Genomic DNA, 104,263 nt, shown 5'->3' on the forward strand with positions numbered 1-104,263 from the left:
GGCGCCGCGTCGATCGCGTCATAGGCCTTGAACTCGCCACCGAAACGCTCGGCGCCCACCTTCGTCAGCGCCGCCGTCAGCGTCGTCTTGCCATGGTCAACGTGACCAATCGTGCCCACGTTCACGTGCGGCTTCTTGCGCTCGAACTTTTCCTTTGCCATTTCTCTTACCTCTGTAAATTCTGAATTCTGATTGGGGGACCAGGCCTTAGGCCTTCTTCATCACGGCTTCGGCGATGTTGTTCGGCGCCTCGGCGTAGTGATCGAACTCCATCGAGAAGGTCGCGCGACCCTGCGACATCGAACGCAGCGAGGTCGCGTAGCCGAACATTTCGCCCAGCGGCACCACGGCGTTGATGATCTTGCCGGACGGGCTTTCGTCCTGGCCCTGCAGCAGGCCGCGACGACGGCTGACGTCGCCCATGACGTCACCGACGTACTCTTCCGGCGTCACGATTTCGACCTTCATCATCGGCTCCAGCAGGACCGGATCGGCCTTGCGGAAACCTTCCTTGAACGCCATCGAAGCGGCGAGCTTGAACGCCATTTCCGACGAGTCGACGTCGTGGTACGAACCGAACACCAGCTTGGCCTTGACGTTCACCACCGGGAAGCCCGCGAGCGGACCGCTGGTGATGGTTTCGCGCATGCCCTTTTCGACCGCCGGGATGAATTCCTTCGGGATCACGCCGCCGGTGATGTCGTTGATGAACAGGAAATCGTTCTCGACGTCCGGATTGGCGCGATCGGCTTCGGTCATCGGCGACAGCTCGATCACGACGTGGCCGTACTGACCCTTACCACCCGACTGCTTGGCGTGCTTGTAATCGCTCTTCACGTCCGACTTGCGGATGGTTTCGCGATAGGCCACCTGCGGCTTGCCGACGTTGGCTTCGACGTTGAACTCGCGCTTCATGCGGTCGACGATGATGTCGAGGTGCAGCTCGCCCATGCCGGAGATGATGGTCTGGCCGGATTCCTCGTCGGTACGCACGCGGAACGACGGATCTTCCTGCGCCAGGCGGCCCAGGGCGATACCCATCTTTTCCTGGTCCGACTTGGTCTTCGGTTCGACCGCCATCGAGATCACCGGCTCCGGGAACGTCATGCGTTCCAGGGTGATGACGTGGTCCTGCGCGCACAGCGTGTCACCGGTGGTGACGTCCTTCAGGCCCACCGCCGCGGCGATGTCGCCCGCGCGCACTTCCTTGATTTCGTCGCGCTGGTTCGAGTGCATCTGCAGGATGCGGCCGATGCGCTCCTTCTTCGACTTGACCGGGTTGTAGACCTGGTCGCCGGAGTTGAGCGTGCCCGAGTAGACGCGGAAGAACGTCAGCGAACCCACGAACGGGTCCGTCATGATCTTGAACGCCAGCGCCGAGAACGGTGCGTTGTCGTCGGCGTTGCGGTGGTCTTCCTTCTCGTCTTCGTCGATGCCCTGCACCGGCGGACGGTCTGCCGGCGACGGCAGCAGGTTGATCACGCCGTCGAGCATGGCCTGCACGCCCTTGTTCTTGAACGCCGAGCCGCAGAACACCGGCACGATTTCCACCTTCAGGGTGCGCTCGCGCAGACCGGCGATGATGTCGGCTTCCGACAGGTCGCCATCGCTGAGGTACTTGTCCATCAGCGTTTCGTTGGCTTCGGCCGCGGCTTCGACCATGAACGCGCGCGCGCCCTCGGCCTTCTCCTGGAGGTCGGCCGGGATGTCGCGGTATTCGAACTTCATGCCCTGCGAAGCCACATCCCAATGGATGGCCTTCATCTTGAGCAGGTCGACCACGCCTTCGAAGCCGTCTTCGGCGCCGATCGGCAACTGCATCGGCACGGCGTAGGCGCCGAGGCGGGACTTCAGCTGCTCGACGACCTTGTCGAAGTTGGCGCCGGTGCGGTCCATCTTGTTGACGAACGCCATGCGCGGCACGGAGTACTTGTTGGCCTGGCGCCACACCGTCTCGGACTGCGGCTGCACGCCACCGACCGAGCACAGCACGAACACCGCGCCGTCGAGCACGCGCAGCGAACGCTCGACTTCGATGGTGAAGTCGACGTGCCCGGGGGTGTCGATGATGTTGAAGCGGTGCTCGGGGAACGTGCCGTCCATGCCCTTCCAGAACGCCGTGGTGGCGGCGGAGGTGATGGTGATGCCGCGTTCCTGCTCCTGCTCCATCCAGTCCATCGTGGCGGCGCCTTCGTGCACTTCACCGATCTTGTGGCTCTTGCCGGTGTAGAACAGGATGCGCTCGGACGTGGTCGTCTTGCCGGCGTCGATGTGCGCCATGATGCCGAAATTGCGGTAACGCTCGATGGGAGTGGTGCGTGCCACGGTGATCTCTCTTTTTGGCTGCCTGAAACCAGGCCTTTAGATGGCCAGACGCCGCCCTGTGGGGCGGCCTCCGGATGAATCCACGAACGGGAAGAAATCCGTTCGTGACGCGGCGGCGGAGGAAATCCGCCACGGCCGGACGCCGTTCCCGGCGCCCGTGACGATTACCAGCGGAAGTGCGCGAAGGCGCGGTTGGCTTCCGCCATGCGGTGCGTTTCTTCGCGCTTCTTGACGGCGCCACCGCGGTTTTCGGAAGCGTCGAGCAATTCGGCGGCGAGCTTGCGCGGCATCGAGTTCTCGCCACGCTTGCGCGCGGACTCGATCAGCCAGCGCATTGCCAGCGCCATGCGGCGCGACGCGCGGACTTCGACCGGCACCTGGTAGGTGGCGCCACCGACGCGGCGGGACTTCACTTCCACCGTCGGGGCGACGTTGCCCAGGGCCTTCTCGACCAGTTCCAGCGAGTTCGGGTTCTTCTCGCCGATCACGTCCATGGCGCCGTAGACGATCTTCTCGGCGATGGACTTCTTGCCGCTCTGCATGACCATGTTGATGAAGCGGGCGATGGTTTCGCTGCCGTGCTTCGGGTCGGGCAGAACATTGCGTTGGGGGGCTGCTGCTTTGCGGGACATGATGTTCTTCTTGTTGTTCTGGTCAGGCGGCGCACATGGCGCCGTGATCTACACCATTAGGGAGATCAGCCCTTCGGGCGCTTGGCGCCGTACTTGGAACGACGCTGGCGACGCTTGGCGACACCGGCGGCGTCGAGCGAACCGCGCACGGTGTGGTAACGCACGCCCGGCAGGTCCTTGACGCGACCGCCGCGGATCAGCACCACGCTGTGTTCCTGCAGGTTGTGGCCTTCGCCACCGATGTAGGAGATCACTTCGTAGCCGTTGGTCAGCTTGACCTTCGCGACCTTGCGCATGGCCGAGTTCGGCTTCTTCGGAGTGGTGGTGTACACGCGGGTGCACACGCCACGACGCTGCGGGCAGTTGGCGAGGGCCGGCGAGGCGCTCTTGTAGGTTTCCGGGTTGCGCGGCTTGCGCACAAGCTGGTTGATGGTTGCCATTAGACGCTCTATTGGTAGGCCGGAGCCCATTTGGAAACGAAGCAGGCCGAATTGAGACAATCCGGCCAGCTGAGACGAAAAAGTATAGCCCGCACTCGACCTTTCGGTCAAACGAGGCCATACCGAGTAACCGGACCGGCCATCCCCGAGGGGTGCCCGCTTCCAGTCAATCTGCGATCCCGCCCTTCCTGGGCCCAACACGAGGCGCTTCCTGCATCCTCATTTGGTGATCTGGATGGCCTAGGCCATCAATTGCGGGGCGAATTGTACACGTCAATTCCACCCAGGGCAAGAAAAAGGCGCCCGTAGGCGCCTTTTCCATCCAGCAATGACGCCTCGGCTTATGCGGCCGGGGTGTCGTCGCCTTCCAGCATCATCACCTGGGGCGCAGCCGGGGCTTCGACCTGCACTTCCGGGGCGGCGGACTCGGCGCTCAGCACGTCGAGTTCGGCCTCGGTCAGGCCAGCGGCCTTGCGGCGGCGCGCGGTGTGGTACGCCAGGCCGGTACCCGCCGGGATCAGGCGGCCGACGATCACGTTTTCCTTCAGGCCGCGCAGGTTGTCGCGGGTGCCGCGGACGGCAGCCTCGGTCAACACGCGGGTGGTCTCCTGGAAGGAGGCCGCGGAGATGAAGGATTCGGTGGCCAGCGACGCCTTGGTGATGCCGAGCAGCACCGGGACGACCTTGGCCAGGATTTCGCCACGCGACTGCAGCTTGGCGTTGTCCTCGATCACGCGCAGGCGCTCGGCCTGCTCGCCCACCAGGTAACGGCTGTCGCCCGAGTCGGTGATCTCGACCTTGCGCAGCATCTGGCGAATGATCACCTCGATGTGCTTGTCGTTGATCTTCACGCCCTGCAGGCGGTAGACGTCCTGGATTTCCTTCACCAGGTAGGCGGCCAGCTGTTCGACACCGAGCAGGCGCAGGATGTCCTGCGGGTTCGGCTCGCCGTCGACCACGGTTTCGCCCTTGGTCACGTGCTCGCCTTCGAACACGATGATCTGGCGATACTTCGGGATCAGCTCTTCGTGCTCGTTGCCCTCGTTGTCCTTGATGATCAGGCGCTGCTTGCCCTTGGTGTCCTTGCCGAAGCTGACCACGCCGGAGATTTCGGCGAGGATCGCCGGATCCTTCGGCTTGCGGGCTTCGAACAGGTCGGCAACGCGCGGCAGACCACCGGTGATGTCGCGGGTCTTCGAGGCTTCCTGCGGGATTTTGGCGACCACGTCACCGACGCCGACCGCGGCACCGTCCTGCAGGTTGACGATCGAGCGCGGCGGCAGCAGGTACTGGGCCGGCAGGTCGGTACCCGGGATGGTGAGGTCCTTGCCGTCCTTGCCGACGATGCGCACCAGCGGACGCAGGTCCTTGCCCTGCGAGCCGCGACGCTTCGGATCGGTGATTTCGCGCGAGGCGAGGCCGGTCAGTTCGTCGGTCTTCTCGATCACCGTGATGCCGTCGACGAAATCGACAAAGCGGATCTGGCCGGCGACTTCCGAGACGATCGGGTGGTTATGCGGATCCCAGTTGGCAACGGTCTGGCCAGCCTTGACCGCGCTGCCGTCATGCACCGAGATGCTGGCGCCGTAGGGCAGCTTGTAGCGTTCGCGCTCGCGACCGTGGCCATCGAGGATGGACATTTCGCCCGAACGCGACACCGCGACCACGTTGCCGTTGGTGTGTTCAACGAACTTGAGGTTGTTGAACTTCACCGTACCGGTGGTCTTGACCGTGATGTTGTCGATCGCCGCCGCACGCGAAGCCGCACCACCGATGTGGAACGTACGCATCGTCAGCTGGGTACCCGGCTCGCCGATGGACTGCGCGGCGACCACGCCGACCGCTTCGCCCATGTTGACCAGGTGGCCGCGGCCGAGGTCGCGACCGTAGCAGTGCGCGCACACGCCGAACGGCGCCGCGCAGGTGATGGTGGAACGCACCTTCACCGACTGCACGCTGTTGTCTTCCAGCTTCTGCACCCACTGCTCGTCGAGCAGCGTGTTGCGGGTCACCAGCGGTTCGTCGTCGTTGCCCGGCAGGAACACGTCCTCGGCCACGATGCGGCCGAGCACGCGGTCGCGCAACGGCTCGACCTCGTCGCCGCCTTCGATGATCGGCGTCATGATCAGGCCTTCAAGCGTGCCGCAATCGGTCTCGGTGATCACCACGTCCTGCGCCACGTCGACGAGACGGCGGGTCAGGTAACCCGAGTTCGCCGTCTTCAACGCGGTGTCGGCCAGACCCTTACGGGCGCCGTGGGTCGAAATGAAGTACTGCTGGACGTTCAGGCCTTCGCGGAAGTTCGAGGTGATCGGCGTTTCGATGATCGAGCCGTCCGGCTTGGCCATCAGGCCGCGCATACCGGCGAGCTGACGGATCTGCGCCTGCGAACCACGGGCGCCCGAGTCGGCCATGATGTAGATCGAGTTCATCGACTTCTCGTCGATCATCTTGCCTGCGGAACCCATCACCTTGTCGGTGCCGATGGTTTCCATCATCGCCTTGGCGACGCGCTCGTTGGTGCGCGACCAGATGTCGACCACCTTGTTGTAGCGCTCGCCCGCGGTGACCAGACCCGACTGGTACTGCTGCTGGATTTCCAGCACTTCGGCTTCGGCCTCGGCGAGGATGCCCTTCTTCTCGTCCGGGATCTTCATGTCGTCGATGCCGATCGAAACACCGGCGCGCGTCGCGAAACGGAAGCCGGTGTACATCAGCTGGTCGGCGAACACGACGGTGTCCTTCAGGCCCAGCATGCGGTAGCAGCTGTTGATCAGGCGGCTGATCGCCTTCTTGTTCAACTCGGTATTGACCAGCGCGAACGGCAGGCCTTCCGGGATGATGTCGGCGAGGATGGCGCGACCGACGGTGGTGTCGACGATGCTGGTCTTCTCTTCGCCGTCGAGCACTTCGGTGATGCGCACCTTGACCTTGGCGTGCAGCTCGGCGGCCTTGTTGTCGTAGGCGCGCTTCACTTCGGCGACGTTGGCGAACACCATGCCCTCGCCCGCCTTGTTCTCAAGCGCGCGGGTCATGTAGTACAGACCGAGCACGACGTCCTGCGACGGCACGATGATCGGCTCGCCGTTGGCCGGCGACAGGATGTTGTTCGACGCCATCATCAGCGCACGCGCTTCCAGCTGGGCTTCCAGCGACAGCGGCACGTGGACGGCCATCTGGTCACCGTCGAAGTCGGCGTTGAACGCGGTGCAGACCAGCGGGTGCAGCTGGATGGCCTTGCCTTCGATCAACACCGGCTCGAACGCCTGGATACCAAGACGGTGCAGCGTCGGCGCGCGGTTGAGCATGACCGGGTGTTCGCGGATCACTTCTTCCAGGATGTCCCAGACTTCCGCTTCTTCGCGTTCGACCAGCTTCTTCGCCGCCTTGATGGTGGTGGCGAGCTCACGCTCCTGCAGCTTGGCGAAGATGAAGGGCTTGAACAGCTCGAGCGCCATCTTCTTCGGCAGGCCGCACTGGTGCAGCTTGAGGTACGGACCGACCACGATGACCGAACGGCCGGAGTAGTCGACGCGCTTGCCGAGCAGGTTCTGGCGGAAGCGACCCTGCTTGCCCTTGATCATGTCGGCCAGCGACTTGAGGGCGCGCTTGTTGGTGCCGGTGATGGCGCGGCCGCGGCGGCCGTTGTCCATCAGGGCGTCGACCGATTCCTGCAGCATGCGCTTCTCGTTGCGCACGATGATGTCGGGCGCGTTGAGTTCGAGCAGGCGACGCAGGCGGTTGTTGCGGTTGATGACGCGGCGGTACAGGTCGTTGAGGTCCGACGTCGCGAAGCGGCCGCCATCCAGCGGCACCAGCGGGCGCAGGTCCGGCGGCAGCACCGGCAGCACGGTCATGATCATCCACTCCGGACGGTTGCCGGAGTCGAGGAAGGCTTCGATCAGCTTGATGCGCTTGGTGAGGCGCTTGAGCTTGGTCTCGGAGCTGGTGCTGGCGATCTCTTCCTTGAGGTTGACCATTTCCGACTGCAGGTCGATGCCGCGCAGCAGGTCGAAGATCGCCTCGGCGCCCATCGCCGCCTCGAAGTCCTCGCCATGTTCCTGGCGCGCCTGCAGGTACTGCTCTTCATTGAGCAGCTGGCCCTGCTCGAGCGGGGTCAGGCCCGGCTCGGTGACGACATAGGCTTCGAAGTAGAGGATGCGCTCGATGTCGCGCAGCGTCATGTCGAGCATCAAACCGATGCGCGACGGCAGCGACTTCAGGAACCAGATGTGGGCGACCGGCGACGCGAGGTCGATGTGGCCCATGCGCTCGCGACGCACCTTGGCCAGCGTGACTTCGGTGCCGCACTTCTCGCAGACCACGCCACGATGCTTCATGCGCTTGTACTTGCCGCACAGGCATTCGTAGTCCTTGATCGGCCCGAAGATGGCCGAGCAGAACAGGCCGTCGCGTTCCGGCTTGAAGGTACGGTAGTTGATGGTCTCCGGCTTCTTGACTTCGCCGTAGGACCACGAGCGGATCATGTCCGGCGAAGCGAGCGCGATCTTGATCGCGTCGAAGTCGGGCGTGGCGCGCTGCAGGTTGAACAGGTTGAGCAAATCTTTCATTTGATTCTCTCCGGGAGACTGGATGGCAATGGGGTGGTCCGGAACGCAGCGACGTCATGCCGCTGCGTTCGCGTGTCGCCTCAGTGCTCTTCCAGTTCCATGTTGATGCCGAGCGAACGGATTTCCTTCAACAGCACGTTGAACGATTCCGGCATGCCGGCCACCATCTCGTAGTTGCCGTCGACGATGTTCTTGTACATCTGGTTGCGGCCCTGCACGTCGTCGGACTTCACCGTCAGCATTTCCTGCAGGGTGTAGGCCGCGCCGTAGGCTTCCAGCGCCCAGACTTCCATTTCGCCGAAGCGCTGGCCGCCGAACTGCGCCTTGCCGCCCAGCGGCTGCTGGGTGACGAGCGAGTACGGACCGGTCGAACGCGCGTGCATCTTGTCGTCGACAAGGTGGTTCAGCTTCAGGTAGTGCATGTAGCCGACCGTGGTTTCGCGATCGAACGCTTCACCGGTGCGACCGTCATACAACTGGGTCTGGCCGCTCAACGGCAGGTCGGCAAGCTCGAGCATCTTCTTGATCTCGGTCTCGGCCGCACCGTCGAACACCGGCGTCGCCATCGGCACGCCATCGGTGAGGTTGCCGGCAAGACGCAGCAATTCAGCATCGCTGAACTGCGTCAGGTCGACGCGCTCTTCGTGGCTGTTGCGGTCGTGGTTGTAGATCTCGTCGAGGAACTTGCGGAGATCGGCAACCTTGGCCTGCGCCTGCAGCATCGCGTCGATCTTGCGACCGAGGCCCTTCGCCGCCCAGCCCAGGTGCACTTCCAGCACCTGGCCGATGTTCATGCGCGACGGCACGCCCAGCGGGTTGAGGACGATGTCGACCGTCTGGCCATCGGCCATGTACGGCATGTCTTCCACCGGCACGATGTTCGACACCACACCCTTGTTGCCGTGGCGACCGGCCATCTTGTCGCCCGGCTGGATGCGGCGCTTCACCGCCAGGAACACCTTGACCATCTTCAGCACGCCCGGGGCGAGATCGTCGCCCTGCTGGATCTTCGAGCGCTTGTCGTCGAAACGACGCTCGAATTCCTTCTCGTGCAGCGCGATCTGCTTCTGCGCGCGTTCGATGGCTTCGTTGGCGTCCTCGTCCTTCATGCGCAGCTGGAACCACTGCTTGCGGTCGAGCTGGTCGAGGACGAGCGAGGTCAGCACCTCGCCCTTCTTCACGCCGACGCCGCCGCTCGCTTCCTTGCCCTGCAGCTGCTGGCGCAGGCGGGCGTAGATCGCGGCTTCGAGGATGGCGCGCTGGTCGTCGAAGTCCTTCTTGACGCGACGGATTTCGTCGTCCTGGATCTTCAACGCGCGCTTGTCGCGCTCGACGCCGTCGCGGGTGAAGACCTGCACGTCGATGACGGTGCCGTCCATGCCCGGCGGCACGCGCAGCGAGCTGTCCTTCACGTCGGACGCCTTCTCGCCGAAGATCGCGCGCAGCAGCTTCTCTTCCGGGGTCAGCTGGCTTTCGCCCTTCGGCGTGACCTTGCCGACCAGGATGTCGCCGGCGCGCACTTCCGCACCGATGAACACCACGCCCGATTCGTCGAGGCGGTTCAGCGCCTGCTCGGAAACGTTGGGGATGTCCTGCGAGATTTCTTCCGGCCCCAGCTTGGTGTCGCGCGCCTGGCAGACCAGTTCTTCGATGTGGATCGTGGTGTAACGATCCTCTTCCACCACGCGCTCGCTGAGCAGGATGGAGTCTTCGAAGTTGTAGCCGTTCCACGGCATGAACGCGATCAGCATGTTCTGGCCGAGCGCCAGTTCGCCGATGTCGGTGGACGGACCGTCGGCCAGCACGTCGCCACGCGCCACCACGTCACCCACGCGCACCAGAGGGGTCTGGTTGATGCAGGTGTTCTGGTTGGAACGGGTGTACTTGACCAGGTTGTAGATGTCCACGCCGGCATCGGTTTCGCCGACGATCTCGTCTTCGTTGACCTTGACCACGATGCGGCCGGCGTCGATCTGCTCGATCAGGCCGCCACGACGCGCGTTCACGGTCACGCCCGAGTCGCGCGCCACGGCGCGCTCGATGCCGGTGCCGACCAGCGGCTTCTGCGCACGCAGCGTCGGAACCGCCTGGCGCTGCATGTTGGCGCCCATCAATGCGCGGTTGGCGTCGTCGTGCTCGAGGAACGGAACCAGCGCCGCGGCGACCGACACGGTCTGCATCGGCGAGACGTCCATGAACTGCACTTCGCTCGGCGGACGCAGTTCGTTTTCGCCGTTGAAGCGGCAGGCGACGAATTGCGCGGTGATGGTGCCCTTCGCATCCTGCGGCGCGTTGGCCTGGGCGATGACCTTGCCCACTTCCTCGATCGCCGACAGGTATTCGATCTCGTCGGTGACGCGACCGTCCACCACCTTGCGGTACGGCGTTTCCAGGAAGCCGTAGCCATTGGTGCGGGCGAACACGGCCAGCGAGTTGATCAGGCCGATGTTCGGGCCTTCCGGCGTTTCGATGGTGCAGACGCGGCCGTAATGGGTCGGGTGCACGTCGCGCACTTCGAAGCCGGCGCGTTCGCGCGTCAGGCCGCCCGGGCCCAGCGCCGAGACGCGACGCTTGTGCGTCACTTCCGACAGCGGGTTGTTCTGGTCCATGAACTGCGACAGCTGCGACGAACCGAAGAATTCCTTGATCGCGGCGGCCACCGGCTTGGCGTTGATCAGGTCCTGCGGGGTCAGGCCATCGGCTTCGGCCATGGTCAGGCGCTCGCGCACGGCGCGCTCGACGCGCACCAGGCCGACGCGGAAGGTGTTCTCGGCCATTTCACCGACCGAGCGCACGCGGCGGTTGCCCAGGTGGTCGATGTCGTCCACCGTGCCGCGACCGTTGCGGATTTCCGTCAGCACGCGGATCACGTCGAGGATGTCGGACGTGCCGCCATTCTCGTCGCGCAGGCGCTTGCTTTCGTCGTCGCTGCGCTCGGCGAAGTACTTGGCGTCGTACAGCACCGGCGAACCGGTGACTTCCTTGCGGCCGAGGCGACGGTTGAACTTCATGCGGCCCACGGCCGAGAGGTCGTAGCGCTCGAAGGTGAAGAACAGGTTGTGGAACAGGTTCTGCGCGGCGTCCTTGGTCGGCGGTTCGCCCGGACGCATCATGCGGTAGATCTCGACCAGCGCTTCCAGCTGCGTCTTGGTGTGGTCGATACGCAGGGTGTTGGAGATGTAGGCGCCGCGATCGAGGTCGTTCACCCACAGGGTGCCGACGCTGGTGATCCCGGCCTTGCGCAACTTGGCAAGCTGGTCTTCGCTGATCTCGTCGTTGGCGGTGGCCAGCAGTTCGCCGGTGGCCGGATCGACCACGTCATGCGAGAGGATGCGGCCGATCAGGTAGCTGTCCGGCACGGCCAGGGCGGCGATGCCCGAGGCTTCCAGCTGCTTGACGTGGCGCGCGGTGATGCGCTTGCCGGCTTCGACGATCACCTTGTCGCCATCGGCCAGGTCGAATTCCAGCGTTTCGCCGCGCAGGCGCTCGGGCACCAGCTCCAGCTGCACGCCTTCGGTCGGCTCGATGTGGAAGGTGTTGATCTCGAAGAACTCGTTCAACATCTCTTCGTTGTTGTAGCCGAGCGCACGCAGCAGCACGCTGATCGGCAGCTTGCGGCGACGGTCGATACGGGTGAACAGCGCGTCCTTCGGGTCGAACTCGAAGTCCAGCCACGAGCCGCGGTAGGGAATGATGCGGGCGCTGTACAGCAGCTTGCCCGAGGAGTGCGTCTTGCCACGGTCGTGGTCGAAGAACACGCCCGGCGAACGGTGCAGCTGCGAGACGATGACGCGCTCGGTGCCGTTGACGATGAAGGTGCCGTTGTCGGTCATGAGCGGGATCTCGCCCATGTAGACCTCCTGCTCCTTCACGTACTTGACCTTCTTGTCCGAGGATTCGCGGTCATAGATCACCAGGCGCACGGTCGCGCGCAGCGGGGCGCCGTAGCTCAGGCCACGGGTGCGGCATTCGCGCTCGTCGAACGGCGGCTCACCGAGGGTGTAGCCAACGTACTCCAGCGCGGCATAGCCGTTGTAGCTGGTGATCGGGAAAACCGACTTCAACGCCGCATGCAGGCCCTTGTCGGCGCGCTTTTTCGGGTCGATGTCGGCCTGGAGGAATTCGCGGTAGGAATCAACCTGGATGGCGAGCAGGAAGGGCACCTCGAGGATGGTCCGGCGCTTGCCGAAATCCTTGCGGATGCGCTTCTTCTCGGTGAAGGAATACGCGGGGGTGGACGTTTTCGCCATGGTCTTCGTTCGCCTTCATATGGGGGCCCCCGGGGCCTTGCGCCGCGGGGAACTGTCAGGGAATGCCGCCTCCATCCCGAAACGAATCCGGGAAGGATCGGCGCGCTGCCAGTTGGAAGTCGCTGGTATTGCCGGCACCAGCACGCCCTCTGTTACCACTTCCAAGTTGCTGCGTATTGCGGTGTTGCGTGTTGCGAATTACGTGTTTCAAAAAGCCCGAAAGGCCGGGAGCGTTGGCTCCCAGCCTTCAGGTGTCGCCGGTGGACTGGCGACGGTGCAGCAATTACTTGACTTCGACGGTCGCGCCAGCGGCCTCGAGGTCCTTCTTCATCTTGGCGGCGTCGTCCTTCGACACGCCTTCCTTGACCACGCCACCGGCTTCGGTCAGGTCCTTCGCTTCCTTCAGGCCCAGGCCAGTGATGGCGCGGACGGCCTTGATCACTTCGACCTTCTTGTCGCCGGCGGTCTTCAGGGTGACCGTGAATTCGGTCTGCTCTTCAGCCGGGGCGGCAGCGCCAGCGGCCGGGCCAGCCACCATCACGGGGGCGGCGGCGGTCACGCCGAACTTTTCTTCGATGGCCTTGACCAGGTCCATCACTTCCATCAGGGTCTTGCCGGCGATCGCGTCGACGATCTGTTCGTTGGAAAGAGACATTTCAGTGTCCTTGGTAATGTTTCAGATGTGGGTTCGATTTCGTGGATTCAAATCGTCGAATCACGCCGGTTCAGCGACGGGTTCGGCTTCGACCGCCGGCGCGGCTTCGCCGCCACCCTGCTGATCGGCCACCGCCTTGACCGCGCGCGCGAACATCGTCGCCGGCTCGGCCAGCACGCGGGCGAGCATGCCCAGCGCCTGTTCGAGGGTCGGCAGCGAGGCCAGCACTTCGACGTGGGAAGCCGGGTACTGTTGCCCGCCAACCACCACGAGTTTCGGTTGCAGCTTGTCGTTGCCCTTGGCGAATTCCTTGATCAGGCGACCGGCAGCGCCGGGCTCCTCGGTCGAGAACGCGTACAGCAGCGGACCGACGAGATCGTTCTTGGCGACCTCGAATTCCGTGCCGTCGACGGCGCGCGCGGCCAGCGTGTTCTTGACAACCTTCAAGTACACACCGGTTTCGCGGGCCTTCTTGCGCATCGCGGTCATTTGTCCGACCGTGGTGCCTGCGTACTCGGCTGCGATCAAGGAGTGTGCCTTCGCGGCGACTTCCGCCACTTCGGCGACGACATCTTTCTTCTGCGTCAGATTAAGAGCCATTGCACTCCTCCGTATTGAATTCCGCTCACGGCTCCGGCCGTTCGCGGTCCTGGCGGCATCTTCCTGACGCCGGGAACACTTTCGTGCTCCTTGGTGCCGACTTCTTTCTGATCCGGGGGCGAACCCCTGAAACACTCGGAAGGGCATCCATCTACGCAGGCCGGTCCTTGCGAACCCGGATTAAGCAGCCCCGCTTCGATCGACGGCGATTCCGTGCCATGCCGAGCCTCCCTGCCCGTCGCCGATCTGCGCTGACCGCACCTGCGGTCTTTGATGGCCCGCATCGATGGACCGATGCGCTGCCTTCAAAATTTGGAACACCGATGCGGCGATGAAGCCGCACCGGGCATTGCGAATTACTTGAGGGCCAGCGAGGACTGGTCCACGGTCACGCCGGGGCCCATCGTCGAGCTGATCGCGATCTTCTGCAGATACGTGCCCTTGGCGGTTGCCGGCTTGGCCTTGATCAGGTCCTGCAGCAGCGCCTCGAGGTTGGTCTTCAGGTTCGCTGCTTCGAAGTCGGCCTTGCCGATCGTGCAGTGGATGATGCCGGCCTTGTCGGTGCGGTAACGCACCTGGCCGCCCTTGGCGTTCTTCACCGCTTCGCCCGGGTTCGGGGACACGGTGCCGACCTTCGGGTTCGGCATCAGGCCGCGCGGACCGAGCACGGTGCCGAGCTTGCCGACGACGCGCATCGCGTCCGGCGTGGCGATGACCACGTCGTAGTTCAGGTCGCCGGCCTGCATCTTCTCGGCCAGGTCGTCCATGCCGACGGCATCGGCGCCGGCGGCCAGGGCTTCGTCAGCCTTGGCACCGGCCGGGGCGAACACCGCCACGCGCACGGTCTTGCCGGTGCCTGCCGGCAGCACGGTGGAACCGCGCACCTGCTGGTCGGATTTGCGGGCATCGACGCCGAGGCGCACGGCCACGTCCACCGATTCCACGAACTTGGTCTTGCTGTTGTCCTTGACGATCTTCAGGGCGTCCTCGATCGAGTAGGCCTTGCCCGGCTGCACGGCAGCGGCGATCGCTTTCTGTCGCTTGTTCAGTGCCATGGTCTCAGCCCTCCACCGTCAGACCCATCGAACGGGCCGAACCCGCGATGGTACGTACTGCCGCGTCCAGGTCGGCCGCGGTCAAATCGGGTTCCTTCGCCTTCGCGATCTCTTCCAGCTGCTTGCGGGTCACCTTGCCCACCTTCTCGGTGTTCGGGCGCTTGGAGCCCGACTGGATGCCCACGGCCTTCTTCAACAGGATCGACGCCGGCGGCGTCTTGGTGACGAAGGTGAAGGTCTTGTCCGAATAGGCGGTGATGACCACCGGAATCGGCAGACCCGGCTCGAGCTTCTGCGTGGCGGCGTTGAACGCCTTGCAGAACTCCATGATGTTCAGGCCGCGCTGACCCAGCGCAGGACCGACCGGCGGCGAGGGGTTGGCCTGACCGGCCTTCACCTGCAGCTTGATGTAACCAATGACTTTCTTTGCCATTTCTCTCTCTCCGGGTGCAAGCGCCTGGTTCTCAGGCTCCCCATCGGCCCGGGAAATTCACGCGTCCCGGCTTCACGTTTTGCTTGCTGCTTCTACAGAAATCGCCAGACGCCGACAGCCGCCCTTGGCAGGCGGCTGGGGTTCCGGGTGGCTCGCGCCCGAGGCAGCGAGCCAAATATTGTAGCAGGTTTGCCCTGCCCTTACTTAGCCTTCTCGACCTGGCCGAATTCCAGCTCCACCGGGGTCGAACGGCCGAAGATCAGCACCGCCACGCGGACGCGGCTCTTCTCGTAATTGACCTCTTCGACCACGCCGTTGAAGTCATTGAACGGGCCTTCGGTGACGCGGACCATCTCGCCCGGCTCGAACAGCACCTTCGGACGCGGCTTCTCGACGCCTTCCATCACGCGATTGAGGATGGCGGCGGCCTCCTCGTCGCGGATCGGCAGCGGGCGATCCGCGGTACCGCCGATGAAGCCCAGCACGCGCGGGGTTTCCTTCACCAGGTGCCAGGATTCGTTGTCGATGCGCGGAATGCCGTTGTCGTCATGGGTGACGATCTGCACCAGCACGTAGCCCGGGAAGAACTTGCGCTCGGAACGGCGCTTCTGGCCGGAGCGCATTTCCACCACTTCTTCGGTCGGGACGATGACGTCGCCGAAGCGGTTCTGCATTTCGGCGCGCACGATGCGCTCGCGCAGGGCCTGGGCCACCGACTTCTCGAAGCCGGAATAGGCGTGAACCACGTACCAGCGGGTGTTTTGGGTTTCGCTATCCACTCTCTACTCCTCAGGTGCCCAGCAGCAACTTGACCGAACGACCGATGCCCCAGTCGAACCCGGCCAGCAGCACGCTGAACACCACGACCACTGCGATCACGATCCAGGTCATGCGCATGGCTTCCTGGCGCTTCGGCCAGACCACCTTGCGCAGTTCGAAGCGCGACTCGACCAGGAACTCGCGCAGCTTCGGACCCTTGGAGCTGGTCAGGAACACGATCGCGCCCAGCACCAGGCCGCCAATCACCGCGACGACGCGCAGCCAGTCCTGCCACTGGCCGTCGAACCAGTAGTAGGCGAACACGCCGGCGGCCGCCAACAGGACGGCGACGACGTACTTGGCGATATCCGCACCGGAAGTCGAATCCGACTTCGATGCGCCTTGCTTGGGCTGGATGACCTTGCTGTTCACGCTTGCCTTCTGCGGAGTGGCACGCCAGGAGGGACTCGAACCCCCAACCTGCGGTTTTGGAGACCGCTGCTCTGCCAATTGAGCTACTGGCGTAGACCGTAAAACGAGATGCCTCTAAACGACGACGGCGAACGGACATCTCCGCTCGCCTTCGGCGGTGACGGAGCCGCGCGAGCGGCCCGTCGATGCGGCTTGATTACTTGATGATCTTGGCGACGACGCCGGCGCCGACGGTACGACCGCCTTCACGGATCGCGAAGCGCAGACCTTCGTCCATCGCCACCGGGTTGATCAACGTCACCTTCATCTTGATGTTGTCGCCCGGCATCACCATCTCGGTGCCTTCCGGCAGTTCCACCGCACCCGTGATGTCGGTCGTGCGGAAGTAGAACTGCGGACGGTAGCCCTTGAAGAACGGCGTGTGACGGCCGCCTTCGTCCTTCGACAGGACATAGACTTCGGCTTCGAACTCGGTGTGCGGGTTGATGCTGCCCGGCTTGCACAGCACCTGGCCACGCTCCACGTCGTCACGCTTGGTGCCGCGCAGCAGCAGACCGGCGTTGTCGCCTGCCTGGCCCTGGTCCAGCATCTTGCGGAACATTTCGACGCCGGTCACCGTCGTCTTCTGGGTCGGGCGGATACCGACGATTTCGATTTCCTCGCCCACCTTGATCACGCCGCGCTCGATACGGCCGGTCACCACGGTGCCGCGGCCCGAGATCGAGAACACGTCTTCCACCGGCATCAGGAACGGCTTGTCGATGTCACGTTCCGGTTCCGGGATCCAGGTGTCCAGCGCGTCGACCAGCTTCAGGATCGCCGGCACGCCGATGTCGCTCTGGTCGCCTTCCAGCGCCAGGCGGGCCGAACCCGCGATGATCGGGGTGTCGTCGCCCGGGAACTCGTACTTGCTCAGGAGTTCACGGACTTCCATTTCCACCAGCTCGAGGAGCTCGGCGTCGTCGACCATGTCGGCCTTGTTCAGGAACACCACGATGTACGGCACGCCGACCTGACGCGACAGCAGGATGTGCTCGCGGGTCTGCGGCATCGGGCCGTCAGCGGCCGAGCACACCAGGATCGCGCCGTCCATCTGGGCGGCACCGGTGATCATGTTCTTCACGTAGTCGGCGTGTCCCGGGCAGTCCACGTGCGCGTAGTGACGCGTCGGGCTTTCGTATTCCACGTGCGCCGTCGAGATCGTGATGCCGCGCGCCTTCTCTTCCGGCGCCGCGTCGATCGCGTCGTATGCCTTGAACTCGCCACCGAAACGCTCGGCGCCCACCTTCGTCAGCGCCGCCGTCAGCGTCGTCTTGCCATGGTCAACGTGACCAATCGTGCCCACGTTCACGTGCGGCTTCTTGCGCTCGAACTTTTCCTTTGCCATCTCGTGTCTCGACTCGAATGTTTGGAATGAAAGGTGGTGCTCACGAATGGAATCGAACCATCGACCTCCTCCTTACCAAGGAGGTGCTCTACCGACTGAGCTACGTGAGCGAAGCAAATTGCAGCGTTCCTGCCGCGGAGTGTCCAAGGTGGAGCGGGAGACGGGAATCGAACCCGCGCTAGTAGCTTGGAAGGCTACAGTTCTACCATTGAACTACTCCCGCACCGGGAATGCCGTTCAACGCTTCGAGCTGGTGGAGGGAGGTGGATTCGAACCACCGAAGGCGTAAGCCAGCAGATTTACAGTCTGCCCCCGTTGGCCGCTTGGGTATCCCTCCGCCGAAACCGCGAGGCGGTGAAACAGCCCACTATTCTGGCGTGCGGTTTTCAGTCTGTCAACGCGTCGCGACACTCGATTCGATCACCTTAATGCGCAGGCGTGGCCACGGCTTCTTCCTTCTTGAGGACGACGTCGCCGGTCATGCCGTCGTCGGCGTAAAGCGCCACGTGTGGAACGCCGTCGGTACCGATCCAGCCGCGGTACATGCCCTCGGTGTTGAAGGGAAAGGCGAACTTGCCGTCGGAGGTCAGGACGATGGCGCCGCCATCACCCCCCATCTTCACCACTTCGCCGTTGATGACGGCAGCCCCGGCCTGCGCCGCGGTCTCTTTCAGGAATTTTACCCGGGCGCAAACATTGCTGGCCGCATGGGTGCGGATGTAGTACTCGCCCCAGCCGGTTCCGGAGAAGGCGCAACCGCCGTCGGCCCAGGTCCCGGCACCGATGATCGGGGAGTCGCCGACCCGGCCCCAGCGCTTGTTGGTCATGCCGCCGGTGGAGGTGCCCGCCGCCAGGTGACCCTTGCTGTCGAGCGCCACGGCACCGGTGGTGCCGATGTGCTTGACGTATTCGGGATCGGTCGAGGCCTGCTTGGCGGCCTCCTCCTTGAGGATCTTCTGCAGCTGCTGCCAGCGCTTCTCGGTGCGGAAGTAGGAGGGATCGACCAGGGTGATGCCCTGCTCCTTCGCGAACATCTCGGCGCCGTCGCCGACCAGCATCACGTGTTCGGAATGCTCCATCACCGCGCGCGCCAAGGTGATCGGATTGCGGACGCGATGCACGGCAGCGACCGCACCGGCGCGCTGGCCCTCGCCTTCCATGATCGACGCATCCATTTCGTTCTTGCCGTCATGGGTGAACACCGCGCCCTTGCCGGCGTTGAAGTGCGGATCGTCTTCCAGCACGCGTAGCGCGGCGACCACCGCGTCGGTCGAGGACTTGCCCGCCTTCAATTCGGCATGGCCGTTGCGCAGCGCGGTTTCCAGCGCCTTGCGGATATCGGCTTCGTCGGCCTTGTTGTTGTCGCGACGGATCACGCCGGCACCACCGTGGATGACGAGGACGGGATCCGCGGCCTGTGCAGTGGCAGCTGCTGCGAGCGCAAGCGCGAGTGCGGCGATCTTGGAAATGCGCATCGAAGGATTCCTTGTGCGGCTGGACGAATTCATGGATGGCGAGGTATCGCCGGAGTGTATTCGAGTCGGCCATCGCGGATATCGACGGTCGACTGGAAGGCGGGATTCGACACGCTCCAATCGCGGGTATCGATGCGACTGTCGCGACCTGCGCCAGTCACGTGCCAGGCTTCGGCAACGACGGGGCCGTTTTTCCGCAAGGTCGAACGCCCTGCGCGAAACAGCCAGGCATGGCCATTGTTCGCAGTGAAGATGCGGCCGCTGCCATCGGCGTCGATGCACAGCGCCGTCTGCTCGTCGACGCCGATGCCGAGCAACGGCGCGCCCGGATGCGATTCCTGCAGGTGCGCCATCATCGTGATCAGGCGCGCCTGGCGATCGCGTGCATCGAAGTGGGTATCGGTGATCACGCCGGCGGAATACAGCGGTTCGAAGCGCAGGAAATCCTCGACCAAAGTGATCGCACCGGTGCGCGAATCGGCGAGCGATTCCTTGCTGGTCAGGCTGCCGCCATCCATCGCGCCGTAGACATATCTCCCCTGCACCGCCAGCCCCGCGCTGGTTCCACCCAGCGGCTTGCCGCTGGCGACGTGGCGATTGATCGCGTCCTCGACCGGCGTGCCCTTCCAGTCCCTGACGTAGTTGGATTGATCGCCACCCGCGATCCAGATGCCATCGGCATGGGCGATGACGGCGAGTACCCTCGGATCGAAGGATGCCTTGCGATCGTGGAAGACCAGCGTTTCGACGGAAGCGACACCGCCGATCTTCTCGTACATCTCCTGCTGGTTCTCGTCGGCATACGACGCGCGCAACACCACGATGTGGCCGTTGCCGGCGCGATCGAACAACCAGTGGAATGCATCGTATGGCCAATCGCCGCCACCGAGCAGCATCAACCCGCCCTGCACGCGTCCCGGCGTCGGCGATTCCACGTTGCCGATGCGGTAGTAGTCGTATGGCGCAGCCGCGGTTTTCGCGCCGAAACTGCTGCATGCCGCGAGCAGCGATCCGACAGCCGCAATGATCGCGAATGAAACGATGCGTTGTATCGATGGATGGCGCATGCACTTGGTTGCATCGACGGAAATCGAACCATAAGCCATTTCGCACATCGATGTGCACGCATCAAACCAATGTGACTTTAGTGCGATTGTCATGACGTGCGTTTCAGTGTAATGGTGAAAAAGCGACCGGATGAACTGCCATCCGTGACTGCTTCGCCCGGAGGGGGCGTGCAGTGCAATCGCTTCGATTCCACGAACGACGACAGTGAAGGGGTATGCAATGCGGAAGAAGAAACTCGGCCTCGCGATCCAGTGCGGCCTGCTGGTGCTCGCGAGCGCAACGGCAAGCGCACAAACCACGACCGATGCGCAGCAGCAACAGGCTCCACAACAGCAACCAGCATCCAGCCAGTCACTGGGAACGGTGACGGTCACGGGATCGCGCATTCCGCGCGCGCAAATCGAAGGGCCGGCTCCGGTCACCGTCATCACGGCTGACCAGATCAAGTCGGCCGGCTTCACCAATGTCCCCGAAGTGCTGCGTTCGCTTTCGCAAAACAGCGGCAGCGTGCAGGGCCAGCAGAACTTCACCAGTGCGCAATCCACGCCGGGCGCACAGGCGGTCGACCTGCGCGGCCTCGGCCCCAACCACACGCTAGTGCTGATCAATGGTCGCCGCATCGCCGACTTCCCGTTGCCGCTTGAAGGCCGCAGCAACTTCACCGATATCGGCAACATCCCGCTGGGCATGGTCGAACGCGTCGAAGTGCTGACCGGCAGCGCATCGGCGATCTACGGTTCCGACGCCATGGCCGGCGTCATCAACTTCATCCTGAAGAAGAAGGCCGATGGCACCACGATCGACTACCGCTTCGGCGACACCAGTCGCGGCGGCGGCCAATCGCACAAGCTGACGCTGACCAGCGGCTTCGAACGCGGCGGTTTCAGCGGCATTTTCGGACTGGAATTGCTCGACAAGAAGCCGTTGTGGGGCTACCAGCGCAAGGTCCAGGATTCCACCCTCGATGCGCCGACGTCGCGCCGCCAGTTGCCGCGCCTCACCGCGCAACTCTACGACTGGGACGACGACGTCAACATCGCGCCGGCCGATGGCTGCAAGGCGATGTCGGGACTGAACCAGGGCACCACGGGATTGGCGCACGACAGGTACGGCGAGCCTTATTGCGGCAGCGATCGCGCCATCGCTTATCGCACGATCGAGAACGAACGCAAAGGCGTGAACGCCTACGGATCGTTCGAATACCGTTTCTCGGACAATCTGTCGTGGTTCGCCGATGTCCAGCTCGGATACCAGAAGGTCAAGCTGCTGACGGGCACCAACGGCAACGACGTCGCCAGCGACGTCATGGGCTGGGAATTCCACGATCCCAACTCGACCAACAATTACCGCAGCAAGATGTTCTACAACGCGGGGACCGGCCACTACGAGATCTGGACGCGGCAATTCACGCCGGAAGAAATCGGCGGCCTGAAGAACCGCATGAACGTCACCACAGAAAAGACGCTGGGCCTGACCACCGGCCTCAAGGGCGCCTTCGCCGAGAAATGGAACTGGGAAGCGGCATACAACCATTCGCAGTACAACGCCGACGTCGGCATGCCGCGCATCAAGGCGGCAGCGGCCAATGCGCTGATCCTCGGGCCGCAGCAAGGCTATGACGCCGATGGCTACGCGATCTTCAGCCCGGATCCGAACCGCCTGTTCACGCCGCTGACGCAAGCGCAATTCGCCTCGATCGCCGCGATGTCAACCTTCCGTCCCAAGGCCAGCAACGACGACCTCAGCTTCACCGCCGACACGGAACACCTGTTCTCGATGCCGGCCGGCAATGTCGGCTTTGCCGGCGTCGTCGAATACGGGCGCCAGTCGTATCGCATCAACCCCGATCCGCTCGCCCTGACCGCCGATGCCTACTACGGCCCGCAATACGGCGACGGCAGCGGCAGCCGCAACCGCTGGAGCGCCGCGGGCGAAATGCGCATGCCGCTGTTCTCCACCTTGCAGGCCAGCATCGCCGGTCGTTACGACCGCTACAGCTACGGCGGCAAGAGCCCGGGCAAGTTCACCTACAGCCTCGGCATGGAATGGCGTCCGGTCCAGTCGCTGCTGGTGCGTGGCTCCTATGGCACGGGTTTCCGCGCGCCCGACATGCATTACCTGTTCGCGGGCAACGACTATTACCGCACCCGTTACGCCACCGACTACTACCACTGCCGCACCGACGTGCCCGGCGCCAGCAACGGCTTCTGCTACGACGACGGCAGCTGGGACGGCGCGACGTTCGACATCTACCACGGCAACGAAGCCTTGAACGTCGAGACCAGCAAATCGTTCACGGCCGGCCTCGTGTGGTCGCCCAGCGCCAACTTCGACCTGACGGCGGACTACTACAAGATCAAGGTGATGAACCAGGTGCAGGTGCAGGATCGCGAACGCCTGCGCCAGACCGAAGCCGATTGCCGCCTCGGCGTCACCGACAGCGGCGCCAGGGTCGACGTCAATTCACCGACCTGCGTCGACGCGCTCGCGCGCGTGATCCGCGACAGCAATGGCGACATCACCAGCGTCCACTTCGCGCCGATCAACATCGCCCAGGAGCAGACGTCGGGCATCGACCTGACCGCCAACTACCGCCTGCGCACTGCCAGGGTCGGCGATTTCCGCTTCAGTGCCAACTACAACTGGACTCAGCGCCACACCCGCGTGCAATACCCGGGCGACCCGGTGGAGAACATGCTGGATGTCAGCTTCGCCGACACCACGCTGCCGCGCACCAAAGGCAATGTCGGCGTGACCTGGAGCAGGAACGCCTGGGGCGCCAGCCTGTTCGGCAACTATGTCGGTCGCGTCGCCAACTACAACAACGACGCATGGACCGAAGCCACCTGGCGCTTCAATGGCGGCGCACGCTACGACATCAACGACCACCTGCGCCTGTCGCTGTCGGTCAACAACCTGTTCGACAAGATGCCGCCGAAGGATGCGACCTGGGCCAACTATCCGTACTACGACACCTCGTGGTTCGATGCGGTCGGCCGCAGCTACTTCCTGTCGGTCACCTGGAAGCTCGGCGGCAAGGCGTTGTAATCCACCGAGCCCCGGAAAGCAAAACGCCCGGCGAGCAATCGTCGGGCGTTTTTGTTCGGATAGTCGACGAGCTTCGCGCCGCCAATCACACGTTGAAGCGGAAGTGCAGCACGTCGCCTTCCTGGACGCGGTATTCCTTGCCTTCCAGGCGCATGCGTCCGGCTTCGCGCGAGCCCGCTTCGCCGCGGTACTTGATGAAGTCGTCATAGCCGATGGTTTCGGCGCGGATGAAGCCCTTCTCGAAGTCGGTGTGAATCACGCCGGCGGCCTGCGGCGCGGTGGCGCCCTGCTTCACCGTCCACGCGCGCACTTCCTTCACGCCGGCGGTGAAATAGGTCTGCAGGCCCAGCAGCGTGTAGGCGGCGCGGATCACGCGATTCAGGCCCGGCTCTTCCAGGCCGAGGTCGGCGAGGAAAGTGTCGCGATCCTCGTCGTCGAGCTGGCTGAGCTCTTCCTCGATCGCGGCCGACACCGGCACCACCTGCGAACCTTCGGCGACGGCGCGGGCGCGCACGGCGTCGAGGTGTGCGTTGTTCTCGAAACCGTCTTCCAGCACATTGGCGACGTACATCACCGGCTTCAGCGTGAGCAGGAACAGGTCGCGCACCGCGGCGCGATCCTCGTCACTCAGGCCCATGCCGCGCGCGGGCTTGCCTTCGTCGAGGCCGGCGCGGATGCGAGCGAGCACCTCGGCGCGCGCCTTCGCTTCCTTGTCGCCGGACTTGGCGGAACGCTCGGCGCGCTGCAGCGCCTTGTCGACCGATTCGAGGTCGGCGAGCGCGAGTTCGGTGTCGATCGTCTCGATGTCGGCGATCGGATCGACCTTGTTGTTGACGTGGATGACGTCGGCATGCTCGAAGCAGCGCACGACGTGCGCGATCGCGTCGACTTCGCGGATGTGCGCGAGGAACTTGTTGCCGAGGCCTTCGCCCTTGGCCGCACCGGCAACCAGGCCGGCGATGTCGACGAACTCGACCGCGGTCGGAATCACGCGTTCGGGCTTGACGATGTCCGCCAGCGCGCCCAGGCGCGGATCGGGCACCGGCACCACGCCGACGTTCGGTTCGATGGTGCAGAAGGGGAAGTTCGCCGCGGCGATACCCGCCTTGGTCAGCGCATTGAACAGGGTCGACTTGCCGACGTTGGGCAGGCCGACGATGCCGCATTGGATCGCCATGTCAGTCTTTGCTCGTGTTGAGGCGTTTCATCGCCTCGTTGAAATTTCCCGACAGCGCCAGCGGCAGGACCGCGATGGCGTCATCGATGGAGCGGCCGATCAGGATGTCGTCGTCCGCGTTGGCGCGTCCCAGCACCCAGCCGGTGACGCGATCCTTGTGCCCGGGATGGCCGATGCCGATGCGCAGGCGACCGAACTTGCCGTGCCCGAGCAGCTTCATGGTGTCGCGCAAACCGTTCTGGCCGCCGTGGCCGCCATCGAACTTGAGGCGTGCCACGCCCGGCGACAGGTCGAGTTCGTCGTGCGCGATGAGCATCTGCTCCGGCTCGATCTTCCAGAACCGCAGCGCCGCCGTCACCGACTTGCCGGAGAGGTTCATGAAGGTCGCCGGCTTCAACAGCCAGACATCGCGTCCGCCGATGCTCGCTTTCGCGACTTCGCCGAACAGCTTGCCTTCCACCGACCAGCGCGCGCCGACCTGTGCCGCGAGTTCGTCCACAAAACGAAAACCCGCGTTGTGGCGGGTTTTCGCATGTTCGGTCCCGGGATTGCCGAGACCGACGATGAGACGCAAGGGTTCCATATCCAGGATCGCGATCGCTCCGGAATGACCCGAAGCGATCGCCAGGCGGCATTACTCGCCCTTGTCGCCTTCTTCCTTGATCGCGGGCACGTCGCCAGCGGCCGGAGCGGCGTCATCCACCACTTCTTCCTTCGTCGCGCGCGCCACGGCAACCGCCGGGTTGTGCGCGTCGTCGATGGCGTGGGCGAGCTCAACGCCCTTCGGCAGCTTGACGTCGGACAGGTGCACGGTGTCACCGACCTTGATCGCACCGAGGTCGACTTCGATGAACTCCGGCAAGTTGGCCGGCAGGCAGACGATGTCGAGGTCGTTCAGTTCGCTGGTGACGGTGGCTTCGGCGCTCTTGCCGGCCGGCGACTTGTCGATGTTGATGAAGTGCAGCGGCACCTTGACGTGCAGCTTCTGGTTGGCCTTCACGCGCTGGAAGTCCAGGTGCATGATCAGCTGCTTGTACGGGTGGCGCTGCATGTCACGCAGCAGGACCGACTCGGCCTTGCCATCGACGTTCAACGAGATGATCGAGGCATAGAACCAGTCATGCTGCTGGGCCAGCCAGGTCGGCTCGTGATCGAGTTCGATGCTGGCCGGGGCGCTGTCGCCACCGTAGACGACGGCCGGGATACGACCCGCATGACGCAGGCGGCGGCTCGCACCTTTCCCCTCGTCCTTGCGGCCGTAGGCCTTCAGAGTGTGTTCGTTCGACATTAGTGTTTCTCTCTTGCTTGGATGAAATGCCGCATCGCTGCGACTGTGATGACTCGTCCGCGACCAGACGAGCCGGTTGTTCGTCAGTCCACGTAGAGCGAACTGACGGATTCTCCGAAGGCGATGCGACGGATGGTTTCCGCCAGCAGTTCCGCAACGCTGAGTTGGCGGATCTTGCCGCAGGCCTTCGCTGCCTCGCTGAGCGGGATGGTGTCGGTCACCACCAGTTCGTCGAGGGAGGATTTGGTGATGTTGTCGATCGCCGGACCCGACAGCACCGGGTGGGTGATGTAAGCGGCGACCTTGGCCGCGCCGCGCTCCTTGAGGGCAGCAGCAGCGGCACAGAGCGTGCCGGCGGTGTCGACGATGTCGTCCACCAGCACGCAGTTCTTGCCGTCGACTTCACCGATGATGTTCATCACGGTAGCAACATTCGCGCGCGGACGGCGCTTGTCGATGATGGCGAGGTCGGCATCGTCGAGGCGCTTGGCGATCGCGCGGGCGCGCACCACGCCGCCGACGTCGGGCGACACCACCACCATGTTCTCGGTGCCGTAGGCGCGCCAGATGTCGGCGAGCAGCAGTGGCGACGAATACACGTTGTCGACCGGCACGTCGAAGAAACCCTGGATCTGGTCGGCATGCAGATCGACGGTCAGCACGCGATCGGCACCGACGGTGCCGAACATGCTGGCCACGACCTTCGCGGTGATCGGCACGCGCGCGGAACGCGGGCGGCGATCCTGGCGGGCGTAACCGAAGTACGGCACCACCGCGGTGACGCTGGTCGCCGATGCGCGCTTGAGCGCGTCGATCAGCACCAGCAGTTCGATCAGGTTTTCCGCGCTCGGGGCGCAGGTCGGCTGGATCACGAAGACGTCCTGGCCGCGGACGTTTTCCTCGATCTCCACCTGCACTTCGCCGTCGGAGAAGGTCGAAACCAGCGCCTTGCCCTGGCGCACGCCGAGTTCCGCACACACTGCCTTCGCCAACGGGCGGTTGGCATTGCCGGAAAACACCAGCAGGTTGCGTTCGTCCTTCATTGCGCGCTCCGGAGCGACAGTGGCGGTACTACAGACGGTGGAAATTCAGAAAATTTGGCAGGGGCGGAAGGATTCGAACCTACGCATGCCAGGATCAAAACCTGGTGCCTTAACCACTTGGCGACGCCCCTGTTGTGTAACGCGCCACCGCATCCTGCAATGGCGATCGCGCGGCGGACTGCACCACCCAGCTCCGGCAATGTTCCGGAACCCGCGGCAGCAGCGCTTCGGCTTGCGCGCGCGTGGCGCACTCGACGAAGACCGCACTTCCCGACCCAGTGAGTCGTGGCGACGCCCAAGGCCGCAGTGCCTGGAAGACCGCATCGACGTCCGGTTCGAGCCGGCGCAGCACCGCTTCGAAGGCATTGCCCCCGAGTCGGCCCGCGACGAAGTCGGATATTGTCGCGGGCGGAGAATCCCGCGTCAAATCAGGGGCCTGGAACAATCGGGCAGTGGCGGCGTGGACGCCGGGATGAACCAGCAGAACCCAGGCTGGCGGCAGCTCAACCGGGGTCAGTTTTTCGCCCAGGCCGGTGGCCCAGGCATTTTGACCGCGGACGAAAACGGGGACATCAGCGCCGAGCTCCAGGCCCATCTCGGCGAGGCGATCCACGCCCAGGCGGGTATTCCAGAGCAGGTCGAGGGCGACGAGGACAGTGGCGGCGTCCGAGGATCCACCACCCAGTCCGGCGCCGGTCGGGATCACCTTTTCGACGACGATGTCTGCACCTTGGCTGCTGTTGGCTTCCGATTTCAGCAGCTTGGCGGCCCGAATGGCAAGATCATCGCCCTCGGCAACACCCTCGACGGAGGTCCCGACGCGCCCGACCCGGCCATCGCCGCGCGGACGCAGGCGGATGCGGTCACCCCAATCGAGCAGCCGGAACACGGTCTGCAGCTCGTGGTAGCCATCCGGACGCCTGCCGATGATCTCCAGGAACAGGTTGAGCTTGGCCGGAGCCGGCCACTGACTCCAACCCTCGCCGTCCAAGCCGTTCATTGCTCGAGAGGACCCCAGCGGTCGATGACCAGGCGGACGCGATCGTCGCCCCGGGTGGCGTTGATGCGGGACGGCCGGCCCTGGACGTCGCGGGCGAGGTAGTCGATCTGCCATCCGCCCTGCACCAGCGTGGCGAGGTTGTCACCGGCGAATGCGGCCTTGTCGAGTCGCTGCGAAGGATCGGGATAGCCGCGCATCCAGTGGCGCAGCGCCTGGACTGGAATCTCGAAACCGGTGGCTTCGCGCAGCAGCGCGGCGCCATCGGCACCCGTGCGCGGCCCGCCCGCCATGCCTTCCAGCGTGGCGCGCCCGTTCTGTTCCTGCAGGCGCCAGCCCTGGCGAGTGATCGGCGCGGTGAGGACAATCAGATATGACCCGGACGATCCGGCATCTTCCCATTCCACGCCGAGGCTGCCCGACTGGCGGCCGTGGTTGATTGCAGCGCGACCGCCCATCCCCCACGATCCTGTCTGCGCGGATGCGGTCAATGCATCGATGCGATGCACGCATTCGGCGTTCTTCGACAGCAACGGCTCGCAGACCAGCGTCGCGACCGCCGGCGGAGGCGCTGTCGGAATGGTGCTACACGATGCCAGCAACACTGCCGTCGCCGCCAACGCGAGGCGACGCGATTTCACGTCTTCACCCCGAGCTTGTCGAGCGTGCGCTGCAGCGCCTTGTTGTCCGGTTCGAGCTTGCGCGCTTCCTCGAAGTAACGGCGCGCGTCATCGCGATGCCCCTGCACCCACAGCACTTCACCGATATGGGTGGCGATCTCGGGGTCTTTCTGCAGGATGTAGGCGCGACGCAGGTAAGGCAGCGCTTCGTCGGTCTTGCCGAGGCGATACAGCACCCAGCCATAGCTGTCGATGATGGCGGCGTTGGCGGGATCGGCGGCGCGCGCGCGATCGATCAGCTGCAGCGCCTCGGCGTAGCGCGTGGTGCGGTCGGCGAGCGTGTAACCAAGCGCGTTGAGCGCCGCGACATTCTCGGGATCGGTGACCAGGATCTTGCGCAGGTCGGCTTCGCTCTTGTCGATGCGATCCATGCGCTCCCACGCCAGCGCACGCGCATAGAGGATGCCCGGCTCGTCCTGCAGCGCGGCGATGCCGCGATCGTAGACGGCGATTTCGCCCTTGTCGTCCTTGTCCTTGCGCCGCAACTCGCCTTCCAGCAGGTAGGCATCGCGCTGCACGTTGCCGTCCACGCGCGGATCGGTCTGCAGCGCCTGCAGACCCTTGTATGCCTCGTCCTTGTGGCCCTGTTCGTATAGGACGTTGGCGCTGCGCAGGCGCGCGGTGTCGGCTTGTTCGCCGGTGACGCCCGCGTACCACTTCAGGGCTTCGTCGTAGTGCTTCAGCGTTTCCGCCAACGTGCCGAGCAGCAGGCGATTGCGCGGATCGTCAGTGCCGCTGCGGTGCTTCGCGAATTCGTAGAGACGCGCGAGGCCGGCGTCGTCCTTGGCCTTGTCGAGCATCGCCGCGCGCAGGCCGATCGTGTCGGTCGATTGCGCGCCCTTCGCCAGCACGCGCTCGGCGGCGCTGAAGTCTCCCAGCGCCTCATATTGCCCGGCGACCGACAGGCGCAGGTCGGCATCGTTGGCGACCCTGGATTCGAGTGGAGCGATGACGGCGCGGGCTTCCTCGATCTTGCCTTCGTCCATCAACTGGCTGGAACGCAGCAGGGCGACGCGCGGATCCATCGGGAAACGCTTGACCGTCTCCGCCACCAGCGTTTGCGACAGCTGCGGCTGCGACAGTTTCTGCGCCAGCCCGGCATAGGCCAGCCAGGCCTGGACGTCGTTCGGCAAGGCGTTGCTGCCCACCAGCGACGACAGCACCTGCGCCGCCACCTTCGGATCCTTGCTGCCGCCGGACAACGCGACCAGCACGTATTTCCAGCCGCGCGGATCGCGATCGGCGATCAGGCTGCGGGCCTGCGTCGTGGCCGCGGCGGCATCGTCGGCGCGCAGGCGCAGGGTGAGGTCGGCCATCCGCACCACCAGCGAATCCGGTGCACTCGGCCGCCACAGTTCCAGCGCCTCGGCGGCGTGGGCGTTGTCATCGGCCAGCAGCGCGATGCGGGTGGCGCGCTCCGCCAGCACGGGATCTCGGCTGGCCTTGGCGGCCGCAAGGTAATGCTGGGCGGCATCCTTGAGCCGGCCTTCCTGCAAGGCGAATTCGCCCGCCAGCGATTCGGCGAGCGCGCCGGACTGTGGCTGCGGTTTCGCGGCCAGGGCCGGGCCGGACAACGCGGGCAACAATGCCAACGTCAGGACAATGGAACGGAAAGATGGAGCGAAACCGGGCATCCTGCGGTACCAAGCGTAAAATGTCGGACGTTTTGCAGCTTACCTCAGGCACCTGAACCCGCGACCCCATGACGCTTGTCGCTCTCGGCTTGAACCACCAGACCGCGCCGGTTGCCCTGCGCGAACGGGTGGCGTTCGCCGGCGATGCCTTCGCACCCGCATTGACGGCGCTGCGCGCGCTGCCGCAGGTGGAGGAAGTGGTGCTGCTGTCCACCTGCAACCGCACGGAGGTCTATGCCGTCGGCGAGGATGCCGCGCCGGCGGTGGCCGAATGGCTGGCGACGCACGCGGCGGAGTCGACCGATCTCCACGCCTATCTCTACCGCCATCACGAAGGCGACGCAGCGCGTCATCTGTTCCGGGTCGCGGCCGGACTGGACTCGCTGGTACTGGGCGAACCGCAGATCCTCGGACAGGTGAAGGACGCCTGGAGCCTGGCGCGCGGCAGCGGCGCGATGGGCCCGCAACTCGACCGGCTGTTCCAGCAGGCCTTCGCCACCGCCAAGCGCGCGCGCACCGATACCGCGATCGGCGCCAATCCCGTTTCGGTGGCATCGGCGGCGGTGAAGCTGGCCCGCGACTCGTTCGCGCGGCCGCAGGATTCCACCGTGCTGCTGATCGGCGCCGGCGAAACCATCGAACTCGCGGCACGCCACCTTGTGCAAGCGAACGTGCGACGCCTGTTGATCGCCAATCGCACGCTGGCCCACGCCCAGGCATTGGCGACCATGCATGGCGGCTACGCGCTGGCGCTGGACGAACTCGATCGCCATCTCGCCGAAGCCGACATCGTGTTTTCGGCAACGGCCAGCCAGCAGCCGATCCTGCATCGCCCGCAAGTGGAAGCCGCGCTGGTGGCGCGCAAGCATCGCCCGATGCTGCTGGTCGACCTCGCGGTCCCGCGCGACATCGCCGCCGACATCGCCGAGCTGCGCGACGTCTTCGTCTACACCGTCGACGACCTGCAGCGCGCGGTCGAGGACAACCGTCGCAGCCGCAAGGACGCCGCCGAAGCCGCGGAAGCGATCATCGACCTGCAAGTGGCGCGTTACATGGAAGTCGCCGGGGCCACGATGGGCATGGATGGCGTGCGCGCCGTGCGCGCCCATGGCCAGCGCCTGCAACAGGACGCGCTGATGCGCGCGCGCCAGCAACTTGCCGCGGGACAACCTGCGGACGCGGTGCTCGACCAGCTCGCGCACACCCTGACGAATCGCCTGCTGCACGCACCGACCGTCGCCGTGCGCGATGCCGCGTTGCGCGGCGATGCCGAATTGCTGCGCGCCGCTGCGCGCATGTTCCCCGACCACCCTGATTCTTCCGACGATGCTGCCGAGCCTGCGCCGCAAGCTTGAAGTCCTTGCGGAACGTCGCGACGAACTGGAACGGCTGCTGGCCGATCCGGGCGTGATCGCCGACGCCAAGCAATTCCGCAAACTCTCGCGCGAGTTCTCGCAGCTCGAACCGCTGTCGATCGCGCTGGCGGAAGAACGGCGGCTGCAGGACGCGCTCGCCTCGGCGCAGGCGATGCGCGACGACCCCGAACTGCGCGATCTCGCCAACGAGGAAATCGCCGAAGCCAATGCGCGTCTCACCGAACTCGATGGCGAACTGACCGCGCACCTGGTACCGAAGGACGCCCGCGACGACGGCAGCCTCTATCTGGAAGTGCGCGCCGGCACCGGCGGCGATGAAGCCGCGATCTTCGCCGGCGACCTCTTCCGCATGTATTCGCGCTATGCCGAGAAACAGGGCTGGCGCGTCGAAGTGGAATCGGCGAATCCCGGCGAACACGGCGGCTTTCGCGAAGTGGTGGCGCGCGTCGAAGGCAGCGGCGCGTATTCGCGGCTGAAGTTCGAATCTGGCACCCATCGCGTGCAACGCGTCCCCGAAACCGAATCGCAGGGCCGCATCCACACCTCGGCGGCGACGGTGGCGATCATCGCCGAGGACGCCGGCGACATCGACGTCGAGATCAACCCCGCCGACCTCAAGGTCGACACCTATCGTTCCAGCGGCGCCGGCGGCCAGCACGTCAACAAGACCGAATCGGCGATCCGCATCACCCACGTGCCAAGCGGCGTGGTGGTGGAATCGCAGACCGAACGCAGCCAGCACGCCAACCGCGACAAGGCGATGAAGCGGCTGAAGGCGATGCTGGTGGAGGCCGAGCTGGAAAAACGCGAGGCCGCGCAGGCCGCCGATCGCAAATTGCAGGTTGGCAGCGGTGATCGCAGCCAGCGCATCCGCACCTACAACTTCCCGCAGGGACGGATCACCGATCACAGGGTGGAAGGACTGACCCTGTACGATCTCCCCAACATCCTGGAAGGTCAGCTCGATGCGCTGGTCGACCGCCTGTCACGCGAAGCCCAGGCCGATGCCCTGGCGAAACTCGAGGAGGCGCCATGAAACCCGTCGTGGACCGCGCGACGCTCGACGATCTCGATGCCCTCGCCCCGTTGTTCGACGGCTACCGCCAGTTCTACGAGCAGCCTTCCGACATCCAGCGCGCGCACGACTGGCTGAAGGCCCGCATCGGCCAGAACGAATCGGTGGTGCTGCTCGCGCGTCACGACGGCGCGCCCGCCGGTTTCGTCCAGCTCTATCCGATGTATTCGTCGGTGCGCACCGCGCGCATCTGGGTGTTGAACGATCTCTTCATCGCCCCGGAATTCCGTCGCCACGGCACCGCCCGCGCCCTGCTGGACGCCGCGACGCAATTCGCCAAGGAAGACGGCGCCGCCTTCATCATGCTGGAAACGACGCGCGACAACGAAGCCGCGCGCGCCCTGTATCGCGCCGCCGGCTGGCACGAAGATTCCACCCAGTGGTATTCCAAACTCCTCTGACCCGGACGACACGATGGGCAAGTTGAAGCGCAAGCATTACGAACACGCCCTGGAGCCGATGCAACTGGAACTGGTGCAGATGGCGCGCTGGCTGCAGCACACCGGCAAGCGCCTGGTGGTGGTGATCGAAGGCCGCGACACGGCGGGCAAGGGCGGCGTGATCGAGGCGATCATGCAGCACCTCAATCCGCGCCAGGTGCGCCACGTCGCCCTGCCCAAGCCGGACAGCCGCGAGCAGACCGAGTGGTATTTCCAGCGCTACGTGCAGGAATTGCCCGCCGGCGGCGAGATCGCGCTGTTCGACCGCAGCTGGTACAACCGCGCCGGCGTCGAGAAGGTGATGGGTTTCGCCACCCCGGACCAGGTCGCGACGTTCCTGCGCCAGGCGCCGGTGTTCGAGAAACAACTGGTCGACGACGGCATCCTGCTGTTCAAGTACTGGCTGTGCTGCGACCAGATCGAACAGGAAAAACGCTTCGCCGAGCGCAGCGCGAATCCGCTGAAGGGCTGGAAGCTGTCGCCGATCGACATCAAGGCGCGCGAGCAATACGTCGCCTATACCGACGCGCGCGAAACCATGCTCAAGGCCACGCATACCAAGCAGGCGCCGTGGACACTGGTCGACTTCAACGACCAGAAACTCGGCCGACTGACGCTGATCCGCGACCTGCTCGACCGCCTGCCCGACACCCGCATCCCCGATGACGCGATCACCCTGCCCCCGCTTGGCGGCAAGTTCCATCGCGAGCGTTACGGCACGCTCAAGCCGATCAAATCGTTCAAGGGTTGAGCGGCGGCGCCTGCACCGGACGGCCCAGCTCGTCGAGCGCGATCATCACGAACTGGCCGCGCGTGCACAGTTTGCGATCCCCGGTGAGGAGATCTTCGGCGACCAGTTCCACGTCGACGTGCATCGAGCTGCGCCCCACCTTCACCACGCGCGCGATGGTCTCGACCAGTTGGCCCTTGCGCACCGGCTGGTTGAAATCGACTTGTTCGGAACGTGCCGTGACCACGGTGCTGCGGGCATAACGCGACGCGGCGATGAAGGCGGCCATGTCCATCCACGCCAGGGCTTGTCCACCGAACAGCGTACCGAGGTGATTGGTGTGATCCGGGAAGACCATCTCGAGGAGACGCACCTCGGTCGGGCGTGGATCGTTGGCAATGGCTTCGGACATGGCGGCGGTTCCGTCTGTGCTGATTCTCGAAACCACCTTACATGTTGCGTCGCAGCATCGCCAGTCGAATCGTTTTTCAGCCCAGCTGGACAGGCACCGGCGGCGGATTGAGTTCGGTGAACATGCCGTTCCAGTAGGGGTAATAGGGATACGGCGGAACCACCGCGCTGGCGGCATCGAGTCGCGCGATCTGTGCGGCATCGAGTGACCATCCAGCGGCATCGAGGTTCTGCCGCAACTGCTGCTCGTTGCGCGCACCGATCAACACCGTCGACACGGTCGGCCGTTGCAGCAACCAGTTCAACGCGATCTGCGGAACGGCCTTGCCGGTCTCGGCCGCGATTTCATCCAGCACGTCGATGACGCGATACAGGCGCTCCTCGTCCACCGGCGGCGCGAATCCGGCGGTGTCGTGCAGGCGACTGCCGGGCGGCAGCGGCTGGCCCCGGCGGATCTTGCCGGTCAGTCTTCCCCAACCCAGCGGACTCCACACCACGGCGCCAATGCCCTCCTCCCGATCCAGCGGCATCAACTCCCATTCGTAGTCGCGCCCGATCAGCGAGTAATAGACCTGGTTGGCGATGTAACGCGAGTAGCCGCGGCGATCGGCGATCGCCAGCGACTTCATCAACTGCCAGCCGGAGAAGTTCGACACGCCGAGATAACGGATCTTGCCCGCCGTCACCAGGCCATCGAGCGTCGACAACGTTTCCTCGATCGGCGTGTGCGCATCGAAGGCATGCAATTGCAGCAGGTCGATGTAGTCGGTGCCGAGCCGGCGCAGCGATGCATCCACGGCCTTCAGCAATCGCGATCGCGAGGCGCCGACATCGTTCGGGCCATCGCCGAGGCGGAGCGCGGTCTTGGTCGAGATGATTGCCTGGTCGCGCCGCCCCTTCAATGCCGCGCCGAGGATTTCCTCGGACGCGCCATCGGAATAGACATCGGCGGTATCGAAGAAATTGACCCCGGCATCGAGGCAGATATCGATGAGGCGGCGCGCTTCTTCGACGTCGGTATTGCCCCATGCGGAGAACAGCGGACCCTTGCCGCCGAACGTGCCGACACCAAAGCCGAGCGCGGGCACCTTGAGGCCGGAAGCGCCGAGAAAACGTGTTTCCATGATCAGTCTCCTGCAGAGTTGGATGAAGTTCGAAAGGCGGATGCGCCGGCGATCGACAGTCGTTCGCCAACGGCGCGAGCCATGGCTTCATAACCGACATCCCCGGGGTGCAGGTGATCTCCGGAATCGTAGCGTTGCAACATGCGAGACGGCCGCGCGGGATCACGCAGCAACGCGTCGAAATCCACGACGGCGTCGAATTCTCCGCTGTCGCGGATCCAGTGGTTGACCGTGCGCCGCAGGCGGTCTTTGGCAACGGTGTAGTAACCCGTGATCGGAGTTCCTTCCAACGCGCCTTCAAACGGCGTAAGCGTGGCGCCAACGATGCGCACGCCACTGCCGTGCGCACGCGCGATCAGCTGGCGATATCCCGCGATCAACGTGTCGGCATCGACCATCGGTGCATCCGGCGCAAATGGTGTGCCGGGCCACGCGATGTCATTGATGCCCATCAGCACAACCACGGTATTGACGCCTGGCTGGGCCAGCACATCGCGGTCGAGGCGGGCCAGGGCGCTTTCTCCCATGCCACCGGCGAGCAAGCGTGCGCCGGAAATGCCGCCATTGACCACTGCGATCCCACGGTCGCCCAGGGCGCGGCTGAGAAAGTCTGGCCAGCGCCGCTCCTCGCCAGGCGTCGACGCATTGCCATCGGTGATCGAATCACCGAATGCGACGATCAGTTTGGGTGAGTCGGCCTCGACCTGGACCGCACTGACGAACAACCGAACCGGAGCCCTGGCGCTGAATCGGAAGCGGGTTGCCGCAGCTGCATTGCCGTCGGCGATCCAGGCGTCTTCAAGCCCTTCCCAGTGAAAGGTCGCCGGCGCGGTCGGCTGAGGCAGGTAGAGACTCAGCAACACATGATCGCCGGCGCGAGTCGGCATTGCGACGGGATCACTCACCCATGCCGCGCCCGCAGGAATCGAAACCGTGGTGCGTCCGGAGAAGGTCAGGATGCGATCGCTACCCGCCAAACCATCCGGGCCTTGACCCGCGATGGCGAGATCAGCCGCGCCCACGACCAGCGGCGTGTCACCGTAAACATTCGTCAACACCACGCGCAGGCGTGCGCCATCCACGGCGACCCTCACGCGCTGGCGCACGGTCTGGTTCCACAAACCGGCCGGCAATTTGGTCGGCAACGGGAAATTGCCATCCCACCGCGCTTGCGGGCTGGCGTACCACGCGGTGACCCAACGCTTCGCCGACCATGCGTCTGCGGCAACGCCAAACCACAGCAGGACAACCAGCAGCGCCGATACGATCTTCGCTTGCAATCCTTGCATCAGTGCACTCCTTGTCCCGCTTTCAGGAAAGCGGAAGCAGGCGTGCTTGCATTGGCGAAGCGTTCCCTTCGGATCGCATACAACGCGACCAGCAATGCAGATGCGGGCACCAATGCGCCGACCCAGGTCAACGCCGGCAGACCGGTGCCGGACGCGATCACGGCGCCACCCAGCCACGCGCCGAACGCGTTGCCGAGGTTGAACGCACCGATGTTCAGGCTGGAGGCGAGGCTTTGCGCACCCTCGGCCTTGCGCAGCACCCACAGTTGCAGCGGCGCGACCGTGGCGAACGCAGCCGCACCAAGCAGGCCGGCGAACAGCACCATCGCGATCTTGTCGTGCAGGGCGAAAGCCATCAGCGCCATGACCGCCGCCAAAGCCGCCAGCGTGCCGAGCAGCGCTTTTGCCAGGCCGCGATCGGCGAAGCGACCGCCAAGCAGATTGCCGATGATCATGCCGACGCCGAACACCAGCAGGATCGGCGACACCGCCGCGTCGGTGAAACCGGTGACCTGGGTCAGCAACGGCTGGATGAAGGTGTAAACGGTGAACATGCCGCCGAAGCCGAGCACGGTCATCAGCAGGCCCAGCAACACCGGCGGCCGCGCTACCGCACGCAGCTCGTCGCCGAGCCGGGCGGCTTCGTGCGCGCCACGGTCGCGTGGCACCAATGTCGCGATCACGCCTGTCGCGATCACGCCGACCGCGGCCACCGCCCAGAACGTCGCGCGCCAGCCGTAGTGCAGGCCCAGCCAGGCGCCGGCCGGGACGCCAAGCAGCGTCGCCACGGTGAGGCCGGTGAACATGATCGAGATCGCCGACGCCTTGCGGTCCTCATCGACCAGCGAGGTGGCGACCACCGCGCCGACGCCGAAGAAGGTGCCGTGCGCCAGCGAGGTCAGCACGCGCGCGGCCATCAGCAATCCATAGTTCGGCGCCAAGGCGCAGGCCAGGTTGCCGAGAGTGAACACCACCATCAACGCGACCAGCACCGCCTTGCGCGGCAGGCGTCCGGTCGCCGCGGTCAGCAGCGGCGCACCCGCGAAAACGCCCAAGGCATAGCCCGAGATCAGCAGGCCGGCGCTGGCGATGGTGACGTGGAGGTCGGAGGCGACCTGCATCAGCAGGCCCATGATCACGAACTCGGTGGTGCCGATGCCGAAGGCGCCGGCAGTCAGGGCATAGACGCCCATGGGCATGCCGCGGCGGGCTATCGGGGAAGAGGTCATTGCCACGATTCCTGAACTGGAAGGCGGACAGGGTGAGGCTTCCCATCCATTCGAAAAATGGTGAATATCTGGATTGACTATCAATTGAAAATTGATAATGAACCGGATTGGCGACCTCGACCTGTTCCTGCACGTCCTCGACCAGGGCTCGATCACCGCGGCCGCGCGCAGCCTGGACCTGTCGGTGGCGGTCGCCAGCCAGCGGCTGAAACGGCTGGAGAACGAGTTGGGCGTGCGCCTGTTCCACCGCACCACGCGCCGGCTGCACCCCACGCCGGAAGGACTGGCGCTGGCCCAGCAGGGCCGGCCATTGGTCGAGGAGCTGGAATCGCTTGGCGCCAGCCTGCGCGAAGGTGCACGCGAGGTCTCCGGCACATTGCGGGTCACGCTGTCGGCGACCTTCGGACGCCAGTACGTGTCGCCACTCTTGCCGGAATTCATGGCCCGGCACCCGAAGCTGCGCCTGCGCACGCACCTGACCGACCAATCGGTCGATCTCGTCAGCGAGGGCTACGACCTGGCCATCCGCATCGGCGCGCTGGAAGACTCCAGCCTGGTCGCGCGCCGCATCGCCTCGAATCGACGCGTGGTCTGCGCCTCATCCGACTATCTCGCGCGACACGGTGAACCGCGCACCCCGCAGGAGCTGGCCGACCACGACTGCCTGCTCCTGTTCGGTCGCGATGGTCCCCACGACCTGTGGCGCTTCACCGCTCCCGATGGCGCCGATTTCGCCGTGCGCGTGCATGGCCGCTTCGAGAGCGACCTGGGCGAATTTATCCGTGACGCCGCGTTGGCCGGCCAGGGCATCGCGACGTTTTCGCTATGGCATGTCATCGACGATCTGCGCGCGGGCCGGATGCAGGTGATCCTGCCGGACTACCGGTTGCCGGCCACGTCGATCAACGCGGTGACGCCACACCGCCGCACCACTCCGCCGCGCGTGCGCGCCTTCGTCGACTTCCTCAGTGAGAAATTCGGCGACGTGCCGCCCTGGGAACGTTGATCGTCAATTCGCCGCGGGGCCGCCCGCTGCCGCGATCGCCGCTTCGATGTCGGCGGCCTTGACCGGGCGCATGAAACGCTTCACCACCTTGCCCTGCGGATCGATCAGCCAACTGATCGGCAAGGTCGGCGGCAAGCCGAAATCGGCAGGCGGCGATCCGGGATCGACCTGCACGATCGGGTAGACCACCGGATGCTTCTGCAGGAACGCCTGCAATTCCGCTGGAGCGATGTCGTCATTGGCGATCCCGACCACCTTGATGTACTCGCGCAACGCCGCCAGCGCCGAAAGATCCGGCATCTCCTGCAGGCACGGACCGCACCACGTCGCCCAGTAATTCACCACGACCCAATGGCCGCGCTGCTCGGCGAGATCGAAGGTTTTGCCATCGACGGTGGGGAGGCGGAGCTTTGGTTGCGCGCCGACATCGGCGAGCCCCGCAGCAGGCGACGGCGTCGGAGTCGCGGGCTGCGTTGGCGCAGGCTTGGCGGCAGGCGACGTTGCCTGCGGCTGCTCCGGATGCGGTTTGCATGCGGCCAGCACCAGCACGACGGCAAGCGCGGACAAGCGGAGAGAGCGGTTCATCGTGTTCATTGCAGTTCGTTTCCGGTTTCGGAATAGATGGTGGCGACCTTGCGCTTCATCGCTTCGCGCAGTGGCATGCGCAATTCGTCGATCACGCGCATCACGTCGCTGCCCAGCGCATCGTCGCGCATCGGCAGCATCGTCTCCTCGACCGGGATGCGCAATTGCGCGACGACATAGAGCTCGCTGAGGCTGACGTCCGCAAGGTCGCGCGACAGCAGCCATTCGCCGGTTTCGGCGCGCTTGACGATGCCGGCTTCGCTCAGCTTCGACAGCATCTCCTGCACCAGCGAATCGGTGAGGATCGGGTCGAGTTCGCGCAGTTCGTCGGCGTGCAAGCCGTGGCCCTGGCCGCGCGCGATCTGGAAACGCCCGAGCATGCGCAGCAGCCCGTAGATTTCGCAGCCTTCCGGCAGGCGCAATGTCGCCGGCTGGTAACGGAATGCCGACAGGCTCGACGCAAACGACGCGCCCAGCAGCACGGCGACCCAGCTCAGGTAGATCCACAACAGGAAGATGGGGATGAAGGCGACCGTGCCGTACAGCTTTTCGTAGCTGCGGAACGTGCCGAGATAGATGCCCATGCCCCATTTGACGAATTCGAACACCACCGTGGCCAACAGCGCGCCGGCGAATGCGTGTCGCCATTGCACGGTGCGATGCGGTACCACGCGATACAGCAGCAGGAACGCGACCAGCTCGATCGACGACGGCGCCATCCGCAGCATGAAGGTTTCGAGTACGCGTCCCGGTTCGGACGCGAACACGCTCATCGCGAACAGCTTGGCCGACAGCGACATGCTGGCGACCGCGATCAGGGTGCCGAGCGTGAGCACCGTCCAGTAGACGAGGAAGCGCGCGAAACGCGGACGCGCCACCGGCACCCGCCAGATGCGGTTGAAGATCGATTCCACGCTGGTCAAGGTGATCAACAGCGACAGCACCAGCGCGATGATGCCGGCGGCGGTGAGCTGACTCGCATTGAGCGAGTACTCGCTGATGTAGTGCTGCACCTGGCTCGCCGCGCTCGGCACGAAATTCGCGAAGACATAGTCGGTGAGCTGGCCGCGCAGATCCGCATACACCGGGAACGCCGCCAGCATTCCGAACACCACCGTCGCCAGCGGCACCAGCGCGAACACGGTGGTATAGGCCAGCGAGCCCGCCGACTGGAACAGGTTGTCGTCCCAGAAACGGCGGCCGAGGAAACGCATGAAGACCGCGCGCCGCACCGGGTCGCGGAGCTGCAACAGGCGGGACACGATCTGGTCGGGGATCCGGGGCATGACGCACAAGATAGCCGGTCGGCCGTAAAGCCGGCCACGTACACTGTCCGGATGAAAGAGATTCTCGTCCTCTATTACAGCCGCGGCGGATCGGTCGCGGGGCTGGCCCGCCAGGTCGCGCGCGGCATCGGCGAAGTCCCCGGCATGGCCGCGCGCCTGCGCACGGTGCCGCCAGTCGCGCCGCAGACGCAGCAGGTCCTGCCGCCCGTTCCCGAGGAAGGCGCACCCTATCTCGAGGCCCGCGATCTCGACGAATGCGTCGGTTACGCCATCGGCAGCCCGACCCGTTTCGGCAGCATGGCCGCACCGATGAAGCACTTCTTCGACGGCCTCGGCGCGCAATGGGCCAGCGGCACCCTGGTCGGCAAGCCGGCCTGCGTGTTCACCTCGACCGCGACCATGCACGGCGGCCAGGAGTCGACACTGCTCGGCATGCAGGTCCCGCTGCTGCACCACGGCTGCGTCATCGTCGGCATCCCCTTCACCGAAACGCGCCTGAGCACCACGCGCACCGGCGGTACGCCCTATGGCGCCAGCCATGTTTCCGGACCGCAGGACGATGCCGAACTCAGCGATGACGAAACCCAACTCGCGCGCGCGCTCGGCAAGCGCATCGCCACCATCGCCGCCCTGCTCTCCTCCGGCACGCACGCGTCATGACGCCCGCACGCCGGATCCTGTTCGCGGCACTGGTGCTGCTGGCCCTGCTCGATCTTGCCTGGTTCTGGCATGAGCCCCTGGCGCGCATCGTGTTCACGCTGCCGCCCGCGTTGTGCGCACTCGGCGTGTGGATGCGCCGACGCACCGCCGGATTCTGGTCGGGCGTGCTGGCGCTGCTGTGGTTTTCGCACGGAGTGATGGTGGCGTGGACGCGTCCGCCGGAACGCCTGCAGGCATGCGCGGAAATCGTGCTGGCCGTGGTGGTGATCCTCGCCGCCAGTCTGCCCGGCATGCGCGCGCGTTTTGCCCAACGACGGGCCGCGCCAAAGGTTTAAACTGGCCACCACGCCGCCGGAATCCATTCAATGCGCAACCTCGTACTCGTCGCCGCGATCGTCTCGTTCCCGCTGGCACTGCACGCGCAGGACGATCTGCTGAACCAGAGCCGCGCGGCGATGACCGCCAACTGCGTCAAGACCGCGCAGGAAAAGAGTCCGCAGCTTCCCGCCGCGAAGGTCCAGATGTATTGCAGCTGCGTCTCGAACCGCTTGATCACCGACCAGGCCAGCCTCATCCGCGTCAGCGAAGCCGGCTTGAAAATGATGCGCAAGGAGCCGGGCGCGCAGGAAGAATTGGCGAAACTCGCGGGTCCCGCCGCATTGATGTGCGCCAGCGAAATGCAGGGCAAATAAGATGGACGACCTGCTGATCGTCACCACCGGCGGCACCATCGACAAGATCTATTTCGATGCGAAATCGGACTATCAGGTCGGCGATCCACAGATCGGCCGCATCCTCACCGCGCTCGGCGTGGCCTTCCGCTTCCACGTGATCCCGCTGCTGCGCAAGGATTCGCTGTTCATCGACAACAGCGATCGCGAGTTGATGCGCGCCACCATCGCCGCCCAGGCCGAGCGCTGCGTGCTCGTCACCCACGGCACCGACAGCATGGTGGAGACCGCCAAGGTCCTGCGCACGATCTCCGACAAGACGATCGTGCTGACCGGCGCGCTGAATCCGGCGCGCTTCGAAGGTTCCGACGCCGAGTTCAACATCGGCTGCGCGGTCGGTGCGGTGCAGTCGCTGCCGCCAGGCGTCTACATCGCCATGAACGGTCGCATCTGGGATCCGGCGAAAGTGCGCAAGAACGTCGAAGCCAACCGCTTCGAGGCGGCGGGCTGAGCCATGCCGGCCCCGCGGCTCAAGCGGGTTTACGACGCGCCCGCCAGCGATGACGGCCAGCGGATCCTGGTCGATCGACTGTGGCCGCGCGGGCTGACCAAGGAAAAGGCGGCTGTCGATCTCTGGGCGAAGAGCGTTTCTCCCAGCGACGCTCTGCGCCATGAATTCCACGGCCATCCGGAACGCTGGGAAGAATTCGTCTCGGCCTACGAGAAGGAACTGGAAGGCAATCCCGCATTGGCGGAACTGAAGGAACTGGTTCGCAAGGAACGCACGACGCTGCTCTATGCCTCGCGCGACGAAGCGCACAACAACGCAGTCGTGCTGGCCGCAGTCCTGAAGAAATAATCGAAAAGCGGATGACCACGAGCAACAAGCAGGCCGTCGGAAGCGGCTACGTCCTGGAACAGATGCAGCTGGCCCGGGAAAGAACCTGGGAAGTGGTTGATCGGGTTTCCAAGCAGATCGAACCCGGCATGCGCGAATCGGAAGCGGTCGCGTATTGCAAGGACATGATTGCGGAACTCGGCGCCGACCGGATCTGGCACCAGGTGATCGTCCGCTTCGGCGAAAACACCCTGAAAACGTTCAAGCAACGTTCCGACGGCGATCCGGTGCTACGGGAAAACGATACGTTCTTCATCGACCTCGGCATCGTCTGGAACGGACACGAAGGCGATGCCGGCGCGACGTATGCGGTTGGCCACGACGACGACATGACGGCATGCGCAGCGGCGGCCCGCACGCTGTTCGACGAAGTCAGGCACCACTGGGAAGCCACGCGGGCATCGGGATCGGCGCTGTACGCATTCGCGGAACAGCGCGCGGAAGCACTCGGCTGGCGGCTCAACCTCGACATCAAGGGACATCGCGTCTCGGATTTCCCCCATGCCATCTACAAGGCAGGGGATCTCGGCGATTTCGAGCACTGCCCGGACGTAGGACTGTGGATCCTGGAAATCCAGATCGCCCATCCCACCCGGCCATTCGGCGCGTTTTACGAAGACCTGCTGGTCTAGAGACCGGAGTCGGTTCTCAGAACATCCCGGTTTCGAGACGCGCAGCGTCGCTCATCATGTTGCGGTTCCACGGCGGATCGAACACCAGCTCGACGTCGGCTTCGGCGACGGTGGGAATCATTTCGAGCTTGCTGCGCACGTCGTCGACCAGGATCTCGCCCATGCCGCAACCCGGAGCGGTCAGCGTCAGCTCGACATCGACGCGGCGCTGGCCCGGGTGTTCCGGATCCGCCTTCACGTCTGCCGTATAGACCAGGCCCAATTCGACGATGTTGATCGGGATCTCGGGATCGAAGCAGGTACGCAACTGCTGCCACACCAGCTTCTCGACGTCTTCGTCGCCGGCGCCTTCCGGAAGCTCGATCGGTGCGGGCGGTTCCTTGCCGATGGCGTCGCCATCCTTGCCCGCGACACGGAACAGATTGCCTTCGACGAACACGGTCCAGCTGCCGCCGAGGGACTGGGTGATGTAGCCGATGCTGCCGGCGGGCAGGCTCACGGCTTCGCCCGAGGGCACCATGACCACCGGGCAATCGCGCTCGAAGCGCACGGGTTCGCTGTTGCGGGAGTACATCACGGCTGGGGCACGGATCCTTGAATCCGTACCATTTTAGTCCATTTTGATCGCGGACTCAGTGGCCGCCGCCGTCCAGCGCCTTGAGTTCGCTCACCAGCGCATTCGCCATTTCCGCGCCATCGCCGTAGAGCATGCGGGTGTTGTCGGTGTAGAACAGCGCGTTCTCGATCCCGGCGAACCCGGTGCCCTTGCCACGCTTGATCACCACCACGTTCTTGGCGTTGACGACATCGAGGATCGGCATGCCGTAGATCGGCGACGCCGGATCGGTCTTGGCAACCGGATTCACCACGTCGTTGGCGCCGATCACCAGCGCGACATCGGTGTTGGGGAATTCGGGATTGATGTCGTCCATGTCGGCGATCAGGTCGTAGGGCACGCCCGCTTCCGCCAGCAACACGTTCATGTGGCCAGGCATGCGTCCGGCGACCGGATGGATGGCGAACTTCACCTTGACCCCGCGCGCGGTCAGGCGCTGCGTCAGTTCCCAGATCTTGTGCTGGGCCTGCGCCACCGCCATGCCGTAACCGGGCACGATCACCACGCGTTCGGCATAGGCCATCAACGCGGCGACATCGGCGGCCTCGATCGGTTTCTGCGAACCGCTGATCTCCTGCGCGCTCGCGCCACCACCGCCGAAGTTGGAGAACAGCACGTTCTTGATGCTGCGGTTCATCGCCTTGGCCATCAGGCGCGTCAACAGCATGCCGGCCGCGCCGACCATGGTGCCGGCGATGATCAGCGCCGGATTGCCAAGGACGTAGCCTTCGAACGCCACCGCCAGACCAGTGAAGGCGTTGTAGAGCGAGATCACCACCGGCATGTCGGCACCGCCGATCGGCAACGTCATCAGCTTGCCGAGGCCGAGCGCGAGCAGGAAGAAGGCGACGATCCACGGCAGCGCCAGCGTGTGTACCGCCATCGCCCCGCAGATGATCGCGGCAACCGCGACCGCCGCGTTGAACCACTGCTGGCCGGGGAAGGTGTAGCGCTTGTCCATGCGGCCATCGAGCTTGGCCCAGGCGATGATCGAACCGGTCAGCGAGACCGCGCCGATCAGCGAACCGATGCCGGCCAGCGCCAACGCGAATTCGGAAGGATGCTCGCCACCCGATGACGCCTTCCACAACTCCACCGCGCCAATCGCAGCCGCCGAACCGCCGCCCATGCCGTTGAACAGCGCGACCATCTGCGGCATGTCGGTGATCGCCACCTTCTTGCCCCACAGCCAGGTCGGCACCACGCCGACGATGACGGCGACAAGGATCAGGCCGATGTTGTGCAGGTTCGGCAACGCGAACGTCGCAATCGTCGCCAGCACCATGCCGATGCCCGCCCACTGGATGCCGCTGCGCGCGGTCTTGGGGCTTGCCATGCGTTGCAGGCCAAGCAGGAACAGCGTTGCCGCCACGAAGTAACTCAACGCGACCAGCGTCTGCATGCTGAAGCCGCTCATGCGCCGCCCCCGGGCTTCTTGGAACTCTTGAACATCTCGAGCATGCGTTCGGTCACCACGTAACCACCGGCGGCATTGCCCGCGCCGAGCACCACGGCGATGAAGCCCAGCACTTTTTCGGTTGGCGTTTCCGCCATGCCCAGCACCACCATCGCGCCGATCAGCACGATGCCGTGGATGAAGTTGGAGCCCGACATCAGCGGCGTGTGCAGGATCACTGGCACGCGGGAGATGATCACGTGGCCGGCGATCGCCGCCAGCATGAAGATGTACAGCGCAGTGAAGCCGTCGCTCATGGCGTGTCTCCATTCGATTGCGGGCGCGGCGGCCACACGGTTTTCGCGAGCAGTTCGTCGTTCCAGTCGAAGGCGAGCGCGCCGTCCTTCAGCATCAGGCTGACGAAATTGAAGACGTTGCGCGCGAACATCTCGCTGGCGTGGGTCGCGCCCATCGAGGCGAGATCGAGCGGCCCGGCGATGGTGACGCCCGCATGCTCGATGGTGCGTCCGGGCTGCGTCAGCTCGCAGTTGCCGCCGGTTTCCGCGGCGAGGTCAACAATCGTGCTGCCCGGCTTCATCCCTTCGACCATCGCCGCGGTCACGATCTTCGGCGCGGGACGCCCGGGGACCGCCGCGGTGCAGACGATCACGTCGACGCTGCGCAAGTGATCGGCAAGGCGACGTTGCTGTTCCGCGCGTTCCTCGTCGGTGAGCTGGCGCGCATACCCGCCCTCGCCCGCGGCGCTGATGCCGAGATCGAGGAAGCGTCCGCCCAGCGATTCGATCTGCTCGCGCGTCTCGGGACGCACGTCGAACCCTTCGACCTGCGCGCCGAGTCGTTTCGCGGTGGCGATCGCCTGCAGGCCGGCGACACCGGCACCGATGATCAGCACCTTTGACGGACGGATGGTGCCAGCCGCGGTGGTGAGCATCGGGAAGAAACGCGGCGTGAGTTCCGCGGCGATCAACACCGCCTTGTAGCCGGCCATCGAGGCCTGCGAACTGAGGATGTCCATCGCCTGCGCGCGGGTGGTGCGCGGCAGCCGTTCCAGCGGGAAGGCGACGATGCCGCGATCACGCAAAGCGCTCTCCCGCGATGGATCCGCTTCCGGCTGCAAGGCGCCGACCAGCACCGCGCCCTGCTTCATCGTCGCGATGGCCGCAGGCGGCGGCGCCTGCACGCAGACCACCACGTCGGCATCGCTGAACGGCGCATCGGCCAGCGTCGCGCCGGCATCGGCATACATCTGGTCGGTGAATCCGGCTGCGGAACCCGCGCCCGGGGCCACCGCGACCTGCGCACCCGCCTTCACCAGCTTGCCGCAGGTCTCGGGCGTCATCGCCACCCGGCGCTCGCCCACAGCCGCCTCACGCCCTACCCCGATCCGTACCGCCATTGCATGCCCCGATCTGGTCGTTCCCCGAATCCTAAGCGATCGCCTGCGCTCGCAGCCATTTCCGGCAGCGGGCCGCGTACCCGCTACCATCTGCAGTTCGTTTCAGCCTCCCCCGCCATGTCCGTCCCGCAGGTTTCCTTCATCCGCTGGCTATTCTTCGTGGTCATGGCCATCGCTTTCGCGGCCGCGTGGACGGTGGCGTTCTCGTTCACCCATCGCACCCTGCCGTGGCTGGCCTTGCTGGCCGCCGTCGATGCCGTCATCGCGTTGCGGGTGCTGGGCCTGCCGCGCGGCAGGCGCGGCGCCATCGCCGGGGCGATCTTCGTGGCGATCGCCGTGGCGCTGTCCAGCCTGGCCATCGCGGCGATCAGCATCGGCGGTCCGGCCGGATTCGGGCTGGTGGAATCGTTGTCGCGCCTCAGCCCGAGCCTGGCCTGGGAACTGGTCCGGCTCGCCAACGGCCTGCCGCAGCTGCTGGTCTATGTGGTGGCGATGGAACTGGCCGCCTGGTGGGGCCACGGAAGATGAACATCGGAGCGCGGCCGTCAACCTGCCTCTTCGGCAAGCGTTTCCCGGTTGTCGCCCATCCCGGGCAGACGGCGAACCGGACTCCATGTCGATACATGCAATTGCAGCCACCGCGAAGGGATTGCCCTTGAACGCGCCGGTCACGAGCGCACGCACGCTGACGATCGAGCAATTCCTCGCCGGCATCCAGTCGCGCGCCTTCCGTTTCGCCGAACTCGGGCTGCGCAACCGCGATGACGCCCTCGACGCCGTGCAGGACGCGATGCTGCGCATGCTGCGCTACGGCGACAAGCCATCCGTCGAGTGGCAGGCGTTGTTCTGGAAGATCCTGCGTACCCGCATCATCGATATCAGCCGCCGCCGCGCCTTCCGCTTCAGCTGGTTGCGCAGCACCGGGGACCAGGACGAGGACATCGCCATTGCCTGGACCGACCCGGCCGGGGATCCTTCCAACCACAACGACGGCCGCGAGGCCTATGCTCTGATGGCACAAGCGGTACGCAGGCTGCCGGCGCGCCAGCGTGAAGCGTTCACCCTGCGCGTGCTGGAAGATCTCGACGTCGCCACCACGGCGACCGTGATGGGATGCAGCGAAGGTTCGGTGAAGACGCATCTTTCCCGTGCGCGCGAGGCGCTCCGCGTGCATCTGCAGGACTGGACATGACGATGAACGACGACCACGACGACTTCGACCGCAAGGCGCGCCAGCTGTACCAGGACGCCACGCGTGAAACCCCGCAAGCGGTCCGGCAGCGGCTGCGCGCCGCGCTGGCCGCGCCGCGTCCGAGCCGCCAGGCCTGGCAACCCGTGGTCGCATTCGCCTCGGTCGCGGTCCTCGCGATCGGCGGCCTGTGGCTGCAGCGCCCGATGGTGCCGGCCGCGAACACCACGCCGGTCGCCACCGTCGCATCGGTCGCAGCCCCGGCGAATGTGGCGCCAACCGTGGCCATCACCACAAATCCCGCGAAAAAGACCGCCGTGAGCGCCACTGCGGCCTACGATAACGATCCGGAGTTCTATGCCTGGCTGGGCAACGATGCTCCGCCGGTCCCCAGGGAATGAGCAAGATGCGTGCTGCCGCGATATTGATGACAGGTCTGGTGCTGGCCGCCCCTGCGATGGCGCAACAGCCCACGGCCACGCCTGCGCCTGCCGCCAGCTATCCGGAATGGAACAAGCTGACGCAGGAACAGCGCCAAGCCCTGATCGACCCGATCCGTTCGCGCTGGAACGACAATCCCGACATGCGCGCGGAAATGCTCAAGCGCGCCCAGCACTGGCAGCGGATGACGCCGGAGCAGCGCGAGGCCGCGCATCGCGGCATGCAGCGCTGGGAAAACCTGACGCCGGAACAGCGCAAGGCGATGCACGAGCAGTGGAAGGCGATGTCGCCGGAACAGCGCAAGGCCTGGCTGGAAGCCAACGGCCCCAAGTTGCCGCCGCCACGGTCCGGTCCGGCTGGCCCGAGAACGCCGCCGCCCGCGAAACCGCAGGAACATCGCTGAGCACCGCGGGTAAACCGCCGCATCACCCCACTTGCGCGAAGCGTCGCTCCCCGAGCGAATCGGCGACCTGCGCCATCACCTGATCGACCGGCGGCTCGACCGAGCGCACCAGCACGCGACCATCGGCGATCAGGACGGCCATCGTTTCCGGCCGCACCACCATCCGCCGCTCGCCACGGCGATTGACCACCAGGATGCGTCCGGTGATCGCGCTGACCCAGGCGATCTTGGCCATGGTTTCCTGGGCCCCGTCCTCGATGATGCGCAGCCCCTGCCCCGCACGCAGCCGGCGCACGCGTGCGACCAGCACGCTGTCCACGCCACGCGAACGCCGCTCCATGTCGGGAACGTGCAGCGGCAGTTCGTCGAGCAGCGGTTCCGGCGGATTGGAGAGCATCGCCTCGTCCGGCGCGGCATCGGCGCGCAACAGGCCGCCGGCCAGGCGCGCCAGCGCCTCGATCGCGGCTTCGCCCTGCAAGCCGACGAAGCGCAGGTCCTCGAGGATGGCGGCGCGATTGTGTTCGAAGCTGGCAGCCAACGCGCGGCTGCGCAGGGCCACCGCATCGGCGTCCATCTGCAGCAAGGCATCGCCGACGGCGCGCATCGCCTGGTAGCGCGGCGAACGATCGCCGAAACGCAGCCAACCCTGCACCAGCACGTTGCGCCAGTATTCCGAGAGGAAGCGGAAGGTATCCGGCAACACCTTGCGTCCCTCGAGCGAGGAATTCACCGCTTCGTCGGCGGCGATCCGCGCCTGGCGCAAACGTTCCTGGCCCTGCAGGGTTTCGGTGATGCGGCGTTCCGTCACTTCAGCCAGCGTGCGCTGGCGATCGAGCAATTCCTGCAATTCGCGGGCGGCGAGATCGAAGATCGCCATGTTCTCCTGGAAGCGCGCGACCACCTGGTCGACGACCTGCGATGCGCGCTCCAGCATCGAGCGGCTGGCGTGGGTGTCGCCGGTATTTCCGTCGCAGGCTTCGACCAGTGCATCGAGCAGGCGTCGCGCGGGGTGGCCGCGGTTTTCGAACAACGAATCGTCGATCACCGCGACCTTGACGTAGGGCACGACCAGCTTGCCCATCATCTTCGTCGCCGGCTCCTCGAAGGCGTTGGCGCGCTGCAGGCCATCGAACAGCATCGCCACCAGGTCGACCGCATCCTCCTCGACTTCGGCGAACGACGACTGCTGGGGATCGAAACCGAACTGCCCGGCGGCCGCCATCAGTTCCTGGCGGATCACCATCGGCAACGAGCGATCGTCTTCGCCGCGCAAGGCGCGGACGAATGGCGCCGGATCGTCGCCCTGGAGGACGGAAGCGATCGTCAGCACTTCGGAGGTATTGATCACCCGCGCCATCGCGGTCGGCGCAATCCGCGGGCTGCCCTCGCCGCTGCTGACGCGACGGCGCCAGGCATCCAGCTGGGCGTGGATGCGCGCGCGGTAACGGGTTTCGGGACGCACGCTGGCGTAGCTGCCCATCTCGACGGGAACGCGCGGCCCGGCATGCGAGGGCGCGTGTTCGCTGCCGTAGGTTTCCTCCATGCCGGCTGCACCGCCATGGCCGCCACCAAGATTCGCCGGCAAGGACTCGACCATGCCGCCATCCGGCTGCCATCCGGCACCGCCGCCCCCTCCTCCTCCACCCGCGGCGTGGCCGGAAGCCGGGTTGTCGAACGCCTCGACGACGGATTCGCCATCGCCGATGATCCGCAGCAACTCCGGGACCAATGCGCGCAGGATCGTCGCCATCTGGGTTTCGTAATGGCGCATCAGCACCGGGATCAGGGTTGAGGACATCGCCTCGCGATCAAGCGTCGAAATGAAGCTGCGGGTGATTCCCTCGATGCTCCACGAGCTCTCGTGCGCGGGCAGGTCCGCGCCGCGCGCGAACCCGTCGATCGCGCGATCCAGGCGTTGGGCCAATGGCCCCAGGCGCCCACGGATGGTGTCATTGCATTGCTGGCCTTCGATCTCGAGCAGCAATTCGCTTTCGCCCATCAGGGTCAACGCGGTGCCGTGGCGCACCGACTGCCGGTGCCACCATCCCATCGCATCCGCCTCCAGCGTCGCGCGCAGGCGCGCATGCCAGTCCTGGGTGCCGTCCAACATGCCGTGCACGATGAACTGGTCGCGCGGCAGGGTGGAGAAATTGGTGGGTCCGACCGGAATCCGGTCGAGCGCGCTCTTCAGCTCGCTCCAGAATGGCGCAAGCTTCGCCGACACGAACTCGGCAACCAGGCGTGCCGCCTTCCTTTGCTGCTCTTCAACCTGGCTTGTCGCGGGAATTGTGGAATCATTCCGAGTCAAGCCATACCTCTGAGATGCTGACCGCCGCCCCCAGGCGACGGGAAGAATCCCCCCTATTCACCATCCTAAGCAGGAAACCTTCACACGTCCATGACATTTGAATGCCTTGATCGCCGCCGATCGGTTCCATCCCGCCAACTGTCGGCGCCGGGTCCGGACGATGCCCAGTTCGCCCGCATGTTGCAGTCCGCGATCCGTGTTCCCGATCACGGAAAACGCGTTCCGTTCCGCTTCCTGCGCATCCGCGGCGACGCCCGCCTCGCCCTCGGCGGATTGCTGGAGGCGCGCACCCGCGAGCGCGATCCCCACGCCGGCGACGCCATCCTGCAGAAGGAACGCGAACGCTTCAGTTTCGCGCCGCTGATCGTCGCCGTGATCGCCCAGCAGGGACCGGACGAAAAGATCCCGGCCAGCGAACGCTATGCCACGGCATCGTGCGTCTGTTTCGCCCTGCTGATGGCGGCGCAGGCCGCCGGTTTCGGCGCGCAATGGCTGACCGGCTGGGCCGCCACCGACCCGGTGATCCGCGCGGATCTCGGCATCGCCGAAAACGAGGCGATCGTCGGCTTCATCCATATCGGCACCCCGCTGATGGAAGCGCCGGAACGCGATCGCCCCGATCCTTCCGCGCTGCTCAGCGACTGGACGCCACGGTGAGCCGGGTGCTGCATCCACGCCCGACCCTGTACCTGGTCGATGCCAGCATGTACGTGTTCCGCGCCTGGCATTCGATGCCGGACGAATGGCACGACGACGACGGCTGGCCGCTCAATGCCGTCCACGGTTTCGCGCGCTTCCTGGTGGAACTGATCGAACGCGAGAAGCCACGGCATGTCGTGGTCGCCTTCGACGAAGCGCTGGATTCGTGCTTCCGCAACCGGCTCTATCCCGAATACAAGGCCAACCGCGAGCCCGCGCCGGAAGAACTGCGCCGTCAATTCGCGCACTGCAAGGCGCTGAGCTCGGCACTGGGCCTGGCGGTCCTCGCGCACACCGATTACGAAGCCGACGACCTGATCGGCAGCGCCCTGGTGCAGGCACGCGCGCACAATGCGCGCGGCGTGATCGTCTCGGCCGACAAGGACCTGTCGCAGTTGCTGCAGGACGACGACGAACAATTCGACTTCGCCCGCGGCCTGCGCTGGAGCGAAGCCGGCGTCAAGGCGAAACATGGCGTGCAGGCGCACCAGATCGCCGATTACCTTGCGCTGTGCGGCGACGCCGTCGACAACATTCCCGGCGTGCCCGGCATCGGCCAGAAAACCGCCGCGGTGCTGATCTCGCACTTCGGATCGCTCGATGCCCTGCTCGCCCGCGTCGACGAAGTGCCGTTCCTGCGCCAGCGCGGTTCGGCGCGCGCGGCGGCATCGCTGCGCGAGCATCGCGAGAAGGTGTTGATGTATCGCGAACTCACCACGATCGCCGTCGATGCGCCGCTGGATCCGCATGAGGCGCCGTTTGCGCGTGGTGGCGCCGATGCCGTGGCGCTGTCATCCCTGTGCGATAGCCTGCGTTTTGGTCCGCTGACCCGTCGCCGCCTGCAGGTGGCAGCCGGTCTCGACTCCACAGCCACCGCCTGAGATCCGCATGGCCCACCAAATCGACGCTCCCAGCGAACTCCTGTACGAAGGCAAGTGGTTGCGGCTGGTCAAGCGCGGAACCTGGGAATCGTGCGAACGCGTGCATCGCGAGGGCATGGCGGTGCTGATCATCGCGGTGACGCCGGAAGACGAAGTGCTGTTCGTCGAGCAATACCGCGTGCCGCTGCAGGCGCGCACCATCGAGATGCCAGCCGGGCTCGTCGGCGACGAACACGACGACGACACGCTTGAAGAGGCGGCCCGGCGCGAACTGATCGAGGAAACCGGCTGGGATGCGCACGATGTGCGCGTGCTGTTGATCGGACCGACCAGTTCCGGCATGAGCAATGAACGGATCGCTTTCGTGCGCGCCCGCGGGCTGGTGAAGGTCGGCGACGGCGGCGGCACGCCCGACGAAGGCATCACCGTGCATGCGGTCCCCCGCAGCCAAGCCCCGGCATGGCTGATGCAGAAACACGCCGAAGGCTACGAACTCGACCTCAAGCTGTGGGCCGGGTTGTGGATGATCGATCACGAGCCGGACGGCAGCCCGGCTCGCTGACACTCACATCGCGATCGGCGCGAAATGATCGGTCGCGCGCACCAGCGCATCGATGTTCTCGGCTTCGAACGCCGAATGCCCCGATAGCGGCGAGACATGCAGTTCCGACTTCGGCCATGCCTTGTGCAGGTCGAAGGCGTTCTGCACCGGGCACACCACGTCGTAGCGCCCGTGCACGATCACGCCGGGAATGTCGGCAATCCGGTGTGCGTCGCGCAGCAACTGGTCGTCGACTTCGAAGAAGCCCTTGTTGACGAAATAGTGGTTCTCGATCCGAGCGAACGGCAACGCGAACTTCGGATCGCCGTGGCTGGTGACGTAATCGCCGGGAATGCGCAGATAGCTGGTGCCGCCCTCCCAGATCGCCCACGCCTGCGCCGCCGCCAGCCGCACCGACTCGTCTTCGCTGGTCAGGCGCTTGTGGTAGGCCGCCATCATGTCGCCGCGCTCGCCTTCCGGGATCACCGCGAGATAGTGCTGCCATGCATCCGGGAACAGGCGCGACGCGCCATCCTGGTAGAACCATTCGAGCTCCCAGCGCCGCAGCATGAAGATGCCGCGCAACACCAGCTCGGTCACGCGCTCGGGATGCGTCTCGGCGTAAGCCAGCGCCAGCGTCGAACCCCAGGATCCGCCGAAGACCTGCCAGTGTTCGATGCCGAGCATTTCGCGGATGCGTTCGATATCGGCGACGAGATCCCAGGTCGTGTTGTCGACGAGATCTGCGAACGGCGTGCTGCGACCGGAGCCACGCTGGTCGAACAGGATGATCCGGTACTTCTTTGGGTCATGGAAACGGCGCATGTTGGCGCCGCAGCCGGCACCGGGACCGCCGTGCAGCATCACCACCGGCTTGCCGTCGGGGTTGCCGCACTGTTCCCAATAGATGGAATGACGGTCGCTGACGGCGAGCATGCCGCTCTGGTACGGCTCGATCTCGGGGTAGAGGGTGCGCATGGGAATCCTGCGGTTGCGGTCAATGCGTGGAGTTTAATCGCCCCAGCGTGACACGATCGCGGCCTTCCAGATCGCGCCGCGTCGCCACTTCGGCGAAGCCTGCAGCTTCGAGCAATGCACGCACGGCATCGCCCTGGTCGTAACCGTGTTCCAGCATCAACCAACCGTCATCGCGAAGATGGGCCGGCGCATTCGCCACGATGATGCGGATGTCGTCGAGGCCGTCACTGCCCGATGACAATGCCGATGCCGGCTCAAAGCGCAGGTCGCCTTCGCCGAGATGGGGATCGCCGACTGCGACATAGGGTGGATTGCTGGCGATGAGATCGAAGCGTTCGCCTTGCAGCGGCGCGAACCATTCGCCGTGGCGGAATTCGACATTGGCGATGGCGAGTCGCCGTGCGTTGCGTTGTGCGACTTCCAGTGCGTCGCTGCTCGCGTCGGTGGCGATCACCCGCGATTGCTTGCGCTCGTGCGCGATGGCCAGCGCGATCGCACCGCTGCCGGTGCCGAGGTCGGCGACGGCGCCATCAGCCACCAACTTCTCCAGCGCCAGTTCCACCAGCAATTCGGTTTCCGGGCGCGGGATCAGCGTCGCCGGCGTGACTTCGAGATCGAGCGACCAGAAACCGCGTCGTCCGGTGAGATAGGCCACCGGCTCACCCTGTTCGCGCCGCTGCACCAGCAATTCGAAATTTCGCGCCTGCTCATGGCCGAGCACGGCGTCGCGATTGGTGAACAGCCAGGTCGGCGAACGGTCGATCACGTGCAGCAGCAGCCATTCGGCATCGACCGGATCGATGCGCTGGCTGGCGTCGGCAAGGAGTTCGCGGATGGGCGGGAAATTCATGGCGCAATGCTACCCGTCTCAGTCGTTGAGACGCCGCCGCCCCACCCTGCCGAGATGCACGGCCAGATCCGTTTCGACTTCCATTCCGGCATTCAGGGCGGGTCGGCGACTGCGGCGGATAATCCCGCCATGGCTTCGCATCCCGCTCTGGCGCAGTTCCACCCGGCCATCGCCGGCTGGTTCGCGCGCAGCTTCCCCAGCCCCACCGACGCCCAGGTCGCGGCGTGGCCTGCGATCGCCGCGGGACAGCACACGCTGGTGGCCGCGCCGACCGGATCGGGCAAGACGCTGACCGCCTTTCTTGCCGCCATCGACGCCCTGGTCCGCGACGGGCTGGCGCAGGGCGAGCTGCCGGAAGGTGTGCAGGTGTTGTACGTCTCGCCGCTCAAGGCGCTGTCGAACGACATCCATCTCAACCTCGAGGCGCCGCTGGCCGGCATCCGCGAGGAACTCGCCCGCCTCGGCCTGCCCGACGTGGCGATCCGCACCGCGGTGCGCACCGGCGACACCCCGCAGGGCGAACGCGCCGCGCTGCGCAAGCACCCGCCGCACATCCTGGTGACGACGCCGGAATCGCTCTACATCCTGCTTGGTTCGCAATCCGGACGCGACATGCTGGCCGGCGTGCGCACGGTGATCGTCGACGAAATCCACGCCGTGGTGCAGAGCAAGCGTGGCAGCCACCTTGCGTTGTCGCTGGAACGGCTGGATGCGCTGGCGGGACGCCGCATCGCCCGCGTCGGCCTGTCGGCGACGCAGAAACCGATCGAGGAAGTCGCGCGCTACCTGGTCGGTTCGGCGAACGTGGATGCCGACGGCAAGCCCGAATGCACGCTGATCGACATCGGCCACTCCAAGCCGCGCGACCTCGCGCTGGAACTCACGCCGGTGCCCTTGCAGGCGGTGATGTCGAACGAGCAGTGGGAGCTGGTCTACGACCGCATCGCCGAACTGGTCGACCAGCATCGCACCACGCTGGTCTTCGTCAACACGCGACGGATGGCCGAACGTGCATCGCGCCATCTCGCGGAGCGCCTCGGCAAGGAACACGTCGCCGCCCACCACGGGTCGCTGGCGAAGGAACTGCGGCTCGATGCCGAGCAGAAGCTCAAGCACGGCCAGTTGAAGGTGCTGGTGGCGACGGCGTCGCTGGAACTCGGCATCGACATCGGCGACGTCGACCTGGTCGTGCAGATCGGTTCGCCGCGCAGCATCGCCGCCTTCCTGCAGCGCGTCGGCCGCGCCAGCCACCATGTCGGCGGCATGCCCAAGGGCCGCATCGTCCCCACCACCCGCGACGAACTGGTGGAATGCGTGGCGTTGCTCGATTCGGTGCGTCGCCATGAACTCGATGTCCTGATCATGCCGCCGGCACCGGTCGATGTTCTCGCGCAGCAGATCGTCGCCGAAGTGGCCTGCCGGGAATGGAACGAGGACGCCCTCTTCGACACCCTGCGCCGTGCCTGGCCGTACTCGAAGCTGGAACGCGCGCTGTTCGATTCCGTGGTGAAGATGCTGGCGGAAGGATTCACCACCCGGCGCGGCACCCGCAGCGCGTGGATCCATCGCGACGCCGTGCACGGCCAGCTGCGCGCGCGCAAGGGTGCGCGCACCACCGCGACGATGTCGGGCGGCACCATTCCCGACACCGCCGACTACGCGGTGGTGCTGGAACCGCAGTCGGTGATGATCGGCACCGTCAACGAGGATTTCGCGATCGAAAGCCTCGCCGGCGACATTTTCCAGCTCGGCAATGCCAGTTACCGCATCCTGCGCGTCGAAGCCGGGCGACTGCGCGTGGAAGACGCCGAAGGCGTACCGCCCAACATCCCGTTCTGGCTGGGCGAAGCGCCGGGCCGCACCGACGAGCTCTCGCACAGCGTGTCGCGCCTGCGCGGCGAACTGGAAACGCAGCTGCGTGGAAATAACGGCGCGATCGACATCGCCGCTGCAATCGAATGGCTGCGCGCGGAACTCGGGCTGGACGAGAACGCCGCGCGCCAGATCGCCGAGTACTGCGCCGAACAACTCGCCGGTTTCGGCGTGTTGCCGACGCTGAAACGGATGACGATGGAGCGTTTCTTCGACGAGTCCGGCGGCACCCAGCTCGTCATCCATACGCCTTATGGCAGCCGCGTCAACCGCGCCTGGGGACTGGCGTTGCGCAAGCGCTTCTGCCGCAGCTTCAATTTCGAGTTGCAGGCCGCAGCGACCGAGAACGCGATCGTGCTGTCGCTTTCGACCAGCCACAGTTTCCCTTTGGATGACGTCGCCCACTTCCTGCATTCCAATTCGGCCAAGGACGTATTGGTGCAGGCGCTGCTCGATGCCCCGCTGTTTCCCGCGCGCTGGCGCTGGAACGCCACGACTGCACTGGCGCTGCCGCGCTTCATCGGCGGCAAGAAGGTCGCGCCGCAGTTGCAGCGCATGAAGTCGGAAGACCTGCTCGCCACCGTGTTCCCCGACCAGGTCGCCTGCCTGGAAAACATCGTCGGCGAGCGCGAGATTCCCGATCACCCGTTGGTCGCGCAGACGCTGTACGACTGCCTCGAAGAAGCGATGGACACCGAAGGCTGGCTGGCGATGTTGCGCAAGCTCGAGTCCGGCGACGTCAGCATCGTCGCGCGCGACCTCACCGCGCCCACGCCGTTCGCCGCCGAAGCCCTGAACGCGCAGCCCTACGCCTTCCTCGACGATGCGCCACTGGAGGAACGCCGCACCCAGGCCGTGCAGACGCGCCGCTACAGCGACCCGCAGCAAGCCTCCGATCTCGGCCGACTCGACATCGCCGCGATCGAACAGGTGCGCGAGGATGCCTGGCCGCAGGCGCGCAGCGACGACGAAGTGCATGACGCCCTGATGAGCCTCGGCGCGATCACCGCATCGGAAGCGGAAGCCAGCGACTGGTCGGAGACGCTGCGGAAACTGGCGAAGCAGCAGCGCGCGACACTGTTGATGGATGTTGATCTCTGGTGCGCCGCCGAACGCCTGACCATGCTGCAGGCGATCCATCCCGAAGCCGCGTTGCAGCCGCGCATCGACGCCGCGCCGGGTTACGCCGATCTTGCGTGGGCGCGCGAGGACGCCGTACGCGAACTGCTGCGGATGCGCCTGACCGGTTGCGGCCCGATCACTGTCGCAACACTCGCGGACGCGTTGGGCATCGATCCCGGCGACATCGATATCGGACTCGCCATGCTGGAACGCGACGGCTATGCCATGCGCGGTCGCTTCGATCCCGACATCGACGGCGAACAGTGGTGCGAACGCAACCTGCTCGCCCGCATCCACCGGCTGACACTGGGACGGCTGCGTCGCGAAATCGAACCGGTGCCGCCGCGCGATTTCCTGCGCTTCCTCTGCGAATGGCAGCACGTCGCGCCGTCGTCTCGCCTGCGCGGACCGGAGGCGCTGGCAGGCGTGCTGGCGCAGCTGGAAGGCTATGAAGCCGCGGCAGCGAGTTGGGAAGGCGAACTGCTGCCCGCACGCGTCGCCGACTATTCGATTCATTGGCTGGACGAACTCTGCCAGGCCGGACGCATCGCCTGGGCGCGCTTGCGTGCCCCCAGCGCGGAAGGTGGAGCAAAGGCGAATTCGCCGGTGCGGGCGACGCCGATCGTGCTGGTGCCGCGACGCACCCTGCCGCTGTGGTCGCGCCAGATCGATGCGGCACGTGACGATGCGCCGCTGTCCTCGCGCGCGCAGAAAGTCGCGGATGCACTGCGCGCGCACGGGGCCTCGTTCTTCGACGAACTGCTCGACGAATCGCGATTGCTGCAGACCGAACTCGAGGACGCGCTGGCCGAACTGGTCGCGCGCGGCATGGTCAGCTGCGACAGCTTCTCCGGCCTGCGCGCCTTGTTGCTGCCGCAGGGCAAGCGCCCCAAGGCGAGCGCACGTCGCGTGCGCCGCGGACTGGTGAGCGGCATCCGTGATGCCGGACGCTGGACGCTGGCACGCGCCCCACGCAAGCGCGATGCCGAAGATGCAACGTCCGATACCGACGACATCGAACAGATCGCACGCGTGCTGCTGCGCCGCTATGGCGTGGTGTGCTGGCGCATCCTCGAACGCGAGGCCGCGTGGTTGCCACCGTGGCGCGAACTGGTGCGCGTCTATCGCCGGCTGGAAGCACGCGGCGAACTGCGCGGCGGTCGTTTCGTCTCCGGGCTGGTCGGCGAACAGTTCGCGCTGCCGGAAGCGGTGGCCACCCTGCGCGCGATCCGCAAGAAAGCGCCCGACGGCGTGATGCTGCCGATCTCCGCCTTCGACCCGCTCAACCTGGTCGGCACCCTGCTGCCCGGTCCGCGCCTGCCGCGTATCGCCGGCGCCCGCCTGCTGGTCCGCGACGGCTTGCCGCTGGCCAGCCATGTCGCCGGCGAATTCGCCGCCCTGATCCCGCTGTCCCCGGAAGACGAGGCCGAGGCCCGCCGCCTGCTGCGGCTGGACCCGGCGCATGCCCGTCGAATCGATAGTCAAAATCTATCAATCGAATCACTATAATCGATTTGATTTAACTATCGACGACGCCTATCTTGGTCGTCACCGGATCGACGCAATCGTCGGTTCTCCTCTTTTCCAGCAATACCCACCACCCCAAGGAGCACGCAATGTCCCTCATCAACACCCAGGTCCAGCCGTTCAAGGCCCAGGCCTTCAAGGATGGCAAGTTCATCACCGTCAGCGACGCCGACCTGAAGGGCAAGTGGTCCGTGATCATCTTCATGCCGGCTGCCTTCACCTTCAATTGCCCGACCGAAATCGAAGACGCCGCCGAGCACTACGCCGAGTTCCAGAAGGCCGGCGCCGAAGTCTATGTCGTCACCACCGACACGCACTTCTCGCACAAGGTGTGGCACGAGACCTCGCAGGCCGTCGGCAAGGCCAAGTTCGCGCTGGTCGGCGATCCGACCCACGCGCTGTCGAAGGCGTTCGACGTGCTGATCCCGGAAGAAGGCCTGGCCCTGCGCGGCACCTTCATCATCAACCCGGAAGGCGTGATCAAGACGATGGAAGTGCACGACAACGCCATCGCCCGTGACGTCACCGAGACCGTGCGCAAGCTGCAGGCCGCCCAGTACGTCGCCAGCCACGACGGCGAAGTGTGCCCGGCCAAGTGGAAGGAAGGCGCCAACACGATCAAGCCGTCGATCGAACTGGTCGGCAAGATCTGATCCTCGCGATCGCCTGCCCTCTCCCGCAAGGAGAGGGTTGGGCCGAGCGGATGCACGCGTCCGCTCCGTCCAGCTCTCTCGCCCCATCCCAGAAGTTGTTTCGTCGCGATGCGCCGGAACGCCGAATCGTGTCCGCAAGGAGAACCTCATGCTCGACAACGAACTGAAAACCCAACTCGCCGGACTGCTGCAGAACCTGCGCACGCCGATCGAACTGGTCGCGCACCTCGACGGCGGCGACACATCGAAGGAAACACGCGCCCTGCTGGCCGACATCGTCGATGCCGGCGCCGGCAAGGTCACCCTGCGCGACGCCGCTTCAAATGAAGGCGAGCGCGTCCCGAGTTTCCAGATCACCCGCCACGGCGAGGACACCGGCGTGCGTTTCGCCGGCCTTCCGCTTGGCCACGAATTCACTTCGCTGGTGCTGGCGTTGCTGCACGTCGGCAAGCATCCGCCGCGCCTCGACGACGAGGTCATCGCGCAGATCGAAGCGCTCGATGGCGAGTACGTCTTCGAAACCTATTTCTCGCAGTCCTGCCAGAACTGCCCGGACGTGGTGCAGAGCCTCAACACCATGGCCGCGCTGAACCCGCGCATCCGCCACATCGCCATCGACGGCGCCTCGTTCCAGAAGGAAGTGGAAGAACGCGAAATCCTCACCGTGCCGCAGGTCTTCCTCAACGGCCAGCCGTTCGTGCAGGGCAGGATGACGGTTCCGGAATTCCTCGCCAAGCTCGACAGCGGCGCGGCAGCGCGCGCAGCCGAAGCGTTGAAGGACATCGAACCCTTCGACGTGCTCGTCGTCGGCGGTGGTCCGGCCGGCGCCGCGGCCGCGATCTACGCCGCGCGCAAGGGCATCCGCACCGGCATCGTCGCCGAGCGCTTCGGTGGCCAGGTGCAGGACACCATGGCGATCGAGAATTTCATCTCGGTCGAATACACCGAAGGTCCGAAGCTGAGCGCCGCGCTGGAAGCGCACGTGCGCAGCTACGGCGTCGAAATGATTCCGCTGCAGCGCGCGGAAGAGCTGATCCCGGCGAAGGAAGTCGGTGGACTGGTCGGCGTGCGCCTGGCCAGCGGGCCGGTGTTGCAGGCGCGTTCCGTCGTGCTCGCACCGGGTGCGCGCTGGCGTCAGACCGGCGTGCCCGGCGAATCCGAACACCGTAACAAGGGCGTGACCTACTGCCCGCACTGCGACGGTCCGTTGTTCAAGGGCAAGAAGGTCGCGGTGATCGGCGGCGGCAACTCCGGCGTTGAAGCGGCGATCGATCTTGCCGGCATCGTCGACCATGTCACCGTGCTCGAGTTCGACGGCAAGTTGCGCGCGGACGAAGTTCTGCAACGCAAGTTGCGCAGTCTGCCCAACTGCACCGTGCACGTGAACGCGCAGACCACCGGCATGCACGGCGATGGCAGCAAGCTCAACGCGCTCAGCTATACCGATCGCAGCAGCGGCGAAACCCGCCAGCTCGACCTCTCCGGCGTGTTCGTGCAGATCGGCCTGCTGCCCAACAGCGAATGGCTGAAGGGCGCGATCGAACTGACGAACCGTGGCGAGATCGTCATCAACGATCGCGGCGAGACTTCGCTGCCGGGCGTGTTCGCCGCCGGCGACGCCACCACGGTGCCGTTCAAGCAGATCGTGATCGCGATGGGCGCGGGTTCGACCGCCGCACTCTCGGCCTTCGACTACCTGATCCGCACCAGCGCGCCTGCCGAAGCCGAAGCCAAGGCCGCCTGATCAACACGGAGACGACGATGCATCCGTTCGAACTGCTGCGTATCGACCACGTGGTGTTGCGCGTCAGCGATCCCGAGAGATCGCTGGCGTTCTATCGCGACGTGCTCGGCTGCGGCATCGCGCGCCGTCGCGACGACCTCGGCCTGATCCACCTGCGCTGCGGCGCCTCGATGATCGACCTGGTCGACATCCACGGGAAACTCGGCCAGCCAGGCGGAGCCGCCGCCGGCGAACAGGCGCGCAATGTCGATCATGTCTGCCTGCGCATCGAACCGTTCGATGAGGCGGCACTGGTTGCACATCTTGCCCGGCACGGATTGCAGCCGACGGGGGCCGCGCAATCGAACTTCGGCGCAGAAGGCGATGGCCCGTCGATCTACCTTCGCGACCCCGATGGCAATACCATCGAACTGAAGGGGCCTTCGCCCACCGTAGGTATGATCGATCCATGAACCTGCGCGACCTCCGCTACCTGGTGGCATTGTCCGACCTCCGCCACTTCGGTCGCGCGGCGCAGGCCTGCCATGTCAGCCAGCCGACGCTGTCGATGCAGATCAAGAAGCTGGAGGAAGAGTTCGGCGTGCCGCTGGTGGAACGCGCACCGCGACGGGTGATGCTGACGCCGGTCGGACGCGAGATCGTCGATCGCGCCAAGCACGTCATCCACGATGTCGAACAAATGAAGGAACTGGCGCGTCGCAGCCGCGATCCCGAAGCCGGCAGCCTGCGCCTCGGCGCGTTTCCGACGCTTGGCCCCTATCTGTTGCCGCATGTGTTGCCGGCACTGCGCAAGCGCTTCCCGAAGATGGAATTGCTGCTGAGCGAGGAAAAGAGCGACGTGCTGGTGTCCGACCTGCGCGAAGGCAAGCTCGACGCCGCCTTCCTCGCGTTGCCGTTGAGCGACGACCGTCTGTACGCCGAACCGCTGTTCGAGGAAGCGTTCCTGCTGGCGGTGCCGAGCGGCCATCACCTCGCCAATGCCAGGCACCTGCGAATCGGCGACCTGGTCGACGAACAATTGCTGTTGCTCGACGACGGCCACTGCCTGCGCGAGCAGGCGCTCGACGTCTGCGAGCTTGCGGGCGCGCATGAGAAACCCGGATTCCGCGCCACCAGCCTGGAAACGCTGCGGCAGATGGTCGCACTCGGCAATGGCGTGACCCTGCTGCCCGACCTGTCGGTGCGACCGCCGCACGTGCAGCCGGAAGGACTGGAACTGGTGCGCTTCGAAGCGCCCGCGCCGCATCGGCGGATCGCGCTGGCTTGGCGCGGCAGTTCGCCGCTCGATGGATTGCTGCGCAACGTCGCGGCGACCGTGCGCGGCGCGATCGCCGAATGATGATGGCCTGGCGCGTCGCGCTGTGGTCGCTGGGCGCCTGCGTGCTGGCCTTGGCGGTATGGATCGGCATCGTGCAATGGCAGGATGCGCATTCGCCGCGGATGCAGCAGGCAAAAGCCGTGCTTCCCGCGACGCCGTGGTTCCAGGCATCACCCTATGCACCACCGATACGGCCGCAACAGGTCGTCGCGAATCCCGCTTGCCCGCAGCCTCAAACCACCGGCGATGGCGAAGCGCCCTTGCAGACGTCGGTGCCGAACGGCGTTTCGACATTCAATGTCGCGCATGGCCGCCTCGACGCGCTGGCCGGTTTCAGCGTCGATGCCCGCGTGCTGTCGCGCCGCGAGTACGGCGACGATCGTCCCGCGCTGTTCTCGCCGATCGACCTCGCACTGGGCTGGGGACCGATGACCGATACCGCGACGATCGCCCAGCTCAACGTGCGCCAGTCGAACCGCTGGTATCGCTATGGCTGGATCGGCAATCCGCCGCTCGATCCCGGCGTGATCGCCCGCAGCAGCGCCAACATGCACATGATCCCCTCCAATACCGCGGTCGAAAAAGCGCTGGATGCGGTGCAACGCGACGACCGCGTGCGCATCGACGGCTGGCTGGTGGAAGCGCACGATCGCGGCGGCTGGAACTGGCGCAGTTCGATGACGCGCGACGATACCGGCGCCGGCGCCTGCGAGGTCATTTACGTGTGCCGGGTGACGCGGTTCTGAGAAGGACTACTGACCGGTCGCCGGCGCTTCCGGCTCGGCATCGGGCGGCAGCTGCGGCTTCGATTTCGTCTTCAATCCGGCGATGAAGATGCCGGCGAGGCTGACCGCCAGGCCCAGCCATTGCCGCGACGTCGGCGTGTGCGGGAACACCAGGATGTCGAGCAGGTAGGCGACGATCGGCTGCAGCAGCAGCAACAGGCCAACCATGCCGGCGCCAAGCGATTGCATCGCGCGCGAGATCAGGATCCAGCCGAGGCAGTGGCCGAACACCGCCAGCACGACCAATACCACCGCGGACTGCGTGTCGGGAATCGCGAAGGAATCGCCTTCCACCAGCGCGGCGACGCCGAGCAGCAGCGCACAACCTGCCGACGCGAAGCACAGCACCTGTTCCACCGGCACGCGCGCATGGACCTTGGCGACTTCCTCCTGCGCGCGCTTGATGCCGACGTTGTAGAACGCATAGGCAATACCGGTCGCGAGCCCGAGCCAGACACCCCAGTGATAACTCTCCGGCAGCGTCGCCCAATCGCCGCCCAGCAGCAGCCACAGGCCGAAGAAGGCGCACAGCAATCCGAGATAGAAGCGCCCGCCCAGGCGTTCGCCGAACACCAGCACCCCGGCGACCGCCATGAAGAACACCTGCGTGTTAGCCAGCAGCGTCGACAAACCCGGCCCGACGATCAGGATGCTCCGGTGCCACATCCACAGGTCGCAGGCGAACGCGATCGCGGGCACCGCGATCCACATCCAGGCCGAACGCGGCATGCGTTTCCAGCCGTGGCGGAACTGCACCAGCAGCGCCAGCACGATCGCCGCCAGCAACATGCGCCAGAACGCCGAGACCGTCGGCGAGGTGTGCGATAGCCGCACCATCATGCCGTTGGTGCCGATGATCGCCGCGCCGACCAGCATCCGGGTCAGCGCAGCACGCGATGCCTGTTGCGTCATCTATCCGTTGCTCAGGCGCCGGTTCCCACCGGGCACGACACGCCGGTGCCGCCGAGTCCGCAATAGCCGTCGGGATTCTTGGCGAGGTATTGCTGGTGCTCGTTCTCGGCGTAGTAGAACTCCGGCGCGGGGAACACGATCTCGGTGGTGATCTGGGCGAGTCCCGCCGCGGTCAGCCGCTTCTGGTAGTCGTCGCGACTGGCCAGCGCCAGCGCATGTTGTTCCGGCGTGGTGCACTGGATCGCCGAACGGTACTGGGTGCCGATATCGCCACCCTGGCGCATGCCCTGGGTGGGATCGTGGTTTTCCCAGAACGCCTGCAGCAACGCGCCATAGCCGATGATCTTCGGGTCGAAGATCACCCGCACGATTTCCGCATGGCCGGTTTCGCCGGTGCAGACTTCGCGATAGGTCGGATTCGGCGTGTATCCGCCGGCATAACCGGGCGCGGTGCTGATGACGCCGGGCATCGACCAGAACATCCGCTCCGCCCCCCAGAAGCAGCCCATGCCGAAACGGGCATCGCCGTAACCGGCGAATTCATCGCGCAAGGGACCGCCAATCACGAAATGGACGTTGTCGATCGCCATCGGCGTGGCACGTCCCGGAAGCGCGCGCTCGGGCGCGATCATGCGATCCTTCCACGGCCCGATACCACCCATGTCCGTTGCTCCTTTCACCAGGAACAACAGTTTACCAGCGGCTACTCCGAGGCCGGATCAAACGCGGCGGCATCGAGATCGAAGCGCACCTGGTTGCGGCCACGGCGCTTGGCGTCGTACAGCGCCTGGTCGGCGCGATCGAGCAAGTGCGCGGGCTTGGCTTCGTCGCGACGGCGCATCGCGATGCCGACGCTGATGGTGATCGGGATCGACCGGCCTTCCCACTCGACCTCCAGCGTTTGCACCGCGGCGCGGATGCGTTCACCCAATTGCTGCGCCACCGCCAGCGGCGCACCCGGCGACACCACCACGAATTCCTCGCCGCCATAGCGCCCGAGCAAGTCGCCGGAACGCAGGCTGGAACGCAACAGGCGGGCGACGGCGCGCAGGCATTCGTCGCCAGCGGCATGGCCGAACTCGTCGTTGATGCGCTTGAAATGGTCGATGTCGAGGAACAACACCGCGAGTGGCGAACGCGTGCGCGCGGCCTGGGCGAGCGAGGCGGCAAGATCGACGTCGAGCGAATTGCGGTTGAGGACGCCAGTCAAGGCATCGATGCGCGCGTTCGCGATCAGCGCACGCGCCTCGCGCTGCTGCTCGAGCGCTTCGCGTACCGCATTCGCCATGCTTGCCAGCGCGGCGAGGTCGGCCGCGCTCAGGGCCGGGGCATCGGCGCCGCGTTCGATCACCAGCACCGAATGGCTGCCCTTCAATATCTGTGCCGGCACCAGCACCGAACGCAAACCGCGCCCGACCACCGGCGTGTGGTTCTCGATCGGCGCCGCACCCGTCGCCACCGATTCCACCCAGTTGCGCCGCGGCGCCAGCCAGCCGCGCAATTCGTCGAGCATGGTCGTCGGCAGCGCATACGCCTGCGGGGCGCGTCGGCCGGGGAACTGCACCAGGCCCGCGCCTTCCAGCCCGAGGCAGGCCGTCGCAGCCCCCAGCAGGCGATGGATCGCCGCGAATTCCAGTTCGGGGTCGGCGATGTCGCCCAGGGAATGGGCGAGATCGCGCTCAAGCTCGCGCACCGCGGTTTGCGCATCCATCTGCCGACGCAGCTGTTGCTGGTTCTGGCGCGCACGCGCCAGCTCGATCCGGTAACTCTCGATGCGCCGCACCAGGCTGATCGCCACCACCGTGCACAACATGGCGCCGGTGATCTGCAACAGTCGCCCGGCCCACCACCAATGCGCGATCAGGCCGGTCTCGTAGGCGAGATGGGCGAGGCTCGAGAAGAACGAGACCAGCACCGCCACCAGCACGGCCACGCGATGCGGAATACCGTTGCGATAGGCGCGCACGCAGAACGCCAGGCCGATGAGCGCAAGGACGAACCACGATCCCTGGCCCAGCGCCCACGCCACCACCGGCGGCAACGGCAGGAACAGCAATGCGGCGGACGCGATGATGGCGGCGATCACGATCGCCACGGACAATCGTCGCCATTGGCTGGCGCGCGCTTCGCCGGGCAATGCCCCGTGTTCCTGCACCAGCACGATGCCGGCGGCGATGCCGAGGATCATCAGCACCGAGGTGCCGTGGTTGCCGAAACTGCCGTACCAGGCCATCGCCGGGATCTGGTACAGGTGTCCGTTCACCGACATCAGCACCAGCAAGCGCAGCAACGCGAACCACGAGAAGGCCAGCATGCTGCGCTGCCCGGTGGCGATGTAGAGCGCGATCACCACCAGCGCCAGCACCAGGTAGACGGCGTAGCTCATCGCGGCTGTACCGGCGATCCGGCGATCGTCGCGCCCGGCCAGCAGGTGCGGCTCGAGTCGTCCCATCAGCGCGGTCGGCGTCGCCGATTGCGCGCGGATGCGCAGGTGCAGATCCCCTTGGCGCGGCACCATCACGTTGAACTGGTAGGACGAGGTCAGGCCCGGCAGGCGTTCGCGATTCACTTCATAGAAGCCGTCCCGCACCACCTGTCCGGTCACCAGGTCCTCGACCTCGATGCGGTCGAGCGCGGTGCGCTCGAAACGCAGCGCGACGATGCCCTGTTCGCGCATGGCTTCCGGCACGCTGGCGACGAGATCGAAACTGACCGGCTGGTTGCCGCCGGGAACGCGCGCGACCATGCCATCGTCATCCGGGCCGCTCTCGCCCTGCTGGACAGCGACACCAGACTCGGAATGCCAGGCCAGCGGAAACGAAGGCGCCGGCGGCATGAAGATCCGTCCGAGCAAGGCGATGCAGACCGCACCCAGCAAGGCCACCAGGACGGCCAGCTGCACGCGATCGGACCAGCGCTCGAATCGGGGGAAGAATGAGCCGGACATGAGGCGCATACGCTACTGCGCATCCGGCCCCGCGGCTACCTGCTAAAACCCGCTTACTGTGACCGATGGCGCAAGTCGATTCCGCAGACCCGGTACACTGCGCACACCGTTCCAGTTCCAGCATCGCATGTCCGAGCTTCCGACCACGCCGGCACCCGCCGAGCGTACCGATTTCATCCGCAACATCGTCCGCGACGACCTCGCCGCCGGCCGCCATGCCGCGGTCAAGACCCGTTTCCCGCCGGAGCCGAACGGCTACCTGCATCTCGGCCACGTGCGCGCCATCCACGCCAACTTCGGCATCGCCGGCGAATTCCACGGTTCCTGCAACCTGCGCTTCGACGACACCAATCCCGCCAAGGAAGATCCCGAATACGTGCAGGCGATCCAGGACGACGTGACCTGGCTCGGCTACCAGTGGCGCGACTTGCGCCACGCTTCCGATTATTTCGACGTGCTCTATCTCGGCGCGGAACAGCTGATCCGCGACGGCAAGGCTTTCGTCTGCGACCTCAGCGCCGAGGAAGTGCGCGCCACCCGCGGCAACCTGACCGAACCCGGCACCAACTCGCCCTATCGCGATCGCAGCGTCGAGGAGAACCTCGACCTGTTCAAGCGCATGCGCGCCGGCGAGTTCGCCGATGGCACACGCACCTTGCGCGCCAAGATCGACATGGCCTCGCCCAACATGAACCTGCGCGACCCGGCGCTCTATCGCATCAAGCATGTCGAACACCAGAACACCGGCGACGCCTGGCCGATCTACCCGATGTACGACTACGCGCACGCGATTTCCGACGCCATCGAAGGCATCACCCATTCGCTGTGCTCGCTCGAATTCGAGGACCATCGCCCGCTCTACGACTGGGCGGTCGACAACGTCGCGCTGACGCGCCATCCCGACCTGCTCAAGCCGCTCACCGACAAGGGCCTGCCCAACGAAGCCGACAAGCCGCGGCAGATCGAGTTCTCGCGACTCAATCTCGACTACACGGTGATGAGCAAGCGCAAGCTGATGGCGCTGGTGCAGGAAGGACTGGTCTCGGGCTGGGACGATCCGCGCATGCCGACGCTGCAGGGCATCCGCCGTCGCGGCTACACGCCGGAAGCGCTCAAGCTGTTCGTGGGGCGTCTCGGCCTGTCGAAGCAGAACTCGACGATCGACTACACCGTGCTCGAGAACACCTTGCGCGAGGATCTCGACGCGCGCGCACAGCGCCGGATGGCGGTGCTCGATCCGTTGAAGCTCGTGATCAACAACCTGCCGGCCGATCATCGCGAAACGTTGCGGTTCCACAATCACCCCAAGGACGAAGGCGCGGGCGAGCGCGACGTCACCTTCTCCAACGCCTTGTGGATCGAGCGCGAGGATTTCGCCGAGGTCCCGCCGAAGGGCTGGAAGCGACTCGTGCCCGGCGGCGAAGTGCGCCTGCGCGGCGCCGGCATCTTCCGCTGCGACGACATCGTGAAGAATGACGCCGGCGAGATCGTCGAATTGCAGGGCTGGCTCGATCCGGAATCGCGCCCGGGCATGGAAGGCGCCAACCGCAAGGTCAAGGGCACCATCCACTGGGTGGACGCCGCGACCGCGGTGCCGACCGAATTCCGCCTCTACGACCGCCTGTTCACCGCTGCCGACCCTGACGACGATAGCGACGGCAAGGGCTATCGCGACCACCTGAACCCGGAATCGCAGCGCAACGTTCGCGGTTATGTCGAAGCCGACGCCGCCGACGCCGCGCCGGAAACCCGCTTCCAGTTCGAACGCGTCGGCTACTTCGTCGCCGACCGTCGCGATCATTCCCCCGCGAACCCGGTGTTCAATCGCGCGGTGACCCTGCGCGATACCTGGATGCAGAAGGAAGGCTGAGTCGCGATGCTGCCGTTGCAACTCCATCTCACCCTGCCGATCTGGGCGCACGAGTTCCCGCTTGCCGATCGCTACGAAAGCGACGACGACAAGGTCGCGCTGGCGGTGGCGCTGTCGAAGCGCAATATCGAAGCCGGCAGCGGCGGCCCGTTCGGCGCGGCGGTGTTCTCGCCGGATCACAAGGTGATCGCGATCGGCGTCAATCGCGTCGTGCCGCAATCGTGTTCGGTGGCGCACGGCGAAATGATGGCCTTCATGCTGGCGCAGCAACGCCTGCAGCGACCGCGCCTCAACCGCAACGACGACGGCAGCGTGTGGGGGCCGGTGACGCTGGCGACTTCGGCGCAACCGTGCTGCCAGTGCTATGGCGCCAGCGTATGGGCCGGCATCGATCGCCTGCTGATCGGCGCGCGTGCCGAAGACGTGATGGCGCTGACCGAATTCGACGAAGGCCCGTTGCCTGCCGACTGGATCGGCGAACTGCAACGCCGCGACATCGAAGTGGTGCGCGACCTGCAACGCGATGCCGCCTGCGCCGTGTTGCGCGCGTTCGGCGAGAGCGGGACGCATTACTGATGGCTGCACTCTCCGGCCTGCTGTGCTGGTGCCGGGCGGGATTCGAACCGGAACTGGCCGCGGAACTCGGCGATCGCGCCGCGCTGCTCGGCCATCCCGGCTACGCCCAGACCAATCGCGACAGCGGCTACGTGCTGTTTCATTGCGAGAACGGCGCGGCACTGGACGATGCATTGTCGTGGCGCGAACTGGTGTTCGCCCGCCAGAAGCTGCGATTGATCGCCGAACTTTCCGATCTCGATCCCGCCGATCGCATCACGCCCCTGATCGCCGCGCTGCGCGAATCCGGCGACGGTCCGTTCAACGATGTCTGGGTCGAACATTCCGATTCCGACGAAGGCCGCCCGCTGTCGGGACTGGCGCGCAGCTTCGGCAATGCGTTGCGTCCGGCATTGAAGCGGGAAGGACTGCTCGATCCAAAGGCGCGGCGTAGATTGCACGTCGCCTTCATCGACGGTCGCCACGCCTACCTCGCCAGCGCCGATCGCGACGACAGCGCGCCATGGCCGCTCGGCATTCCGCGCTTGCGCATGCATGCCGACGCGCCATCGCGTTCGGCGTTGAAGCTCGACGAAGCGCTGGGCGTGTTGATCACCCCGGAAGAACGGGAAGCCTGGCTGCAGCCCGGCATGCGCGCCGCCGACCTGGGCGCCGCGCCCGGCGGCTGGACCTGGGTGTTGCTGCGGCAGGGCCTGAGCGTCATCGCGATCGACAACGGTCCGCTGCGCCCGCACCTGTTCGACATCGGGCAAGTCACCCACCTGCGCGAGGACGGCTTCTCCTGGCATCCGCAGGAGCGGCTCGACTGGATGGTCTGCGACATGGTGGAACAGCCGATCCGCGTCGCCGAACGCATGGCGTCCTGGCTGCGCGAAGGCTGGTGCCGGCGCATGATCTTCAATCTGAAATTGCCGATGAAGAAGCGCTGGCTGGAAACGCAACGCTGCCTCGACCTGTTCCGTGCCCAGTGCGGTGGCGAAGTCGATCTGCGCGCGCGCCAGCTGTATCACGATCGCGAAGAGATCACGGTATTCGCTGCATACGCGAATACACGCTGACACTGATCGCATTCATTTCGCGCATATCGCGCATTCACTTTTTTGCTGTCCGCTTTCGCGACGGATTGCGTTGCATCTATGTCGATGCCGCGATTTCTTGCCTGAAAGCGATTAGCCTGAACATCGATTCATGGATTTAGCGCGGCGTTAACTTGCACGATTGCGCATCCGAATTACGGTCGGGCCTCCCCCAACACGTTGTAGAGGTTCCCGCAATGAATCGCACTTCCCTGTTCATCGCAACCGCCGCATTGCTCGCCTCCTCCGGCCTGGTTTCGGCACAGACCGCGCCGCAATCGGCTCCGCAGCAGGCACCGGCTTCTTCATCGCCGAGCACCACGCAGACGCCACCGGCGACCGACAGCATGTCGACCCCGGCGCAGACCGCACCGGCGACGCCCGCAGCGGATCCGATGGCCACGACACCGACCGATCCGGCAAGCACCGGCAACAAGGACACCAAGAAAAAGAAGCACGGCAAGAAGGACAAGGACGCGACCCCGGCACCGGCCACCACCACGCCGTAAGCCGATGACATGCCCCGCTACGGCGGGGCATTGTTTTTGCGATCAGATTCCCGCGGCGTGGCGCCACAGTGCGTGGCGCAACATCGGCACGCGACCGGCGATGCCCAGTGCATGCCCGCGCAGCAAGGTGGTCACGGGAAAGTCGTTCGAATACGCACGATTGATCGTCTCGAACGCCAGGGTCGACACGGCATTGTCGCTGCGGCGTTCGCGCGCCCAGCGCTGCAAGCGCGCCGGCGCATCGAAATCGCGGCCCTTCGCCTTGGCGTCGTGCACGCTGTGCAACCAGGCCGAGACGTCGCGCAGGCCAAGATTCACGCCCTGCCCGGCCAGCGGATGCACCACATGGGCGGCATCGCCCATCAGCAATACGCGTTCCGCGCGTTGCGCGCGTGCCAGCTTGCGTCGCAACGGAAAGGCAGCGCGCGCCGAATCGAGCTCCAGCGCACCGAGACAGGCATCGGAAGCGCGGGTGAGTTCATGATTGAACGCGGCAGTGTCCACCTCCTGCAAGCGCCGTGCCTCGTCGACCGGCAATGACCACACGATCGAACTGCGCCCTTCCGTGCACGGCAGCAAGGCCAACGGACCACCGGGCAGGAAGCGCTGGAACGCGGTCTGCGCATGCGGCCGTTCGCTGCGCACATAGGCCACCAGCCCGAGCTGGTCGTAGTCGCGATCATCGGTCGCGATGCCGGCGAGTTCGCGCAAAGCGGATTGACCGCCATCGGCGGCGATCGCGATGCGCGCATCCAGCGTCCCGCCATCGTCCAGCGTGATCCGGACGCCGCCTTCGTCCTGTTCAAGGCCAGTCACGCGTGCCGGGCAACGCACGACGACGCCACGCCGCTCCAGCTGCCGCCACAAACACTCGACCAGCAATCCGTGTTCGACGATCCAGCCCAGTTGCGGCCGCGCCAGTTCATCGGCGTCGAATTCCAGCGCATCGCCACCGGCCGCGTCCCACACCCGCATGCGCCGGTACGGTTGCACGCGCTGGCGCGCGGCCTCTTCCCACACATTCAGGCCATCAAGCAACGCCGCATTGTCGGGGGCGAAAGCGTAGACGCGCAGATCCGGCTTGGCTGGCGACCATGCCGGCGGTTCCGTTGCTTCCACCAGCGCGACATCGAGCCCGGCATCGGCCATGCCCAGCGCGCAGGCGATGCCGACCACGCCGCCACCGACGACCACGGCATCGAAACGACCGCGACTGCTTCTTGCGGACACGGTCATCGCGCGACCTCGCGGCACAGCGCCGGGACATCGCCGCGATACCCCATCGCGCCGCCGACCAGCATCGACTGCACCGCATCCACCTGCGCGATGGCGCCCATGCCCAGCGTGCGCAGCGGCCGCAGCAGTGGCGACGGGTTGGCGGCAAGCCGTGCAAGTCCATCGGAAAAAGCGATGGTGCGCGAACGATCTTCCACGCGTCGTTGCGCGTAACGCTGCAACACCTCGTTCGCGCCGGCATCGGCCACGGAAGCAGCGATGCATTCGACCAGCGTCAAGGCATCGCGCAGGCCGAGGTTGAAGCCCTGCGCACCGATGGGATGGATGGTCTGGGCGGCATTGCCGATGACCACGCCACGCGAGGCGGTCAATCGCTCTGCCAGGGCGCGCTGCGCCGGATAGCGACTGCGCGGCCCCGCGGAAAGAAAACGTCCTGCGCGCCAACCGAAAGCGTCCTGGATGCGCGCGCACCACGCTTCGTCATCCAGCGCGGCGACGGCATCGGCTTCGTCGGCGGACACCGCATGCACCACGCCGTAATGGCGATCGCCGCGCGGCAGCAGCGCGGTCGGACCATCGTCGGTCAGGCGTTCGTAGGCCGTGCCGTCCGGCGCGCGATCGCAACGCATGCGCGCCACGAACAATGTCTTGCCGTAATCGTGATGCTCGGCCGCGATGCCGAGCGCCGCACGCACCATGCTCTGCGTGCCATCGGCGCCGACCAGCAACCGCGTCATCAGTTGGTGTTCGCCTTCGCCATCGGCGACGCGCACGACGCGGGCATCGCCATCGATACCCGACTCGATGAAGCGCGCAGGACGATAGCGAGTGAGATGGCGCAATTCGCCCAGCCGCGCTTCCAGCGCCTCGCCGAAATCGCTGGCGACGACGACCTGCCCGAACGCCTCGCGATCGTAGTCGCGGGCATCGAGCTCGACGCGACCGAAATCGCCGCGACGACTGACATGGATGCGGCGGATCGGCCCTGCCGGCGTGCGCAACAAGCGCCACACGACGAGATTGGCCAGGGCGTTGCAGGTCGCTTCGGCGAAACTGAGGTTGCGCTGGTCGAACACCGCCGGCAGCGCACCGGCGGGCGCGGCTTCCACCATGGCGACGTCGAGGCCGAGGCCGTCGAGGGCGATCGCCAGGCTGGCACCCACCAGCCCGCCACCGACGATGACGATGTCATGGCGGCGCACCGCGGCGCCGGGCGTTGTGGGGGCGTGTTCTGGCATGACGCGCTATGCTAACGGCTTCCGCACCATCTTCCGTTGAAGCCGATGAACCGCACCGACCAGACTTCCGCCCTCGCCGCCGGCCCGTGGACGCTTGCCGCGATGATCGCCGCCGCGGCGCTGACCCGCCTGCTGCCGCATCCGCCGAATTTCTCGCCGGTCGAAGCCATGGCCCTGTTCGGTGGCGCCTATTTCGCTTCGCGCCGCACCGCGCTGTGGATCCCGCTGGTCGCGATGCTGGTGTCGGACGTGGCGCTCGGCCTGCTCAATGGCGGCACCTACGCCGATTACGTTGGCCACCTGTCGTTCTGGCTGGTCTATGCCTGCATCGCCCTGACCACGTTCGCCGGCTTCTCGCTGCGCGGTCGCGTCAGCGGCGCGCGCGTGCTCGGCTGGTCGCTGGCCGGCTCGATCTTCTTCTTCCTCGTCACCAACTTCGGCGTGTGGGCCAGCGGCACCATGTACCCGAAGAACGGCGCCGGCCTGATGGCCTGCTACGCCGCCGGCATCCCGTTCTTCAAGTGGACCGTGCTCGGCACCCTGCTGTATTCGGCCGTGCTGTTTGGCGGCTTCGAACTGCTGCGTCGCCGCGTTCCGGCGCTGCGCGCACAGACGGTGTGATCGCGCCCGCTGTTCGCGGACATGGGCAATCGCCTTTCGAAGATCTATACCAAGACCGGTGACGATGGCAGTACCGGTCTCGGCGACGGCAGCCGCACCGGCAAGGATTCGTTGCGCGTCGCCGCCTACGGCACCGTGGACGAAGCGAATTCCTGCATCGGCCTGCTGCTTGCCAGCGCTGTGCCGGACGATATCCGCGACCTGCTGACCTCGATCCAGCACCAGCTGTTCGATCTCGGTGGCGAACTGTGCATCCCCGGCCATTCGGCCATCGACGATGCCGACATCGAACGCCTCGAGCAGCGGCTCGACCACTACAACGACGCCTTGCCGCCCCTGAAGGATTTCATCCTGCCTGGCGGCGGCGAAGCCGCCTCGCGCTGCCATGTCGCGCGCACGGTGGTCCGTCGCGCCGAACGCGAAACCGTCGCGCTGGCACGGGTGGAAACGGTGCGTCCGCAGGCGGTCCGCTATCTCAATCGCCTCTCCGACCTGCTGTTCGTGCTGGCACGCGTGCTGGCGCGTGACAGCGGCCACGGCGAAGTCCTCTGGCAGCACGAGCGCCGGCGTTGAATCTGCGCGTTTACACGCACGCCGCCTGCCTCGACCACGACACCGGCCCCGGTCACGCCGAACATTCCGGTCGCCTGCGCGCGGTGCTCGATGCACTGCGGGCATCGGCACTGTCGCTCGACTGGCAGGATGCGCCGCAGGCAACGCGCGAAGACCTGTTGCGCGTACACCACGCCGCATTGATCGATCGCGTGCTTGCAGGCCCCACCGGCGACGACATCGAATGGCTGGATTCCGATACCGCGCTATCGCCCGGCAGCCCCGAGGCCGCGTTGCGCGCGGCCGGCGCCGCGATCGCCGCGGTCGACTGGGTGCTGGCCGGCGATGATCGCCGCGCGTTCTGCGCGGTGCGCCCGCCCGGGCACCATGCCGAACCCGACATGGCGATGGGCTTCTGCCTGTTCGACAACATCGCGCTCGCCGCGGCGCATGCGCTGGCGAGCGGCATCGAACGGGTGGCGATCGCCGACTTCGACGTCCACCACGGCAACGGCACCCAGGCGATCTTCGAACGGGAGCCGCGCGTGCTCTTCGTCGACACCCACCAGTCGCCGCTCTATCCCGGCACCGGCGACGCCGACGAGACCGGCGTCGGCAACATCGCCAACGCGCCCTGGCCGCCGCTGGCCAGCGCCCAGGCGGTGCGGACGCTGTGGGAAGAGGTGCTGATCCCGCGCATCGATGCCTTCAGGCCGCAGTTGCTGCTGGTCTCGGCCGGCTTCGATGCCCATCGCGAGGACCCGCTGGCGCAGGGCCTGTTCGAGACCCGCGATTTCGCCTGGATCACCGAACGGCTGGTAGAAGTCGCCGAACGCCATGCCGGCGGCCGCATCGTTTCGACGCTGGAGGGGGGCTATGCCCTGCCGGCGCTGGCGGATTCCGCCCGCGCCCACGTCACCGCGCTATGCGGTCAGCGCTGCTGAGGGGTTCAGGCATTCCCGCAGCTCGGAATCGGTCGGCAGCGGGTCGTGACGGGTGGTTTCGGCCATGCCTATGCACCAGCGGCGCATGAACGGAAGCGTGGTCTTGATTGCCCGCAGGCAAGCGATCCGGCAAAGTAGCGCGACTTGGCATTCAGGAAGCCCCGTGCGCCCCAACCCGCGCCTTTTGCCCCTGTCGTTGTGTATCGCTGCGGCCCTGCCGCTCCAGGCTGCTGAGAAATACCAGCTGGATTGGGGGCGTTGCCCGGCCAAGGACCCCGTTCCGATCTTCACCGATACGGCGCCGACCGGCGACGAGAAGGTCACCCCGCGCAAGCAGCTGCAGACCACCCTGGAAGGCGACGAACAGACCGGCACGGTCGACATGCCGGTGTTCAACGGCAACGTGGCCCTGAACCGCGGCAACCAGTTCCTGGGCGCCGACCACGTCAGCTACGACCGCGACAAGGACACCTACACCGCCGAAGGCCACGTGCGCTACCAGGATCCGAAGATGCGCATCCTCGCCGACAAGGCGCAGGGCAACCAGGCGGCCGACACCCACACCATCGACAACATCCGCTACCAGATCGTTTCCAAGCGCGGCAACGGCACCGCCGACCGCATCGACCTGAGCGGCAGCAAGGGCGAGCTCTACGACGCCACCTACACCACCTGTCCGCCGGAAAAGCGCGACTGGGAGCTCAAGGCCTCGCGCATCGACGTCGATACCGAGGAAGGCATGGCGGTGGCGCACAACGCCAAGATCCGCGTCGGCAAGGTGCCGGTGGCCTACATCCCGTGGTTCAAGTTCCCGATCGACGATCGCCGCCGCACCGGCCTGCTGTTCCCGTCGATCTCGCAGACGCAGCGCAACGGTTTCGACTGGCGCCAGCCGATCTACATCAACATCGCGCCGAACTACGACGACACCATCAGCCCGCGCATCATGACCGCGCGCGGCATCGCCCTCGACAACGAATTCCGCTACCTCAACGAGAGCGGTTCCGGCGTCGCGCGCACGATGTGGATGCCCAACGACAAGCTGCGCGATCGTTCGCGCGGCAGCTTCACCTACCAGGCCTTCCAGAACCTGTCGCCCAACTGGCAGGCGCGCGCCAACCTGTTGTGGTTGAGCGATCCGCGCTACCTGGAAGACTTCAACAGCAGCGCCGTCGGCCTCGCCCAGTATTCGGCGATGAGCGAAGTCGGCGTCTACGGCCGCGGTCACCACTGGGACGCGTCGATCAGCGCCGACCACTGGGTGCGCACCGACTACACCCTGACCGAGGCATCGCTGCCCTACGATCGCCTGCCGCGCATCACCTACAACCTCGACACCCCGGTGGGCGTGCTCTTCCGCGCCGGCGTCAATGCCGAGGCCGTGCGCTTCCAGCACCAGAATTACCGCAATTTCGCCACGGGCACCTTCGACCAGACCGGCCCGTCGCTGCGGATTCCCGGCGGCAGCCGCTTCGACATCAAGCCCTTCGTGTCGATGCCGCTGCAGGGCAATTGGTGGTTCCTGACGCCCACCGTGGCCTGGCGCTATACCGCCTACCAGCTCGACGGCGATCTCGCCGACAACAACGCCAAGGATCGCGCGATCGCGGCCGAAGCACTGCAGGGCCGTTACTGGAATCGCGATACCGTGCCTGACACGGTCTGGCAGCCGCTGGTCAAGCGCAATCCGACCCGCAGCCTGCCGATCGTGTCGCTGGACGGCGGCATCCAGTTCGACCGCAACGTGCACTGGGGCAGCAAGGATTACGTGCAGACGCTGGAACCGCGCGTGTTCTACCTGCACACGCCGTATCGCGACCAGTCGATGCTCCCGGTCTTCGATACCGGCCTGCTGACCTACAGCTGGGGACAGCTGTTCCGCGACAACCGCTATTCCAGCGCCGATCGCCAGAGCGACGCCAGCCAGGTGACATTCGCGCTGACCACGCGCATGAACCGCGAATCCGACGGCCACGAGAAACTGTCGGCCAGCATTGGCCAGATCCTTTACCTCGACGACTCGCGGGTGACCTTGCCCGGCGAAATTCCGTTGAAGCAAGGGCGCTCCGCCTGGATCGCGGACGCCAACTACGCCTTCAACGACCGCTGGACCATGGGCGCGTCCTACCAGTGGGATCCGCGGACCAAGCAGCGCGACCTGGTTTCGGTGCGCACGCGTTACATATGGGGCGAGGACGGCATCGTCAACCTGAGCTACCGCTACCGTCGCAACCTGCTCGAGCAGGCCGACCTGCAGTTCCTCTACCCGATCAGCTCGTCGTGGAGCATCGTCGGCCGCTACTACACCTCGCTGCGCGACCAGACCACCTGGAAGCACACCGTCAAGCCGCTGGAAATCGTCGGCGGCGTGCAGTGGGACAGCTGCTGCGTCGCCGTGCGCATCGTCGGTCGCCGCTATGTCGCCACCCGCGAGGGCGACCTGCGCAACGGCATCATGCTGGAGTTCGAACTGAAGGGACTCGGTTCGGCCGGACAGGACACGAGGCGCATTTTGCGCCGTGCTATCCTCGGCTACTTCCGCGACGACCTTTATCTCGTCCCACCTGAAGCCCTGTCGTCAGGGCAACACACCGTCGATCCGGACCCCATTCAATGAAGATTCTGTTCCCCGCCGTCCTCGCCCTTCAACTGGCGCTGGTCGCGCCGTCGTTCGCCCAGCAGGCCGCTTCCACCACGTCCATCGACGGCATCGCCGCCGTCGTCAACGAAGACGTGATCCTGAAAAGCGAACTGGCGCGGGCGATGGCCAACGTGCAGCAGCAGTACACCGGTCGCGCCAACGAGCTGCCGCCGCACGACATCCTCGAGAAGCAGATCCTCGAACGCCTGATCCTGCAGCGCCTGCAAGTCGCGCGCGCGCAACAGAGCGGCATCACCGTCGATGACCAGGAGCTCGGCCAGGCGATCGAATCGATCGCGCAGAACAACAAGGTCAGCGTCGACCAGTTGCGCCAGCAGCTCGCGCACGACGGCCAGTCCTTCGACAGCTTCCGCAATGCCGTGCGCGACGAACTGCTCACCCAGCGCCTCAAGCAGGCCTATGCGCAGGGCGCCGTCCACGTCAGCGAATCGGAAGTGAACGCCGCGCTCGCGGCGCAGTCCAACACCGGCACGCAGCTGCATCTCGCCAACCTCGTGGTGGCGCTGCCCACCGGCGCCACGCCGGAGCAGATCGCCACCGGCCAGAAGAAGATCGATGGCGTCAAGGGCCTGATCGACCGCAAGGAAATGGACTTCACCGCGGCGGCCATCCGCTATTCCGACGCGCCCAATGCGCTTGACGGCGGCGACCTCGGCTGGCGCTCGGCGCAGGAAATCCCGGCGGCATTCGCACAGATCGTCGGCAACATGAAGCCCGGCGACGTCGCCGGCCCGATCCGTGGCGCGACCGGCTTCCAGCTGCTGAAGCTGGTGGAAACGCGCGATGGCAGTGCCGGCCTCGGCACCGTCACCCAGTACCACACCCGCCAGATCCTGGTGAAGTCCAAGGATCCCGCCAACGATCCCAAGGGCAAGGCCCGCGCCGAAACCCTGCGCGCCCGCCTGGCCGGCGGCGCCAATTTCGCCAAGATCGCGGAATCCGATTCGGATGACGCCGTCGGTCGCAGCAACAGCGGCGATACCGGCTGGCGCAGCCAGGACGGACTGGGCGCCGAAGTCGGCGCGGCCGTGGCCGCGCTGCGTGATGGCGAAGTCAGCCAGCCGGTCCAGACCAAGGATGGCTGGGTGATCGCACAGCGCGTCGCCAGCCGCCAGGGCGTGGCCGCCAGCGAAGACCAGCGTGGCGCCATGCGCGAAACGATCGGTCGCCGCAAGCTGGAAGACGCGTATGACCGCTTCCTGCGCGAAATGCGCGGTGAAGCCTATGTCGACGTCCGCGTCGGCGCCGATGCGACGCCGCAACAGCCGGCACAGGACGCGACGCCGGCCGCACCGGCACCGCCGGCGAAAAAGAAGGGCTGATCGTCGTGACGACCCGCTTGGCCCTCGTCCCCGGGGAGCCGGCGGGTATCGGTCCGGAACTCTGCGTCCGCCTGGCGCAACGCGCCGAGCTGTCCACGCTCTGCACGGCCTACGCGGACCCCGACGTACTGACGCAGGCGGCGACCGCATTGCAGTTGCCGCTGGAGTTGTTGCCTGCCGACGCTGACGTCACCCGTGGCGGGCAACTGCGCGTCATCGAACACCGTCTGCCTGCGCCGACCCGTGCTGGCCATCCCGATCCCGCCAACGCAGCCGCAACGATCGCTGCGCTCGATGCTGCTGCAAGCGATTGCCTGGCAGACCGCATGCATGGCCTTGTCACCGGGCCGTTCCACAAGGCCGCGATCAACGATGGCGGCATCGCTTACACCGGCACCACCGAACGCCTCGCGCATCAGGCCGCCCGCGACGTGGTGATGATGCTGGCGCGCCCGGGCCTGCGCGTGGCCTTGGTGACGACGCACCTGCCCTTGCGCGATGTACCCGACGCGATCACCGCGGATCGACTGGAACGCATCCTGACGATCACCAGCGATGCCTTGCGCAACGACTTCGGCATCGGCTCGCCATGCATCGCCGTGCTCGGGCTCAATCCGCACGCAGGCGAAGACGGACACCTCGGGCGCGAGGAACTCGACATCATCATCCCTGCACTGGAACGGCTACGCGCACGTGGGCTGGACATCGAAGGCCCGTTGCCCGCCGATACCGCCTTCCTGCCGGACAAACTTCCGCGGTTCGACGCGGTGGTCGCGATGTACCACGACCAGGGCCTGCCGGTGCTGAAATCGACCGGGATCGAACACGCGGTCAACATCACGCTGGGCCTGCCTTATCCGCGCGTCGCCGTTGACCACGGGACCGCGCTCGACATCGCCGGCAGTGGGCGGGCATCGCCGGACAGCCTGTTCGCAGCGGTGGCGCAATGCGCGCAATTCGCCGGACAAGGGAAGCAGACGCCATGAACGATTCCGCCAGTTTCCGCCCCGGCGCCAAGAAGCATCTCGGCCAGAACTTCCTGCACGAACGCGGCGTGATCGAAAAGATCGTGCAGGCGATCGATCCCAAGCCCGGCGACACCATCGTCGAGATCGGGCCCGGCCAAGGCGCGATCACCTTCCCGCTGCTCGACCGCCACGGCGAACTGACCGTCATCGAATTCGACCGCGACCTGATCTTCCCGTTGACCGAAGCCGCCCGCCGGCACGGCAACCTGGAAGTGATCCATCGCGACGTGCTGCAGGTCGACTTCACCAAGCTGGCCGGCGAAAGGAAAATCCGCTTGGTCGGCAACCTGCCCTACAACCTGTCGTCGCCGATCCTGTTCCACGCGCTCGATCACGCCGCTTCGATCACCGACATGCATTTCATGCTGCAGAAGGAAGTGGTCGATCGCATGGCCGCCGGCCCCGGCAGCAAGGTCTACGGACGCCTGTCCGTGATGCTGCAGGCCTATTGCACGGTGACGCCACTCTTCGTCGTGTTGCCCGGCTCGTTCCGGCCCGCGCCCAAGGTCGATTCCGCAGTGGTGCGACTGGTGCCGCGCGATCCCACGACCATCGACATCCGCGATCCCCGCCGCTTCGCCGACGTGGTTCGCGCAGCCTTCGGGCAACGCCGCAAGACGCTGCGCAACGCCTTGAATGGCGTGGCCGATTCGGCCCAGATCGAGGCCGCCGGGCTGCGCCCCGATGCCCGCGCGGAACAGGTCGACGTCGCCGGATTCGTGCGCCTCGCCAATCTCGCGCAAGACGCCTGATTCCGCTGCTGGCGCAACATTCACTTATCCGTCTTACACTGTCGTCATGAACGCGATGGACGACTATGCCTTCGACGTGGACGTCGACACCAGCTACCTGGACGACGAATCGTCGCCCGATGAAGACCGCTTCGTCTTCTCGTACACCATCACCATCCGCAACAGCGGCAAGGTGCCGGCACGCCTGGTGCGTCGCCACTGGCTGATCACCGACGGCGAAGGCCATGTCGAGGAAGTGCATGGCGATGGCGTGGTCGGCGAGCAACCGTGGCTGCGTCCCGGCGACGGTTTCCAGTACGTGTCCGGCGTGGTGCTGGGCACAACGGTCGGCACCATGCAGGGCAGCTACGACATCGTCGCCGACGACGGCACCGAATTCGCGGCCAAGATCCCTGCGTTCACCCTGACCATTCCACGCACTTTGCACTGACGCCCAAGGAGGCCTGCCATGGCAGTGTGGGCGATTGGCGACCTGCAAGGCTGTTACGACGCGACGCAACGATTGCTGGAACGAATCCGTTTCGATCCCGCGCGCGACAAGCTGTGGTTCTGCGGCGACCTGGTGAACCGCGGCGGCGAATCGCTGGAAACGTTGCGGCTGGTGCATTCGCTGCGCGCCAACGCCAGCATCGTGCTCGGCAACCATGACCTGTCGCTGATCGCGATCGGCGAGCGCCGCCCCGAGGAACAGCGGCGCGTCAATCCCGACCTGCAACGCGTGGTGTTCGCCGACGACGCCCGTGTCCTGCTCGACTGGCTGCGCCAGCAGAAGCTGTTCCATGTCGACCGCGAACTCGGCTGGGCGATGGTGCACGCCGGCCTGCTGCCGCGCTGGAGCATCGACGAAGCGGAATCGCTGGCGCGGGAAGTGGAAACGCGCCTGCAGGGCAACGGCTTCCGCAAGCTGCTCAAGACCATGTACGGCAACCGGCCGATGTGGAATCCGCGCCTGACCGGCCCGGAGCGCCATCGCGCCATCATCAACGTGTTCACGCGCATGCGCTACTGCTCGCCACGCGGGCGCATCGCCTTCGAAGAGAAAGGCACGCCGGGCACCCAATCCGCCGGCATGTATCCCTGGTACGAATCGCCGGAACGGGTGCCGCGTGAACTGTCGATCGTGTGCGGCCACTGGAGCACGCTGGGCCTGATGATCGGGCTCGGCGTCCACGCCATCGACACCGGCGCGGTCTGGGGCGGCAAGCTCACCGCGCTGCAACTCGATTCCGAGGAATTGCTGATCCGTCAGGTCAAGGGCCGCGTGGTTCCGGCCGCGGAAGCCGCGCAGGCCGACGACTAGGCCGGATCGATCCGCACGTAATCCGCGAATTCGAACGCGTATTCGTTGCGGGCATCGGCGGGATGCGCTTCCCGCGATGTCTCGCGCCATTGCGCCGGATCGAAGCGCGGGAAGAAGGCATCGGCGCCTTCGATCGCGGCATCGACCCAGGTCAGGTGCATGCGCGTGGCGATCGGCAAGGTCATGGCGAAAATCTCGCCACCGCCGATCACGCAGACCTCCTCCTCATTCTTCGCCGGCGCCAGCGCCGACTCCAGCGTCGCGAATGCTTCCATCCCGGTGAAGGGAACACTGCCGGAGCGCGTCAGCACCAGGTTGCGACGCCCCGGCAGCGCACGCCCGAGAGACTCCGCGGTCTTGCGTCCCATCAGCACCGGTTTGCCCAGCGTCAGCGCCTTGAAACGCTTGAGGTCGTCCGGAAGCCGCCACGGTAGTGTGTTGTCCTTGCCGATGGCATGACCGCGATCGAGGGCGACGACGAGGGAAACGATCATCAGACGGCAACCGGCGCCTTGATCGCCGGCAGCGGATCATAGCCGTGGATGGCGATGTCCTCGAAGCGGAAACCGAAGATGTCGCGGATCCCCGGGTTCAATTCCAGCTTCGGCAACGGACGCGGCGTGCGCGACAACTGCTCGTCGGCCTGGTCGAAATGATTGGAATACAGGTGCGCATCGCCCAGCGTGTGGATGAAATCGCCGACCTCGAGATCACAGGCCTGCGCGATCATGTGCGTCAGCAACGCGTAGCTGGCGATGTTGAAGGGCACGCCGAGGAAGATGTCGCCGCTGCGCTGGTAGAGCTGGCAGCTCAGTTTCCCGTCCACCACGTAGAACTGGAACATGGTGTGGCAGGGCATCAGCGCCATCTTCGACAGGTCGCCGACGTTCCAGGCATTGACGATCAGGCGTCGTGAATCGGGATTGCGCTTGATCTCGTCGATCAGCCACGCGATCTGGTCCACCGTGCCGCCATCGGCAGTCGCCCAGCTGCGCCACTGCTTGCCGTAGACCGGTCCGAGCTCGCCTTCGTCATTGGCCCATTCGTCCCAGATGCTGACGCCGTTCTCTTTCAGGTAACGGATGTTGGTGTCGCCCTGCAGGAACCACAGCAGTTCGTGGATGATCGACTTGGTGTGCACCTTCTTGGTGGTGACCAGCGGAAACCCTTCGGCAAGATCGAAGCGCATCTGCCAGCCGAACACGCTGCGGGTGCCGGTACCGGTGCGATCGCTCTTGTCCGCGCCGTGTTCGCGGACGTGGCGCAACAGGTCGAGATACTGCTTCATTGCTTGCCTCCGGCAAGATGCTTCATGCCACTTCTTTCATCCGCAGCACCGGCGACGTATGCGACTTCCACAGCAGCAATAGTCCGGCGAGCACCAGCGGCACGCTGAGCAACTGCCCCATCGTCAGCCAGCCGAAGGCGAGATAGCTCAGCTGGGTGTCAGGAATGCGCACGAACTCGATGACGAAGCGGAACACGCCATACAGCAGCAGGAACATCCCGGAGACGGCGAAGCGCGGACGCGGCTTCTTCGAGAAGAACCACAGCACCAGGAACATCACCAGGCCTTCGAGGAAGGCTTCGTAAAGCTGCGACGGGTGGCGCGCGAACGGATTCAACGCACCGGCGCCGAGCAGCACCTGCAGCTGGTCGGCAGACTGGCCGTGATATGGCGGTGGCAACGATTGCGGGAACACCACACCCCAGCCGTTGTGGGTGTACTTGCCCCAGAGTTCGCCGTTGATGAAGTTGCCGATGCGGCCGAAGCCGAGACCCGGTGGCACCAGCGGCGCGATGAAGTCGGCGACGTCGAAGAAATGCATGCCCTGCTTGCGCGCCCAGTACCACATCGCCAGCATCACGCCGATCAGTCCGCCGTGGAAACTCATGCCGCCGTTCCACACCTCGAACACCTGCAACGGATGTTTCAGGTAGGTGCCGAGATCGTAAAAGAGGATGTAGCCGATGCGGCCACCGAGGATCACGCCGAGCATGCCGTAGAACATCAGGTCGCCGAAACCGGCTTCGCTGACACCGGGCAGGAAATTCTGGCGAATGCGCCGGCGGCCCAGCCACCACGCCAGCGCGAAGGCGAGCAGGTACATCAGGCCGTACCAGTGCACCTGCAATGGCCCCAGAGGTCCATACCAAGGTAGTTGCCACGGACCGAAACTGAGTGCGACGGGATTGATCTGGTGGAGCAGCGGCATCGGCGAGGATCGGTGGGTGAAAGGGCTATTTTGCCCGAGTCTGCCTGCTCACCGGAGAATGACCGGTTCGTCTGGCAGCTCGTCTTCATCCACCTCGCCCGGGCGCTGCGGGAAATGCGCTTCCAGCACCGCGGTGATCGCCTCGATGCCTTCGGCGACTGCGGCCTCGGGTTCGCCGGCGGTGAGGCGCTCCTCCATCAGCTGGCAGATGCCGCGCCACTGTTCGGCGCTCACCAGGCCTTCGAAACCACGGTCGGCGACGATCTCGATGCGGCGATCCGCCAGTTCCAGGTAAATCAGGACACCATTGTTGGCCGCGGTATTCCATACCCGCAGGTTCGAGAACGCCTGCAACGCGCGCTCGCGCGGCGACACATCGCGCCAGACCTCGCCCAATGGCAAGTCGGATTCGACCGCGAAACAGATTTCGCCACGATGGCGCGACTCGCTGGCGCGGATCAGTCCGGCGATGCGCTGCAGGCTGTCGGCCGGAAACAGCGATCGGGCCGGACGGGCGAATGCGTGACGCCAGAGGCGGCCGACCATGCCCATCACCAGCTCCCCGAGGCGCCACCGCCTCCGCTGCTGCCGCCACCACCGCTCCAGCCGCCTCCGCCGCCGAAGTCACCGCCACCTCCGCCAAAACCCCCGCCGCCACCGCCCCAGCCACCCCAACCACCCTGGTTGGCGTAACGGCTGACCGACGCGCTCATCAGGCCGACGAACAATCCGAGGAAGGCGCCGATCGCAGCGACGGCCACCACGCCGCCGATCAACCAGGCGACGCCACCGGCGACCGCCGCGGTGCCGATGCCGCGCACGCCCGCCGGCAACCAGCCGAGCAAGGCGCGCGCGACCATCGCGGCGATATAGGCCGCGATCAGCGCACCGACCCAGTTGACGCCGTGATCGCGCGGCTGCTGCGATTGCGCAACCGGCGGTGGCAGGGTTTCGCCATCGATGAGCTTGACGATCTGCGCGCTGGCGTCCTTGATGCCGCCGGCGAAATCGTTCTGGCGGAACTTCGGGACCATGTATTCCTGGATCACGCGCCAGGCGATGGCATCCGGGATCGCGCCCTCAAGACCGTAGCCGGTCTGGATGCGCGCGCGATGGTCGTCCTTCGCCACCACGATCAGCACGCCATCGTTGATCTTCTCGCGTCCGATCTTCCATTGCTGGTAGACGCGTTGCGCGTAGTCGGCGATGTCTTCCGGCGACGTGCTCGCCACCATCAGGATCTGCAGCTGGCTGCCCTTGCGCTGTTGCAGGTCGAGCGCCTGCTGCTGCAGCGCCTGCTTGTCTTCGGCCGAGAGCGTGCCGGTGGTGTCGACCACCGGCGAATCGAGCGCGGGGATCGTCGCCAATCCCTTCTGCGCCTGCGCGACCACGCTGCAGGCGAGCAGCAGGAAGATCGCGACAAGACGACGCCAGTTCATGCGTCGTGTTCCTGGGGAGAATCCGCGATCAGTGCGCAGGTGCCGGCTGCGACGACGATGCCGGCGCCGCGCCGCCGAAATCGACCGTCGGCGCGTTCTGGATCTGCTGCTCGTTCTCGACGGTGAAGTTCGGCTTGACCTTGTAGCCGAACATCTTCGCGGTCAGGTTGACCGGGAACTGGCGGATGTAGCTGTTGTAGTCCTGCACCGTGTCGATGTAGTTCTTGCGTTCCACCGCGATGCGGTTCTCGGTGCCTTCCAGCTGCGCCTGCAATTGCAGGAAGCCCTGGTCCGCCTTCAACTGCGGATAGTTTTCGGAGACGGCCAGCAAGCGACCGATCGCGCTCTGCAGGCCCTGCTGCGCGGCCTGGAATTGCGCCAGCGACTGCGGATCCTCGGCATTGACGTTGATCGCACCCACCTTGGAACGCGCCTCGGTCACTTCGGTCAGCACCTTTTCCTCGTGCGTGGCATAGCCCTTCACGGTGTTGACGAGATTCGGCACCAGGTCGGCACGGCGCTTGTACTGGTTGATCACCTGCGACCAAGCCGCCTTCACGCCTTCGTCCTTGCGCTGGATGCTGTTGTAGCCACAACCGGACAGCAGCGAAACCAGCATGAGCAGCAACACAACGCGGATGGTTGTCATCGGATCCTCTCCAAGTAGGAAGCCGGGCCTGGGCCCGGCGCATTCATTCGATCAATCGTCGGTGAACAAACGTTCATTTCAGGTGAATTTTCGGACCACTCACCAGTCACCACTGCCCGGAACATGGTGAGTCCGGGCATTGCGTCGCATTAGCTGGTTCAACCATTCCACCAGAACCGAGAAGCCCATCGCAAAATAGATGTAGGGCTTGGGCGTGTGGACATCGAAGCCGTCGAGGATCAGCACCACGCCGATCAGCAGGATGAAGGCCAGCGCCAGCATCTTGACCGTCGGGTTGGCGTCGATGAAGCGGCCCATCGGATTCGCCGCCAACAGCATCATCGCGACCGCGATCAGCACCGCCATCACCATGATCGGGATATCGCGCGCCATGCCGACGGCGGTGATCACCGAGTCCAGCGAGAACACGATGTCGATGATGGCGATCTGCAGGATGACCATGCCGAAGGCCGACGACGCGCGCGTCGTGCGCGGATCCTCGTCATCGCCGCCGCTGATCAGTTCGCGGATTTCCATCGTCCCCTTCACCAGCAGGAATGCACCACCGACGATCAGCACCAGGTCTCGGATCGAGAAGCCCATGCCGGCGATCGTGAACAGGTCACGGCTCATCCGCGCCAGGTAGGCCAGCGAGATCAGCAACAGGATGCGGGTGATGCAGGCCACCGCGATGCCGATCTTGCGCGCGACCGGGCGCTGCGCTTCCGGCAGGCGCCCCACCGCGATCGAAATGAAGACGAGGTTGTCGACGCCAAGCACGATTTCCAGCGCGCTCAGCGTGACCAGCGTGACCCATGCGGAGGGGTCGGACAGGAAGGACAGATCCATCAGGGCTGGTCCAGAAAGCGTGGCAGCAGGATCAGGCCCCAGGTCAGCAGCACGTTCATCATCAGCACGAACACCGCCGCCGAGCCCATGTCCTTGGCGCGTCCCGCCAGTTCATGGAATTCCGGGCCGTAGCGCTCGATCACCGCTTCCACCGCGGAGTTGAGCAGTTCCATCGCCATCACCAGGGTCATCGAGCCGATCAGCAACGCGCGCTCCACACCGGAAGCGCCGAGGTGGAAACCGAGCGGCGCCAGGATCACGAACAGCACGACCTCGAGGCGGAACGAGGATTCGTGCAGCCACGCCGCCTGCAGCCCCTTGAGCGACCACAAGGTCGCGCGGTAGATGCCGCGCGGTCCGCGCGGTAGATGTCCAATCGAATCAGCCATGGCGAAATGATGCCACAGCCCGGTTTTGCCGCCGCAACGCCGTATTTACTGCGAGCGCAGCGCCTCGATCGGGTCGAGCATCGATGCCTTGCGGGCCGGGTAGTAGCCGAAGAACAGGCCTGTTGCCATCGAGAACGCCGTCGCCAGCAGGATGACCTGCAGGCTGAGGCTGACCGGCAGGTCGCTGAACTTGCCGACCAGCAAGGCGCCGCCGGCACCCAGCACGATGCCGATGACGCCGCCGATCATCGAGATCAGCATCGCTTCGGCGAGGAACTGGCGGCGGATGTCGGTCGGACCCGCGCCCACTGACATGCGCAGGCCGATCTCGCGGATGCGTTCGGTCACCGACACCAGCATGATGTTCATGATGCCGATACCGCCGATGATCAGGCAGATGCCGGCCACCGCGCCGAGCAGCTTCGACATCAGGTTGGTGGTCGCGGTGCGCGTCGCCACGATCTGGCTGATGTTGCGCACGGCGAAATCATCGTCGGCGCCGGGCTGGATCTTGTGGCGCTGGCGCAGCAATCCTTCGATGGCGTTCTGCGCGCTGTCGAGGTTCTTCGCCGAATCGACGCCAACGCTGATGCCCTGCACCGCGCCCGGCGGCATGCTGTTGGAAGTCGAGAGACGGCGGCGCGCGGTTTCCAGCGGCACCACCACGATGTCGTCCTGGTCCTGACCGAAGCCGCCCTGGCCCTTGGCGGCAAGCGTGCCGACCACGGTGAACGGCACGCGCCCGATGCGGATGCTCTGGCCGATGCCGTTGCCATCGGCGAACAATTCCTTGCGCACCGTTTCGCCGATCACCACCTTCTTGGCGGCGCTGGTGTAGTCGCGCGGATCAAAACCGTCGCCGTTGGCCATCTGCCAGTCGTTGATCGCGAACCAGTCGTTGTCGACGCCCTGCCACTGCGTCGATGCGTTGTTCTCGCCGTTCACCACCTGGGTGCCGCCGCGCAGCGATCCGCTGACGTACTGCACTTCCGGAACTTCGCTGCGGATGGCGTCGACATCGCCGCTGTTGAGGCTCCAGCGGCTGCCCTGCGCCAGTCGCGCGCCACCGCCCTGGCCACCGGCACTGCCGATGTCGAGGCGCTGCGAGCCGAGACCGGAGACCAGCTTGTCGATTTCCTTCTGGGTGCCTTGCCCGATCGAGACCATGACGATCACGGCAGCAATGCCGATGATCACGCCGAGCGATGTCAGCGCGCTGCGCAGCCAGTTGCCACGCAATGCGGCGAGCGCGGTGCGGATGATGTCGAGCCAGCTCATGCGTGCAGGTCCTCGCGCGTGCCTTCGTGCAATTCGCCGTCGTGCATCACGTAGACGCGATGAGCGTGCGCGGCGACATGCGCGTCGTGGGTGATCAACACGACGGTGTGCTGTTCCTGGCTGAGCCGGTTGAACAACGCGAGGATTTCCTCGCCGGTCTTGCTGTCGAGCGCGCCGGTCGGCTCGTCGGCAAGCAGGATCGGCGGATGGTTGATCAGCGCGCGCGCGATCGCCACGCGTTGCTGCTGGCCGCCCGAGAGTTCATTGGGGCGGTGCCCGGCGCGTTCGCCCAATCCGACCGCGACCAGCGCCGCCTGCGCGCGTTCGCGTCGCTCGTGGTGCGGCACGCGGGTGTAGGCCATCGGCATCGCGACGTTTTCCAACGCGCTCATCCGTGGCAACAGGTTGAAGCCCTGGAACACGAAACCGATCTTGTCGCGACGCAGCGCCGCGAGCTCCTCGGCATCGAGCGTCGAGACGTCGACGCCATCGCAGGCGTAGGTGCCGCTGCTCGGCGTGTCGAGGCAGCCGATCAGGTTCATCAGCGTCGACTTGCCGGAACCCGACGGCCCCATGATCGCGACGAATTCGCCGCGCTCGATGCGCAGGTTCACCCCGCGCAACGCGACCACTTCCGCCGCGGTGCCGGGCGAATAGACCTTGCGCAGGTCGTGCGTTTCGACGACCGGCGGCGTGACGCCTGCGGGACTCATTTCTTGGCCTGCGCCGCGCTGTCCGCCGACTGCTGCCCGGTGATCGCGAGATCGCCTTCCTTCACGCTGCCACTGACTTCGGTGTTGCTGCCGTCGGTCGCGCCCAGGCGCACCATCACCCGCTGCGGCTTGCCGTCGACCAGCAGGTAGATCGCAGCGCGGCGCGCGTTCATCAGGTCGCTCAGGCCCGCATCCCACTTGGCTTTCTGCGTCGGATCGAGGGTGGCGGTGAACGCGGCGAACTGCTGCTGGAAACGCTCGCGCATGCGCGAACGCATCTGCGCCTGCTGCTGGGCATTGCCGCCGCCGTTGCCACTGCGCGGAGGACCGCCCGGGCCGCCGCCGAACAGCTTGCTGCCGCCGCCCTGCTGCGAGGACTGTTGTTGTGCCTGCTGCATGCGTTCGGCCGCGCGCTTCTTCATTTCAGCCATCGCCGCATCGAAAGCGGCCTGCTGTCCTGGCTTCAATTGCAGGCCAGTGGCGATCTTGGCGATGTCGTCGCCCATGCCGGCGCCGCCACGGCCGCCACCCTGCCCTCCGAAGCCGCCCTGGCCGCCTTGCTGTCCCTGTGCGCCGCTATCCTCATCGGAAGGCTTGTAGCGCAGCGCGGCATTGGCGACGCGCAACACGTTCGGTTGGCGACTCACTTCGATCTCGGCGTTCACGGTCAGGCCCGGCAGCAAGGTGCCGTCACTGTTGTCGACCGTCACCAGCACCGGATAGGTCACGACGTTGTTGGTGGTGGTCGCGGCCATCTGCACCTGCTTCACCACGCCGGTGAACTGGCGATTGGGGAAGGCATCGACGGTGAAGTTGACGTTCTGTCCCGGCTTGACCTGGCCGATGTCGGATTCGTCCACCGTCAGCTGGATCTTCATCTTCGACAGATCCTCGGCGATGGTGAACAGCGTCGGCGCCTGCAGGCTGGCCGCCACCGTCTGTCCGGGTTCGACCGCGCGCGTCAGCACCACGCCATCGACCGGCGAACGGATGACGGTGCGCTCGAGATTGAGCCGGGTCGTCTGCGTGGATGCGGTCTGCTGGCGGATCGACGCCTGCGCGCTGTTGACCTGGGCCTGCGCCTGCAGCATCGCCGCACGCGCCTGGTCGACATCGGACTGCGCCACCAGTTTCTGCTCGCCAAGGCGTGCATTGCGCTGATACACCAGCGTCGCGTTGGCCAGCGTTGCCTGGAACTGCTTCAGCTGTGCCTGCGCGCTGGCGATCTGGGCATTGCCCTGGACGATCTGCGTCTCGTAGGTCGAGGGATCGATCCTGGCGATCACCTGGCCCTTCTTCACCTTGGAATTGAAATCGACCAGCACTTCGGTGAGCTGGCCCGAGACCTGGCTGCCGACGGTGACGGTGGAGATCGCCGAAAGCGTACCGGTCGAGGAAATCGAAACGCGGATGTCGCCACGATCGACCGCCTGCGTGCGGTAGCCGGTCTGTCCGGAGGCAGCGCGATGCTTGAACCACCACGCACCACCGCCAAGCAGCACGACGGCGGCGAGCACGACGGGAATCCAGGGGAACGATTTGCGGGTGCGCGGACGCGCTGGGCTGGGAGTCGGCATCGTGTTCGAAAGAGAGCGGTTTGGATGTAAACGCCCGGCGGTATCGCCGGTTGACCCCGCATTATTCAGGCAAAACGCAGGATCGCGGTGGTCCCGGCGCCCGGTTTGCTGTCCAGCGTCACAGTCCAGCCCATGCGCTCGACCAGCCGGCGAACGACGTTCAGGCCCAGCCCCCTGGACTCGGTCCGGGCGGTATCGGCACGGAAGAACGGTTCGAACACCCGCGCCAGGGTCGCGGCATCCATGCCGACGCCGGTATCGCGGATCTCGATGCGTTCGGTCTCGACCGTCACCAGGATTTCGCCCCGTTCGGTGAAGTCGCAGGCGTTCTGCAACAGATGGCCCAGGACCACGCCCGGCAGGCGCGGCGGGGCATCGACCACCGGATAGGCATTGATCTGCAAACGCAATGCCACCGGCTTGTCTTCGACGCGAAGTTGCGCGCGCTTGACCTCGTTCTCCACCACTTCCGCCAGCGAGGTTTCGGTGACGTCGATCGGCGAGCGCGGATCGCGCGCCAGCAGCAGGAAAGCACCCACCAGCCCTTCGATCTGCTGCGACTGTTCCTGGATGCGTGTCACCGCGCGAGTCCCGCGCGCGCTCAAGCCTTCCTCGCCTTGCAACAGGTCGCCGGCCATCCGGATCACCGTCAACGGCGTACGCAATTCATGGCTGGCATCGCGGGTGAAATCGCGTTCGCGGCGCACGAAGGCGTCCATGCGCGATGTCATGTCGATCAGGGCGTGGCGCAGGCGTTCGACTTCGTCCAGCGGATCGGGGATCACCGACGCTTCGATCAGGCCTTGGGGCGTTGTCGACTCCGGGCGCCAGCGTTCCGCGGCATGCGACAGGCGTTCGAGCGGCGCCATCATCCTCTGGAAACGGCGGTGTCCCAGCCACGAGAGCGTGGCGATCGCGATCAGCGACAAGGTCGCGGCCAGCACGGTCAACCAGCTCACCAGTCGATTGAGGAAAGTCGGTTCCACCCGCAGGTAGAGCCGGCCTTCCGCATGCTCGCCGACGTACACCATGCTTTCGCCATCGGGGTCGCGGTGGAATCCCGGCGATGTCACCCGCAACTGTGGCGGCACCGCATCCGGCTGCTTGCCGGCGGGAACGAACCAGGCCTGGTAGCCGAATCCGCTCGGCAACGGCTTGGCCGGATCGCGCTGGACCAGATCCCACATGCGATCGCTTTCGGTGCGGATGCGATCGCGCAACAAGCCTTCCGCGAGCAAACGACTGCCGAGGAAGGTACCGGCCAGTACCAGCACCACGGCGATGATTCCCTGGAACAGGAAGACATCGCGGATTCGGGATTTCAGCCGTTTCGGCGTCGACGCCATGCAGCGAGTCTCAGGATCAGGATGGCGGCTGGTCGATGTCGGCGATGCGGTAGCCCGCGCTCTGGACCGTATGCAGCAACTGCTTGTCGAACGGCTTGTCGATGATCTTGCGCAGGTTGTAGAGATGGCTGCGCAGGGTGTCGGAATCCGGCAGGCTGTTGCCCCAGATCTCGCGTTCGATTTCGTGGCGACCGACCACGCGCGGCGATTCGCGCATCAGGATGGTCAGCAACTTGAGGCCGATCGGCGACAGCAGCAGCTCGCTGCCACCACGGGTCGCGCGCAGGCTGGCGGGATCGAGTACGAGGTCGCCGACCTTCAGCACTTCCGAACCCACCTGGCGGCGCTCGCGACGGATCAGCACGCGCAGGCGGGCTTCCAGCTCCTGGATCGCGAACGGCTTGGTCAGGTAGTCGTCGGCGCCGGCGGAAAGGCCGGTCAGCTTCTCTTCCAGGGTGTCGCGGGCGGTCAGCATCAGGATCGGCGTCGACTTGCGCGCCTCCTCCCGCAGCTTGCGGCAGACTTCGACGCCGTCCATCCGCGGCAGCATCAGGTCGAGCACGACCACGTCATAGGCGTTCTCCAACGCCAGCCGGTAGCCATCCAGGCCGTCCTGGGCGTAATCGACCTCGAAGCCCTTGCCTTCGAGATATTCGCCGATCATTTCCGAGATATTGCGGTTGTCCTCGACGATGAGGACAAGTCCTCCGTCCTGTTGCTGTGTCATGGCGACCCCTGTCCTTTCAGCTTTGTGAAGAAGACTGCCGCCCGGTTTGTGGAAGGTAGGTGAAGATCCTGTGTCACATTCAGCTTTGTGTAAGCTCGCCGCGCTTGACCTCGTCCCAGAGGCGTTCCTGGCCTTCCAGCCCAAGGGCCGCGAAGTCCCGGCCCTGCCCGGCAGCCAGGGCCTCCATCGCCCGGAAGCGCCGTTCGAACTTGGCATTGGCGCCGCGCAAGGCGGCCCCGGGGTCGATCCCGGCATGGCGGGCCAGGTTGGCCGCGACGAAGAGCACATCGCCCAACTCTTCCCGGAGATGGTCGTGGTCGCGCTGGCCACGGTCGAACTCGGCCTCCAGCTCGTCGAGCTCCTCGCGCAGCTTGGCGAACACCGGGCGATGGTCCGGCCAGTCGAAGCCGGTGCGCGCCGCCCGCGACTGCAGCTTCACGGCGCGCTGCCACTCCGGCAGCCCGCGTGCGATCCCGGCCAGCGCCGAAGTGTCGGCTTCGCCCTTCGATTTGCGTTCGGCCGCCTTCAACTGTTCCCAGACACGAGTCTGTTCATCGGCGTCGGCAAAGCTGGCATCGGCGAACACGTGGGGATGGCGGCGCACCATCTTGTCGCAGATGGCGACGACGACATCTTCGAACTTGAACGCCCCGGCTTCTTCGGCCATGCGTGCGTGGAAAGCCACCTGCAGCAACAGGTCGCCGAGCTCGTCGCGAAGATCGACCATGTCGCCGCGCTCGATCGCATCGGCGACTTCATAGGCTTCCTCGATGGTGTACGGCGCGATCGTCGAAAAATCCTGTTCGAGATCCCACGGGCAGCCACCTTGCGGATCGCGCAGGCGCGCCATGATCGCGATCAATTCGCCGATGTCGCCGCTGTGGCCGTCGTTGTCGGTCATCGTCATTCCAGCCAGTCGCGCCACGGCAGTGCGGGATTGCCCATCGCCATGAAATCGCCGTTGAGCAAAGTATCGCGGCGGTTGTAGCGCAGCGATCGGCCTTGCGGATCCACCACCGCGCCACCGACGCCTTCGACGATGGCCTGTCCCGCGGCGGTGTCCCATTCGCTGGTCGGGCCGAAACGCGGATAGAGATCGATGGCGCCTTCGGCGATCTTGCAGAACTTGAGCGCGGAACCGCAGGGCACGGTCTCGACATCGCCGATACGATCGATCAAGGCCTGCGTGCGGGCGTCGCGATGCGAACGACTCGCGGCCACGCGCAGCGGGCCATCGCCGCGGCGGTAGTGCAACGGCACATCGATCCCGTTCTCGCGCCGCCATGCGCCCTGTCCCGGCGCACCATGCCACAGCAATCCGCTGACCGGTTGCTGGACCAGGCCGAATACGGCGGCATCGCCTTCGATCAAGGCGATGCAGATGCAGAATTCGCCATTGCGCTTGACGAATTCGCGGGTACCGTCGAGCGGATCGACCAGCCACAGGCGCTGCCAGTCGCCGCGTTGCGCCTTGTGCGCGTCCGGTGATTCTTCCGACAACACCGGGATATCGGGCGTGAGGGCCGCGAGTCCTTCGACGATGCAGCGATGCGATGCGAGATCGGCTTCGGTCAGCGGACTGGCGTCGTCCTTGCGGGTGACATCGAAGGCATCGGCATACACCGCGAGGATCTTCTGCGCCGCCTGCTGCGCCAGCGCGGCGACGCCATCACGAAGCCCGGCGTCCACCCTCATCCGTGCTTCGCCAACCATTCGCGCGCGATGAACAATCCCGCCAGGCTGCGCCCTTCCGAGCTGTCGTCGCGCAGCGCCAGTTCGCCGAGATCGGCGAGCTTCCACGGCACCACTTCCAGTTCTTCCGGCTCATCGCCCTGCAGCTTCGCCGGATAGAGGTCGCGCGCCAGCACCAGCGCGGTCTGGTGTTCCATGTAGGTCGGCGCCAGGCTCAGCATCCGCATCACTTCGATGCGATGCGCCCCATAGCCGGCTTCTTCCATCAATTCGCGGTTCGCGGCTTCCTCGGCGGTTTCGCCGTCATCGATCCGCCCCTTCACCAGGCCGAGTTCGTAGCGGTGCACGCCGGCGGCGTATTCGCGCACCAGCAGCACCGTCTCGTCGTCGAGCATCGGCACCACGGCGACCGCGCCCGGACCGGGCGCCAGCACGCGGTGGAAGATGCGACGCTCGCCGTTGCCGAATTCGAGATCGACGTCTTCGACGATGCGACCGCGACCGTCGTCGCGCTGGTGACGGGCATGGACGATGGGAAGGCGCTGGCTCATGACGAGACCTGCCGGCCACTCCGGGCGATAATCTGCGGATGTCGAACGTTGTCCATGAGGGTGTGATGATAGCCGAGCACGACCTCGTTGCTCGCGATCTGGCCGCGGTCTGGCACCCCTGCACGCAGATGCGCGAACACCCCGACCTGCTGCCGCTGGTCCCGGTGGTCCGCGGCGAAGGCGCGTGGCTGGTCGGCGCCGATGGCCGCCACTATCTCGATGCGGTGTCGAGCTGGTGGACCAACATCCACGGCCATGGCGAACCGCGCATCGCCGCGGCGATCGCCGAACAGGCGCGCACACTCGAGCATGTGCTGCTGGCCGGGTTCACCCATCCGTCGGCGATCGCCCTGGCCGAGCAACTGCTGGCGCGCGCACCGCGGCAGGCCGGACGCGATCCGTTGGCGAAAGTGTTCTACGCCGACAACGGCTCCGCGGCCGTGGAAGTCGCGCTGAAGATGGCCTTCCACTGGTTCCGCAATCGCGGCGAACCCGAGCGCCGCAAGTTCATCGCGCTCCATAACGGCTATCACGGCGAAACGCTGGGCGCGCTCGCGGTCGGCGACATTCCGCTGTACCGGCGCATCTATGCGCCGTTGCTGGCGGAAGCGATCTTCGCGCCGTCGCCCGATGCCTACGACGCGCGTCCGGGCCAGACCCCGGAAGAATGCGCGCTGGAAGCCGCCGACGTGCTCGCCAGCCTGCTCGACGCGCATGGCCAGGAAGTCTGCGCGCTGATCGTCGAGCCGCTGCTGCAATGCGCTGGCGGCATGCGCATGCACCACCCCGCCTACCTCAAGCGCGTGCGCGAACTCTGCGATGCCCACGGCGTCTTCCTGATCGCCGACGAGATCGCCACCGGTTTCGGCCGCACCGGCACACTGTTCGCCTGCGAACAGGCCGGCATCCAGCCCGACCTGATGTGCGTATCGAAGGGGCTGACCGGCGGTTTCATGCCACTGGCCGCGACACTGGCGACGCAGGCGATCTACGACGGCTTCCTCGACGACTCGCGCGAACGCGCCTTCCTGCACTCGCACAGCTATACCGGCAATCCGCTGGGCTGCGCCGCCGGACTGGCATCGCTGGCGATCTTCGACCAGGACGGCGTGCTCGAACACAATCGCGCCACGGCTGCGCGCATGGGCGGATTGGCGAAAGACATCGCCACGCTGCCCCATGTCGCCGATGCCCGCCAACGCGGAATGGTGGTGGCGTTCGAACTCACCCGCGACGGCGACAAGGCGACGCCGTTCGATCCGTCGCTGCGCATCGGACTGCAGGCCTATCGCGCGGCACTGGCCCGTGGCGTGGTGCTGCGTCCGCTTGGCGACATCCTCTACTGGATGCCACCCTATTGCATCGACGACGACGCGCTCGCGCAACTCGCCGAGGTCACCGCCACGACCATTCGCGAGGTCACCGCATGCGCCTGACCCGTGTCCACGTCGATGCCGGATTGCACGCCGGCGGCGAGCTCGCATTGCCCGAGACGTCGGCGGCGCACCTGACCCGCGTCTTGCGGCTGCAGATCGGCGACAGCTGCGTGGTGTTCGATGGTCGCGGCCATGAAGCCAGCGCGCAGATCGTCGCCATCGACAAGCGTGGCGCCCGCGTGCAGGTCGGCGAAGTGCGCACGCCCGCCAACGAATCGCCATTGCGCATCACCCTGCTGCAGGGCGTGGCGCGCGGCGAGAAGATGGACCTGATCCTGCAGAAGGGCGCGGAACTCGGCGTTACCGCATTCGTGCCGGTGTTCAGCGATCGCAGCGAAGTGAAGCTGGAGGGTGCGCGGGCAACAAAGCGACTGGAACACTGGCGCGGCGTGGTGGTCTCCGCCTGCGAACAAAGCGGTCGTGCATGGGTGCCGGAGGTGCAGCCCCCTGTTGCATTGGCGAGTGCGCTGACGACACTGACACCGGCGACAAGATTGCTGTTGGATCCGATCGCATCGATGAATTGCCGCACGGCACTGGCGGCGGATCAACGCGACATCGTGCTGGCGGTCGGTCCCGAAGGCGGTTGGTCGCCGCAGGATCGTTCATTGCTGGAAGCGCAGGGATTCCTCGGCGTTCGTCTCGGCCCACGCGTGCTGCGCACGGAAACCGCGGGACTCGCGGCGATCGCGGCGATGCAGGCGCTGCACGGCGATTTCGATTGAAGCGACGAGGCGCCTCGGGCCGTTCGCTCAGGCAGCTTCCGGCAACTCGCTGCGCAGGCGCGACTCGACCTCGTCCATGTCCGGCACCACCGCGTTTTCGTCGTTGATGGCGACGCGCGCGAAGATGCAGCTTCCGGGCTCGGAGGATTCCGCCAGTGTTTCCAGCGTTGCCTCCGACAGGCTCATCAGGCGCGGGAAGCCGTCGGCCAGGAAGGCGAAATACGGCAGGCGCGCATGTCCGCCCGGTGCCTTCACCACCAGCACGCGCCGGCGTCCGCCAGCGGCCGCCTGCGCGCTGGATTCGCTGCCATCGAGGCGCGAGAAGTCGACCAGCGGAACCTGCCAGCCGCGCCAACGCACGCGCCCGAGCAACCAGGCCGGTGCATTGGCGATCGGTTCCGGATCGGAATAGGACAAGACCTCGGCGACGGCGGCGTTGGGCAGCAACAGCTGGCTGCCGGCCGCCTGGATCAGCACGCCGCGCAGGCTGCTCGGAAGTTCGTTCATGGCTGCCTCATGCGTGCCAACGTGCGTTCAGTTTTTGCGCCAACGCCAAAGGCTCGGCGATCTCGGCGCCACGCGCGGCGACCAGTGCCGGCACCGCGTGATCGAAGCAACCGTGTTCGGCCTGCGCCGCAACCCAGGCGCCGGCGACCTTGAAGCGCAACGCTTCTTCGATGAAATCGGTGGGCGCGCCGCTCAGGACCAGCAAGGCGCTGTCGGCGGGATCAAGCTTGGAGGTGACATCGGCGAATCCGCGCACCTGCGGCATGTCGACGAACGCCAGTCCGCCAGCGCCCTCTTCCAGGCCAACCGATGTCGGCAACACGTAGACGGTGTTGTCCTCCATCGCCATGCCGGCGGCTGCGAGCTTGACCTTCAGGCGCGTGGCGCGTTCCATCTGGCGCGCAAGGCGATCGTAATTGCCGGCATCGAGATGCTGCTGGATCAGGATCGAGCGCGGGAAGTCGTCCTGCAACTGGCCAAGCAACGCGCGCAACGGATCGGGCCCACCGACACCGGCGACGATCAGCACGGCGCCGCGGGTTCCGGTGATGCTCAGGTTCGATGCCGTGCCGCCGCTTTCGGCGACTTCAAGTCCGATGGTGCCGTCATCGACCATCGACATGCCATCCAGCCGCGAGGCGCTGCTCGCCACCGGCGGCAATTGCGATGTCGGTGCAGCTACCGGCGCGTCGTCGTGGTCGACCAGCGACCAGGTTTCGTGCAGCGGCGCCGCCGCCATGTCGGGCGCATCCATGCTCGCGGCCGAGGCCAGCTTGAGCGGCTGCGCATCCGTGGCCGGCGCCGGCTCCAGCGCGATCACGTCGACGTGCGGATGCGCGATGTCATCGATCGGCTCGAGCGGTTCCAGCGGAATCGCCTCGGCATCCGGCAGATTGTGCGCGGCGTCCATGAACATCGAGGGATCAAACGCTTCGACATGGTGCTCGCCGCCGCCATGCGGGATCCGCTTGACCGGCTCGAGGTAATCGAGGCCGTCATTGGCAAAATCGACTGCGGATGCAGAGGCGTTGTTGTCACTATGCGCCGGGGCCCAGTCATGCCCTTCCAGTCCCGGCGCCTGCAACGACTGGGCGGGCGCTTCGACGATGCCTTCCAGCGGAATCACCGGGATGTCCGTGGATTCGACCGCGGGCGGCGCGCCCATTTCGACGATCTCGATCGGCGCTTCGACGAAATCCTGGTGTTCCACGACCATCGTCTCGACCGCTTCGGATGCCTGCGTCGTCGCGTGCTCCGGTTGCGCAGGCGCTTCTTCCAGCAACATGTGCACCGATGCTTCAGGCACTGCCGATGGGTGTTCTTCCACCGTTGCGATCGCCGTCGCCGTGGCTTCACCCGGCGTCGAATGTTCCGCCTTCGGCTTCAGCGCATCGCGCGGCAACGGCGCGACGAACCCGGCGTCATCGCCGTGGCCTTCCGGCAACACGTCCTGGCTGCCGCGCAGCTTTGCCGACAGATGCCGGCCCCAGCGCGCGAGATCCCAGCCCTGGCGCGACGCCAGCACGCTGGCTTCCTCGAACAGGAGTTCGATGCCGGGATCGTCGAACAGGGCATCGAAGCGTGCATCGAGTGCTTCTTCCACGCCCGGTTCCATCAACACCACGACATTGCGCGGCGACCGCGCCTGGACCTCCGCGGCATCGCCGATCGAAGGATCCACGACCAGTGCGATATCGGCGCCGGCTTCGCGCAGCGCCGCTTCCAGGCGGTCGCGCAACTCGCCCGGACGGCCCAGCAGAACGGTGGCGCGACGATCAGCGCTCACCGGACAGCTCGAGCAGTTCGGACACGTTGCGCATCAGTTCCGGCTCCTGGTACGGCTTGCCCAGGTAACGGTTGACGCCGATTTCGAAGGCGCGCTCGCGATGCTTCTCGCCGGTACGCGAGGTGATCATGATGATCGGCACGTCGCGCAGGCGGGCGTCGCGGCGCATCTGCGTCGCCAGTTCGTAACCGTCCATGCGCGGCATTTCGATGTCGAGCAGCATCAGGTCGGGCACGCGCTCGGCCATCCGCTCCAGCGCATCGACGCCGTCCTTCGCAGTCATCACTTCGTAGCCATTGCGTTCCAGCACGCGGCCGGTGACCTTGCGCATGGTGACGGAATCGTCCACCACCATCACCACCGGAACCACGTGGGTCTCGGCGGCCTCGTGGACCTGCACCGGCGCCTCGGCTTCCACTTCGTGCTGCGGACGCGCTGCGTAACGACGGGCCAGCGGCGCGACGTCGAGGATGACCACGACCGAACCGTCGCCCATGACGGTGGCACCGAAGATGCCGGGGATCGACGCCAGCTGCGGACCCAGCGGCTTCACCACGATTTCGCGGTTGCCGAGGATCTGGTCGACGCCAACCGCGGCCTTCAGTTCACCCGAACCGATCAGCAGCAGCGGCACCTGCAGGTGTTCTTCCGCCTTGAGCATCGGCTGGCCGAGCAGGAGGCCGAGATCGAAGACGGTGAATTCCTCGCTGCCGTAGCGATGCTGCGCGCCACTGGCGTAATCGCCGCGCGAGATGCGGCTGACGCCGCGCACCGAGGCGATCGGCACCGCGTAGGTGGTTTCGCCGATGCGGACGAATACCGCCTGCGTCACCGCCATCGTCTGCGGCAGGCGCAACGAGAAGCGGGTGTTCTTGCCGATTTCCGACGCGATGTCGAGCGAACCGCCGAGCTGGCGGATTTCGTTGTGGACCACGTCCATGCCGACGCCGCGACCGGCCAGCTGGCTGACTTCGCTGGCGGTGGAGAAGCCCGGCTGCAGGATGAAGCGGTCGATCTCTTCGCCGGCCACATCCGCGCCCGGTTGCAGCAGGCCGCGTTCCTCGGCGCGCACGCGGATCGCCTTGCGATCGATACCGGCGCCGTCGTCGTGGATGGCGAGCACCACTTCCGAACCTTCGTGGCGCACGTTGATCTCGACGCGGCCCTCTTCCGGCTTGCCGGCGGCGCGGCGCGCCTTCGGCGATTCGATGCCGTGGGCGAGCGCGTTGCGCAGCACGTGTTCGAGGGGCGCGGTCATGCGCTCGAGCACGTTGCGGTCGAGTTCGTTCTCGGCGCCGCTGACCACCAGCTGCGCCTGCTTGCCGGTTTCGCCCGCCGCCTGGCGGACGACGCGGCGCAGGCGCGGCAACACCGTCTCGAACGGCATCATGCGCGTGCGCATCAAGCCTTCCTGGAGATCGGTCGACACGCGCGACTGCTGGCGCAACAAGGCTTCGTACTGGCGGGTCAGGTCTTCCAGCGACCCCTGCAGCGTCGACATGTCGGACGCCGATTCGTTGAGGCCACGGGTCAGCTGCTGCAGCGTCGAGTAACGGTCGAGTTCCAGCGGATCGAACGCGGGGTTGTGCGCTTCCTGCTCGCGATGGTGGCGGGCGACGATCTGCGCTTCCGTTTCCAGGTCGAGGCGGCGCAGCTGGTCGCGCAGGCGCAGATTGGTCTGCTCCATTTCGCCCATTGCCGCGCGGAACGCGCCCAGCTGCTGTTCCAGTCGCGAACGATAGATCGCCACTTCGCCGGCGTAGTTCACCAGGCGTTCCAGCAGGTCGGCGCGGATGCGCACCTGTTCCTGCGAACGCACCTGGCCGCCTTCCGCGGTTTCGCGGTCGAGCGCGGTTTCCATGATCGGCGCCGACAGTTCCGGCAACACGGCCTTCGTCGGTTCGGCGGATTCGGCATCGGCCTGCGCGGCGATGATGCCGCGCGCGCGCGCCGTCATCTGCGCGACCAGTTCGCCCGGCGTCTGCGACGACTTGCGGGCGGCCACGCGTTCGGTCATCGCACGCAAGGTATCGAGGCCACGCTCCAGCAACGGCACGCCGTCACCGCCCAGCTGGGTGCGGCGTTCCGACACCGATTCCAGCAGCGTTTCCATCGCGTGGCCGAGATCGCCGATCGACATCACGCCGGCCATGCGCGCGCCACCCTTCAGGGTGTGCAGGTCGCGCTGCAGCGCCGTGACCGATTCGAGATCCTCGGGATTGCCGCGCAGGCGCGCGAGCAGGCTGTCGGAATTGTCGAGCAGGTCGTTGCTTTCCTCGACGAAGATGTCGAGCAGCTCGTTGTCGAGGCTGGCGGTATCGAGCGGATGCTCTGGACCGAGGTCGACGCCATGCGTATGCGTCGCCGCGGCAGGCGCCGGTTGCACGACTTCGGCATGTTCCTCGTGCGCGACGTCAGCGGCACCGGCGATCGCGGCTGCGGTCAGCGCGGCCACCACTCCGGCAGTCTCGCCTTCGTGTTCGGGAGTCGCCGCCTGCGCCTGTTCGTGCTCGCGGCGCGCCTGTTCGGCGTATTCGGCTTCGAGGCGCGCGTACTCGGCTTCCTCTTCGGCTTCGACGCGAGCACGTTCGGCTTCCTCTTCGGCCTGGACGCGGGCACGTTCGGCTTCGAGGCGTTCGTTCTCCATGCGGAGCATGTCTTCATGCTCCTGTCGACGCAGCTCCGCAGCGCGTTCGGCTTCGACACGCTCGGCTTCGACACGCTCGGCTTCGGCACG

99 protein-coding genes and 5 tRNA genes are annotated in these 104,263 nt (G+C 65.7%); 40 read left to right on the forward strand and 64 right to left on the reverse strand.

Features of this window, described 5'->3' with window-relative positions; genetic code table 11:
* The 19 genes from ABE093_RS00005 to ABE093_RS00095 form a co-directional block, all read right to left on the reverse strand.
* Positions 1-161: GTP-binding protein (locus ABE093_RS00005; protein WP_430758911.1), on the reverse strand; the 161-nt coding region annotated here is incomplete at its 3' end.
* A 46-nt stretch (positions 162-207) separates the two neighbouring features.
* Complete coding sequence (fusA, locus tag ABE093_RS00010) at positions 208-2,325, reverse strand: elongation factor G (protein WP_430758816.1); 2,118 nt, start codon at positions 2,323-2,325, stop codon at positions 208-210.
* A 164-nt stretch (positions 2,326-2,489) separates the two neighbouring features.
* On the reverse strand, positions 2,490-2,957 hold the full coding sequence (gene rpsG / locus ABE093_RS00015) for a 30S ribosomal protein S7 (RefSeq protein ID WP_430758817.1): 468 nt from the start codon (positions 2,955-2,957) through the stop codon (positions 2,490-2,492).
* Between the two features lie 65 nt (positions 2,958-3,022).
* Positions 3,023-3,397, reverse strand: a complete 375-nt coding sequence (rpsL, locus tag ABE093_RS00020; RefSeq protein WP_430758818.1) for a 30S ribosomal protein S12 — start codon at positions 3,395-3,397, stop codon at positions 3,023-3,025.
* 341 nt (positions 3,398-3,738) lie between these two features.
* The gene (rpoC, locus tag ABE093_RS00025; RefSeq protein WP_430758819.1) at positions 3,739-7,968 is read right to left on the reverse strand and encodes a DNA-directed RNA polymerase subunit beta'; all 4,230 of its coding nucleotides are present in this window, start codon (positions 7,966-7,968) and stop codon (positions 3,739-3,741) included.
* Between the two features lie 80 nt (positions 7,969-8,048).
* Positions 8,049-12,218: a DNA-directed RNA polymerase subunit beta gene (gene rpoB, locus ABE093_RS00030; protein WP_430758820.1), complete on the reverse strand. Its 4,170-nt coding sequence runs from the start codon at positions 12,216-12,218 to the stop codon at positions 8,049-8,051.
* 283 nt (positions 12,219-12,501) lie between these two features.
* Entirely contained in the window at positions 12,502-12,873 is a 372-nt protein-coding gene (gene rplL / locus ABE093_RS00035; protein WP_430758821.1) for a 50S ribosomal protein L7/L12, read from the reverse strand.
* Between the two features lie 60 nt (positions 12,874-12,933).
* Positions 12,934-13,473: a 50S ribosomal protein L10 gene (gene rplJ, locus ABE093_RS00040; protein WP_430758822.1), complete on the reverse strand. Its 540-nt coding sequence runs from the start codon at positions 13,471-13,473 to the stop codon at positions 12,934-12,936.
* A gap of 356 nt (positions 13,474-13,829) precedes the next feature.
* Positions 13,830-14,528 carry a 50S ribosomal protein L1 gene (rplA, locus tag ABE093_RS00045; protein ID WP_430758823.1) on the reverse strand — a complete coding sequence of 233 codons (699 nt, stop codon included), beginning with the start codon at positions 14,526-14,528 and terminating at the stop codon, positions 13,830-13,832.
* Positions 14,529-14,532: 4 nt separating this feature from the next.
* On the reverse strand, positions 14,533-14,961 hold the full coding sequence (gene rplK, locus ABE093_RS00050) for a 50S ribosomal protein L11 (RefSeq protein WP_430758824.1): 429 nt from the start codon (positions 14,959-14,961) through the stop codon (positions 14,533-14,535).
* Positions 14,962-15,161: 200 nt separating this feature from the next.
* Positions 15,162-15,740: a transcription termination/antitermination protein NusG gene (gene nusG, locus ABE093_RS00055; protein WP_430758825.1), complete on the reverse strand. Its 579-nt coding sequence runs from the start codon at positions 15,738-15,740 to the stop codon at positions 15,162-15,164.
* Between the two features lie 10 nt (positions 15,741-15,750).
* On the reverse strand, positions 15,751-16,152 hold the full coding sequence (gene secE, locus ABE093_RS00060; RefSeq protein WP_430758826.1) for a preprotein translocase subunit SecE: 402 nt from the start codon (positions 16,150-16,152) through the stop codon (positions 15,751-15,753).
* A gap of 17 nt (positions 16,153-16,169) precedes the next feature.
* Positions 16,170-16,245: transfer RNA gene (locus ABE093_RS00065), tRNA-Trp, on the reverse strand.
* Positions 16,246-16,348: 103 nt separating this feature from the next.
* Positions 16,349-17,539 carry an elongation factor Tu gene (gene tuf / locus ABE093_RS00070; protein ID WP_430758827.1) on the reverse strand — a complete coding sequence of 397 codons (1,191 nt, stop codon included), beginning with the start codon at positions 17,537-17,539 and terminating at the stop codon, positions 16,349-16,351.
* A 34-nt stretch (positions 17,540-17,573) separates the two neighbouring features.
* A tRNA-Thr gene (locus ABE093_RS00075) sits at positions 17,574-17,649 on the reverse strand.
* A 39-nt stretch (positions 17,650-17,688) separates the two neighbouring features.
* A tRNA-Gly gene (locus ABE093_RS00080) sits at positions 17,689-17,762 on the reverse strand.
* Positions 17,763-17,790: 28 nt separating this feature from the next.
* Positions 17,791-17,876 (reverse strand) — tRNA-Tyr (locus tag ABE093_RS00085).
* An 88-nt stretch (positions 17,877-17,964) separates the two neighbouring features.
* Positions 17,965-19,014 carry an isoaspartyl peptidase/L-asparaginase family protein gene (locus tag ABE093_RS00090; protein ID WP_430758828.1) on the reverse strand — a complete coding sequence of 350 codons (1,050 nt, stop codon included), beginning with the start codon at positions 19,012-19,014 and terminating at the stop codon, positions 17,965-17,967.
* A 29-nt stretch (positions 19,015-19,043) separates the two neighbouring features.
* Positions 19,044-20,081, reverse strand: a complete 1,038-nt coding sequence (locus tag ABE093_RS00095; protein WP_430758829.1) for a cyanophycinase — start codon at positions 20,079-20,081, stop codon at positions 19,044-19,046.
* A 220-nt stretch (positions 20,082-20,301) separates the two neighbouring features.
* Between ABE093_RS00095 and ABE093_RS00100 the strand changes: the two genes are divergently transcribed.
* Positions 20,302-23,130 (forward strand): TonB-dependent receptor plug domain-containing protein, encoded by a 2,829-nt coding sequence (locus ABE093_RS00100; RefSeq protein WP_430758830.1) that lies wholly within the window; start codon positions 20,302-20,304, stop codon positions 23,128-23,130.
* Positions 23,131-23,215: 85 nt separating this feature from the next.
* On the opposite strand, the gene ychF is transcribed toward ABE093_RS00100, so the two are convergent.
* The 8 genes from ychF to ABE093_RS00140 all read right to left on the reverse strand — a co-directional run bounded on the left by ychF (position 23,216) and on the right by ABE093_RS00140 (position 29,949).
* Positions 23,216-24,307 (reverse strand): redox-regulated ATPase YchF, encoded by a 1,092-nt coding sequence (gene ychF / locus ABE093_RS00105; RefSeq protein WP_430758831.1) that lies wholly within the window; start codon positions 24,305-24,307, stop codon positions 23,216-23,218.
* 1 nt (position 24,308) lies between these two features.
* A complete protein-coding gene (pth, locus tag ABE093_RS00110) occupies positions 24,309-24,890 on the reverse strand; it encodes an aminoacyl-tRNA hydrolase (protein ID WP_430758832.1) in 582 nt (193 codons plus the stop codon).
* A 51-nt stretch (positions 24,891-24,941) separates the two neighbouring features.
* On the reverse strand, positions 24,942-25,595 hold the full coding sequence (locus ABE093_RS00115) for a 50S ribosomal protein L25/general stress protein Ctc (RefSeq protein ID WP_430758833.1): 654 nt from the start codon (positions 25,593-25,595) through the stop codon (positions 24,942-24,944).
* Between the two features lie 83 nt (positions 25,596-25,678).
* Positions 25,679-26,638, reverse strand: a complete 960-nt coding sequence (locus ABE093_RS00120; protein WP_430758834.1) for a ribose-phosphate diphosphokinase — start codon at positions 26,636-26,638, stop codon at positions 25,679-25,681.
* Between the two features lie 55 nt (positions 26,639-26,693).
* A tRNA-Gln gene (locus ABE093_RS00125) sits at positions 26,694-26,769 on the reverse strand.
* Positions 26,748-27,638 (reverse strand): 4-(cytidine 5'-diphospho)-2-C-methyl-D-erythritol kinase, encoded by an 891-nt coding sequence (gene ispE, locus ABE093_RS00130; RefSeq protein ID WP_430758835.1) that lies wholly within the window; start codon positions 27,636-27,638, stop codon positions 26,748-26,750. The genes ABE093_RS00125 and ispE overlap by 22 nt, the downstream gene beginning before the upstream one ends.
* Positions 27,635-28,276: a lipoprotein insertase outer membrane protein LolB gene (lolB, locus tag ABE093_RS00135; protein ID WP_430758836.1), complete on the reverse strand. Its 642-nt coding sequence runs from the start codon at positions 28,274-28,276 to the stop codon at positions 27,635-27,637. The genes ispE and lolB overlap by 4 nt, the downstream gene beginning before the upstream one ends.
* Positions 28,273-29,949: a tetratricopeptide repeat protein gene (locus tag ABE093_RS00140; protein ID WP_430758837.1), complete on the reverse strand. Its 1,677-nt coding sequence runs from the start codon at positions 29,947-29,949 to the stop codon at positions 28,273-28,275. The genes lolB and ABE093_RS00140 overlap by 4 nt, the downstream gene beginning before the upstream one ends.
* 68 nt (positions 29,950-30,017) lie before the next feature.
* Between ABE093_RS00140 and hemA the strand changes: the two genes are divergently transcribed.
* From hemA to ppk2, 4 genes are read left to right on the forward strand one after another with little or no spacing between them, the layout of a single operon-like run.
* Positions 30,018-31,304 carry a glutamyl-tRNA reductase gene (gene hemA, locus ABE093_RS00145; protein WP_430758838.1) on the forward strand — a complete coding sequence of 429 codons (1,287 nt, stop codon included), beginning with the start codon at positions 30,018-30,020 and terminating at the stop codon, positions 31,302-31,304.
* Positions 31,276-32,361, forward strand: coding sequence for a peptide chain release factor 1 (gene prfA / locus ABE093_RS00150; RefSeq protein ID WP_430758839.1), 1,086 nt, complete (start codon positions 31,276-31,278; stop codon positions 32,359-32,361). The genes hemA and prfA overlap by 29 nt, the downstream gene beginning before the upstream one ends.
* The gene (locus ABE093_RS00155; protein ID WP_430758840.1) at positions 32,358-32,801 is read left to right on the forward strand and encodes a GNAT family N-acetyltransferase; all 444 of its coding nucleotides are present in this window, start codon (positions 32,358-32,360) and stop codon (positions 32,799-32,801) included. Before prfA ends, ABE093_RS00155 begins: the two co-directional genes overlap by 4 nt.
* 13 nt (positions 32,802-32,814) lie before the next feature.
* Positions 32,815-33,591, forward strand: coding sequence for a polyphosphate kinase 2 (gene ppk2 / locus ABE093_RS00160; RefSeq protein ID WP_430758841.1), 777 nt, complete (start codon positions 32,815-32,817; stop codon positions 33,589-33,591).
* Here the strand turns inward: ppk2 and ABE093_RS00165 are convergent.
* From ABE093_RS00165 to ABE093_RS00180, 4 genes are all read right to left on the reverse strand, one after another.
* Positions 33,581-33,982, reverse strand: a complete 402-nt coding sequence (locus ABE093_RS00165) for an acyl-CoA thioesterase (protein WP_430758842.1) — start codon at positions 33,980-33,982, stop codon at positions 33,581-33,583. The two genes, ppk2 and ABE093_RS00165, sit on opposite strands and share 11 nt — an antisense overlap.
* 76 nt (positions 33,983-34,058) lie before the next feature.
* A complete protein-coding gene (locus ABE093_RS00170; RefSeq protein WP_430758843.1) occupies positions 34,059-35,105 on the reverse strand; it encodes an aldo/keto reductase in 1,047 nt (348 codons plus the stop codon).
* Between the two features lie 2 nt (positions 35,106-35,107).
* On the reverse strand, positions 35,108-36,250 hold the full coding sequence (locus ABE093_RS00175; RefSeq protein WP_430758844.1) for an SGNH/GDSL hydrolase family protein: 1,143 nt from the start codon (positions 36,248-36,250) through the stop codon (positions 35,108-35,110).
* 143 nt (positions 36,251-36,393) lie between these two features.
* Positions 36,394-37,623, reverse strand: a complete 1,230-nt coding sequence (locus tag ABE093_RS00180) for an MFS transporter (RefSeq protein WP_430758845.1) — start codon at positions 37,621-37,623, stop codon at positions 36,394-36,396.
* A 97-nt stretch (positions 37,624-37,720) separates the two neighbouring features.
* Here ABE093_RS00180 and ABE093_RS00185 point away from each other — a divergent pair, with 97 nt between their 5' ends.
* On the forward strand, positions 37,721-38,629 hold the full coding sequence (locus tag ABE093_RS00185; RefSeq protein WP_430758846.1) for a LysR substrate-binding domain-containing protein: 909 nt from the start codon (positions 37,721-37,723) through the stop codon (positions 38,627-38,629).
* A 3-nt stretch (positions 38,630-38,632) separates the two neighbouring features.
* On the opposite strand, the gene ABE093_RS00190 is transcribed toward ABE093_RS00185, so the two are convergent.
* Positions 38,633-39,214: a TlpA disulfide reductase family protein gene (locus ABE093_RS00190; RefSeq protein WP_430758847.1), complete on the reverse strand. Its 582-nt coding sequence runs from the start codon at positions 39,212-39,214 to the stop codon at positions 38,633-38,635.
* 5 nt (positions 39,215-39,219) lie between these two features.
* Positions 39,220-40,500, reverse strand: coding sequence for a YihY family inner membrane protein (locus ABE093_RS00195; protein WP_430758848.1), 1,281 nt, complete (start codon positions 40,498-40,500; stop codon positions 39,220-39,222).
* A 51-nt stretch (positions 40,501-40,551) separates the two neighbouring features.
* Between ABE093_RS00195 and wrbA the strand changes: the two genes are divergently transcribed.
* Genes wrbA through ABE093_RS00225 form a run of 6 tightly spaced genes read left to right on the forward strand, consistent with a single transcriptional unit; the run spans position 40,552 to position 43,361 of the window.
* Positions 40,552-41,160, forward strand: a complete 609-nt coding sequence (gene wrbA, locus ABE093_RS00200) for an NAD(P)H:quinone oxidoreductase (protein ID WP_430758849.1) — start codon at positions 40,552-40,554, stop codon at positions 41,158-41,160.
* Positions 41,157-41,495, forward strand: coding sequence for a DUF2069 domain-containing protein (locus tag ABE093_RS00205; protein WP_430758850.1), 339 nt, complete (start codon positions 41,157-41,159; stop codon positions 41,493-41,495). The genes wrbA and ABE093_RS00205 overlap by 4 nt, the downstream gene beginning before the upstream one ends.
* A 30-nt stretch (positions 41,496-41,525) precedes the next feature.
* A complete protein-coding gene (locus ABE093_RS00210; RefSeq protein WP_430758851.1) occupies positions 41,526-41,852 on the forward strand; it encodes a hypothetical protein in 327 nt (108 codons plus the stop codon).
* Between the two features lies 1 nt (position 41,853).
* Positions 41,854-42,342 carry an asparaginase domain-containing protein gene (locus ABE093_RS00215; RefSeq protein WP_430758852.1) on the forward strand — a complete coding sequence of 163 codons (489 nt, stop codon included), beginning with the start codon at positions 41,854-41,856 and terminating at the stop codon, positions 42,340-42,342.
* A gap of 3 nt (positions 42,343-42,345) precedes the next feature.
* Positions 42,346-42,690: a DUF488 domain-containing protein gene (locus ABE093_RS00220; RefSeq protein ID WP_430758853.1), complete on the forward strand. Its 345-nt coding sequence runs from the start codon at positions 42,346-42,348 to the stop codon at positions 42,688-42,690.
* 11 nt (positions 42,691-42,701) lie between these two features.
* The gene (locus tag ABE093_RS00225; protein ID WP_430758854.1) at positions 42,702-43,361 is read left to right on the forward strand and encodes a M24 family metallopeptidase; all 660 of its coding nucleotides are present in this window, start codon (positions 42,702-42,704) and stop codon (positions 43,359-43,361) included.
* Positions 43,362-43,377: 16 nt separating this feature from the next.
* On the opposite strand, the gene sufT is transcribed toward ABE093_RS00225, so the two are convergent.
* The 4 genes from sufT to ABE093_RS00245 are packed head-to-tail and all read right to left on the reverse strand — an operon-like array spanning position 43,378 to position 46,790.
* Positions 43,378-43,935 (reverse strand): putative Fe-S cluster assembly protein SufT, encoded by a 558-nt coding sequence (sufT, locus tag ABE093_RS00230; protein ID WP_430758912.1) that lies wholly within the window; start codon positions 43,933-43,935, stop codon positions 43,378-43,380.
* 58 nt (positions 43,936-43,993) lie between these two features.
* Complete coding sequence (locus ABE093_RS00235) at positions 43,994-45,394, reverse strand: NAD(P)(+) transhydrogenase (Re/Si-specific) subunit beta (protein WP_430758855.1); 1,401 nt, start codon at positions 45,392-45,394, stop codon at positions 43,994-43,996.
* Complete coding sequence (locus tag ABE093_RS00240) at positions 45,391-45,690, reverse strand: NAD(P) transhydrogenase subunit alpha (protein WP_430758856.1); 300 nt, start codon at positions 45,688-45,690, stop codon at positions 45,391-45,393. Before ABE093_RS00240 ends, ABE093_RS00235 begins: the two co-directional genes overlap by 4 nt.
* Positions 45,687-46,790 (reverse strand): NAD(P) transhydrogenase subunit alpha, encoded by a 1,104-nt coding sequence (locus tag ABE093_RS00245; protein WP_430758857.1) that lies wholly within the window; start codon positions 46,788-46,790, stop codon positions 45,687-45,689. Before ABE093_RS00245 ends, ABE093_RS00240 begins: the two co-directional genes overlap by 4 nt.
* A 117-nt stretch (positions 46,791-46,907) precedes the next feature.
* Here ABE093_RS00245 and ABE093_RS00250 point away from each other — a divergent pair, with 117 nt between their 5' ends.
* From ABE093_RS00250 to ABE093_RS00265, 4 genes are all read left to right on the forward strand, one after another.
* A complete protein-coding gene (locus ABE093_RS00250) occupies positions 46,908-47,318 on the forward strand; it encodes a hypothetical protein (protein WP_430758858.1) in 411 nt (136 codons plus the stop codon).
* 85 nt (positions 47,319-47,403) lie between these two features.
* Positions 47,404-47,982 carry an RNA polymerase sigma factor gene (locus tag ABE093_RS00255; protein ID WP_430758859.1) on the forward strand — a complete coding sequence of 193 codons (579 nt, stop codon included), beginning with the start codon at positions 47,404-47,406 and terminating at the stop codon, positions 47,980-47,982.
* On the forward strand, positions 47,979-48,380 hold the full coding sequence (locus tag ABE093_RS00260) for a hypothetical protein (protein WP_430758860.1): 402 nt from the start codon (positions 47,979-47,981) through the stop codon (positions 48,378-48,380). The genes ABE093_RS00255 and ABE093_RS00260 overlap by 4 nt, the downstream gene beginning before the upstream one ends.
* Entirely contained in the window at positions 48,377-48,823 is a 447-nt protein-coding gene (locus ABE093_RS00265; protein ID WP_430758861.1) for a DUF3106 domain-containing protein, read from the forward strand. Before ABE093_RS00260 ends, ABE093_RS00265 begins: the two co-directional genes overlap by 4 nt.
* Before the next feature lie 22 nt (positions 48,824-48,845).
* Here the strand turns inward: ABE093_RS00265 and ABE093_RS00270 are convergent, their stop codons facing one another.
* Positions 48,846-51,047 (reverse strand): DUF1631 family protein, encoded by a 2,202-nt coding sequence (locus tag ABE093_RS00270; RefSeq protein WP_430758862.1) that lies wholly within the window; start codon positions 51,045-51,047, stop codon positions 48,846-48,848.
* 174 nt (positions 51,048-51,221) lie between these two features.
* On the opposite strand from ABE093_RS00270, the gene ABE093_RS00275 reads away from it, so the two are divergent.
* From ABE093_RS00275 to ABE093_RS00285, 3 genes are read left to right on the forward strand one after another with little or no spacing between them, the layout of a single operon-like run.
* Positions 51,222-51,788, forward strand: a complete 567-nt coding sequence (locus ABE093_RS00275; protein ID WP_430758863.1) for a nitroreductase family protein — start codon at positions 51,222-51,224, stop codon at positions 51,786-51,788.
* Positions 51,785-52,711, forward strand: coding sequence for a 5'-3' exonuclease (locus ABE093_RS00280; RefSeq protein WP_430758864.1), 927 nt, complete (start codon positions 51,785-51,787; stop codon positions 52,709-52,711). Before ABE093_RS00275 ends, ABE093_RS00280 begins: the two co-directional genes overlap by 4 nt.
* Before the next feature lie 7 nt (positions 52,712-52,718).
* Positions 52,719-53,273, forward strand: a complete 555-nt coding sequence (locus ABE093_RS00285; RefSeq protein ID WP_430758865.1) for an NUDIX hydrolase — start codon at positions 52,719-52,721, stop codon at positions 53,271-53,273.
* 3 nt (positions 53,274-53,276) lie between these two features.
* Here ABE093_RS00285 and pip read toward each other — a convergent pair whose 3' ends face one another.
* On the reverse strand, positions 53,277-54,230 hold the full coding sequence (gene pip, locus ABE093_RS00290; protein ID WP_430758866.1) for a prolyl aminopeptidase: 954 nt from the start codon (positions 54,228-54,230) through the stop codon (positions 53,277-53,279).
* 19 nt (positions 54,231-54,249) lie between these two features.
* Entirely contained in the window at positions 54,250-55,080 is an 831-nt protein-coding gene (prmC, locus tag ABE093_RS00295) for a peptide chain release factor N(5)-glutamine methyltransferase (RefSeq protein WP_430758867.1), read from the reverse strand.
* 129 nt (positions 55,081-55,209) lie between these two features.
* Here prmC and ABE093_RS00300 point away from each other — a divergent pair, with 129 nt between their 5' ends.
* The 6 genes from ABE093_RS00300 to ABE093_RS00325 all read left to right on the forward strand — a co-directional run bounded on the left by ABE093_RS00300 (position 55,210) and on the right by ABE093_RS00325 (position 64,062).
* On the forward strand, positions 55,210-59,583 hold the full coding sequence (locus ABE093_RS00300) for a DEAD/DEAH box helicase (protein WP_430758868.1): 4,374 nt from the start codon (positions 55,210-55,212) through the stop codon (positions 59,581-59,583).
* A gap of 107 nt (positions 59,584-59,690) precedes the next feature.
* A complete protein-coding gene (gene ahpC, locus ABE093_RS00305) occupies positions 59,691-60,254 on the forward strand; it encodes an alkyl hydroperoxide reductase subunit C (RefSeq protein WP_430758869.1) in 564 nt (187 codons plus the stop codon).
* A gap of 148 nt (positions 60,255-60,402) precedes the next feature.
* Positions 60,403-61,998: an alkyl hydroperoxide reductase subunit F gene (gene ahpF, locus ABE093_RS00310; RefSeq protein WP_430758870.1), complete on the forward strand. Its 1,596-nt coding sequence runs from the start codon at positions 60,403-60,405 to the stop codon at positions 61,996-61,998.
* A gap of 17 nt (positions 61,999-62,015) precedes the next feature.
* Entirely contained in the window at positions 62,016-62,450 is a 435-nt protein-coding gene (locus tag ABE093_RS00315) for a VOC family protein (RefSeq protein WP_430758871.1), read from the forward strand.
* Positions 62,447-63,337 carry a LysR substrate-binding domain-containing protein gene (locus ABE093_RS00320; RefSeq protein WP_430758872.1) on the forward strand — a complete coding sequence of 297 codons (891 nt, stop codon included), beginning with the start codon at positions 62,447-62,449 and terminating at the stop codon, positions 63,335-63,337. Before ABE093_RS00315 ends, ABE093_RS00320 begins: the two co-directional genes overlap by 4 nt.
* 2 nt (positions 63,338-63,339) lie before the next feature.
* Entirely contained in the window at positions 63,340-64,062 is a 723-nt protein-coding gene (locus ABE093_RS00325; RefSeq protein WP_430758873.1) for a hypothetical protein, read from the forward strand.
* Positions 64,063-64,068: 6 nt separating this feature from the next.
* On the opposite strand, the gene ABE093_RS00330 is transcribed toward ABE093_RS00325, so the two are convergent.
* The 3 genes from ABE093_RS00330 to ABE093_RS00340 are packed head-to-tail and all read right to left on the reverse strand — an operon-like array spanning position 64,069 to position 67,960.
* Positions 64,069-65,013, reverse strand: a complete 945-nt coding sequence (locus ABE093_RS00330) for a DMT family transporter (protein ID WP_430758874.1) — start codon at positions 65,011-65,013, stop codon at positions 64,069-64,071.
* An 11-nt stretch (positions 65,014-65,024) separates the two neighbouring features.
* Complete coding sequence (gene msrA, locus ABE093_RS00335) at positions 65,025-65,675, reverse strand: peptide-methionine (S)-S-oxide reductase MsrA (protein WP_430758913.1); 651 nt, start codon at positions 65,673-65,675, stop codon at positions 65,025-65,027.
* A 41-nt stretch (positions 65,676-65,716) separates the two neighbouring features.
* Positions 65,717-67,960: a diguanylate cyclase domain-containing protein gene (locus ABE093_RS00340; protein ID WP_430758875.1), complete on the reverse strand. Its 2,244-nt coding sequence runs from the start codon at positions 67,958-67,960 to the stop codon at positions 65,717-65,719.
* A 127-nt stretch (positions 67,961-68,087) separates the two neighbouring features.
* On the opposite strand from ABE093_RS00340, the gene ABE093_RS00345 reads away from it, so the two are divergent.
* From ABE093_RS00345 to ABE093_RS00360, 4 genes are all read left to right on the forward strand, one after another.
* Positions 68,088-69,830, forward strand: coding sequence for a glutamine--tRNA ligase/YqeY domain fusion protein (locus ABE093_RS00345; RefSeq protein WP_430758876.1), 1,743 nt, complete (start codon positions 68,088-68,090; stop codon positions 69,828-69,830).
* A 6-nt stretch (positions 69,831-69,836) separates the two neighbouring features.
* Positions 69,837-70,406 carry a nucleoside deaminase gene (locus tag ABE093_RS00350; RefSeq protein WP_430758877.1) on the forward strand — a complete coding sequence of 190 codons (570 nt, stop codon included), beginning with the start codon at positions 69,837-69,839 and terminating at the stop codon, positions 70,404-70,406.
* The gene (gene rlmM / locus ABE093_RS00355) at positions 70,406-71,464 is read left to right on the forward strand and encodes a 23S rRNA (cytidine(2498)-2'-O)-methyltransferase RlmM (RefSeq protein WP_430758878.1); all 1,059 of its coding nucleotides are present in this window, start codon (positions 70,406-70,408) and stop codon (positions 71,462-71,464) included. Before ABE093_RS00350 ends, rlmM begins: the two co-directional genes overlap by 1 nt.
* A 215-nt stretch (positions 71,465-71,679) precedes the next feature.
* The gene (locus ABE093_RS00360; protein WP_430758879.1) at positions 71,680-71,991 is read left to right on the forward strand and encodes a hypothetical protein; all 312 of its coding nucleotides are present in this window, start codon (positions 71,680-71,682) and stop codon (positions 71,989-71,991) included.
* A 42-nt stretch (positions 71,992-72,033) separates the two neighbouring features.
* Here ABE093_RS00360 and ABE093_RS00365 read toward each other — a convergent pair whose 3' ends face one another.
* Entirely contained in the window at positions 72,034-73,227 is a 1,194-nt protein-coding gene (locus ABE093_RS00365) for an FAD-dependent oxidoreductase (RefSeq protein ID WP_430758880.1), read from the reverse strand.
* Positions 73,224-74,465 carry a 2-octaprenyl-6-methoxyphenyl hydroxylase gene (ubiH, locus tag ABE093_RS00370; RefSeq protein ID WP_430758881.1) on the reverse strand — a complete coding sequence of 414 codons (1,242 nt, stop codon included), beginning with the start codon at positions 74,463-74,465 and terminating at the stop codon, positions 73,224-73,226. Before ubiH ends, ABE093_RS00365 begins: the two co-directional genes overlap by 4 nt.
* Before the next feature lie 45 nt (positions 74,466-74,510).
* Between ubiH and ABE093_RS00375 the strand changes: the two genes are divergently transcribed.
* From ABE093_RS00375 to ABE093_RS00415, 9 genes are all read left to right on the forward strand, one after another.
* Entirely contained in the window at positions 74,511-75,086 is a 576-nt protein-coding gene (locus ABE093_RS00375) for a DUF6580 family putative transport protein (protein WP_430758882.1), read from the forward strand.
* Between the two features lie 21 nt (positions 75,087-75,107).
* Positions 75,108-75,659 carry a cob(I)yrinic acid a,c-diamide adenosyltransferase gene (locus ABE093_RS00380; RefSeq protein WP_430758883.1) on the forward strand — a complete coding sequence of 184 codons (552 nt, stop codon included), beginning with the start codon at positions 75,108-75,110 and terminating at the stop codon, positions 75,657-75,659.
* A 2-nt stretch (positions 75,660-75,661) separates the two neighbouring features.
* Positions 75,662-76,582, forward strand: a complete 921-nt coding sequence (locus ABE093_RS00385) for a histone deacetylase family protein (RefSeq protein WP_430758914.1) — start codon at positions 75,662-75,664, stop codon at positions 76,580-76,582.
* Positions 76,583-76,745: 163 nt separating this feature from the next.
* Positions 76,746-79,199 (forward strand): LPS-assembly protein LptD, encoded by a 2,454-nt coding sequence (gene lptD / locus ABE093_RS00390; RefSeq protein ID WP_430758884.1) that lies wholly within the window; start codon positions 76,746-76,748, stop codon positions 79,197-79,199.
* A complete protein-coding gene (locus tag ABE093_RS00395; protein ID WP_430758885.1) occupies positions 79,196-80,566 on the forward strand; it encodes a peptidylprolyl isomerase in 1,371 nt (456 codons plus the stop codon). Before lptD ends, ABE093_RS00395 begins: the two co-directional genes overlap by 4 nt.
* Before the next feature lie 5 nt (positions 80,567-80,571).
* Positions 80,572-81,552, forward strand: coding sequence for a 4-hydroxythreonine-4-phosphate dehydrogenase PdxA (pdxA, locus tag ABE093_RS00400; protein ID WP_430758886.1), 981 nt, complete (start codon positions 80,572-80,574; stop codon positions 81,550-81,552).
* The gene (gene rsmA, locus ABE093_RS00405; RefSeq protein WP_430758887.1) at positions 81,549-82,346 is read left to right on the forward strand and encodes a 16S rRNA (adenine(1518)-N(6)/adenine(1519)-N(6))-dimethyltransferase RsmA; all 798 of its coding nucleotides are present in this window, start codon (positions 81,549-81,551) and stop codon (positions 82,344-82,346) included. Before pdxA ends, rsmA begins: the two co-directional genes overlap by 4 nt.
* 46 nt (positions 82,347-82,392) lie before the next feature.
* Entirely contained in the window at positions 82,393-82,776 is a 384-nt protein-coding gene (apaG, locus tag ABE093_RS00410; protein ID WP_430758888.1) for a Co2+/Mg2+ efflux protein ApaG, read from the forward strand.
* 18 nt (positions 82,777-82,794) lie between these two features.
* Positions 82,795-83,646: a symmetrical bis(5'-nucleosyl)-tetraphosphatase gene (locus tag ABE093_RS00415; protein ID WP_430758889.1), complete on the forward strand. Its 852-nt coding sequence runs from the start codon at positions 82,795-82,797 to the stop codon at positions 83,644-83,646.
* On the opposite strand, the gene ABE093_RS00420 is transcribed toward ABE093_RS00415, so the two are convergent.
* From ABE093_RS00420 to nudE, 16 genes are all read right to left on the reverse strand, one after another.
* Positions 83,643-84,140 carry a dihydrofolate reductase gene (locus ABE093_RS00420; protein WP_430758890.1) on the reverse strand — a complete coding sequence of 166 codons (498 nt, stop codon included), beginning with the start codon at positions 84,138-84,140 and terminating at the stop codon, positions 83,643-83,645. The two genes, ABE093_RS00415 and ABE093_RS00420, sit on opposite strands and share 4 nt — an antisense overlap.
* Positions 84,140-84,934, reverse strand: a complete 795-nt coding sequence (locus ABE093_RS00425; protein WP_430758891.1) for a thymidylate synthase — start codon at positions 84,932-84,934, stop codon at positions 84,140-84,142. Before ABE093_RS00425 ends, ABE093_RS00420 begins: the two co-directional genes overlap by 1 nt.
* A gap of 22 nt (positions 84,935-84,956) precedes the next feature.
* Positions 84,957-85,862 carry a prolipoprotein diacylglyceryl transferase gene (gene lgt / locus ABE093_RS00430; RefSeq protein WP_430758892.1) on the reverse strand — a complete coding sequence of 302 codons (906 nt, stop codon included), beginning with the start codon at positions 85,860-85,862 and terminating at the stop codon, positions 84,957-84,959.
* A 48-nt stretch (positions 85,863-85,910) separates the two neighbouring features.
* Positions 85,911-86,408, reverse strand: a complete 498-nt coding sequence (locus ABE093_RS00435) for a TPM domain-containing protein (protein WP_430758893.1) — start codon at positions 86,406-86,408, stop codon at positions 85,911-85,913.
* Positions 86,409-86,413: 5 nt separating this feature from the next.
* On the reverse strand, positions 86,414-87,301 hold the full coding sequence (locus ABE093_RS00440) for a TPM domain-containing protein (RefSeq protein ID WP_430758894.1): 888 nt from the start codon (positions 87,299-87,301) through the stop codon (positions 86,414-86,416).
* Between the two features lie 28 nt (positions 87,302-87,329).
* Positions 87,330-87,950 carry a LemA family protein gene (locus tag ABE093_RS00445; protein WP_430758895.1) on the reverse strand — a complete coding sequence of 207 codons (621 nt, stop codon included), beginning with the start codon at positions 87,948-87,950 and terminating at the stop codon, positions 87,330-87,332.
* Between the two features lie 99 nt (positions 87,951-88,049).
* Positions 88,050-88,799 carry a TerC family protein gene (locus tag ABE093_RS00450; RefSeq protein ID WP_430758896.1) on the reverse strand — a complete coding sequence of 250 codons (750 nt, stop codon included), beginning with the start codon at positions 88,797-88,799 and terminating at the stop codon, positions 88,050-88,052.
* Positions 88,799-89,188: a diacylglycerol kinase gene (locus tag ABE093_RS00455; protein ID WP_430758897.1), complete on the reverse strand. Its 390-nt coding sequence runs from the start codon at positions 89,186-89,188 to the stop codon at positions 88,799-88,801. Before ABE093_RS00455 ends, ABE093_RS00450 begins: the two co-directional genes overlap by 1 nt.
* Before the next feature lie 45 nt (positions 89,189-89,233).
* Complete coding sequence (locus tag ABE093_RS00460; protein ID WP_430758898.1) at positions 89,234-90,466, reverse strand: ABC transporter permease; 1,233 nt, start codon at positions 90,464-90,466, stop codon at positions 89,234-89,236.
* Positions 90,463-91,179: an ABC transporter ATP-binding protein gene (locus ABE093_RS00465; RefSeq protein ID WP_430758899.1), complete on the reverse strand. Its 717-nt coding sequence runs from the start codon at positions 91,177-91,179 to the stop codon at positions 90,463-90,465. The genes ABE093_RS00460 and ABE093_RS00465 overlap by 4 nt, the downstream gene beginning before the upstream one ends.
* A complete protein-coding gene (locus tag ABE093_RS00470) occupies positions 91,176-92,696 on the reverse strand; it encodes an efflux RND transporter periplasmic adaptor subunit (RefSeq protein WP_430758900.1) in 1,521 nt (506 codons plus the stop codon). The genes ABE093_RS00465 and ABE093_RS00470 overlap by 4 nt, the downstream gene beginning before the upstream one ends.
* A gap of 125 nt (positions 92,697-92,821) precedes the next feature.
* Positions 92,822-94,102 (reverse strand): sensor histidine kinase, encoded by a 1,281-nt coding sequence (locus ABE093_RS00475; protein ID WP_430758901.1) that lies wholly within the window; start codon positions 94,100-94,102, stop codon positions 92,822-92,824.
* A gap of 16 nt (positions 94,103-94,118) precedes the next feature.
* Positions 94,119-94,829 carry a response regulator transcription factor gene (locus ABE093_RS00480; RefSeq protein WP_430758902.1) on the reverse strand — a complete coding sequence of 237 codons (711 nt, stop codon included), beginning with the start codon at positions 94,827-94,829 and terminating at the stop codon, positions 94,119-94,121.
* 79 nt (positions 94,830-94,908) lie between these two features.
* Positions 94,909-95,736 (reverse strand): nucleoside triphosphate pyrophosphohydrolase, encoded by an 828-nt coding sequence (mazG, locus tag ABE093_RS00485; protein WP_430758903.1) that lies wholly within the window; start codon positions 95,734-95,736, stop codon positions 94,909-94,911.
* The gene (cysQ, locus tag ABE093_RS00490) at positions 95,733-96,524 is read right to left on the reverse strand and encodes a 3'(2'),5'-bisphosphate nucleotidase CysQ (RefSeq protein WP_430758904.1); all 792 of its coding nucleotides are present in this window, start codon (positions 96,522-96,524) and stop codon (positions 95,733-95,735) included. The genes mazG and cysQ overlap by 4 nt, the downstream gene beginning before the upstream one ends.
* Positions 96,521-97,072 (reverse strand): ADP compounds hydrolase NudE, encoded by a 552-nt coding sequence (nudE, locus tag ABE093_RS00495; RefSeq protein ID WP_430758905.1) that lies wholly within the window; start codon positions 97,070-97,072, stop codon positions 96,521-96,523. Before nudE ends, cysQ begins: the two co-directional genes overlap by 4 nt.
* A gap of 38 nt (positions 97,073-97,110) precedes the next feature.
* On the opposite strand from nudE, the gene bioA reads away from it, so the two are divergent.
* Together bioA and ABE093_RS00505 are read left to right on the forward strand one after the other, a co-directional pair.
* Positions 97,111-98,508, forward strand: a complete 1,398-nt coding sequence (bioA, locus tag ABE093_RS00500) for an adenosylmethionine--8-amino-7-oxononanoate transaminase (protein WP_430758906.1) — start codon at positions 97,111-97,113, stop codon at positions 98,506-98,508.
* A complete protein-coding gene (locus tag ABE093_RS00505) occupies positions 98,499-99,233 on the forward strand; it encodes a 16S rRNA (uracil(1498)-N(3))-methyltransferase (protein WP_430758907.1) in 735 nt (244 codons plus the stop codon). The genes bioA and ABE093_RS00505 overlap by 10 nt, the downstream gene beginning before the upstream one ends.
* 27 nt (positions 99,234-99,260) lie before the next feature.
* Here ABE093_RS00505 and ABE093_RS00510 read toward each other — a convergent pair whose 3' ends face one another.
* The 3 genes from ABE093_RS00510 to ABE093_RS00520 all read right to left on the reverse strand — a co-directional run.
* Complete coding sequence (locus ABE093_RS00510; RefSeq protein ID WP_430758908.1) at positions 99,261-99,740, reverse strand: chemotaxis protein CheW; 480 nt, start codon at positions 99,738-99,740, stop codon at positions 99,261-99,263.
* Between the two features lie 7 nt (positions 99,741-99,747).
* A complete protein-coding gene (locus ABE093_RS00515; RefSeq protein WP_430758909.1) occupies positions 99,748-101,526 on the reverse strand; it encodes a chemotaxis protein CheB in 1,779 nt (592 codons plus the stop codon).
* Positions 101,516-104,263, reverse strand: a 2,748-nt coding sequence (locus ABE093_RS00520) for a response regulator (protein ID WP_430758910.1), incomplete at its 5' end; no start/stop codon positions are given. The genes ABE093_RS00515 and ABE093_RS00520, both read right to left, overlap by 11 nt.

Source organism: Solilutibacter silvestris, assembly GCF_050574925.1.
In the GTDB taxonomy this organism is placed as follows: domain Bacteria; phylum Pseudomonadota; class Gammaproteobacteria; order Xanthomonadales; family Xanthomonadaceae; genus Solilutibacter; species Solilutibacter silvestris_A.

What these genes read in the sequence shown, in the direction of transcription:
- rpsG (WP_430758817.1), bottom strand. Translation starts at nt 2,957, where the DNA reads ATGTCCCGCAAAGCAGCAGCCCCCCAACGCAATGTTCTGCCCGACCCG.
- rpsL (WP_430758818.1), bottom strand. Translation starts at nt 3,397, where the DNA reads ATGGCAACCATCAACCAGCTTGTGCGCAAGCCGCGCAACCCGGAAACC.
- rpoC (WP_430758819.1), bottom strand. Translation starts at nt 7,968, where the DNA reads ATGAAAGATTTGCTCAACCTGTTCAACCTGCAGCGCGCCACGCCCGAC.
- rpoB (WP_430758820.1), bottom strand. Translation starts at nt 12,218, where the DNA reads ATGGCGAAAACGTCCACCCCCGCGTATTCCTTCACCGAGAAGAAGCGC.
- rplL (WP_430758821.1), bottom strand. Translation starts at nt 12,873, where the DNA reads ATGTCTCTTTCCAACGAACAGATCGTCGACGCGATCGCCGGCAAGACC.
- rplJ (WP_430758822.1), bottom strand. Translation starts at nt 13,473, where the DNA reads ATGGCTCTTAATCTGACGCAGAAGAAAGATGTCGTCGCCGAAGTGGCG.
- rplA (WP_430758823.1), bottom strand. Translation starts at nt 14,528, where the DNA reads ATGGCACTGAACAAGCGACAGAAAGCGATCGCCGCTGCCGTGCAGCCG.
- rplK (WP_430758824.1), bottom strand. Translation starts at nt 14,961, where the DNA reads ATGGCAAAGAAAGTCATTGGTTACATCAAGCTGCAGGTGAAGGCCGGT.
- tuf (WP_430758827.1), bottom strand. Translation starts at nt 17,539, where the DNA reads ATGGCAAAGGAAAAGTTCGAGCGCAAGAAGCCGCACGTGAACGTGGGC.
- ABE093_RS00090 (WP_430758828.1), bottom strand. Translation starts at nt 19,014, where the DNA reads ATGCGCATTTCCAAGATCGCCGCACTCGCGCTTGCGCTCGCAGCAGCT.
- ABE093_RS00095 (WP_430758829.1), bottom strand. Translation starts at nt 20,081, where the DNA reads ATGCGCCATCCATCGATACAACGCATCGTTTCATTCGCGATCATTGCG.
- ABE093_RS00100 (WP_430758830.1), top strand. Translation starts at nt 20,302, where the DNA reads ATGCGGAAGAAGAAACTCGGCCTCGCGATCCAGTGCGGCCTGCTGGTG.
- ychF (WP_430758831.1), bottom strand. Translation starts at nt 24,307, where the DNA reads ATGGCGATCCAATGCGGCATCGTCGGCCTGCCCAACGTCGGCAAGTCG.
- pth (WP_430758832.1), bottom strand. Translation starts at nt 24,890, where the DNA reads ATGGAACCCTTGCGTCTCATCGTCGGTCTCGGCAATCCCGGGACCGAA.
- ABE093_RS00115 (WP_430758833.1), bottom strand. Translation starts at nt 25,595, where the DNA reads ATGTCGAACGAACACACTCTGAAGGCCTACGGCCGCAAGGACGAGGGG.
- ABE093_RS00120 (WP_430758834.1), bottom strand. Translation starts at nt 26,638, where the DNA reads ATGAAGGACGAACGCAACCTGCTGGTGTTTTCCGGCAATGCCAACCGC.
- ispE (WP_430758835.1), bottom strand. Translation starts at nt 27,638, where the DNA reads ATGAACGGCTTGGACGGCGAGGGTTGGAGTCAGTGGCCGGCTCCGGCC.
- ABE093_RS00140 (WP_430758837.1), bottom strand. Translation starts at nt 29,949, where the DNA reads ATGCCCGGTTTCGCTCCATCTTTCCGTTCCATTGTCCTGACGTTGGCA.
- hemA (WP_430758838.1), top strand. Translation starts at nt 30,018, where the DNA reads ATGACGCTTGTCGCTCTCGGCTTGAACCACCAGACCGCGCCGGTTGCC.
- prfA (WP_430758839.1), top strand. Translation starts at nt 31,276, where the DNA reads ATGCTGCCGAGCCTGCGCCGCAAGCTTGAAGTCCTTGCGGAACGTCGC.
- ABE093_RS00155 (WP_430758840.1), top strand. Translation starts at nt 32,358, where the DNA reads ATGAAACCCGTCGTGGACCGCGCGACGCTCGACGATCTCGATGCCCTC.
- ppk2 (WP_430758841.1), top strand. Translation starts at nt 32,815, where the DNA reads ATGGGCAAGTTGAAGCGCAAGCATTACGAACACGCCCTGGAGCCGATG.
- ABE093_RS00165 (WP_430758842.1), bottom strand. Translation starts at nt 33,982, where the DNA reads ATGTCCGAAGCCATTGCCAACGATCCACGCCCGACCGAGGTGCGTCTC.
- ABE093_RS00170 (WP_430758843.1), bottom strand. Translation starts at nt 35,105, where the DNA reads ATGGAAACACGTTTTCTCGGCGCTTCCGGCCTCAAGGTGCCCGCGCTC.
- ABE093_RS00180 (WP_430758845.1), bottom strand. Translation starts at nt 37,623, where the DNA reads ATGACCTCTTCCCCGATAGCCCGCCGCGGCATGCCCATGGGCGTCTAT.
- ABE093_RS00185 (WP_430758846.1), top strand. Translation starts at nt 37,721, where the DNA reads ATGAACCGGATTGGCGACCTCGACCTGTTCCTGCACGTCCTCGACCAG.
- ABE093_RS00190 (WP_430758847.1), bottom strand. Translation starts at nt 39,214, where the DNA reads ATGAACCGCTCTCTCCGCTTGTCCGCGCTTGCCGTCGTGCTGGTGCTG.
- ABE093_RS00195 (WP_430758848.1), bottom strand. Translation starts at nt 40,500, where the DNA reads ATGCCCCGGATCCCCGACCAGATCGTGTCCCGCCTGTTGCAGCTCCGC.
- wrbA (WP_430758849.1), top strand. Translation starts at nt 40,552, where the DNA reads ATGAAAGAGATTCTCGTCCTCTATTACAGCCGCGGCGGATCGGTCGCG.
- ABE093_RS00205 (WP_430758850.1), top strand. Translation starts at nt 41,157, where the DNA reads ATGACGCCCGCACGCCGGATCCTGTTCGCGGCACTGGTGCTGCTGGCC.
- ABE093_RS00210 (WP_430758851.1), top strand. Translation starts at nt 41,526, where the DNA reads ATGCGCAACCTCGTACTCGTCGCCGCGATCGTCTCGTTCCCGCTGGCA.
- ABE093_RS00215 (WP_430758852.1), top strand. Translation starts at nt 41,854, where the DNA reads ATGGACGACCTGCTGATCGTCACCACCGGCGGCACCATCGACAAGATC.
- ABE093_RS00220 (WP_430758853.1), top strand. Translation starts at nt 42,346, where the DNA reads ATGCCGGCCCCGCGGCTCAAGCGGGTTTACGACGCGCCCGCCAGCGAT.
- ABE093_RS00225 (WP_430758854.1), top strand. Translation starts at nt 42,702, where the DNA reads ATGACCACGAGCAACAAGCAGGCCGTCGGAAGCGGCTACGTCCTGGAA.
- sufT (WP_430758912.1), bottom strand. Translation starts at nt 43,935, where the DNA reads ATGTACTCCCGCAACAGCGAACCCGTGCGCTTCGAGCGCGATTGCCCG.
- ABE093_RS00235 (WP_430758855.1), bottom strand. Translation starts at nt 45,394, where the DNA reads ATGAGCGGCTTCAGCATGCAGACGCTGGTCGCGTTGAGTTACTTCGTG.
- ABE093_RS00240 (WP_430758856.1), bottom strand. Translation starts at nt 45,690, where the DNA reads ATGAGCGACGGCTTCACTGCGCTGTACATCTTCATGCTGGCGGCGATC.
- ABE093_RS00245 (WP_430758857.1), bottom strand. Translation starts at nt 46,790, where the DNA reads ATGGCGGTACGGATCGGGGTAGGGCGTGAGGCGGCTGTGGGCGAGCGC.
- ABE093_RS00250 (WP_430758858.1), top strand. Translation starts at nt 46,908, where the DNA reads ATGTCCGTCCCGCAGGTTTCCTTCATCCGCTGGCTATTCTTCGTGGTC.
- ABE093_RS00255 (WP_430758859.1), top strand. Translation starts at nt 47,404, where the DNA reads ATGTCGATACATGCAATTGCAGCCACCGCGAAGGGATTGCCCTTGAAC.
- ABE093_RS00260 (WP_430758860.1), top strand. Translation starts at nt 47,979, where the DNA reads ATGACGATGAACGACGACCACGACGACTTCGACCGCAAGGCGCGCCAG.
- ABE093_RS00265 (WP_430758861.1), top strand. Translation starts at nt 48,377, where the DNA reads ATGAGCAAGATGCGTGCTGCCGCGATATTGATGACAGGTCTGGTGCTG.
- ABE093_RS00275 (WP_430758863.1), top strand. Translation starts at nt 51,222, where the DNA reads ATGACATTTGAATGCCTTGATCGCCGCCGATCGGTTCCATCCCGCCAA.
- ABE093_RS00285 (WP_430758865.1), top strand. Translation starts at nt 52,719, where the DNA reads ATGGCCCACCAAATCGACGCTCCCAGCGAACTCCTGTACGAAGGCAAG.
- pip (WP_430758866.1), bottom strand. Translation starts at nt 54,230, where the DNA reads ATGCGCACCCTCTACCCCGAGATCGAGCCGTACCAGAGCGGCATGCTC.
- prmC (WP_430758867.1), bottom strand. Translation starts at nt 55,080, where the DNA reads ATGAATTTCCCGCCCATCCGCGAACTCCTTGCCGACGCCAGCCAGCGC.
- ABE093_RS00300 (WP_430758868.1), top strand. Translation starts at nt 55,210, where the DNA reads ATGGCTTCGCATCCCGCTCTGGCGCAGTTCCACCCGGCCATCGCCGGC.
- ahpC (WP_430758869.1), top strand. Translation starts at nt 59,691, where the DNA reads ATGTCCCTCATCAACACCCAGGTCCAGCCGTTCAAGGCCCAGGCCTTC.
- ahpF (WP_430758870.1), top strand. Translation starts at nt 60,403, where the DNA reads ATGCTCGACAACGAACTGAAAACCCAACTCGCCGGACTGCTGCAGAAC.
- ABE093_RS00315 (WP_430758871.1), top strand. Translation starts at nt 62,016, where the DNA reads ATGCATCCGTTCGAACTGCTGCGTATCGACCACGTGGTGTTGCGCGTC.
- ABE093_RS00320 (WP_430758872.1), top strand. Translation starts at nt 62,447, where the DNA reads ATGAACCTGCGCGACCTCCGCTACCTGGTGGCATTGTCCGACCTCCGC.
- ABE093_RS00325 (WP_430758873.1), top strand. Translation starts at nt 63,340, where the DNA reads ATGGCCTGGCGCGTCGCGCTGTGGTCGCTGGGCGCCTGCGTGCTGGCC.
- ABE093_RS00330 (WP_430758874.1), bottom strand. Translation starts at nt 65,013, where the DNA reads ATGACGCAACAGGCATCGCGTGCTGCGCTGACCCGGATGCTGGTCGGC.
- msrA (WP_430758913.1), bottom strand. Translation starts at nt 65,675, where the DNA reads ATGGGTGGTATCGGGCCGTGGAAGGATCGCATGATCGCGCCCGAGCGC.
- ABE093_RS00340 (WP_430758875.1), bottom strand. Translation starts at nt 67,960, where the DNA reads ATGTCCGGCTCATTCTTCCCCCGATTCGAGCGCTGGTCCGATCGCGTG.
- ABE093_RS00345 (WP_430758876.1), top strand. Translation starts at nt 68,088, where the DNA reads ATGTCCGAGCTTCCGACCACGCCGGCACCCGCCGAGCGTACCGATTTC.
- ABE093_RS00350 (WP_430758877.1), top strand. Translation starts at nt 69,837, where the DNA reads ATGCTGCCGTTGCAACTCCATCTCACCCTGCCGATCTGGGCGCACGAG.
- rlmM (WP_430758878.1), top strand. Translation starts at nt 70,406, where the DNA reads ATGGCTGCACTCTCCGGCCTGCTGTGCTGGTGCCGGGCGGGATTCGAA.
- ABE093_RS00360 (WP_430758879.1), top strand. Translation starts at nt 71,680, where the DNA reads ATGAATCGCACTTCCCTGTTCATCGCAACCGCCGCATTGCTCGCCTCC.
- ABE093_RS00365 (WP_430758880.1), bottom strand. Translation starts at nt 73,227, where the DNA reads ATGACCGTGTCCGCAAGAAGCAGTCGCGGTCGTTTCGATGCCGTGGTC.
- ubiH (WP_430758881.1), bottom strand. Translation starts at nt 74,465, where the DNA reads ATGCCAGAACACGCCCCCACAACGCCCGGCGCCGCGGTGCGCCGCCAT.
- ABE093_RS00375 (WP_430758882.1), top strand. Translation starts at nt 74,511, where the DNA reads ATGAACCGCACCGACCAGACTTCCGCCCTCGCCGCCGGCCCGTGGACG.
- ABE093_RS00380 (WP_430758883.1), top strand. Translation starts at nt 75,108, where the DNA reads ATGGGCAATCGCCTTTCGAAGATCTATACCAAGACCGGTGACGATGGC.
- ABE093_RS00395 (WP_430758885.1), top strand. Translation starts at nt 79,196, where the DNA reads ATGAAGATTCTGTTCCCCGCCGTCCTCGCCCTTCAACTGGCGCTGGTC.
- rsmA (WP_430758887.1), top strand. Translation starts at nt 81,549, where the DNA reads ATGAACGATTCCGCCAGTTTCCGCCCCGGCGCCAAGAAGCATCTCGGC.
- apaG (WP_430758888.1), top strand. Translation starts at nt 82,393, where the DNA reads ATGAACGCGATGGACGACTATGCCTTCGACGTGGACGTCGACACCAGC.
- ABE093_RS00415 (WP_430758889.1), top strand. Translation starts at nt 82,795, where the DNA reads ATGGCAGTGTGGGCGATTGGCGACCTGCAAGGCTGTTACGACGCGACG.
- ABE093_RS00420 (WP_430758890.1), bottom strand. Translation starts at nt 84,140, where the DNA reads ATGATCGTTTCCCTCGTCGTCGCCCTCGATCGCGGTCATGCCATCGGC.
- ABE093_RS00425 (WP_430758891.1), bottom strand. Translation starts at nt 84,934, where the DNA reads ATGAAGCAGTATCTCGACCTGTTGCGCCACGTCCGCGAACACGGCGCG.
- lgt (WP_430758892.1), bottom strand. Translation starts at nt 85,862, where the DNA reads ATGCCGCTGCTCCACCAGATCAATCCCGTCGCACTCAGTTTCGGTCCG.
- ABE093_RS00435 (WP_430758893.1), bottom strand. Translation starts at nt 86,408, where the DNA reads ATGGTCGGCCGCCTCTGGCGTCACGCATTCGCCCGTCCGGCCCGATCG.
- ABE093_RS00440 (WP_430758894.1), bottom strand. Translation starts at nt 87,301, where the DNA reads ATGAACTGGCGTCGTCTTGTCGCGATCTTCCTGCTGCTCGCCTGCAGC.
- ABE093_RS00445 (WP_430758895.1), bottom strand. Translation starts at nt 87,950, where the DNA reads ATGACAACCATCCGCGTTGTGTTGCTGCTCATGCTGGTTTCGCTGCTG.
- ABE093_RS00450 (WP_430758896.1), bottom strand. Translation starts at nt 88,799, where the DNA reads ATGGATCTGTCCTTCCTGTCCGACCCCTCCGCATGGGTCACGCTGGTC.
- ABE093_RS00455 (WP_430758897.1), bottom strand. Translation starts at nt 89,188, where the DNA reads ATGGCTGATTCGATTGGACATCTACCGCGCGGACCGCGCGGCATCTAC.
- ABE093_RS00460 (WP_430758898.1), bottom strand. Translation starts at nt 90,466, where the DNA reads ATGAGCTGGCTCGACATCATCCGCACCGCGCTCGCCGCATTGCGTGGC.
- ABE093_RS00465 (WP_430758899.1), bottom strand. Translation starts at nt 91,179, where the DNA reads ATGAGTCCCGCAGGCGTCACGCCGCCGGTCGTCGAAACGCACGACCTG.
- ABE093_RS00475 (WP_430758901.1), bottom strand. Translation starts at nt 94,102, where the DNA reads ATGGCGTCGACGCCGAAACGGCTGAAATCCCGAATCCGCGATGTCTTC.
- ABE093_RS00480 (WP_430758902.1), bottom strand. Translation starts at nt 94,829, where the DNA reads ATGACACAGCAACAGGACGGAGGACTTGTCCTCATCGTCGAGGACAAC.
- mazG (WP_430758903.1), bottom strand. Translation starts at nt 95,736, where the DNA reads ATGACGATGACCGACAACGACGGCCACAGCGGCGACATCGGCGAATTG.
- cysQ (WP_430758904.1), bottom strand. Translation starts at nt 96,524, where the DNA reads ATGAGGGTGGACGCCGGGCTTCGTGATGGCGTCGCCGCGCTGGCGCAG.
- nudE (WP_430758905.1), bottom strand. Translation starts at nt 97,072, where the DNA reads ATGAGCCAGCGCCTTCCCATCGTCCATGCCCGTCACCAGCGCGACGAC.
- bioA (WP_430758906.1), top strand. Translation starts at nt 97,111, where the DNA reads ATGTCGAACGTTGTCCATGAGGGTGTGATGATAGCCGAGCACGACCTC.
- ABE093_RS00505 (WP_430758907.1), top strand. Translation starts at nt 98,499, where the DNA reads ATGCGCCTGACCCGTGTCCACGTCGATGCCGGATTGCACGCCGGCGGC.
- ABE093_RS00510 (WP_430758908.1), bottom strand. Translation starts at nt 99,740, where the DNA reads ATGAACGAACTTCCGAGCAGCCTGCGCGGCGTGCTGATCCAGGCGGCC.